Origin of the sequence: Rhodoblastus sp. 17X3, assembly GCF_030056575.1 — a bacterium.
Classification (GTDB): Bacteria; Pseudomonadota; Alphaproteobacteria; order Rhizobiales; family Beijerinckiaceae; genus Rhodoblastus.
On record NZ_JASHHX010000004.1, the window covers coordinates 113,742 to 226,923 of the forward strand.

At 63.5% G+C, this 113,182-nt stretch carries 101 protein-coding genes, 4 tRNA genes, 1 other RNA gene and 5 pseudogenes (1 of these 111 running past the window's edge); 73 read left to right on the forward strand and 38 right to left on the reverse strand.

The features are described from left to right. Window positions 1-464 (forward strand): annotated as a pseudogene (locus tag QM467_RS06170) (AAA family ATPase) (its annotated part extends 61 nt beyond the left edge of the window); the annotation flags it as partial. Between the two features lie 56 nt (window positions 465-520). Continuing rightward, a pseudogene (locus QM467_RS06175) lies at window positions 521-1,832 on the forward strand (chloride channel protein). Window positions 1,833-1,861: 29 nt separating this feature from the next. On the opposite strand, the gene QM467_RS06180 reads toward QM467_RS06175, so the two are convergent. Continuing rightward, window positions 1,862-4,177 (reverse strand): matrixin family metalloprotease, encoded by a 2,316-nt coding sequence (locus QM467_RS06180; RefSeq protein ID WP_283365432.1) that lies wholly within the window; start codon window positions 4,175-4,177, stop codon window positions 1,862-1,864. A gap of 281 nt (window positions 4,178-4,458) precedes the next feature. On the opposite strand from QM467_RS06180, the gene crcB reads away from it, so the two are divergent. The 3 genes from crcB (at window position 4,459) to QM467_RS06195 (ending at window position 6,761) form a co-directional block, all read left to right on the forward strand. After that, the gene (gene crcB / locus QM467_RS06185; RefSeq protein WP_283365433.1) at window positions 4,459-4,842 is read left to right on the forward strand and encodes a fluoride efflux transporter CrcB; all 384 of its coding nucleotides are present in this window, start codon (window positions 4,459-4,461) and stop codon (window positions 4,840-4,842) included. 338 nt (window positions 4,843-5,180) lie between these two features. Beyond that, entirely contained in the window at window positions 5,181-6,263 is a 1,083-nt protein-coding gene (locus QM467_RS06190) for an RluA family pseudouridine synthase (protein ID WP_283365534.1), read from the forward strand. Window positions 6,264-6,281: 18 nt separating this feature from the next. Further along, window positions 6,282-6,761 (forward strand): hypothetical protein, encoded by a 480-nt coding sequence (locus tag QM467_RS06195; RefSeq protein WP_283365434.1) that lies wholly within the window; start codon window positions 6,282-6,284, stop codon window positions 6,759-6,761. A gap of 6 nt (window positions 6,762-6,767) precedes the next feature. Here the strand turns inward: QM467_RS06195 and QM467_RS06200 are convergent, their stop codons facing one another. Beyond that, entirely contained in the window at window positions 6,768-7,907 is a 1,140-nt protein-coding gene (locus QM467_RS06200) for a CobW family GTP-binding protein (RefSeq protein WP_283365435.1), read from the reverse strand. Between the two features lie 11 nt (window positions 7,908-7,918). Then, the gene (locus QM467_RS06205) at window positions 7,919-8,824 is read right to left on the reverse strand and encodes a metal ABC transporter substrate-binding protein (RefSeq protein ID WP_283365436.1); all 906 of its coding nucleotides are present in this window, start codon (window positions 8,822-8,824) and stop codon (window positions 7,919-7,921) included. Window positions 8,825-8,900: 76 nt separating this feature from the next. On the opposite strand from QM467_RS06205, the gene QM467_RS06210 reads away from it, so the two are divergent. Then, window positions 8,901-9,335, forward strand: a complete 435-nt coding sequence (locus tag QM467_RS06210; protein ID WP_283365437.1) for a Fur family transcriptional regulator — start codon at window positions 8,901-8,903, stop codon at window positions 9,333-9,335. Here QM467_RS06210 and QM467_RS06215 read toward each other — a convergent pair. Then, a complete protein-coding gene (locus QM467_RS06215) occupies window positions 9,307-10,176 on the reverse strand; it encodes a metal ABC transporter permease (protein ID WP_283365438.1) in 870 nt (289 codons plus the stop codon). The genes QM467_RS06210 and QM467_RS06215 overlap by 29 nt on opposite strands. A 182-nt stretch (window positions 10,177-10,358) precedes the next feature. Here QM467_RS06215 and QM467_RS06220 point away from each other — a divergent pair, with 182 nt between their 5' ends. Continuing rightward, the gene (locus QM467_RS06220) at window positions 10,359-10,574 is read left to right on the forward strand and encodes an alkylphosphonate utilization protein (RefSeq protein ID WP_283365439.1); all 216 of its coding nucleotides are present in this window, start codon (window positions 10,359-10,361) and stop codon (window positions 10,572-10,574) included. Between the two features lie 25 nt (window positions 10,575-10,599). Here the strand turns inward: QM467_RS06220 and QM467_RS06225 are convergent, their stop codons facing one another. Beyond that, entirely contained in the window at window positions 10,600-12,036 is a 1,437-nt protein-coding gene (locus QM467_RS06225; protein ID WP_283365440.1) for a TadE/TadG family type IV pilus assembly protein, read from the reverse strand. Between the two features lie 246 nt (window positions 12,037-12,282). Here QM467_RS06225 and QM467_RS06230 point away from each other — a divergent pair, with 246 nt between their 5' ends. Further along, complete coding sequence (locus QM467_RS06230; RefSeq protein ID WP_283365441.1) at window positions 12,283-14,634, forward strand: ATP-dependent helicase; 2,352 nt, start codon at window positions 12,283-12,285, stop codon at window positions 14,632-14,634. A gap of 22 nt (window positions 14,635-14,656) precedes the next feature. Then, entirely contained in the window at window positions 14,657-17,875 is a 3,219-nt protein-coding gene (locus QM467_RS06235) for a hypothetical protein (protein WP_283365442.1), read from the forward strand. Between the two features lie 4 nt (window positions 17,876-17,879). On the opposite strand, the gene QM467_RS06240 is transcribed toward QM467_RS06235, so the two are convergent. The 4 genes from QM467_RS06240 to ssrA form a co-directional block, all read right to left on the reverse strand. Then, window positions 17,880-18,134 (reverse strand): ribbon-helix-helix domain-containing protein, encoded by a 255-nt coding sequence (locus QM467_RS06240; protein ID WP_283365443.1) that lies wholly within the window; start codon window positions 18,132-18,134, stop codon window positions 17,880-17,882. After that, window positions 18,131-18,337, reverse strand: coding sequence for a DUF4169 family protein (locus QM467_RS06245; RefSeq protein WP_283365444.1), 207 nt, complete (start codon window positions 18,335-18,337; stop codon window positions 18,131-18,133). The genes QM467_RS06240 and QM467_RS06245 overlap by 4 nt, the downstream gene beginning before the upstream one ends. A gap of 36 nt (window positions 18,338-18,373) precedes the next feature. After that, complete coding sequence (locus QM467_RS06250) at window positions 18,374-18,997, reverse strand: SspB family protein (protein ID WP_283365445.1); 624 nt, start codon at window positions 18,995-18,997, stop codon at window positions 18,374-18,376. 96 nt (window positions 18,998-19,093) lie between these two features. Beyond that, window positions 19,094-19,452: a transfer-messenger RNA gene (gene ssrA, locus QM467_RS06255) on the reverse strand. Window positions 19,453-19,606: 154 nt separating this feature from the next. Here ssrA and QM467_RS06260 point away from each other — a divergent pair. Then, complete coding sequence (locus tag QM467_RS06260) at window positions 19,607-20,410, forward strand: DUF2189 domain-containing protein (RefSeq protein ID WP_283365446.1); 804 nt, start codon at window positions 19,607-19,609, stop codon at window positions 20,408-20,410. A gap of 86 nt (window positions 20,411-20,496) precedes the next feature. Next, window positions 20,497-21,393 (forward strand): thymidylate synthase, encoded by an 897-nt coding sequence (gene thyA / locus QM467_RS06265; RefSeq protein ID WP_283365447.1) that lies wholly within the window; start codon window positions 20,497-20,499, stop codon window positions 21,391-21,393. 449 nt (window positions 21,394-21,842) lie between these two features. Here the strand turns inward: thyA and QM467_RS06270 are convergent, their stop codons facing one another. From QM467_RS06270 to QM467_RS06295, 6 genes are all read right to left on the reverse strand, one after another. Beyond that, a complete protein-coding gene (locus QM467_RS06270; protein ID WP_283365448.1) occupies window positions 21,843-24,032 on the reverse strand; it encodes an amylo-alpha-1,6-glucosidase in 2,190 nt (729 codons plus the stop codon). Next, window positions 24,029-25,132: a glycosyltransferase family 4 protein gene (locus tag QM467_RS06275; RefSeq protein ID WP_283365449.1), complete on the reverse strand. Its 1,104-nt coding sequence runs from the start codon at window positions 25,130-25,132 to the stop codon at window positions 24,029-24,031. The genes QM467_RS06270 and QM467_RS06275 overlap by 4 nt, the downstream gene beginning before the upstream one ends. Before the next feature lie 136 nt (window positions 25,133-25,268). Beyond that, complete coding sequence (locus QM467_RS06280) at window positions 25,269-26,690, reverse strand: alpha,alpha-trehalose-phosphate synthase (UDP-forming) (protein ID WP_283365450.1); 1,422 nt, start codon at window positions 26,688-26,690, stop codon at window positions 25,269-25,271. Next, window positions 26,687-28,471, reverse strand: coding sequence for a glycoside hydrolase family 15 protein (locus tag QM467_RS06285; RefSeq protein WP_283365451.1), 1,785 nt, complete (start codon window positions 28,469-28,471; stop codon window positions 26,687-26,689). The genes QM467_RS06280 and QM467_RS06285 overlap by 4 nt, the downstream gene beginning before the upstream one ends. After that, a complete protein-coding gene (gene otsB, locus QM467_RS06290; protein WP_283365452.1) occupies window positions 28,468-29,319 on the reverse strand; it encodes a trehalose-phosphatase in 852 nt (283 codons plus the stop codon). Before otsB ends, QM467_RS06285 begins: the two co-directional genes overlap by 4 nt. Before the next feature lie 260 nt (window positions 29,320-29,579). Next, window positions 29,580-29,993 carry a PRC-barrel domain-containing protein gene (locus QM467_RS06295; protein WP_283365453.1) on the reverse strand — a complete coding sequence of 138 codons (414 nt, stop codon included), beginning with the start codon at window positions 29,991-29,993 and terminating at the stop codon, window positions 29,580-29,582. 427 nt (window positions 29,994-30,420) lie between these two features. On the opposite strand from QM467_RS06295, the gene QM467_RS06300 reads away from it, so the two are divergent. From QM467_RS06300 to QM467_RS06315, 4 genes are all read left to right on the forward strand, one after another. Next, window positions 30,421-30,639: a low affinity iron permease family protein gene (locus QM467_RS06300; RefSeq protein ID WP_283365454.1), complete on the forward strand. Its 219-nt coding sequence runs from the start codon at window positions 30,421-30,423 to the stop codon at window positions 30,637-30,639. A gap of 49 nt (window positions 30,640-30,688) precedes the next feature. Then, window positions 30,689-31,951: an ergothioneine biosynthesis protein EgtB gene (gene egtB, locus QM467_RS06305; protein ID WP_283365535.1), complete on the forward strand. Its 1,263-nt coding sequence runs from the start codon at window positions 30,689-30,691 to the stop codon at window positions 31,949-31,951. Further along, the gene (gene egtD / locus QM467_RS06310; RefSeq protein ID WP_283365455.1) at window positions 31,941-32,900 is read left to right on the forward strand and encodes an L-histidine N(alpha)-methyltransferase; all 960 of its coding nucleotides are present in this window, start codon (window positions 31,941-31,943) and stop codon (window positions 32,898-32,900) included. Before egtB ends, egtD begins: the two co-directional genes overlap by 11 nt. Window positions 32,901-33,077: 177 nt before the next feature. Then, complete coding sequence (locus tag QM467_RS06315; protein ID WP_283365456.1) at window positions 33,078-33,422, forward strand: response regulator; 345 nt, start codon at window positions 33,078-33,080, stop codon at window positions 33,420-33,422. Here QM467_RS06315 and QM467_RS06320 read toward each other — a convergent pair. Next, entirely contained in the window at window positions 33,412-33,660 is a 249-nt protein-coding gene (locus tag QM467_RS06320; protein WP_342395100.1) for a DNA polymerase ligase N-terminal domain-containing protein, read from the reverse strand. The two genes, QM467_RS06315 and QM467_RS06320, sit on opposite strands and share 11 nt — an antisense overlap. A 102-nt stretch (window positions 33,661-33,762) precedes the next feature. Further along, window positions 33,763-33,876: pseudogene (locus QM467_RS06325) on the reverse strand (Ku protein); the annotation flags it as partial. Between QM467_RS06325 and QM467_RS06330 the strand changes: the two are divergent. From QM467_RS06330 to QM467_RS06355, 6 genes and pseudogenes are all read left to right on the forward strand, one after another. Beyond that, window positions 33,874-33,972: pseudogene (locus QM467_RS06330) on the forward strand (plasmid stabilization protein); the annotation flags it as partial. The pseudogenes QM467_RS06325 and QM467_RS06330 overlap by 3 nt on opposite strands. A gap of 279 nt (window positions 33,973-34,251) precedes the next feature. Beyond that, window positions 34,252-34,779 carry a dihydrofolate reductase gene (locus QM467_RS06335; protein ID WP_283365457.1) on the forward strand — a complete coding sequence of 176 codons (528 nt, stop codon included), beginning with the start codon at window positions 34,252-34,254 and terminating at the stop codon, window positions 34,777-34,779. Between the two features lie 85 nt (window positions 34,780-34,864). Beyond that, the gene (gene hflK, locus QM467_RS06340) at window positions 34,865-36,088 is read left to right on the forward strand and encodes an FtsH protease activity modulator HflK (RefSeq protein WP_283365458.1); all 1,224 of its coding nucleotides are present in this window, start codon (window positions 34,865-34,867) and stop codon (window positions 36,086-36,088) included. After that, complete coding sequence (hflC, locus tag QM467_RS06345; RefSeq protein WP_283365459.1) at window positions 36,085-36,978, forward strand: protease modulator HflC; 894 nt, start codon at window positions 36,085-36,087, stop codon at window positions 36,976-36,978. Before hflK ends, hflC begins: the two co-directional genes overlap by 4 nt. A gap of 32 nt (window positions 36,979-37,010) precedes the next feature. Then, window positions 37,011-38,483, forward strand: coding sequence for a DegQ family serine endoprotease (locus QM467_RS06350; protein WP_283365460.1), 1,473 nt, complete (start codon window positions 37,011-37,013; stop codon window positions 38,481-38,483). Between the two features lie 148 nt (window positions 38,484-38,631). After that, the gene (locus tag QM467_RS06355; RefSeq protein WP_283365461.1) at window positions 38,632-39,462 is read left to right on the forward strand and encodes a class I SAM-dependent methyltransferase; all 831 of its coding nucleotides are present in this window, start codon (window positions 38,632-38,634) and stop codon (window positions 39,460-39,462) included. A 41-nt stretch (window positions 39,463-39,503) separates the two neighbouring features. On the opposite strand, the gene QM467_RS06360 is transcribed toward QM467_RS06355, so the two are convergent. Continuing rightward, entirely contained in the window at window positions 39,504-41,279 is a 1,776-nt protein-coding gene (locus QM467_RS06360; RefSeq protein ID WP_283365462.1) for a cation:proton antiporter domain-containing protein, read from the reverse strand. 82 nt (window positions 41,280-41,361) lie between these two features. Between QM467_RS06360 and QM467_RS06365 the strand changes: the two genes are divergently transcribed. Then, complete coding sequence (locus QM467_RS06365; protein ID WP_283365463.1) at window positions 41,362-42,096, forward strand: NUDIX hydrolase; 735 nt, start codon at window positions 41,362-41,364, stop codon at window positions 42,094-42,096. Between the two features lie 133 nt (window positions 42,097-42,229). Here the strand turns inward: QM467_RS06365 and QM467_RS06370 are convergent, their stop codons facing one another. Both QM467_RS06370 and recG read right to left on the reverse strand, forming a co-directional pair. After that, on the reverse strand, window positions 42,230-42,577 hold the full coding sequence (locus tag QM467_RS06370) for a hypothetical protein (RefSeq protein WP_283365464.1): 348 nt from the start codon (window positions 42,575-42,577) through the stop codon (window positions 42,230-42,232). A 66-nt stretch (window positions 42,578-42,643) separates the two neighbouring features. After that, on the reverse strand, window positions 42,644-44,737 hold the full coding sequence (gene recG / locus QM467_RS06375; protein WP_283365465.1) for an ATP-dependent DNA helicase RecG: 2,094 nt from the start codon (window positions 44,735-44,737) through the stop codon (window positions 42,644-42,646). 133 nt (window positions 44,738-44,870) lie between these two features. Here recG and QM467_RS06380 point away from each other — a divergent pair, with 133 nt between their 5' ends. From QM467_RS06380 to mfd, 6 genes are all read left to right on the forward strand, one after another. After that, on the forward strand, window positions 44,871-45,866 hold the full coding sequence (locus QM467_RS06380) for an ABC transporter substrate-binding protein (RefSeq protein WP_283365466.1): 996 nt from the start codon (window positions 44,871-44,873) through the stop codon (window positions 45,864-45,866). Then, a complete protein-coding gene (locus tag QM467_RS06385; protein WP_283365467.1) occupies window positions 45,863-46,621 on the forward strand; it encodes an ABC transporter ATP-binding protein in 759 nt (252 codons plus the stop codon). Before QM467_RS06380 ends, QM467_RS06385 begins: the two co-directional genes overlap by 4 nt. Continuing rightward, window positions 46,618-47,388 carry an ABC transporter permease gene (locus QM467_RS06390; protein ID WP_283365468.1) on the forward strand — a complete coding sequence of 257 codons (771 nt, stop codon included), beginning with the start codon at window positions 46,618-46,620 and terminating at the stop codon, window positions 47,386-47,388. The genes QM467_RS06385 and QM467_RS06390 overlap by 4 nt, the downstream gene beginning before the upstream one ends. A gap of 556 nt (window positions 47,389-47,944) precedes the next feature. Further along, a complete protein-coding gene (locus tag QM467_RS06395) occupies window positions 47,945-49,285 on the forward strand; it encodes a DUF2778 domain-containing protein (RefSeq protein ID WP_283365469.1) in 1,341 nt (446 codons plus the stop codon). A gap of 188 nt (window positions 49,286-49,473) precedes the next feature. Beyond that, the gene (locus tag QM467_RS06400) at window positions 49,474-49,692 is read left to right on the forward strand and encodes an FAD assembly factor SdhE (RefSeq protein WP_446737742.1); all 219 of its coding nucleotides are present in this window, start codon (window positions 49,474-49,476) and stop codon (window positions 49,690-49,692) included. Window positions 49,693-49,732: 40 nt separating this feature from the next. After that, on the forward strand, window positions 49,733-53,245 hold the full coding sequence (mfd, locus tag QM467_RS06405) for a transcription-repair coupling factor (protein ID WP_283365471.1): 3,513 nt from the start codon (window positions 49,733-49,735) through the stop codon (window positions 53,243-53,245). A gap of 4 nt (window positions 53,246-53,249) precedes the next feature. Here mfd and QM467_RS06410 read toward each other — a convergent pair whose 3' ends face one another. Beyond that, the gene (locus QM467_RS06410) at window positions 53,250-54,080 is read right to left on the reverse strand and encodes a hypothetical protein (protein WP_283365472.1); all 831 of its coding nucleotides are present in this window, start codon (window positions 54,078-54,080) and stop codon (window positions 53,250-53,252) included. Between the two features lie 194 nt (window positions 54,081-54,274). On the opposite strand from QM467_RS06410, the gene QM467_RS06415 reads away from it, so the two are divergent. The 3 genes from QM467_RS06415 to QM467_RS06425 all read left to right on the forward strand — a co-directional run bounded on the left by QM467_RS06415 (window position 54,275) and on the right by QM467_RS06425 (window position 55,774). Continuing rightward, on the forward strand, window positions 54,275-55,234 hold the full coding sequence (locus QM467_RS06415; RefSeq protein WP_283365473.1) for a PDR/VanB family oxidoreductase: 960 nt from the start codon (window positions 54,275-54,277) through the stop codon (window positions 55,232-55,234). An 82-nt stretch (window positions 55,235-55,316) separates the two neighbouring features. Next, the gene (locus QM467_RS06420; RefSeq protein WP_283365474.1) at window positions 55,317-55,559 is read left to right on the forward strand and encodes a hypothetical protein; all 243 of its coding nucleotides are present in this window, start codon (window positions 55,317-55,319) and stop codon (window positions 55,557-55,559) included. Beyond that, window positions 55,556-55,774 carry a type II toxin-antitoxin system HicB family antitoxin gene (locus QM467_RS06425; RefSeq protein WP_283365475.1) on the forward strand — a complete coding sequence of 73 codons (219 nt, stop codon included), beginning with the start codon at window positions 55,556-55,558 and terminating at the stop codon, window positions 55,772-55,774. Before QM467_RS06420 ends, QM467_RS06425 begins: the two co-directional genes overlap by 4 nt. A gap of 92 nt (window positions 55,775-55,866) precedes the next feature. On the opposite strand, the gene QM467_RS06430 is transcribed toward QM467_RS06425, so the two are convergent. From QM467_RS06430 to QM467_RS06445, 4 genes are all read right to left on the reverse strand, one after another. Continuing rightward, window positions 55,867-56,424, reverse strand: coding sequence for an NADPH-dependent FMN reductase (locus QM467_RS06430; protein ID WP_283365476.1), 558 nt, complete (start codon window positions 56,422-56,424; stop codon window positions 55,867-55,869). 40 nt (window positions 56,425-56,464) lie between these two features. Next, window positions 56,465-57,457 (reverse strand): patatin-like phospholipase family protein, encoded by a 993-nt coding sequence (locus QM467_RS06435; RefSeq protein ID WP_283365477.1) that lies wholly within the window; start codon window positions 57,455-57,457, stop codon window positions 56,465-56,467. 226 nt (window positions 57,458-57,683) lie between these two features. Next, on the reverse strand, window positions 57,684-58,136 hold the full coding sequence (locus tag QM467_RS06440) for a hypothetical protein (RefSeq protein WP_283365478.1): 453 nt from the start codon (window positions 58,134-58,136) through the stop codon (window positions 57,684-57,686). A gap of 151 nt (window positions 58,137-58,287) precedes the next feature. Then, window positions 58,288-60,159 (reverse strand): extracellular solute-binding protein, encoded by a 1,872-nt coding sequence (locus QM467_RS06445; protein ID WP_283365479.1) that lies wholly within the window; start codon window positions 60,157-60,159, stop codon window positions 58,288-58,290. Between the two features lie 241 nt (window positions 60,160-60,400). Between QM467_RS06445 and QM467_RS06450 the strand changes: the two genes are divergently transcribed. Beyond that, a complete protein-coding gene (locus tag QM467_RS06450; RefSeq protein ID WP_283365480.1) occupies window positions 60,401-61,150 on the forward strand; it encodes an invasion associated locus B family protein in 750 nt (249 codons plus the stop codon). A gap of 99 nt (window positions 61,151-61,249) precedes the next feature. Here QM467_RS06450 and hspQ read toward each other — a convergent pair whose 3' ends face one another. Both hspQ and QM467_RS06460 read right to left on the reverse strand, forming a co-directional pair. After that, window positions 61,250-61,579 (reverse strand): heat shock protein HspQ, encoded by a 330-nt coding sequence (gene hspQ, locus QM467_RS06455; RefSeq protein ID WP_283365481.1) that lies wholly within the window; start codon window positions 61,577-61,579, stop codon window positions 61,250-61,252. A gap of 116 nt (window positions 61,580-61,695) precedes the next feature. Then, window positions 61,696-62,742, reverse strand: a complete 1,047-nt coding sequence (locus tag QM467_RS06460; RefSeq protein ID WP_283365482.1) for an HpcH/HpaI aldolase/citrate lyase family protein — start codon at window positions 62,740-62,742, stop codon at window positions 61,696-61,698. Between the two features lie 88 nt (window positions 62,743-62,830). Here QM467_RS06460 and QM467_RS06465 point away from each other — a divergent pair, with 88 nt between their 5' ends. Both QM467_RS06465 and QM467_RS06470 read left to right on the forward strand, forming a co-directional pair. Then, window positions 62,831-64,432, forward strand: coding sequence for an NAD(P)H-hydrate dehydratase (locus tag QM467_RS06465; RefSeq protein WP_283365483.1), 1,602 nt, complete (start codon window positions 62,831-62,833; stop codon window positions 64,430-64,432). 14 nt (window positions 64,433-64,446) lie between these two features. Further along, on the forward strand, window positions 64,447-64,686 hold the full coding sequence (locus QM467_RS06470; protein WP_283365484.1) for a CDGSH iron-sulfur domain-containing protein: 240 nt from the start codon (window positions 64,447-64,449) through the stop codon (window positions 64,684-64,686). 103 nt (window positions 64,687-64,789) lie between these two features. On the opposite strand, the gene QM467_RS06475 is transcribed toward QM467_RS06470, so the two are convergent. Further along, entirely contained in the window at window positions 64,790-65,239 is a 450-nt protein-coding gene (locus tag QM467_RS06475) for a MarR family winged helix-turn-helix transcriptional regulator (RefSeq protein ID WP_283365485.1), read from the reverse strand. Window positions 65,240-65,291: 52 nt separating this feature from the next. Here QM467_RS06475 and QM467_RS06480 point away from each other — a divergent pair, with 52 nt between their 5' ends. Beyond that, on the forward strand, window positions 65,292-65,660 hold the full coding sequence (locus tag QM467_RS06480) for a VOC family protein (protein ID WP_283365486.1): 369 nt from the start codon (window positions 65,292-65,294) through the stop codon (window positions 65,658-65,660). A gap of 227 nt (window positions 65,661-65,887) precedes the next feature. On the opposite strand, the gene QM467_RS06485 is transcribed toward QM467_RS06480, so the two are convergent. Further along, entirely contained in the window at window positions 65,888-67,282 is a 1,395-nt protein-coding gene (locus QM467_RS06485; RefSeq protein ID WP_283365487.1) for a multicopper oxidase family protein, read from the reverse strand. Window positions 67,283-67,444: 162 nt separating this feature from the next. Between QM467_RS06485 and QM467_RS06490 the strand changes: the two genes are divergently transcribed. The 29 genes from QM467_RS06490 (at window position 67,445) to QM467_RS06630 (ending at window position 95,299) form a co-directional block, all read left to right on the forward strand. Further along, window positions 67,445-67,529: transfer RNA gene (locus tag QM467_RS06490), tRNA-Leu, on the forward strand. 88 nt (window positions 67,530-67,617) lie between these two features. After that, complete coding sequence (tig, locus tag QM467_RS06495; protein WP_283365488.1) at window positions 67,618-68,976, forward strand: trigger factor; 1,359 nt, start codon at window positions 67,618-67,620, stop codon at window positions 68,974-68,976. Window positions 68,977-69,370: 394 nt separating this feature from the next. Beyond that, the gene (gene clpP, locus QM467_RS06500; protein ID WP_283365489.1) at window positions 69,371-70,000 is read left to right on the forward strand and encodes an ATP-dependent Clp endopeptidase proteolytic subunit ClpP; all 630 of its coding nucleotides are present in this window, start codon (window positions 69,371-69,373) and stop codon (window positions 69,998-70,000) included. Window positions 70,001-70,225: 225 nt separating this feature from the next. Further along, window positions 70,226-71,491 (forward strand): ATP-dependent Clp protease ATP-binding subunit ClpX, encoded by a 1,266-nt coding sequence (gene clpX / locus QM467_RS06505; protein WP_283365490.1) that lies wholly within the window; start codon window positions 70,226-70,228, stop codon window positions 71,489-71,491. Between the two features lie 363 nt (window positions 71,492-71,854). Continuing rightward, window positions 71,855-74,281 (forward strand): endopeptidase La, encoded by a 2,427-nt coding sequence (gene lon, locus QM467_RS06510; protein WP_283365491.1) that lies wholly within the window; start codon window positions 71,855-71,857, stop codon window positions 74,279-74,281. 348 nt (window positions 74,282-74,629) lie between these two features. Beyond that, a complete protein-coding gene (locus tag QM467_RS06515; protein ID WP_283365492.1) occupies window positions 74,630-74,908 on the forward strand; it encodes an HU family DNA-binding protein in 279 nt (92 codons plus the stop codon). 175 nt (window positions 74,909-75,083) lie between these two features. Beyond that, window positions 75,084-75,159, forward strand: a tRNA-Val gene (locus QM467_RS06520). Window positions 75,160-75,176: 17 nt separating this feature from the next. Beyond that, on the forward strand, window positions 75,177-75,818 hold the full coding sequence (locus tag QM467_RS06525) for a COG3904 family protein (protein WP_283365493.1): 642 nt from the start codon (window positions 75,177-75,179) through the stop codon (window positions 75,816-75,818). A gap of 129 nt (window positions 75,819-75,947) precedes the next feature. Continuing rightward, window positions 75,948-76,024: transfer RNA gene (locus QM467_RS06530), tRNA-Asp, on the forward strand. 668 nt (window positions 76,025-76,692) lie between these two features. After that, a complete protein-coding gene (locus QM467_RS06535; protein ID WP_283365494.1) occupies window positions 76,693-77,058 on the forward strand; it encodes an NADH-quinone oxidoreductase subunit A in 366 nt (121 codons plus the stop codon). Continuing rightward, window positions 77,049-77,633 (forward strand): NuoB/complex I 20 kDa subunit family protein, encoded by a 585-nt coding sequence (locus QM467_RS06540; protein ID WP_283365495.1) that lies wholly within the window; start codon window positions 77,049-77,051, stop codon window positions 77,631-77,633. The genes QM467_RS06535 and QM467_RS06540 overlap by 10 nt, the downstream gene beginning before the upstream one ends. A gap of 69 nt (window positions 77,634-77,702) precedes the next feature. Then, the gene (locus QM467_RS06545) at window positions 77,703-78,341 is read left to right on the forward strand and encodes an NADH-quinone oxidoreductase subunit C (protein WP_283365496.1); all 639 of its coding nucleotides are present in this window, start codon (window positions 77,703-77,705) and stop codon (window positions 78,339-78,341) included. A 10-nt stretch (window positions 78,342-78,351) separates the two neighbouring features. After that, a complete protein-coding gene (locus tag QM467_RS06550; protein ID WP_283365497.1) occupies window positions 78,352-78,897 on the forward strand; it encodes a DUF2059 domain-containing protein in 546 nt (181 codons plus the stop codon). Window positions 78,898-78,911: 14 nt separating this feature from the next. Then, window positions 78,912-80,102 (forward strand): NADH-quinone oxidoreductase subunit D, encoded by a 1,191-nt coding sequence (locus QM467_RS06555; protein WP_283365498.1) that lies wholly within the window; start codon window positions 78,912-78,914, stop codon window positions 80,100-80,102. Then, the gene (locus QM467_RS06560; protein ID WP_283365499.1) at window positions 80,099-80,311 is read left to right on the forward strand and encodes a hypothetical protein; all 213 of its coding nucleotides are present in this window, start codon (window positions 80,099-80,101) and stop codon (window positions 80,309-80,311) included. Before QM467_RS06555 ends, QM467_RS06560 begins: the two co-directional genes overlap by 4 nt. After that, window positions 80,308-80,976, forward strand: coding sequence for an NADH-quinone oxidoreductase subunit NuoE (gene nuoE / locus QM467_RS06565; protein WP_283365500.1), 669 nt, complete (start codon window positions 80,308-80,310; stop codon window positions 80,974-80,976). The genes QM467_RS06560 and nuoE overlap by 4 nt, the downstream gene beginning before the upstream one ends. A gap of 10 nt (window positions 80,977-80,986) precedes the next feature. Then, entirely contained in the window at window positions 80,987-82,288 is a 1,302-nt protein-coding gene (gene nuoF / locus QM467_RS06570; protein WP_283365501.1) for an NADH-quinone oxidoreductase subunit NuoF, read from the forward strand. A gap of 120 nt (window positions 82,289-82,408) precedes the next feature. Further along, complete coding sequence (gene nuoG / locus QM467_RS06575) at window positions 82,409-84,472, forward strand: NADH-quinone oxidoreductase subunit NuoG (RefSeq protein WP_283365502.1); 2,064 nt, start codon at window positions 82,409-82,411, stop codon at window positions 84,470-84,472. 13 nt (window positions 84,473-84,485) lie between these two features. Beyond that, entirely contained in the window at window positions 84,486-85,496 is a 1,011-nt protein-coding gene (nuoH, locus tag QM467_RS06580) for an NADH-quinone oxidoreductase subunit NuoH (RefSeq protein WP_283365503.1), read from the forward strand. A 10-nt stretch (window positions 85,497-85,506) separates the two neighbouring features. Further along, on the forward strand, window positions 85,507-85,995 hold the full coding sequence (gene nuoI, locus QM467_RS06585) for an NADH-quinone oxidoreductase subunit NuoI (RefSeq protein ID WP_283365504.1): 489 nt from the start codon (window positions 85,507-85,509) through the stop codon (window positions 85,993-85,995). Window positions 85,996-86,135: 140 nt separating this feature from the next. Next, window positions 86,136-86,738 (forward strand): NADH-quinone oxidoreductase subunit J, encoded by a 603-nt coding sequence (locus QM467_RS06590; protein WP_283365505.1) that lies wholly within the window; start codon window positions 86,136-86,138, stop codon window positions 86,736-86,738. A gap of 10 nt (window positions 86,739-86,748) precedes the next feature. Next, entirely contained in the window at window positions 86,749-87,057 is a 309-nt protein-coding gene (gene nuoK / locus QM467_RS06595; protein ID WP_283365506.1) for an NADH-quinone oxidoreductase subunit NuoK, read from the forward strand. A gap of 5 nt (window positions 87,058-87,062) precedes the next feature. Then, a complete protein-coding gene (gene nuoL, locus QM467_RS06600) occupies window positions 87,063-89,099 on the forward strand; it encodes an NADH-quinone oxidoreductase subunit L (protein ID WP_283365507.1) in 2,037 nt (678 codons plus the stop codon). Continuing rightward, a complete protein-coding gene (locus QM467_RS06605) occupies window positions 89,099-90,610 on the forward strand; it encodes an NADH-quinone oxidoreductase subunit M (RefSeq protein ID WP_283365508.1) in 1,512 nt (503 codons plus the stop codon). Before nuoL ends, QM467_RS06605 begins: the two co-directional genes overlap by 1 nt. Window positions 90,611-90,620: 10 nt before the next feature. After that, window positions 90,621-92,057 carry an NADH-quinone oxidoreductase subunit NuoN gene (gene nuoN, locus QM467_RS06610; RefSeq protein ID WP_283365509.1) on the forward strand — a complete coding sequence of 479 codons (1,437 nt, stop codon included), beginning with the start codon at window positions 90,621-90,623 and terminating at the stop codon, window positions 92,055-92,057. 91 nt (window positions 92,058-92,148) lie between these two features. Further along, window positions 92,149-92,931 (forward strand): biotin--[acetyl-CoA-carboxylase] ligase, encoded by a 783-nt coding sequence (locus QM467_RS06615; protein ID WP_283365510.1) that lies wholly within the window; start codon window positions 92,149-92,151, stop codon window positions 92,929-92,931. A gap of 11 nt (window positions 92,932-92,942) precedes the next feature. Beyond that, the gene (locus tag QM467_RS06620) at window positions 92,943-94,610 is read left to right on the forward strand and encodes a ribonuclease J (RefSeq protein ID WP_283365511.1); all 1,668 of its coding nucleotides are present in this window, start codon (window positions 92,943-92,945) and stop codon (window positions 94,608-94,610) included. Window positions 94,611-94,624: 14 nt separating this feature from the next. Further along, window positions 94,625-95,029 carry a methylmalonyl-CoA epimerase gene (gene mce / locus QM467_RS06625; RefSeq protein ID WP_283365512.1) on the forward strand — a complete coding sequence of 135 codons (405 nt, stop codon included), beginning with the start codon at window positions 94,625-94,627 and terminating at the stop codon, window positions 95,027-95,029. A gap of 15 nt (window positions 95,030-95,044) precedes the next feature. Further along, window positions 95,045-95,299 carry a DUF1467 family protein gene (locus QM467_RS06630; protein ID WP_283365513.1) on the forward strand — a complete coding sequence of 85 codons (255 nt, stop codon included), beginning with the start codon at window positions 95,045-95,047 and terminating at the stop codon, window positions 95,297-95,299. Here the strand turns inward: QM467_RS06630 and QM467_RS06635 are convergent. Beyond that, complete coding sequence (locus tag QM467_RS06635; protein WP_283365514.1) at window positions 95,277-96,635, reverse strand: TAXI family TRAP transporter solute-binding subunit; 1,359 nt, start codon at window positions 96,633-96,635, stop codon at window positions 95,277-95,279. The genes QM467_RS06630 and QM467_RS06635 overlap by 23 nt on opposite strands. 200 nt (window positions 96,636-96,835) lie before the next feature. Here QM467_RS06635 and QM467_RS06640 point away from each other — a divergent pair, with 200 nt between their 5' ends. After that, a complete protein-coding gene (locus QM467_RS06640; RefSeq protein ID WP_283365515.1) occupies window positions 96,836-97,282 on the forward strand; it encodes an acyl-CoA thioesterase in 447 nt (148 codons plus the stop codon). Here QM467_RS06640 and QM467_RS06645 read toward each other — a convergent pair. The 3 genes from QM467_RS06645 to QM467_RS06655 form a co-directional block, all read right to left on the reverse strand. After that, a complete protein-coding gene (locus QM467_RS06645; protein WP_283365516.1) occupies window positions 97,279-98,379 on the reverse strand; it encodes a choloylglycine hydrolase family protein in 1,101 nt (366 codons plus the stop codon). The genes QM467_RS06640 and QM467_RS06645 overlap by 4 nt on opposite strands. Window positions 98,380-98,472: 93 nt before the next feature. Beyond that, window positions 98,473-99,528, reverse strand: a complete 1,056-nt coding sequence (locus QM467_RS06650; RefSeq protein WP_283365517.1) for a COX15/CtaA family protein — start codon at window positions 99,526-99,528, stop codon at window positions 98,473-98,475. Window positions 99,529-99,633: 105 nt separating this feature from the next. After that, entirely contained in the window at window positions 99,634-100,197 is a 564-nt protein-coding gene (locus QM467_RS06655) for a Spy/CpxP family protein refolding chaperone (protein WP_283365518.1), read from the reverse strand. 146 nt (window positions 100,198-100,343) lie between these two features. Between QM467_RS06655 and QM467_RS06660 the strand changes: the two genes are divergently transcribed. Both QM467_RS06660 and QM467_RS06665 read left to right on the forward strand, forming a co-directional pair. Next, on the forward strand, window positions 100,344-100,553 hold the full coding sequence (locus QM467_RS06660; RefSeq protein ID WP_283365519.1) for a DUF2842 domain-containing protein: 210 nt from the start codon (window positions 100,344-100,346) through the stop codon (window positions 100,551-100,553). Between the two features lie 306 nt (window positions 100,554-100,859). Then, entirely contained in the window at window positions 100,860-101,417 is a 558-nt protein-coding gene (locus QM467_RS06665; protein WP_283365520.1) for a hypothetical protein, read from the forward strand. A gap of 159 nt (window positions 101,418-101,576) precedes the next feature. Here the strand turns inward: QM467_RS06665 and QM467_RS06670 are convergent, their stop codons facing one another. After that, a complete protein-coding gene (locus QM467_RS06670) occupies window positions 101,577-102,626 on the reverse strand; it encodes a polysaccharide deacetylase family protein (RefSeq protein WP_283365521.1) in 1,050 nt (349 codons plus the stop codon). 101 nt (window positions 102,627-102,727) lie between these two features. On the opposite strand from QM467_RS06670, the gene QM467_RS06675 reads away from it, so the two are divergent. Together QM467_RS06675 and QM467_RS06680 are read left to right on the forward strand one after the other, a co-directional pair. Next, entirely contained in the window at window positions 102,728-103,903 is a 1,176-nt protein-coding gene (locus QM467_RS06675) for a GNAT family N-acetyltransferase (protein ID WP_283365522.1), read from the forward strand. Between the two features lie 100 nt (window positions 103,904-104,003). Next, a tRNA-Lys gene (locus QM467_RS06680) sits at window positions 104,004-104,079 on the forward strand. Window positions 104,080-104,741: 662 nt separating this feature from the next. On the opposite strand, the pseudogene QM467_RS06685 reads toward QM467_RS06680, so the two are convergent. Then, window positions 104,742-104,852, reverse strand: a pseudogene (locus tag QM467_RS06685) (transposase); the annotation flags it as partial. 108 nt (window positions 104,853-104,960) lie between these two features. Then, window positions 104,961-105,671, reverse strand: coding sequence for a class I SAM-dependent methyltransferase (locus QM467_RS06690; RefSeq protein ID WP_283365523.1), 711 nt, complete (start codon window positions 105,669-105,671; stop codon window positions 104,961-104,963). A 130-nt stretch (window positions 105,672-105,801) separates the two neighbouring features. Here QM467_RS06690 and QM467_RS06695 point away from each other — a divergent pair, with 130 nt between their 5' ends. Continuing rightward, window positions 105,802-106,755, forward strand: a complete 954-nt coding sequence (locus QM467_RS06695) for a hypothetical protein (RefSeq protein WP_283365524.1) — start codon at window positions 105,802-105,804, stop codon at window positions 106,753-106,755. A 12-nt stretch (window positions 106,756-106,767) separates the two neighbouring features. Here QM467_RS06695 and QM467_RS06700 read toward each other — a convergent pair whose 3' ends face one another. Both QM467_RS06700 and QM467_RS06705 read right to left on the reverse strand, forming a co-directional pair. Further along, window positions 106,768-108,225, reverse strand: coding sequence for a hypothetical protein (locus QM467_RS06700; protein ID WP_283365525.1), 1,458 nt, complete (start codon window positions 108,223-108,225; stop codon window positions 106,768-106,770). Between the two features lie 106 nt (window positions 108,226-108,331). Then, the gene (locus QM467_RS06705) at window positions 108,332-110,452 is read right to left on the reverse strand and encodes a tetratricopeptide repeat-containing glycosyltransferase (RefSeq protein ID WP_283365526.1); all 2,121 of its coding nucleotides are present in this window, start codon (window positions 110,450-110,452) and stop codon (window positions 108,332-108,334) included. A 1,097-nt stretch (window positions 110,453-111,549) separates the two neighbouring features. Here QM467_RS06705 and QM467_RS06710 point away from each other — a divergent pair. From QM467_RS06710 to QM467_RS06720, 3 genes are all read left to right on the forward strand, one after another. Next, complete coding sequence (locus tag QM467_RS06710) at window positions 111,550-112,086, forward strand: hypothetical protein (protein WP_283365527.1); 537 nt, start codon at window positions 111,550-111,552, stop codon at window positions 112,084-112,086. Beyond that, a complete protein-coding gene (locus tag QM467_RS06715) occupies window positions 112,083-112,406 on the forward strand; it encodes a hypothetical protein (RefSeq protein ID WP_283365528.1) in 324 nt (107 codons plus the stop codon). The genes QM467_RS06710 and QM467_RS06715 overlap by 4 nt, the downstream gene beginning before the upstream one ends. 299 nt (window positions 112,407-112,705) lie before the next feature. Continuing rightward, a partial coding sequence (locus tag QM467_RS06720; RefSeq protein WP_283365529.1) for a hypothetical protein occupies window positions 112,706-113,182 on the forward strand: 477 nt, incomplete at its 3' end.

A 113,182-nucleotide genomic window follows, 5' to 3' on the forward strand; every position in this document is an offset into this window, starting at 1 on the left:
TCATCGCGCGCCGCGTGGTGCGAATGGCGGTCGAGGATATCGGCCTCGCTGATCCACAGGCGCTTGTGATCGCCAATGCCGCCAAGGACGCCTATGATTTTCTCGGCAGCCCCGAGGGCGAACTGGCCATCGCCCAGGCGGTCGTCTATTGCGCCACGGCGCCGAAATCCAACGCCAATTACAGCGCCTACAAGGCGGCGATGCGGCTGGCGCGCGAACGCGGTTCGCTGATGCCGCCCAAGGTCATTCTCAACGCCCCGACCAAGCTGATGAAATCGGAAGGCTATGGCTCGGGCTACGCCTATGACCATGACGAGCCCGACGCCTTTTCCGGCCAGAACTACTGGCCGGAGGAGCTGGGGCGGCAGAAGCTGTACAAGCCGGTCGAACGCGGCTTCGAGCGCGAGATCGGCAAACGGCTGGAATATTGGGCCAAGCTGCGCAAGGAGCGTGGCGAAAGCTGAGTACGCGGGTTTGGGAGAAGTGTGGCGTGGAAAAGCCGAGGAATTTTGATCGCGCCGTGTCGCATGTCGCGGTGCGCTCGCGTTTGGCTGTCAAGCGCTGGTTGCGTCGGGGCCTTTTCATCATCGGCGGCATGGCGGTCGGCGCCGTCGCCGTGGCGATGGCCTGGCTCGCGGACCATGCGCAGGAGGCTTTCCTCACTTTGCACCAGCGCATTCCCGGCGTGGTCTTCGCAGTCACGCCGCTGGGCTTCGGGGTCGCGATCTTGCTGGCCCGCCATGTTTTTCCGAATTCTCAAGGCAGCGGCATTCCGCAGGCCATCGCCGCGCTTCAGATCGAGGACCAGGCCCAACGCGCTTCGCTGGTTTCGCTGCGTGTCGCCTTCGGCAAGATCCTGGTGATGACCCTCGGCCTGTTGGCTGGCGCCTCCACGGGGCGCGAGGGCCCGACCGTTCAGGTCGGCGGCCATCATGTTCGCTATGGGGCGCATCTCTCCCTATCGGCAGGGAGGCTTTCTCCTGGCGGGGGCCGCGGCGGGCGTGGCCGCAGCCTTCAATACGCCGCTGGCGGGAATCGTATTCGGAATCGAGGAGATGAGCCGCTCTTTCGAGGCGCGCACGAGCGGCCTGATCATCGGCGCGGTGATTGCCGCGGGCCTCACCTCTTTCGCGCTGGTCGGCGATTATTCCTATTTCGGCTCGACGACGGAGCGCCTGCCGCTGAGCGCCGACTGGCTGGCGGTTCTGGCCTGCGCCGCCATCGGAGGCTTGACCGGAGGCCTGTTCATCCGCCTTGTCGTCGCCTTCGCTCATGGCCTTCCGGGCCGCGCGGGCGACGCCATCGCCAGGTGGCCGGTCCTGTTCGCCATGCTCTGTGGCTTGGGCGTGGCCCTATGCGGAATGAATGGCGACGCCTCGGTCTTCGGTACAGGCTATGCTCAAGCTCGCACGGTCGTTCACGCCAGCGGCGAAATCGATTACTGGTTCGCGCCGCTGAAATTCGTCGCCACGACGCTCTCCGCCATTAGCGGCATTCCGGGCGGCGTCTTCTCGCCCTCGTTGGCGATCGGCGCCGGTGAAGGCGCCGCGCTCAGCCTCGTTTTTCCTCATGTGGCGCTGGGCGCGCTCGCCCTGATTGGCATGGTTGCTTATCTCACAGGCGTGACCCAGGCGCCGATCACGGCTTTCGTCATCGTGTCGGAGATGACCGACGATCACGCCATGATCATCCCCTTGATGCTCGCCGCGATGATCGCCCGGGCCGCGTCGCATCTGCTGAGCCGGGAAGGACTTTACCACGCCCTCTCCCATCATTTTCTGCCCAAGCCTGCGGCAAATGATCTGACGCCCGCGGCGCCCCAAGTGGTCTGAGGCCGCGCCGCCGTTTCGGGCGTCGCCGGTTACAGGATAAACCGGGTCTGGGCTTGAACCTGGGACGCAGACACGCCGGAGACATACGCTTCCCAATACTGGCCGGGCGCCAGCGCGGTCGCTATGAAGGCGCCACCGCTGACATCGGTAAAGCTGGTGGAGGACGCCATCGCGGTCGGCAAGTCCAGATAGGTCCCGTTCACGCCGTCAAACACATGGAAATCGGAAATGCCGACAGCTTTCCCCGCAACGAGGGACGAGCTGCTCTCCTTGATGATATCGGTCCCGCTTCCGGCCATGACATAGGCGTCGCCGCCGCCGCCGATAATGGTGTTGCCGACGGCGCCGCCATAATAAATTTCGAAGGCGTTGCTGAAATTGATGGTGTCGGTTCCGCCGGAATTCTGGCCGACGAAAATCTCGGCGCCGGCGCCGGCCTGGAATTGATCGACACCGGAAAAGCCGAGCGCGACGACACCGGAGCTGCCCGCGAAATACGCATAGCCGTGGTCAAGATCGACCACGAGCGAGCCCGCGCCCGTCAAGCCGCCCAGATCAAGCAACGTATTGCCGCCCGTCACGGTCACATAATCGGCGCCCTTGGCGTTTCCCGGCTTCACATAGCCGCCGCCTGCATCGATCTGGATGTAATCCTGGCCGGCGCCAGCGCTCGCGCCATCGATATGGACGCCATTGGCCGAATAGATTTGATCTCCGACGCCCAGATCATAGACGTCTGTCGCGCGAGCGGCTGTTGTTATCGCGGCGACGCCATAAAACTGAGCCTTCAGGGTCGAGCCGTCGTAAACCTGGCCGGTGCTGAAATCGACCTTCACGGTCGCGGAGCCGCCGAGGGCGTTCAGGTTTAGCTCGTCATAGCCGCCGCCGCTGATGAAATAGCCGCCGGCGCCGAGCTTGTAATGGCTGCGAGCGCTTGCCGTGCTGTAAAACTGATCGGCGCCGGCGCCGGCGACCACCGTGCCGCCCTTCGTTCCAAGTTTGACGACATCATTGCCGTTTCCGAGCGTGAACGTGTTGAAGACGTTGTCACCATAGATCGTGTTATTGCCGTTGCCGACAATCAGATTGGTGATTTCGGATGATGTATCGCCGCCGAAATCCAGCGTGTTATACACATTGTACTGGGCGTAATCCACGCCGGGGCCTGAGTTTCCGTAATAGCCAAGATCAGCACGCTGGGCTGACGAGAACAGCAGGCCCTTGCCTGGCCTGAGATCGAGCGTGCCGTTGGTGTTGAAATTGCTGAGGTCATAAGTCGACTTGGCGCCCGCCGTCCAAACCGTGTCGAAGATATTGCCGACAGACCCGCCCGCATTCTTCTCTGGGGCGCCCTGGCCGACTCCATTGATCGACATTTCGCCCGTCGTGGCGGACCACGTGTAGGTGACGTTCTGGTTCAATTTCGAATAATTCGCGCCATAAAGATATTGCAGCGCGGCGATATCGTACATCTGGTAGGTCTGCTCGCTCGACCCGGGACCAGCCGTGCCAAAGCCTTCCGTTGAACCGACGTAGTTCGGATAGTTCATATCCGAATATTCGATGTCGAGATGCGCGGCGCTCATGACGCCGAAGGAAAAATTGTCCTGGCCATGCTTGAGGCCAAGCGCATGGCCGATCTCGTGCATGGTCGACTGGCCATTGTCGAAATTGCCGAGGGTCGGGTTCTGGCCGGTGCCGCCATACCAGACGTCGCCCCACATGCGTCCGTCGGCTGTCTCTCCGTTCGAGAGGTCGCCGATCGGATAGGCGTGCGCCGTGGGGTTCACCGTCGAGGACGAATTCGCGAAACGAAGATCGGCGTGGGTTGTCGTGGTCTCGGTGATTTCGGTGAAGGTCAGGCCGGTGAAGCTCGAAAGCATGGCCAGCGCGCGCCGGACATATGTCTTCTGGTTCGCCGTCAGGCCGGAAAAGCCCGTGAAGGGGTCGGCCGAATTATATTGTCCCGCGCCTGTCCCCTGGGAGGTTCCATAGTCGGCCGAATTGGTCGGGAAACTGTATGTCAGATTGGTCGTGTTCCACTTGTCGCCCCAAAGCAGGCTGGCGGTGTCATGGTCGGCCGGGGCCACCGTGACGGCGATCGCGCTGCCTGGGCCGGGCGCGCCTTCTACTGTCGCGCCGCTGGTCGCGGATGCGGCGCCGCCGGATGCGAAGCCGTTTGTCGTCGTTCCAATGCCGTGGCTTTGGTTTGCGACGGGCAGGAAGATCGGAGCGACGCCGGCAAAATTGGCCGGATCGAAGATCGTCTGATCCTGCCAGCCTGAAACGTCGCCAGAATCCTGACCATTTCCGAATGACCGAGCGTTGAGCCAGTTGCGCGCCATGTCTTCCCCTCAACCCGCCAGACGGAAAACGCCAAACAAGGCGTGAGCCGGCATCAAGATACAGCGAGCGGCCAAGCTGCCGCACAAAAACCTCTCTTGCACGAATATGGTTGTTTTCGCTAGATAAAATTTCATCTGTTTCGCGACGATCCGCCGCAATAAGAGCGCATCCCGGTTCGGCCATCGGCCGGGAACGCGAGCACGGAGGCAAGGCGCGGCCTAGGCGCCGCCGCCGCAAATGCCTTGATGACGCCGGCGCCCGGCTTGGCTATAGAAAGTCGATGCAAGCCTATCTTCTCGTATTCTTCGGCGCCGGGCTCGGCGGATGCCTGCGCCACACCATCAATATCCTTGCGGCGCGGCTGTGGGGGATGAATTTTCCGTGGGGCACATTCGTCATCAATATTTCCGGCTCGCTGGTCATGGGCCTGATCGCGGGTTATCTTGCCTTCCGCGCCGGAGCGGGCTGGACGCAGCATGTGCGGCTGTTCCTGCTGACCGGCGTTCTTGGCGGCTATACGACCTTTTCCGCCTTTTCGCTCGACTCGGCCCTGCTCTATGAGCGCGGCGATCTGGGCCTGATGGCGGCCTATGTCGGCGGATCCGTTCTTCTTGCCCTGGCCGGGGTCTTTGGCGGCCTTGCTTTAGTGAGGGCTTTGTCATGACGCGTGTGCGCACCGGCTCTCCCAAAGGAGCATCAGGCAAGGGAGCAGCAAGCAAGGGGGCGTCAAAAAGCGGCGGCGGCGGCAAGGGTCGCGCTCCCGTCGCGCGTGCGCGGACGCTGGGCGCCGACAAGAGCTTCGGCTCCAAAAGCGCCGGTCCCAGAAGCGCCGGCCCCAAAAGCGAAGCGCCGAAGCCCAAAAGTTTTTTCGCCGCGCGTCCGAAAAAGGCGCGGCCTGAGGACGACGCTTTCGATCCGGTGAAGGCAGCGCGCCTTGTGCGGGAATCGGCGGAGAAATTTCACGCCGCCGAAGCCGGGGAGGCGCCCGCGCCCGCGCCCGACATGGAAACCGGTTCGGTGCAGATTCTGCTCGTCACCGAGGACGAGGACGGCATGCGCATTGACCGCTGGTTCAAGCGGCGCATCCCGACGCTTTCGCTGTCGCATCTGGCGAAGATCTGCCGCAAAGGCGAGGTCCGGCTGAGCGGCAAGCGCGTGGACACCTCCACCCGTGTCGTAGCGGGGGCCAATGTGCGCGTCCCGCCGTTGAGCATTGAGGGCGTGAAAGCGCCGGCGGTCAAGCGGCCGGTCGCTTCCGAGGCCGACGCCCGCGCCATCCGCGACATGGTCCTGCTCGACGACCGCGACCTGATGGTGCTCAACAAGCCCTTCGGCCTCGCGGTGCAGGGCGGTTCGGGCACCAGGGTCCATCTCGACGGCATGTTGCAATCGCTCGCCAATGAGCGCGGCGACCGGCCGGTTCTGGTCCATCGCCTCGACCGCGACACCTCCGGCGTGCTGTTGATCGCCAAGACGCGGAAAATGGCCGCCGACCTCGGCGAGATTTTCCGCTCGCGTTCGGCAAAGAAGATTTACTGGGCCATGGTCGAGGGCGTGCCGCGCCCGGCCCAGGGCCGCATCTCGCTCTATCTCGCCAAGGGCGAGGCGATGGGCGACAACCGGCCGTCCCGTGAAAAAGGGCGTCACGGCATGGAGGCGCGGCGCGACATCGAGAAAATGCGTGTGGCCAAGCATGGCGACGACGACGCCCAGCATTCGCTGACCTATTACGCCGTGGTGGACAAGCTCAGCCCCAGGCTGTCGTGGCTGTCGATGAAGCCGCTGACCGGGCGCACCCACCAGTTGCGCGCCCATGCCGAGGCCATCGGCTGCCCCATCGTCGGCGACCCGAAATATGGCCACGGCGTCGAAGATTCCTATCGCCGCGCCGACCCCAACCGCAATCTGCCGGACGGGGTCGAGAACAAGCTGCACCTTCTCGCGCGGCGCCTGATCCTGCCGCATCCCAAGGGCGGCGTGCTGGACGTCACCGCGCCGCTGCCGCCGCACATGAAAAAAAGCTGGGACATGTTCGGCTTCGACGCCAGCCAGCACGATCCGATCATGGACGCGCCGGAAGAATAGCGGCGGGGAGAGCGGTTCATGCCCGAAGGCAAGGCCTCTTTTCCTTTCGGATTTGCGCTCGTCCTCCTCGTGGCGGCCGGACTCTATGTCGCGACGCTGCATGACGCCCTGACGATCCGGACGGGCGGCGGCGAGGCGGTGATCGCGGCGGCTTACGAGGGCATGTTCCTCGTCGCCGGCTTGTGGCTTTCCCTCACCGTGCTGCTGATCATCGCCGGGACGATGGGCGCCATGCCGCGCGCGGGCGCCTGGGCGGCTGTCTTTCTGGTCCCGGTCTCTGCCGTCGCCGCTTTGGTCGCGCTCGACGCGTGTTCGCGCGAATTGCGCGGGGCGGCGTTCTTTCCTGCGGCGCTTGCGGGACTCATCTCCTTCGATGCGATCTGGTCGCGTTTGCCCAACCTGCGCGGGCGGTTTCCAGCGAAGGAAACCACGCGCGCGGTCTGGGGCGGGGTATTCGTCCTTTCGGCGCTCGCTTTCGGGATCGCCGCCCTGTTTTAGGCGTCGTCACGCGGCGTAGGCGCAGGCCTCGAAGCCCGTGCGCAATTCATCTTCCTTCAGCTTGCGGCCGATGAAGACGATGCGGCTGGCGCGTTTTTCCTCGGGCTTCCAGTCGCGTTGCAGGTCGCCGTCGAGGATCATGTGGACGCCCTGGAAGACATAGCGCCTAGGCTCGTCGGGGAAGGCGAGAATGCCCTTGGAGCGCAGGATGTCCGGGCCGTCGCGCTGCACCACCTCATTGATCCAGGGCAGGAAGAGATCCGGATCGACCGGACCGTCGAGCTGGAACGCGACCGAACGCACCTCGTCGTCATGCAGGACTTTCGGCGCATGATGGCCGTCGTCGTGCTTGTGCTCATGCTCGTGATCGTGGCCGCAATCCGGGCCGCATTCATGATCGTGGCCGTGCTCGTGATGTTCGTGGTCATGACCATGACCGTGATGCTCGTGGCCGTGATGGCCATGGCTATGATGATCGTGATCGTGGTCGTGCTCTTCGACTGTCAGGAATTCCGGCTCCAGCTCCAGGATGCGGTCGAGGTCGAAGGCCTTGCGGTCGAGCACGGCGCCGAGCGACACATCGCAGTTCCGGGTGCGATGCAGCTTGGCGTAGGGGTTGAGGCCGCGAATGCGGGCTTCAACTTCCTCCAGTTCGTCCGGAGTCACGAGATCGGTCTTGTTGAGCAGGATGACGTCGGCGAAGACGATCTGGTTCTTGGCCTCGGGCGCGTCCTTCAGCCGGGCGGCGAGGAATTTTGCATCAGCCACGGTGACAATGGCGTCGAGCCGGGCCTCGTTCTGGACGTCGGCGTCCACGAAAAAGGTCTGCGCGACCGGGGCAGGGTCGGCGAGGCCGGTCGTCTCGACCAGGATCGCGTCGAACTTGCCCTTGCGGCGCATCAGGCCTTCGATGATGCGGATGAGATCGCCGCGCACGGTGCAGCAGATGCAGCCGTTGTTCATTTCGAACACTTCCTCGTCGGCGTCCACGACGAGGTCGTTGTCGATGCCGATTTCGCCAAACTCATTGACGATCACGGCGAATTTCTTGCCGTGATCCTCGGTGAGAATGCGATTCAGCAGCGTGGTCTTGCCCGCCCCGAGATAGCCGGTGAGGACGGTGACGGGAATCTTTTCAACGGACATGCGAACTCCGGTCAGATGTTGGGGGCCAGCGCCTTCTTCAACTCGACTATATTGTGTTCCATCATCGCAATGTAAGTGCCCGCCGGGCCGTCGGGCGTCGAAAGCGAATCGGAATAAAGGTCGCCGCCTATTTTCGCCCCGGATTCCTGCCCGATACGCTTCATGAGACGCGGATCAGAAATGTTTTCTAAGAAAACGGCAGGCGCCTTGTCATGTTTGATCTGGGTGATCAGCCGCGCGACGTCGCGTGCGGACGGCTCCGAATCGGTGGAGAGGCCCAGCGGCGCGATGAAGGTGAAGCCATAGGCCTCGCCGAAATAGCCGAAGGCGTCATGGGTGGTGATGATCTTGCGGTTTTCCGGCGGAATCGAGGCGATGGCCGCGCGCACTTTCCTGTCGGTCTCATCCAGCGCGAGTTCATATTGCTGGGCGCGGGCGCGGAAAAAGTCGGCGTCGGCGGGGTCGGCGGCGATCAGGCCGGCGAGGATGTTGCCGACATAGATTTTCGCATTGGCGATGCTCTGCCAGGCATGGGGATCGACGCCTTTCTTGCCCTCCTCTTCTCCTTCGCGCGGCTTGACGCCCCTGGACGCGACAACGACGGGGGCCTTGGCCCCGGAGGCGGCGATGAGGCGCGACATCCAGCCTTCGAGCGCGAGGCCGTTGACGACGATCAGCCTGGCGCCTGCGAGGCTCTGCGCGTCGGTCGGGCTCGGCTGGAAGACATGGGCGTCGCCATTCGGCCCGACCAGCGATTTCACCGCGACCTTGTCGCCGCCGATCTGGCGGACGAAATCGGCCAGAATGGAGAAACTTGCGACCACCGGGAGCCTTTCCGGGCCTTCAGCGCGTGCCGACAAGGGTGAAAATGCGAGCAGCAGCGTCAGGGCGCGGATCAGGACTCTTTGCAGGCGCATGGTTGCATCCTATCCTTGGAACATTATCTTCGCGCAGAGGGTTGCGTATATTATAACATCCGTCAAGAGGGTCAGAATGGCGCCGGCGCCTTTGAATGAAACGCAGAGCCGCATCCGCGACCTGCTCGCGCAGGCCGAAAAGCCGCTTTCGGCTTATGACGTCATCGACGCCTTGCGCGGGGAGCATGGCCGCGTCGCGCCGCCGACCGTTTATCGCGCTTTGCAAAAACTGATCGACGAGGGGCTGGCCCACCGGCTGGAGACGCGCAACGCCTATGTCGCCTGCCGGGATTCCGGGCATGGCTCGGGCCATTCCTGCGGCCATCGCCACCGCGCGGGCTTCATGATCTGCCGGTCCTGCGGCAAGACGCTGGAATTCGGCGATGAGGAGATCGAGACGCTGCTGTCGCGCGCGGCGGCGCGCGGGGGCTTCACGGCCGAGCGGGTGGCGATTGAGATTCAGGGCCTGTGCGGGGCTTGTTCTACCCTTCCAGATGCGAGCGAGGCGTGAGGCGGCGCAACAGCCCGCCCGCCGGCCCGGCGATCAGCGATCCCACATAGAAAACGCCGCAGGCGAGGATGATCATCGGCCCCGAGGGCAGGCCCCAGTAGAAGGAGGCCAGCAGGCCCCCATAGGCGCCGATGAGGCCGAAGGCGGCGGCGATCAGGATCATCCCGGTAATGTCCTGCGTCCACAGGCGCGCGCTGACGGCAGGCAGCATCATCGCGCCCACCGCCAGCAAGGTGCCGAGCGCGTGGAAGCCGGCGACGAGATTCAGCGCGACAAACGCGAGGAAGACCGCGTGGGTCCAGGCGCCCGCGCCGCTGACGGTGGCGAGAAAGCCGGGGTCGAGCGTGTCCATCACCAGCGGGCGATAGATCACCGCGAGGCCGATCAGCGTCAGGCTGGCGATGCTGGCGAGCAGCAGCATGGTGGCGTCATCGAGCGCGAGCACGCTGCCAAACAGAACATGCAGCAGATCGACATTGGAGCCGCGCACCGAGACGATGGCGACGCCCAGCGCCAGAGACAGCAGGTAGAAGGCGGCCAGCGAGGCGTCCTCGCGCAAGGCGGTGGCGCGGGCGATGGCGCCGGAGCCGATCGCGACCGCGAAACCGGCGACGACCCCGCCGATGGTCATGGCGGGCAGCGAAAGCCCCGCGACAAGATAGCCGATCGCCGCGCCGGGCAGGATGGCGTGGGCCATGGCGTCGCCGGAAAGCGACATGCGCCGCAAAATGAGAAAGACGCCGAGCGGCGCCCCCGCCAGCGCCAGCGCCATCGCGCCGACGAGGGCGCGGCGCATGAATTCGAAATCGAGGAAGGGGGCGATCAGCAGCGTGTAGAGCATGGGCCTCTTTAGCTTGCCCGCGCCGATCTGTCATGTCGGCCCGAAAGCCAAGCGCAAGGACCCCGAAAAAGCGGCCATGGCTGCGTCGCTGAAGGGCGTTTTCGCCGCGCCCGCGCGATTCGCGCTGGACATTCGCCCGCTAGGCGGCTTTACCCGCCCAGGAGCAAGAAGGGGAAAAATCCATGTCCGAGACGCGTGATTCCAACGGCGCCATTTTGAACGAGGGCGACAATGTCACCCTCATCAAGGATCTCAAGGTCAAGGGCTCCTCGACCGTGCTCAAGCGCGGCACGATGGTGCGGGGCATTCACCTGACCGACGACCCCGAGGAGATCGAGGGCCGCACCGACAAGGTCAAGGGACTGGTGCTCAAGACCTGCTTCCTGAAAAAGGCCTGAGCGACCCGCGCGCCCCGCCGATTCGTCACTGCGTCAGATGCGCCGTGGCGACCGCCATGTTGAACATGGCCTGCATGGCGTTGGCGATATCCTGCGGCGTCGAGGCCTTGAAATAGAAGTTCGGCGAGGCGCAGGACTTGAGAGACGGCTCGATGAACGGGATATTGTTGTTGGCCGCGTGGTCCTCGTCATTCCAGATCGTGGTCGGATTGGGGATCGGGACATAGGGGACATAGAGCACGGCCAAAGTGATGCCGCGGTTCTTGATCGTCGTGCAATTGGTCGTGTTCAGGGTCGTGGCGTTGTTGCTGCCGCTCCAGGAGCCGTTGTTCTGCTGGATCTGGTTGTTCTGGGCGCCGTCGGTCACCATGAAGACGAAGGGGCGCGGCGAGGTCGCGCTGCTGCCGTCGCCGATCTTCGTGATGGTCGTGTTCATGGAGGTCAGGGCGTTCTCGAAATGTGTGCCCCCGGAGCCGAGCCCGCTCGTGGGCAGGTTGACTGTGCTGGAGCCGTTGCCATTATCGATCAGGGCGGTGAGGCCGGCGGCGGCGGTCTTGACCGTGGTCAGATTGGTCGACAGCGCCTGATAGCTCTGCATCCAGCGCACGAAGGGGTAGAGCCCGATCCCGAACTGGTTGGGAATATGGTCGGACGCCGCGGTGTCGATCGCCGTCTGGATCAATTGCTGCGTGGCGTAGGCGACGGCGTCGAGCCGAAGCTGGATGCAGGCGCTGGTGCCCGGCTGCGGGCAATAGGTCACAGGCGTATTCTTGGCGTTGCCGCCATTGCGCGTGAGATTGTAGCCTTGGCACATCACCGTCGCGCCCTTGGCGTTCTGGCAAGCCGAATAGGCGGTGAAATGGCAGGCGATGGTGCAGCCGCCCGGATAGAGATTAAGATAATCCGGATTGATCTTGGCCAGACGGTCGATCTCCGTATTGGTCGAGGGAATGCCCATCGAGCCGGAGACGTCGAGCAGAAGGTAGAAATTGAGATAACTCGGGAGGGTCAGCGCGGAAGCGGCCGAGTGCGACAGGTTCATGTTGGCGACATGGGCCAGCGAGCCGAACAGGTTCGGCGACTGGGCCTGATAGCTGATATTGGCGGTGATGACCTGCCCGTTGCGCTGAACGTTGATCGTCGGCGCGCTGCTGAGAATATTATAGGTCTGGCCCGCATTGGCGACGAAGGCGCGTTGCGCCGCGGCCTGGGCGTCGATCATCATCTGGCTCGCGCCGGCGTTGTTGATATAGCCGGATTGGGCGGCGCTGAGCGCGGCGAGCGCCGCCGCGTCGGTCGCCGTGTTGAGCACGGCCTTGGCGGACAGCGCCCGCCCATAGTCAAGCACCAGGCCCACAACGATGAAAATCGCCATGAGGGCCAGCCCGAAGAACATCAGGACCGACCCCGAGCTGTCGCGCGAGAAGGCGCTCAATTTCCGTCGAAGGCTGCTGCGTTGCACGGGCGCTTCTCCCTGTCGTGCCTGCTTTCGGGGCGTCCGCCGGACGGGCCCCTGGTCTCTAATCCGCAGAATAAAAGGGGAGTCCTTCAATTAGCCCAATACATTGATTCAATTTTTAGCGGATCGCGCCTTGTCCCAAACTGACATGACGCTCGCTGTCAAATTTCGCCCCCGGATTCGACAAGACCGCCATCCGGTCCCACATTGCGGTTAACGATTCGCCCTTCGTTCGCTCAAGGCCAAGCTTTGTCCGATCCGTTCTCGACAGATGACGACGATGTCTTCCGCCCGCGCCCCGGCGGGATTTCCGCGCGGGCTCTCGCCGGGCGTGGAGCGCCCGAGTGGCTCACCGCGCTCAATCCCGAGCAGCGCGAGGCGGTGGAGGCGCTGGACGGGCCGGTTCTGGTCCTGGCCGGGGCTGGCACCGGCAAGACGCGGGTCCTGACCTCGCGCATCGCCCATATTCTGGCGCTGGGCCGCGCCCGGCCGCATGAGATTCTGGCGGTCACCTTCACCAACAAGGCGGCGCGCGAGATGAAGGAGCGCGTCGCGGCGCTGATCGGCCCGGGCGCCGAGGGGATGGGCTGGCTCGGCACGTTCCACGCCATTTCCGCGAAAATCCTGCGCCGTCACGCCGAACTGGTCGACCTGAAATCCAATTTCACCATCCTCGACACAGACGACCAGATGCGCCTGCTCAAGCAGGTGCTGAAGGCGGAAAACATCGACGACAAGCGCTGGACCGCCCGCGCGCTGTCCTATCTGATTGACAACTGGAAGAACCGCGGCCTCGACGCCCGGCACGTCCCGGCGGGCGAGGCCCAGTCCTTCGCCAATGGCAAGGGCGCGGCGCTCTACACGCTTTACCAGGAGCGGCTGAAGATCCTCAACGCCGTCGATTTCGGCGATCTCCTGCTCGAATCCCTGCGCCTGTTGCGCGAAAATCCGGACGTGCTGCGCGAGTATCAGCAGCGATTCAAATATATTCTGGTGGACGAATATCAGGACACCAACGCCGCGCAATATCTCTGGCTGCGGCTGCTGGCCCAGCGGAGCGATCCGTCCCAGCCGCAGAACCTGTGCTGCGTCGGCGACGACGACCAGTCGATCTACGGCTGGCGCGGCGCCGAGGTGGACAACATCCTGCGCTTTGAAAAGGATTTTCCCGGCGCCAAGGTCATCCGGCTGGAGCGCAACTACCGCTCCACCGGCCATATCCTCGCCGCCGCCTCCCATCTCATCGCGCGCAACCGCGACCGGCTCGGCAAGACCCTGTTCACCGATGGCGAATGGGGCGAGAAGCCGAGCGTCGCGGGCGTCTGGGATTCCGAGGAGGAGGCCCGCGTCGTCGGCGAGGACATCGAGCAATTGCAGCGTCAAGGCGCTTCGCTGGACGACATGGCCATTCTCGTGCGCGCCTCTTTCCAGATGCGCGAATTCGAGGAGCGTTTCATCAATCTGGGTCTGCCTTACAAGGTGATCGGCGGCCCGCGATTCTATGAACGGCTCGAAATCCGCGACGCGCTGGCCTATCTGCGCTGCGTCGCCCAGCCGTCCGACGGCCTCGCCTTCGAGCGCATCGTCAACACGCCAAAAAGGGGCCTCGGCGAAAGCACGCTGCAGACGGTGCATGAATTCGCCCGGCTGCGGCAGATTCCGCTGATGCAGGCGGCCCGCGCCCTGGTCGAGACGGAAGAGCTGAGACCCAAGCCGCGCGGAACCCTGCGCGCGCTGCTGGCGGATTTTTCGCGCTGGTCGGCCCAGATCGAGCACAAGCCGCATTACGAACTGGCCGAGCAGATCCTGGAAGAATCCGGCTATACCGATTTCTGGAAGCAGGAGCGCACGGCGGAGGCCGAGGGACGGCTGGAAAACCTCAAGGAGTTGATCCGCTCCATGGAGGAATTTCCCGATCTCGGCGCCTTTCTTGAACATGTCTCGCTGGTCATGGACGTTGACAACAAGGACGCCGGCCCGCGCGTCTCGATCATGACCCTGCATGGCGCCAAGGGGCTGGAGTTCGACACGGTCTTCCTGCCTGGCTGGGAGGAGGGGCTGTTTCCGCACCAGCGTTCGCTCGACGAAAGCGGCCGCGCCGGGCTGGAGGAGGAGCGCCGCCTCGCCTATGTCGGGGTGACGCGGGCGCGCCGCCGCGCGAAAATCATCTTCGCCAGCAATCGCCGCATCCATGGGTTGTGGCAGAGCACGGTCCCGTCGCGCTTCATCGACGACCTGCCCGCCGATCATGTCCAGGTGGTCGACGAGGCGCGCAGCGGCGGCTCTTATGGCGCCTATGCGCAATCGCGCTTCGCCAATATCGACGCCTATGGCTCGCATGTCGAAACGCCGGGCTGGAAGCGCGCGCAAAGCCGGGCTGCCGCTGCTCCGGCTCAGGCGTCCCGCGCGCCCAAGACCATCGAGGGCGAGGTTCTGTCCCGGTCGAATTCGGCGGGCAAATTCGCGCCCGGCGCGCGGATTTTCCATGTGAAATTCGGGCCGGGTTCGGTCGCGGCGGTCGATGGCGCCAAGCTCACCATTGACTTCGACAAGGCGGGCCGCAAACTCGTGCTCGATTCCTTCGTGGAGCTGCGCGGCTGACGCGGCGGGGTTTGGGCGAGCCATGCGCGATCTCTTGACCTATATCGGGATCGCGCTGATCGTCGTGCTGAGCGCCGCCTTCGCCGCGCCTTTCGTGGTCGATTTCGATGCGATGCGTCCGCGCCTCGCCGAGGAACTGTCGCAGGCGTCCGGCGCGCGGGTCCGATTCGACGGCCCGATCGCGCTGCGCTTCCTGCCGACGCCGCGCTTCAGCTCCGAAAGTCTGGATGTCTCAGGCGAATTCGGCAGTCTCCGGGCCAAAAAGGCGGTGTTCGCCCTGTCTTTGCCCGCCCTGTTGCAGGGGAAGCTGCAATTTACGCGCGCCTTGTTCGACGGCGCGGAGATCGCGCTCGACTCCGACAAGGCGCGGCGCCCCAAGACGGCGGCGCTGCAATTCGACACACTGATCCTGCGTCGCTCCCATGTGACGGTTGCGCGCGCCGGGACGACGGCGATCGAACTGGCCGCGCTGGATGTCACGGCGCAAATCCCGTCGCTGCAAGGCCCGTTCAGCGGACGCGGCGCCTTCGACCGGGGCGGCCAGCGGCTCGCCTTTTCCCTCGCTTCGGATGTCGTCGCGAAAAACCTTCTGCCGCTGAAGGCCAGCCTGACCTGGCCCGAGGACGCCGCGAAACTGGACCTCGACGGCCGCGTCGATCTTTCCGGGACGCCGGCTTTCGAAGGCGAGGCCAAGGCGGCGGGAAAGGCCGCCCCCGGCCCATGGACGGCGCAGGGCTCTGTCCTGCTCTGGCTCGATGGCGCGCTGGCGAAAGAGTTCACGGCCCGTCTCGGCGACGGCGCGCTGGCGGAGAAGGTCTCGGGAAGCGCCCGGTACGAGACGCGAAGCGGCATGCTCGCCCTCAATGTCGATTCGCCGAGCCTGTCGAGCCCCTGGGCGGAGTTTCTCGCCGCGCCCGTGCTGGCCGCGAAGGATGGCGGCGCGCCGCTCGACCTGCGCGCCAGCGTCGAGGCGTTGGACTGGCGCGGAATGGACTGGTCGCAGGCGCAGATTTTTTGGCGCGCGGGCGGCCCGGCCCAGGTCCGGGCCTTGGGTCCCGGCGGCGCCAGGGTCGAAATTTCCGCTAGCTCCGACAAGAGCGGCTGGCGGGGCAGGGCGCAGCTGAAGACCTCTGATTTCACCGCCTTCGCCGCCGCCCTGCGCGAGGCCGCGCCCGTAGCCAGCCGCGCCTTTGCCGGAGTGAACCTGCATGGTGCGGACATCGCCGGCGATTTCGCAGCGACGCCCGGCGAGTGGGCGCTGACCAACGCCAGCTTCGCGCTGGACCGCGCGCGGCTTTCCGGCGAAATCCGCCTCCGTCCGGAACAGGCCGAGGCGCGCCCGCTGCTGTCGGCGCGGCTTTCCGCCCCGGCGCTCGACCTCGACCTTGGCCCCGATTTCGCGGGGACGAGTTTAGACGGGCTCGATCTCGACCTGTCGCTGGAGGCGCAGACGGTCAAATCCGCGCGGGCGGGCGTGCTGTCGGGCGAGGGCGGGCGCATCAGGGCGCATCTGATGCGCACGGGCGAGGCGACGAGGCTCGAGCGGCTGGAGATGCGCAATATCGGCGGCGCCGATCTCACCGCTTCCGCCGCCTGGCGCAAGGACTTTTCCAGCCTGCAAGGCGAGGCGCGACTGAAAGCGGGCGAACTTGGGCCACTGGCGCAGGCTCTGGCGCGGCTCTGGCCCGGCGCCGCCGGCAAGGCGTTGGCGGCGCGGGCGAAAAGCCTGTCGCCCGCCGATCTCGCGGGCAAGGCTGGCGAGGGCGGCTTCACGCTCAACGGAACGCTTGGCGCGACCAAGCTGGCGGCTTCTTTCGTTCCCGCCGCGGGCGGAAAACGCGATGTCGCGTTCGAACTCACGGCGCCCGAGGCGAGCGCGCTGCTCAACCAGTTTGGCGCGCAGACGGTCTGGACGCAGCGGCTCGGCCCGGCGCGGGTTTCGGCGCGGACGCAGGCCGATCCGTCGCGCGACGGCGGGCAGAACGTCACGGCCTCCGCCGATCTCGCGGGGCTGCGCGCGGAATTTCGTGGCGCGCTCGCGGACCCGGCCGGCGATGTCTCCGTCGCGGGCGACGCCACGCTTTACGGCGACGCCGGCAAGATATTGAGCGGTTTTTCCGCCGCGCCGACGGCGTCCGCGCCATTGCGCCTCGCGGCGCGCGCCGCCTGGCGCGACGGCGCCTTGACGCTGCAAAACCTCAATGGCGAATGGGCCGGCGCCAAGCTGTCCGGCGATCTCAATGCGGAAGGAGACGGGCTAAAGGGCGCATTGCGGCTGGACCGCCTTTCGGCGCCGGCGCTCGCGGCCCTCGTGCTTGGCCCGCCCGCGCCGGTCAAGGCCGGGGCCTTGTGGCCGAGCCTGTCCTTCGCCCCGGTGATTTTCGATCCGCCGAGGGCAAGGCTGGCGATCGAGACCGCCGACCTGCAGCCTTTCGGCGCCCGCGCGCGCTTCGACCTCACGCTCGGGCCGGGCGAGCTTTCCATCGCGCAGGCCGTCGTCGAGGGCTTCGGCGGCGTCATTGGCGGCGGTCTGGACCTGCGGCGCGAGGGCGCGCAGGTCACGTTGAGCGGCGAGGCGAAGGGCGAGAACCTCAATTTGAAAAATCCGGCGCTGTCGGCGCGGCTTGGCTTCAAACTCAACTTCGCGGGCAATGGCGCCAATGCCGCGGCTTTGGTCGGATCGCTCTCCGGGGATGGCGTCGTCCGGCTGCTCGACCTCGCGGTCGAGGGCGCCGCGCCGCGCGCGCCGGATCAAGTTTTGGCCGCGAGCGAGGCGAACGAAGAGCCGTTCGACGCCAGGCTGGTCGCAAAGAGCCTCGATGCGGCTTTCGCGCGCGAGGCCCAGCGACGGGGTGAGGCGAATTTCAAATTCCGGCTCGCGGGCGGGCAGGCGGTTTTCGCGCCGGCGGACGCGGGCGCGCAGGGCCTCGAAGCCGGCTTCGATCTGCGCGACTCCAGCTTTTCACTCGCTCTTTCCGCCGCCGCGCAAAATCTCCCGGCCGGGTGGGATGGCCCCGCGCCGATCGGCGCGGTGGTCTGGAGCGGGCCATGGCGCACGCCGTCCCGCCGCACCGATGCGACCGCTTTCGTCAATTCAGTCGCCATGCGCGCGCTGGAGCGCGAATATGCCCGGATCGAATTGCAGAAACGGCAGGATCAGGAAAGAGCCCGCGCGCTGTCGGCGCAGCCGGCCGTTCCAGACGGTCCGGCGCAGTCCCAGCCAGCCCCGACGGAGCCTTGAAGCTTCAACCGCGCGCCGCTCTGTCGCGAAAAAACTGTAGCAGATGCACCCGCAAGGCGGAGGAGAGATTGGCTTCGCCGCGCGTCGCGTCGATTTCGGCGACCAGAGCCGCGACGGACAGGCCGCGCTCGCGGGCCAGTTCGCGCAAGGCGTCCCAGAAGGCGAATTCGAGCGTTATGCTGGTGCTGTGGCCGGCGATGACCAAGGAATGCTTGCGCATGAGGCCCGGAGCCTCGCGCGGCGCCGGCGCTGCGGTCATTTGGATTCGCCGGACTCGGGTTTGATCTCGCCGTTGAGGCGATGGCCTTCGAGCCGGCGTTCGGCGAGGGTCCTGGCCGTTTCAGCGAATTGGCGCTCAGCCTTGCTCAAGCCGAACAGGACGCGGTTTTCCTGGGCCTGCTCTTCGTCCTTGCGGCGCACCTGCGCCTTGCGGGCGCGGCGGAGATTGACGATCTCTCCCATGGTCACGCTTTCCGGGTTTGGGCGAATTCGCCGGGCTCAGGTCTTCTTGCGGAACGAATCGATCGAGACGACTTTGGATTCCTCGCCGGAAGCGTCCGAGGCGACGGGTTTCGCGGCCTTGCCCTCGTCCTTTGCGGCGTGGGCCGACTCGGCGGCGGGAGCGCCGGCGGGAATCACGTCCGGCTCGGAGGCCGCGCCGCGCAGCTTCGCCCTTGCGGCCTCGGGCGCGGGAACCGGACGCGGCCTGTTGGCGGCCGGGCCGACAATGGTTTCCTCTTCGTCTTCCAGATCGTCGTCATCATCCGCCTGGGGTTCGAATTTCAGGCCGAATTGCACGGACGGATCATAGAAGCCGGAGATGGCGTCGTAAGGGATGTGCAGCTTCTCGGGAATGTTCTTGAAATGAAGCCCGACTTCGAAGGATTCATCATCCACCCGCAAATCCCAGAACTGGTATTGCAGGATGATGGTCATTTCGTCTGGATATTGCTCGCGCAACCGCGACGACAGGCTGACGCCCGGCGCATTGGTGCGGAAGGTGATGTAGAAATGATGCTCGCCGGGCAAGCCGTCGCGCGCAGCGTCCGCCAGAACCTTGCGGACCACGCCGCGCAGCGCGTCCTGAACCTGAAGATCGTATCGAATCAAATCGGTCGACATTGACGGCGTCGCATCTTTCGCTCGCCGGGCCGCAGTGTCAGAGGGCGACGTCCAGATGACATCCGGCCTCGCCGCCGCGCGCTCCGGCATGAAGGAAGTGGAGGCTTCTGTTGCCAGGCGCCTCCGGGCCCCGCCTGAAACGGCTAAGCCTCAGGACTTTAATTTCGGTACTATCACCGCATTACGCAGCGACGGCCACCGGAGCATAGTTGTCATTGGCAACTATAGGTTTGACCCGATAACGGCGGTATCATGCCGGGCAAAAGAAGACCCTTTACACCCTCGTCGATCCTATTTCGCCCCCGCCGCGGCCCGCCTGATTACAGACGGGCCGGGGTGGAGGCGCCGGGTACCGCCCCCGGGTCCGAAAGGCTTATTCCGATCCCAATTTATCGCCATAGCCGCCCGAGGGCGGCATGGAGAATATAGAGAAGCCGCCCCTCCGGCGAAAGGGGAGAATTGGAAATTCTCCCCTTTCATCCCTTTTGATTGCTTCCGAACGCCGGACAAGGCCTCGCGGGCCCTTGCCGCCTTGGCGCGGGCGCCGCAATCTGTCGAGAGCCAGACCCGCGAAAAGCAGGCGGAAATGACGGAACTCAGGGGGAAGGCATGGAGGAGAACGCCCAGGCGGCGGCGGCCGGAGAGGCCGGGACTCGCGTCCGGCGCGAAGTGGTCGTCCGCAAGCTGCAGAAAGACGACATTTTCAATTCGCTGGTCGCCGGTTGGGACGACTTGAAGGCCGCGCCGAAATACGGCCTCACCGTCGGCTTGCTGCACACGCTTTGCGGCTGGATCGCGATCTTTTTCGCCAAGCTTTCCGGCCTGAATTATTTCACCTATCCCTTTCTCACCGGCATCGCGCTGGTGGTGCCCTTCTCGGCGGCGGTGCTCTATGAAGTCAGCCGCAGGCTGGAGGTTGGCGAGCCGCTCTCCTGGGGCGCGGTGCTGCGCTCCGTCAAGACCAGCGGCGGCCGCGATCTCGGCTGGATGTGCCTGATTTCGTTGTTTTCCTTCATCCTCTGGATCGATTATTCCTTCTTCCTCTACTTGATGTTCTATGGCGCCCACATGCCGGACCCCGCCCAGTTCGTGCAGGAGGCCTTGTCCACGCCCAAGGGCCTCGTCTTCATCCTGGTCGGCAATGTGATCGGCGGCGGCATCGCCTTCGTCGTCTTTTCGATCTCGGTGGTGTCCTGCCCGCTGCTGCTCGACCGCGATGTGGATTTCGTGACGGCGATGATCGCCTCGGTGAAGTCCGTGCTGTTGAACCCGTGGCCGCTGCTGGCCTGGGCCCTGCTCATCGCCCTGTTCCTGGCCTTCGGCCTGCTGTCCGGCCTGCTGGGCCTGACTCTGGTGCTGCCCTTGCTCGGCCACGCGTCCTGGCATGTGTACAGGAAGCTCATAGAGCCCTGAGCGGGTTTCCTCTGCGCGCCGAATCGCTAAACTGCCGGCCCGAAACGGCGGAGCCTCGGCGTCGCGCCGATGGAAGTGAGTGACGCATGTTGAACCGCCACCCCGAATATCAATATCTCGATCTGCTCCAGCAGGTGCTGGAGCATGGCGATCGCCGCATTGATCGGACGGGCGTCGGCACGCTCTCGGTTTTTGGCGCGATGGCGCGCTTCGATGTCGGCGCCTATGCGCCAATCCTAACCACGAAGCGGGTTTACTGGAAAACCGCGATCAAGGAGATGCTGTGGTTTCTGACGGGCAAGACCAATATTCAGGCGCTGCTCAAGGAAAATGTTCGGATCTGGACAGATTGGCCGCTCGCCCGCTATCGCAAGGAAACCGGCGAGAACGTCAGCCAGGAGGCTTTCGAGAAGCGCATCGTCGAGGACGACGCCTTCGCCGCGCGCTGGGGCGATCTGGGGCCGGTCTATGGCAAGCAATGGCGCCGCTGGCAGGGGCCGGACGGTCGCGCATTCGATCAGATCGCCGGCGTGATCGACGCCTTGAAAAACAACCCGACGAGCCGGCGCATCCTGTTTCACGGCTGGAACGTCGCGGAAATCGATCAGATGGCCTTGCCGCCCTGCCACATGGTTTATCAGTTTCACGTCGCCAAGGATAAGCTGTCCTGCCTCTTGTTCCAGCGCAGCGTGGACGTTCTGCTGGGCAATCCATTCAACTGGGCCGCTGGCGTCGCGCTACAGGCCATGATCGCGCAGCAATGCGATCTGGAGCTCGGCGAATTTGTCTGGGTTGGCGGCGACGTTCACCTATATCTGAACCATCTTGAGCAGGCCCGGCTGCAGTTGACGCGCGAGCCGAGACCATTTCCGCGCCTTGTGCTCAAGAGGCGCGCGGCGAGCATCGACGACTATCGAATCGAAGATTTCGATGTTCAAGGCTATGATCCGCACCCCCATATCGCGGCGGAGGTCGCTGTATAAACTCCGCAAGGGCGAAGCGTCGAAACGCTGCCGTGGCAAGTACGGGGTCGCGGTCAAGTCGAAGTCATGAAAGCTCACGGACCTCTTATATTTTTCTGAATTCTTTAGTTGGATAAATATTTTTGCTTGGCTATTGGAGCGGTGGCGGGATTCAAGCTCTTCATACGTAAATCATTATTCAATGAGGAGCGAATCGTGACCAGAAATTTGATCGCGATAGGGGTCTTGGGCGCATTTACTCTCATGGTGGCGGCGGCTTTTGCTCAGCCCTCCATCGCGACGACCCGAACGGAGCCGGCATGCAGAGGCAGGGCGACCAATCGCCGGGGGCGAAAAGGCACAAAAGTAAAATCCAGAAGCAAACCAACGCCAGGAAGAACGGCACGAATCAGAGCGAAGACGTGAGCGGCGCCAAAAAGAACGGCCAGCCGCAATAGGCGGGGCGTGATTCAGGTGTGAATTGCGGTCACGCGAAGCTGCCCTTCACGTCGTAGCACGCGCAGGGACACCTCTTCGCCGTGACGGCCGATTGCGAGATCCAGATTGGAGTTGCCGAGACGCAGTTGGCGCAGGATGACTTCGTCGACGAATGACGGCAGCCGCGGATTAAGCAGCCGGATTTCATTCAAATCGGGGTTGAAGCTGAGGCCAAGCGACGCCTGCAGCAGCGCGAAGGGCGCCGCCGCGGCCCAGGCCTGCGGCGCGCATGCGACGGGATAGAGCGTCGGACCGCGCCCGCGCCGGCGCTGGAAGCCACAAAACAGCTCGGGCAAGCGGTTGGCGTCCATATAGGTCGCTGCGTCGAACAGGCCCGTGAACACGCGCTCGATCGGACGCGACAATCCGTTGCGGGCGAAGCCGAGCGCGATCAGGGCGTTGTCGTGCGGCCACACCGATCCATTGTGATAGGACATGGGATTATAGCGCTGTTCCGACTGGCACAGCGTGCGAATTCCCCAACCGGAAAAAAAGCCCGGGCGCATCAGGCCTTCCGTCACTTCCGCCGCGCGGGCGCGCGAGACGACGCCCGTGAAAAGAAGCTGCCCGGCGTTCGAGGTGCGTACTTTGCATTGCCGCTTCGCGCCATCGAGCGCGAGCGCATAGCTTCCAATTTCCGGGCACCAGAAGCTTTCCTCGAAACGGATCGCAAGCTCGCCCGCCTGCCTGTTGAGCGCATCCGCAAGAGGCTGGTTTCCCAGGCGCCGCGCGAGCCGCGCCGCGAGCTGCTTGGCCATGAAGACATAGCCCTGCACTTCCGCGAGCGCGATCGGCCCCTTCGCCAGCTGTCCGTCGGCATGAAAGACGGCGTCGTGGGAATCCTTCCAGCCCTGATTGGCGAGGCCCTGATCGGTTTGACGATGATATTCGACGAAGCCGTCGCGGTCGGGGTCGCCCGGCCCATCGATCCACGCCAAAGCCGCGGTAATATGCGGCCATAATTCCAGAATGGTCTGGCTGTCGCCCGTGCGCTCGAAATAGAGCCCCGCGAGCATGACGAAAAGCGGCGTCGAATCCACGCTGCCATAATAGAGCGCGAACGGAACCTCATGCAGGATCGCCATTTCGCCCGCACGCATTTCGTGCAGGATTTTTCCGGGCTCCGCGTCGTTGATCGGGTCGAAGCTCTTCGCCTGAAAGGCCGCAAGCCGCCTGAGAACGCCGCGCGCGATTCTGGGATCGCACCACAGCAGCTCGATCGCGGTGATGATGCCGTCGCGGCCAAAGGTGGTCGAATACCAAGGGATGCCCGCATAGGGAAACGGCCCCTGAGCGGTTTCCGTCGTCAGCATTTTGATATCGGCCGTGGAGCGGCAGAGGATCTGATTGAACAGGTCGTTGGACGTTTCGACGCTGGCCGTATTGGCGCTCATGGCTTTCGCTTCGCGCGCCGCCGAAACCAGCCCGCGAAGGAACGGCGCAGGCGGCGTCTGGCATGTGTCGTCGCAGCAGACCGTGGCGAATATTGAAAGCCGTTCGCCGGGCGCCAGGAGGATCGAATAGGACGCGACGCTGGTGGTCAGCTGCGTGGGCGGAGGGTCGAACAGAAGCGTGGTGGAGCGCGTGAGGCCATCGAGACCCTCGTAGCGCAGCAGGACGCTATTCTCGTCGACCACGCTGGCGGAGGCGACGCCGCGACTCTCGCGCCTTATGCCGCGCACCTCGAAGATATCGGCGAAATCGCTGCCGAAAGCGAAGGCCAGCCGCAGCGGCGCCGTTTCGTCGCCATGATTCTGCGCGCCGAACCGCTGGTAGGCGGCGCCGCGCCACAAGTACAAGGTCCGGGCGATATGGACGATATCCTTGTGCAGAACGAGCTTGTTGTCGAGATAGATGTCGGGATTGGTCAGATCGACCGACAGGATCGAGTTGTCGTCGCGCACATTTGAGCTCAGCAGCAGAAGCTGCATGCCATTGAGCAGGAACTCGAAATAGGAGAGATATCGCGTGTCGGAGCGGAAGATTCCATCGACGCCGCCGGCGCTGGCGCCGATGTCGCCATGGCTGTCGATGACGGTGAAAGTGTCGTCATGCTTGAGATTGCGCCGATGTCGCGTGGGGCCGGTCGCCGGAATGTAGAAATCGGCTTCCGGCGCCGGATCGAGCGACTCGACAATTGATGGCGTCGGGACTTCCTTCAAAGCGCTGCCCCCGGCGAACTGACGCGTCGCGGCGCGGCGGCCTCCCGTTTGATGTCGAGTTCCAGTTCCGGCGGGGGCGCCAGCAGCGAGCGATAGAGGTTCACATAGTTCTCCGCCATCGCGCGCGCCGAAAAGCGCACCTCGAAACGCCGGTGGACGGCTCGCCGGTCAAGCCCCAGCACACGGGGCAGGGCGGCGGCGGCCTGCTCCATGCCGTCGACAATCACGCCGGTTACGCCCTCATCGATGATCTCGGGAACGGAGCCCCTTCGGAACGCCAGCACCGGAGTCCCGCAGGCCATCGCTTCGATCATGGTCAGGCCGAAAGGCTCGGGCCAGTCGATCGGGAAGAGAAGCGCCAGCGCCTCGCCGAGAAACCTGGTCTTCTGCCGCTCGTTGATCTCTCCGATGAATTCGACGCCCGGGCTCTTGAGCAAAGGCGCGACGCGTTCACGAAAATAGGCCTCGTCCGCCCTGTCGACCTTCGCCGCGATCTTGAGGGGAATCCCCATGATCCGAGCGATCTGAATGGCCTGTTCCGGCCCCTTTTCGGGGGAGATGCGGCCGAGGAACGCGACATAACCCCCGCGCGGATCGAAGGTCGGGCGGTGAAACTGCAATGGCAGGCCATGATGAATGGTCTCGGCGAAACTGACCTTCGGCAGGGGCGCTCGCTGCGCGTCGGAAATCGACACCAAAGGCATGCCGTCAAAGGCGTTATAGAATGCTGGCAAACCGGGAATATCCAGCCGTCCGTGCAAAGTGGTCACCGTGCGCCGCGCGATCGAGCGAAACAGCGGGAAGTGAAAATAGTCGATGTGAAAATGCAGGATGTCGAAGTTATGGGCCTGCTGCCGCACGCGCTCGAGCATCAGCATGTAATAGGGGATCGTGTCTCTCACCTGGTCATCGAGGCGCAGGGCCGTCGGCGCGCAAGGAACGAGAGTGGCCGCCGTCAGGGAATCGCCGCTCGCGAAAAGCGTGACGTCATGGCCCATATTGACGAGTTCTTCCGTGAGATAGGAAACAACGCGCTCCGTCCCACCGTAGAGTCTCGGAGGCACACTTTCCATTGGTGGGGCGATTTGAGCGATTTTCATGTTGAATGCCTCCCTGGCGGCTAGAACAACGCTCAAGCCCGCAAGTGGTTTCAAGCCTTCTGTTCGGCTCATCAAAAATTGAGACAGACTTGGCAGTTTCGAGAATCAAGGTTCTGGCGCGCTCTACAGCTACGCTTCAAATCTCTCGGAGCTGCTTTTCTTGGTCAGGGCGATCCTCCATTCCGCGGCAGGAGCGCAAGGCGCGCAAAAAGCTCACCATCCAGTTGCAGGCGTCGTGCTGGCGAATGCGTTTCATGAGCATGCGATGGCGCTCGATGCGCTCTTCCTTTCGCATTTCAATCGCTCGGCGCATCGCATGCGCGACCTCGTCGATGTCATAGGGATTGACGATCAGGGCTTCCTGCAGATCCTCGGCGGCCCCGGCGAAGCGCGACAGGATCAGAACGCCGGGATCCGCCTCGTCTTGCGCGGCGACATATTCCTTCGCCACGAGATTCATGCCGTCGCGCAAAGGCGTGACGAGCCCGATGCGGCTGGCGCGGTAATGAACGGCGATGGTTTCGCGCGGCACGGAGCGATGGATGTAGCGCAGCGGCGTCCAGTCGAAATCGCCGAACTTGCCATTGACCTTGCCGGACAGGGCCTCGAGTTCGTGACGGATGTCGACATAGGCTTGCAGATCGTCGCGGGTGGGCGAGGCGACCTGGATCAGGGTCATCGGCTTGTCGTTCTCGGGATAGGAATCGAGCAGACGCCGGAAGGCGAGGAATTTCTCCGGCAGGCCCTTGCTATAGTCCAGCCGGTCGACGCCGATGGCGTAAAGGCGCGTCGCGCCATGACGCTCATATTGCCGGATCTTGTTCGCGCCCTCGGGGTCCTCCGCCATGGCGACGAAGGAATCGACATCGATGCCGGCCGGAAAAACGCCGGTTTTCAGAAACTTGCCTTCAAGCCGCACGCTATCCGGCGCGACAATCTCCCCACCCAGGACTTCGCTGACGAAACGGGAGAAATTCGCCTGATCGGAGGCGGTCTGGAAGCCGACGAGATCGTAATCGAGCAGGGTCAGCGCCAGCCGCTCATATTCGGGCGCCGCCGTCAGAATATCTGGCGGGGGGAAGGGAATATGCAGGAAAAACCCGATCTGGTTGCCGACGCCGCGCGCCCGCAAATCGGCGCCGAGCGGGATCAGGTGATAGTCGTGGACCCAAATAAGGTCGCTGCGGCGCAGATGCGGCGTCAGCAGGTCGGCGAAGCGGGCGTTGACCCGTCGATAGCCTTCGCCGGCCTCGAGCGTGAAACGGGCGAGATCGAGCCGGTAATGATGGATCGGCCACAGGACCTCGTTGGAAAAGCCGAGATAGAACTCGCGATAATCGCGCTCGGTGAGCGGGGCGGTCATCAGCGTGCAGCGGCCGTGCTTGGTGCAGGAGATGGCGATCTCGCTCTCTTCCGCGACGAGATCCCCGTTCCAGCCAAACCACAGACCGCCGCGATCGCGCATGGCGTCGAGCAGGCAGACCGCCAGACCGCCGGCGGCCGAGCCCTTGGGGCCTGGATCGGAAACGCGGTTCGAGACGACGACCAGCCTCGTCATATGACGGCCTCCCAGGGACGGGAGAGGCGCACGGCGCAATTGACGATGCCGACAAGCGAATAGGTCTGCGGATAATTGCCCCACATTTCGCCGGTCTTGGTGTCGACGTCCTCGGACATCAGGCCGAGGCGATTGCGCAGTTTCAGCAGATCGTCGAAATATTCGCGCGCCTCCTCGATGCGGCCCATGCGCGCCAAGGCGTCTATGCGCCAGAAGGAGCAGGTGTTGAAGGCCGTGCCGGGCGCGCCGAAATCATCGGCCGCTTCATAGCGCATCATGTGCGGACCGCGCCCCAGCACCGCCTCCAATTGCTTGACCGTCGAGACCATGCGGGGGTCGCGGGGGTCGATGAAGTCCACTTCCGTCATCAGCAGCACGCCGGCGTCCAGATATTCGCCCTCGAAGGAATCGACGAAGGCTTGCCGCTTCTTCGACCAGGAGCGCTCCAGAATCACTTCCCTGATTCGATTGGCGCTTGCGCGCCATTCGCTTGCGCGCTGCGTCTCGCCGATATGGTGGGCGATGCGCGCGAGGCGGTCGGCGGCGGCCCAGCACATCAGGCTGGACGTGGTGTGGACATTGGCGCGGGTGCGATATTCCCACATGCCCGCGTCCGGCTGGTCATAGAACTTGAGCGCCCGGCGGCCGAGGGCTTCGAGATGCTGAAAATCCGCCCGGTTCGGCGGCGAAAGCAGGCGCCGGTCGAGAAACATCTGCGCGACGCCCAGAATGACGTTGCCGTAATTGTCATATTGGAGGTGCTCATAGGCCTGGTTGCCGACGCGCACCGGCCCCATGCCGCGATAGCCGGGCAGGTCGGGAATCTCCCGCTCGGTCAGCCTGTTTTCCAGCCCGATGCCATAGACCGGCTGGATATCGTTCTCGTGCAAGGACGCGACGATATTCATCAGCCAGCGAAAGTAATTCTCCATTTTCCGCACGGCGGCGAGGCGGTTGAGCGCGCGCACGACGAAATAGGCGTCGCGCAGCCAGCAGAAGCGATAGTCCCAGTTGCGCTGCGTGCCCGGGCTTTCGGGAATGCTGGTGGTGAGCGCCGCGACAATCGCGCCGGTCGGCTCATAGGTGCAGAGCTTGAGCGTTATGGCGGCGCGAATGACCGCGTCCTGCCACTCAAACGGCGTGGCGAGACGATGGGTCCAGGTGCGCCAATAGACGAGCGTGCGCTCCTCCAGCCGATCGGCGGTCTCCTTGACGCCCAGCTGCAAGGTTTCGTCCGGCCCAAGGAAGAGATCGAGCGGCGTGCTCAGATTGAAAAAGGTTTCGTCGCGAATGAAATCGATCGTCGCGTCGGTGGTCAGACGCATGGTCGTCTGAGGACCTACATATCGAATATGATGCGATCCATAGGTGCGGGTCGGCGCGACCGAGCCATAATCGAAACGCGGCCGCAGGCGGATCCTGATGCGCGGACTGCCGGATACCGGCGTGAGCCTGCGCACAAGGGCCTGGGGATAGAACAGGCGATCCCGCCAGACGAAGCGCGGCGCGAAATCGGTGATGCGGAGCGATCCCTGCCTGCCGTGCAATTCCGTCACGAGCACCGCGGTGTTTTCGATATAATGCTGTTCGCTGTGAACATGGTCTTCGAGCTCGATAGCGAAAACGCCATCGTCCGGCGCCTCCGACGGCGCGCCGAGCAAGGAATGGAAGACCGGGTCGCCATCGAAGCGCGGCAGGCAATACCAGACCACCCGGGCGTCCCGATCGATCAGCGCCGCGACCGCGCAGTTTCCAATGACGCCGAGGTCGAGGTCGCTCATTTGGCGCCGGCCGTCCTGGGCGGCGAGAGATCGCCTGGCGCGGCGATCAGCGCGTCGAACCAGTTGCGCAGTTCCAGCACGTTTGCGGCCCGGTAGCGGGCGGCGGTGAGCTCTTCCCCGATCTTGATCGAAACGCCGCCGCAGGCGTTGACCGTGAGGAAGCCCGATTCGTCGGTCACGTCGTCGCCCGCGAAAATGGGCCGCCTGCCCTTGAACGGGCGTTCTTCGAGGAAGCTGCCGATCACGCCGCCCTTGTTGTTTCCATGCAGCCGGATCTCGCAGACCATCTTGCCAGTGATCAGATTGAGGTCCGCCCGGTCGCGCACGATCTTCTGGGCGACGGCCTGGCATTTCCTCTCGAAATCAGGGCGCAGCCGGTAGTGGATGGCCACGGCGCCGGCTTTCCGTTCAATGACGACGCCTGGCTCCGCGAGGAAGGCGGCTTCGACGCGGGTCGCTATGGCTTCGACAGCGCTCTGGTCGATGGTTGGCGAGTGCAGTCGGCCGGCCGCGTCGCGGCGTTGCAGGCCATGGACCCCGGCCACAGGCAGGACGAGGGGATGGAGAAGGCGGTCGATGGCGTGGATATCCCGCCCGGACACGACGGCCAGCGCCCGGCCGACCTTCTCGCGCAATTGCTCGATGAATTCCAGAGTCGCAGGGTCGACACGGACGTCGTCCGGGCGGTCCTCGATCTCGACCAGCGTGCCGTCCAGATCGAGAAAGATGCAATATTGCGCCAGATCGTCGATGGCCGGCAGCATATGGCGCGCTCCAATGGACGCCAGAGTTTGGCAGGTTGTCCCAGTCGTGGCGCCGCGGCTGCTGCTTGCGGATTTCAGATTCATGGACATTCTCCAGGGTTCTAAATCTTGGGTTCAAGATCTTGGGCGCCACTCGACAGCCGCGCTTGAGCGGCGGACGACGAAATGCGGCGCCCTTGCCGGGCGCGGGCTTTCCGTCTCAAGGACATTTGTCGCGCGGGCCGACGCGAACGGCGTCAGGCACCGTCGACGATCTTCTTGATCGTGGGCGAAGCCGCGAATTCTATCGGCGGCGCCAGACATGATTTCCTCCTGCGTGGATCTCATCGGCGTTGCGAATGTCCTCATGATTTCTTGAGGTCGTAATAGGCGGGAGCGGACTTCATGCCCTCCCTGGTCACATTCGCGGCGATCTTCTTGACCGAATTGTCGACATCATAGGTGACGTTCAGCGAGCTGAAGGTCAGGGCGACGTCCTTCTTGTCGATGCCCAGGAAGCCTCCCACGCCAACGACGACCGCATCGACCTGGCCCGACGTGTTCAGCACGAGATATTCGATATTGCCGACCTTTTCGTCGCTCGGCGCATAAATGGTCGCGCCCACCATCTTGCTGGCGAGAACCTGATCCGGCCTCTGCTCACTGACGGGCATGGCGTTCGTGGTCGCCGGCTTCATCGCGGGCGCATTCGTCTGGGCGATGGTGGGGCTGGTGAGTGACAGAAGCGTAACCGTTCCAAAAATCGCAATATGTTTCATGCTTTAAGTCCTTTCGTCAGAGTGTTGAAATATTTGGTGTCTATTTTTCTGCGCCAGCATATCTTCACAATTTGAAATATAACGTTTGATATACTGAAATGTTCCCATAAAAGTGATTTTTGTTTGTCACAAAGGTGGCCGTGGTCGTTGCTGGGCGCCGCGCGCCTTACCGGCCATTTTCCCGGGCGAACACCGCCGCGGATGATGTTCGGCACGAATTTCGGTCGACAAGGCGGCGTTTTGCGCCTGCGACGCGGGCGACGAATGCGCCCTCGTGAAGCAAACGGCGCCGTCGGCCGGCTGTTCCGTAGTCACGCCGCGCCGGCCGTCGGCGCGCGCGCGGAACATTTCCGGGGCGCCGCCGTTGGCGTTTTCAGGGTTTCAGGCTCTTCAGGGTTTCAGGCTCTTCGGCATGTGGAGACAAATCATGCGCAAGCCGCTTCCTTCGCCTTTCATCGAGGGGACTGAGCGATCGCCGATCGGCGACGGCTTTCGCGCCTTTTCGGTCAAGCCGGCTCAGCTGATGGGGCGGCCGGCGACCTTCGGCCTGGCGCTGGGCGTAGTGCGCGTGTGGGCGCTCGCCGGTCCCATCTTCCAGTACAGCGACACGTGGCGACGGGTGATCAACAGCGGAAACATTTCTTGACCACGGCGTTGGAAAGGTGAGCATCGCTTACGACGGGAATAATTTCCGGGTGTCGACTGAACCATCAGCAATTTGCGCGTCGTTTCGCGCCGTCCGAGCGGCCAGCCGCGAGCGTGCCGCACCGCTTTCGGACGCCGACGCGACGGTCCAGTCAATGCCCGACGCAAGCCCGGCAAAATGGCATCTGGCGCATACCAGCTGGTTTTTCGAGAAGATGGTCCTCGAGCCTTATCTGCCCGGCTATCGCGTCTTCGATCCGAGCTTCAATTATCTTTTCAACTCCTATTATGAAACGCTCGGAGTGCGACAGCCGCGGCCCAGGCGAGGCATGATCACGCGGCCAACGCTTGAGGCGGTCCATGCCTACCGAGCCCATGTTGACGCCGCCATCGACCTCCTGTGCGCTCGCGCGCCGCCTGAGCGCGCGAGCGCGATGATCGCGCTTGGATGCCATCATGAACAGCAGCACCAGGAATTGCTGCTGACCGATATCCTGAATCTGTTCGCCCAAAATCCATTGCGCCCGGCCTATGATGTCCACATTTCCGAGGACAGCGAGGCCGCGGCGTTGGCGCCCGTGACTTACCGGAAGTTCTCGGGCGGAATCGTCGAAATCGGCGCACGCGACGAGGGCTTCGCCTTTGATTGCGAGCGTCCCCGCCATCGCGTCGTCCTTGAGCCCTACCGGCTTGCCGACCGTTTGACGACCAATGCGGAATGGATGGATTTCATCGCTGACGGCGGCTACCGCCAACCCTTACTCTGGATGTCGGAGGGCTGGGCGAAATGCTGCGACGGCGGCTGGTCCGCACCGCTTTACTGGGAAGATCGCGACGATGAATTCTGGTCCATGACGCTTGCAGGACCGCGGCGCGTCGTCCCGGCGGCGCCGGTCGTCCATGTCAGCTTTTTCGAGGCCGACGCCTTCGCGCGCTGGTCGGGGCGGCGCCTGCCGACCGAAGCCGAATGGGAGCACGCCGCGGAATCTGACGCATCAGGCGGAAATTTCGTCGAATCCGGACTGCTGCGTCCTGCGCCCACGCGGCCGGGCGAAAGCGGGCTGCGCCAGATGTTCGGAGACGTCTGGGAATGGACCAGCAGCGCTTTCTCGCCTTATCCGCGCTTTCGGCCGGCCGAGGGAGCGGCGGCCGAATATAACGGGAAATTCATGTGCGGGCAGTTCGTCCTGCGCGGCGGATCCTGCGCGACGCCGGCCCGTCATATTCGCGCCAGCTATCGCAATTTCTTTCCACCCGACGCCCGCTGGCAATTTTCCGGTTTGCGTCTCGCCGGAGACGACGATGATGTTTGACGGCTTCGAGGTGCAATCAAGGTGGGATGAGGCCTTTCGCGCGGCGGTGGTTGGCGGCCTTTCGCGCGCGCAAAAATCCATCCCTTGCTGCTGGCTCTATGATGAGCGCGGCTCCGAACTCTTCAATGAAATCACGCGCCTTGAAGAATATTATCCGACCCGCGCGGAGACGGAAATTCTGTTGCGCTGGGCCGATGAAATGGCCGGCTTCTGCGGCGAGGACATTCTGTTGGTCGAATATGGCGCGGGGGCGGGGATCAAGACCGAAATCCTGATCGAGGCGTTGGACAAGCCGCGTCTTTATGTCCCGATCGATATCGCCGGGGACGTGCTGGCGCAAACGGCAAGCCGTATGAGGGATCGCTTTCCGGATTTGGAGACGCTTCCGATCGTCGCCGATTTCAATCGCGATTTCGATCTTCCCGCCGGTCTGCCGCCGGGATGGAGGACGGCTTTCTTTCCCGGCTCGACGATCGGCAACCTGAACCGGAGCGAAACTGTCGCCTTTTTGTCGCGGCTTCATCGGCATGTCGAGGGTCGCGGGATGGCGATCATAGGCGTCGATCTGAAGAAGGATCTCGGAACCTTGCTGAGCGCCTATGACGATGGCGCGGGCGTGACGGCGGCGTTCAATCTCAATCTGCTGGCGCGGATCAATCGCGAGCTTGACGGAGACTTTCCGCTGGACCGGTTCGTCCATCAGGCGCGTTGGAATGAGTCCGAGTCTGCCGTTGAAATGCATCTGGTCAGCCTCGATACGCGCGTGGTCTCGGCTTGCGGGCGACAGTTCGCCTTTCACGAAGGCGAGACGATCCACACCGAGAGTTCGCGCAAATATGCGCTCGACTCATTTCGTTCGCTGGCGGAAAAGAGCGCATGGCGGCTTTCAAGGGCCTGGCTGGATGATGAGGACCGCTTCGCCGTTCTCGGTCTCGAAGCGTCGCCGTGAGCGCATGGCCCTGTGAGCGCATGGCCTTTGGGCAAGATCAATGATCGTCAAGAACGACATCCGCGATGGAACGATGAGCCGAGCTGCTCGTTCTTCCCAAGGATTAAGCCGCCCGTCACGAGTAATCCGGCCAAGCCTGAACGGCTTCACCAACAATGGTTCGATGGAGCCAATAGTATGTCCCGTTTACTGGTGATCGAGGACGAGTTTTTTGTCGCGGCCCATATCGAAAACGTATTGAGCGACGACGGTCATGAAGTGATCGGACCGGTCGGAACGCTCGATGAAGCCAGGGCCTTGGCGCGCTCGGAAGAGCTTGATGGGGCATTGCTCGACGTCAATCTCGATGACGGCCGCATCGACGAAGTCGCGGATATTCTGACGGGTCGCCATATCCCGTTCATGTTCGTGACCGCTTGCGCCCGCGACAATCTGCCGGCGGCCTACCGACAGTCGGTGGTCGTGCCCAAGCCCTTCACGGACATGGATCTCATCCGCGAAGTGCGGCGCCTCACGCAGTAAGGCGAGCGCCAGTCACGGCAATCATTGCGTCAAGCGATGCGCCAGGCGCGAGGCTCGGCCCCTTGGTGACGGCCCAGCTTTTCAGCACGCCGTCCAGTTCAAGGCGGAGGTCGTAATGCAGCCGCCGCGCTTCATGTTTCTGCACGACGAACAGGTTTTTTCCCGAGGCTCCGGCACTCCCGCGGGGCTCCTGCGAGGCGTCGAAGTTTCGCTCCTTGCGATAGGTCGCCAGCCCCATGGCTCAACTCGCTTTTCGGCGAGCGGCGCGGGATTTCGAGTGCTTTTCCTGCATTACGGGGGAAGTATTGGATGCTTCCGCCCGTCTCTGGCTCCAGGGCGCCGCCGAGCGAATTTCGTAGTCGAAATGGAGGGTCGTCGCGAGCAGGCCGGCTCCGTGGGGACGGATCAGCAAAGTGCGGAGCCGCCGGAACAGCACGGCATGGGCGACAGCGGCGGCGCGCTGGGGGGCAAGGCCCCTACGGCCAGGCCGGCGTCAGAGCGTTCCGCTTCGGCGAAAAAAGCCGCTGCGACGAGGAAACGGAACGGCTGAAGCGGCAGGAGAAGCCGCAGGGCCTTGAGCGCGACATTTTCCGAAGCCTGACACATGAACGACTTCTCCACAGGCCAAAACCTTGCCTGACGCCACTATAGGTTTTGGCGCCAAAAGACCGTAGTTTGCCTCAGGAAAAGGCGCGCGATTCCGGAAGCGCGCGCCTTTTCGGATCCAGGCATCTGAGGCAGGCGGTATGGCGCGGGCGGACTCAAAAATAGCGAATTCCGCATTTTCAACTTTTGGCCTTGGCATTCATACGCTGGCGAAGGTCACGGCATGACCGGAGCGGTTCCTCTCACTATCGTCGCCGCCGTCGCGCGCAATGGCGCCCTGGGCAAGGACAACGCCATTCCCTGGCGCGCGCCAAGCGATCTCAAGCGTTTCCGCGAGATTACCTGGGGCCGGCCGCTGATTATGGGGCGCAAGACCTATCAGTCGATCGGCAAGCCGCTGCCGGGGCGCGAGACATTGGTGGTCACGCGCGATCCGGATTTTCTGGCCGGCGAAAGGCCGGACCATCTCCACGTCGCGAGTGACTTCGACTCGGCCATGGCTCAGGCCTCGCTCCTCGCCAGGTCCATGCACGCGGCCGAGGTCATCCTTGCCGGCGGCGCCGCGCTTTACCGCCTCGGCCTGCCGCGCGCGTCCTATCTGCGCCTCACCCTGGTCGATTGCGCGCCCGAGGCCGACGCCTTTTTTCCTGAGGTCGATTGGGGGCAATGGCGCGAGACATGGCGCGAACGCCCCCTTTGCGGCGCCAAGGACGAGGTCGCGCTCGAATATGTCGATTACCAACGTCTTTGATCGCCGATTGTGCGCAATCCGGCCGCATCCTATATAGGAGCGGTCGCAGCGCCGATTGCGCGGCGGCGAGGAAATTGAGGACTATATGCCGTGGAGCAATCAGGGCGGCGACCAGCCGCCAAAGCCGGAAGGTACGGATCCTTCGTCCGACGGCAAGCGCAATCCCTGGGGCGCCGGCACGAAAGGCGGGCCGCGCAACGGCAATAACGGCCCGAATAATCCTTGGGGCGCGCCCGGGGGCGGCGGTCCATTTGGCGGCGGCCCATTCGGCGGCGGTCCCGGCGGTCCTGGCCCGGATTTCGAAGCGTGGGTGCGCCAGGCGCAGGACAAGGTGCAGAACCTGACGTCCGGGGATTTCTCGCCGCGCGGCGTCCTCCTGCTCGTTGTCGCTGTCGCCCTGCTTTGGCTTGCCAGCGGCTTCTACACGGTGGCGCCCAACCAGGTCGGCCTCAATCTCGTCTTCGGCCGCTATGTCGGCAAAACGGGGCCGGGCCTGAATTACAACTGGCCCGAGCCGGTCGGCTCGATCCTCAGGCTCAATGTCACCGACCGCAATTCGATCGACGTCGGCACCGTTGGCCGCGCCGATACAGCCGGCGCCCTGGAGGTGCCGGAAGAAAGCCTGATGCTGACCGGCGACGAGAATATCGCCGACGTCAAGTTCCGCGTGATCTGGCAGATCGACCCAGCGCATCCGGAATATTACGCCTTCAACATCAAGAACCAGGTCGAGACCATCAAGGCGGTGGCGGAAAGCGCCATGCGCGAGATTGTCGGCCGCACCCAGATCCAGCGGCTGCTGACCGCCGAACGCAAGGTGATCGAGCCCGCCGTTCAGACCGCGATGCAACAGGTGCTGGATTCCTATCACGCCGGCGTCGAGGTCTTGCAGGTGCAACTGCTCTCGGTCGATCCGCCGCCAACCGTCATCGCGGCTTTCCGTGACGTGACGGCGGCGCAGCAGGACCGCAGCCGCTTCGTCAACGAGGCGCAGGCGGTCGCCAACTCCATCGTGCCGCAGGCGCGCGGCGAATCCGCCCGCATCCTGCGCGACGCCGAGGCCTTCCGCGAGCAGACAGTAGCCGAGGCGCGCGGCCAGGCGGCGCGCTATCTCAAGGTTTTCGAGGAATACAGAAAGGCGCCTGACGTGACGCGCGAGCGGCTCTATCTCGAAACCATGGAGCGCGTGCTCGGAGCGGGCGAAAAGGTCATTCTCGACCGCTCGACCGGGGCGACGCCCTTGCTGCCGCTGGCGCCTTTCGCGCCGCTTGACAGCTCGGCCAAGCCCGCCGCGGGAGGCCAGCAATGATCTCGTCGAAAACGATCGCGCTGCTCGCCGGCGCAGCCTTCCTTGTCATCCTTACGCTCGCCTCGACCTTCGAGGTCGGCCAGACCCAGCAGGCTCTGCTGCTGCGTTTCGGCGAACCAGTGCCGGAGCGCGGCCTTGTCACCGAGCCGGGCCTGCATTTCAAGCTGCCCTTCATCGAATCCGTCGTCTATATCGACCGGCGCATTCTTGATCTGGAATCGCCGAAGCAGGAAATTCTGGCCTCGGACAACCAGCGGCTGGAAGTGGACGCCTTTGTGCGCTACCGGATCGTTGATCCGCTGAAATTCTACCAGACCGTCGGCAGCGTCGCCCGCGCCGACAACCAGCTCGCCTCGGTGCTGAATTCGGCGGTCCGCCGCGTGCTCGGCGAGGCCAACCAGATGCAGATCGTGCGCGACGAGCGCGTCCCGCTGACGACGCGAATCCGCGATCAGGTCAATGCCGAGGCCGAGCGTTTCGGCGTCGCCATTGTTGACGCGCGCATGCGCCGGGTCGACCTGCCACGCCAGATTTCCGAAAAGGTGTTCGACCGCATGCGCACCGAGCGGGCGCGCGAGGCGGCGGAATTCCGGGCCCTGGGCCAGCAGGAGGCGCAGCAAATCCGCTCCAGCGCCCAGCGCGACGCCACCGTGATCGTGGCCGAGGCGCAGCAGCAGGCGGACACCATGCGCGGCGAGGGCGAGGCGGAGCGCAGCCGCGTTTTCGCGGAGGCCTTCAACAAGGATCCGGATTTCTTCTCCTTCTATCGTTCGATGCAGGCCTATGACTCGGCGTTGAAGACCAAGGGCTCGCGGTTCGTCATATCGCCCAGCTCGGATTTCTTCCGTTTCTTCGACCATGCGTCCGGCAAGGCGGCGGCGCAGCCATAAAGCGATGAGGTATTGCTGACATGAATTCGAGCATGACCAACAAGCTTCCCGCGCGTCGCCTGCTGGCGGGGCTGGCTCTCGCCGGCGCCCTGGCCGTGCTGCCGCCGGCGCCCGTTTTCGCCGCGCCGGCGCCGGATTCCTTCGCCGATCTCGCCGAGACCGTGACGCCGGCCGTGGTCAATATTTCTGCGACGCAGGTCGTGGAGGACAAGACGGTCGACCTGCCTAAACTGCCGCCGGGCTCGCCGCTCGACGACATGTTCGAGGAATATCTCAAGCGCCGCCGCCAGCAGAACGGCGAGGGCCGCAGCCATCGCTCCAACTCGCTCGGCTCGGGCTTCGTGATCGATCCTTCGGGCATCGTGGTGACGAATAATCACGTCATCGACGGCGCCAATGAGGTCGAGGTCATCTTCACCGACGGCTCCAAGCTCAAGGCCGAGGTCATTGGCAAGGACGCCAAGGTCGATCTCGCGGTGTTGCGGGTCAAGCCGACCAAACCTTTGGCGTCGGTGAAATTCGGCGACAGCGACAAATCCCGCGTCGGCGACTGGGTCATCGCGGTCGGCAACCCGTTCGCGCTCGGCGGCACGGTGACGGCGGGCATCATTTCCGCAAAGGGCCGCAATATCGACAGCGGGCCCTATGACAATTATCTCCAGACCGACGCCGCCATCAACAAGGGCAATTCCGGCGGCCCGCTGTTCAACATGGCGGGCGAGGTGATCGGCGTGAACACCGCGATCCTGTCGCCCTCGGGCGGCTCGATCGGCATCGGTTTCGCCACCCCGGCCAATAACGCCCAGCCGGTGATCGAGCAATTGCTCAAATTCGGCGAGACGCGGCGCGGCTGGCTCGGCGTCCGCATCCAGAACGTGGACGAGGGTATCGCCGAAAGCCTCGGCATCGGCAAGGCGCGCGGCGCCTTGATCTCCGGCATCGACGAAAAGGGCCCCTCGGCCAGCGCCGGCTTCAAACCCGGCGACGTCATCGTGACCTTCGACGGCAAGCCGGTCGCCGATGCGCGCGCCTTGCCCAAGATCGTCGCCGCGACCCCGGTCGGCAAGGAAGTCGAGGTCATCGTGATCCGCGACGGCAAGGAACAGACCCGGAAGGTGACGCTCGGCCGGCTTGAGGAGAACGAGGCCAAGGCCAAGAAGGACAAGCCGGAACTGGCTGAAAAGGCGCCGCCGCGCGAGGAGAAGACTCATGTCCTCGGCATGGACGTCGCTGTTTTGAACGACGCCCTGCGTGAAAAATTCAAGATCAAGGACAGCGTCAGGACCGGCGTCGCCATCATCAAGGTGGACGGCGACACCCCTGCGGCCGAACAGCGCCTGTCGCCCGGCGACGTGATTTTGGAAATCAACCGCCAGCCCGTCAACGCCCCGGACGAGATTGTCGCCCAGACCAAGGCCCTGAAGGCCGATGGCCGCAAGACGGCGCTGCTGCTGGTGGCGACCGCGCAAGGCCAGTCGCGCTTCGTGGCGTTGGCGCTGGACTGATCCCGGTTCGGGGCCGGACAAAATCGGGCGTTCCTGTCGAGATGGCTGGAACGCCTGTGGCCCGCGGGCGTAGAGAATTATTCGCTTGGCCGTTGGAACAAACCTCCCTCGCGCGAGATCAGTTTGCGTGAGAGGGGAGGATTGCGCCATGAATCTGAACTCAGCGAATCCGAACAAGGCGCTTTGGGAAAAAGGCGACTTCACCCGCATCGCGGAGAGCATGCGTGCGAGCGGGGAGGCGCTGGCCGCCGGGTTGGGAGTCACGAAAGGGCTCAAGGTTCTGGATCTCGCCTGCGGCGACGGCACTACGGCCTTGCCGGAGGCGAGGCTTGGGGCGGACGTGTTGGGCGTCGATATTTCCAGCTATCTGGTCGAGGCCGGAAACACGCGCGCCAAAGCGGAAGGCTTGGCGAACTGCCGGTTTCAGGAGGGCGACGCCTCCGATTTGCGCGATCTGAAGGACCGCTCCTTCGATCTTGTCGTGAGCATTTTCGGAGCCATGTTCGCGCCGAAGCCCTTCGATGTGGCGAAGGAAATGGCGCGCGTGACCCGGCCCGGAGGGCGGATCGTGATGGGCAACTGGATCCCGAACGATCCGACCATGGTCGCGCAGCTCCTGAAGATCAGTTCCGCTTATAGCCCGCCGCCCCCTGAAGGCTTCATCAGCCCGATGACATGGGGCGTCGAAGGCAATGTGATCGAGCGATTTGCAAGTGCGGGCGTTCCGAAGGAGAAAATCGCCTTCGCCCGGGAGATCTGGAAGTTCGACTTTCCAGGCGCGCCATCCGCCTTCGTCGACGCGTTCCGGAAATACTACCCGCCGACGATGAACGCCTTCGACGCGGCGGAAAAGAATGGCCGCGCTCAAGACCTGCAAAAGGAGCTTGAGCAGATGTTCAGCAGCCATAACAAGAGCGCGAACAAGGGCGCCACCTCCATTGACGCGACCTTTCTGAAGGTGACCGCAGCGGTCGATTGAAAAAGCGAGCGTTGGGCCGCGATGCTCGCCTCGTCTGAATTCTACTTGCCCGGCCTTTTCTGCCGCCGCGCCTTGAAGGGGCGCGGCGGGCTGGCCTGGCTTTCGTCCGCGATCAGCGCCTTGCGATAGATGTCGCGCTGTTCATGGATGGAGGCGATGACCAGCCCCATTGGCACGCCGATATCGACCAGCGCGGCTTCGGATAATTGCAGGCTGGCCTCCATGGTTTCCGGCACGGCGTCGGTCGCGCCGAGCTTGTAAAGCGCGCGGGCGTGGGCGGCGTCGCGGGCGCGCGCGACGATGGTGAGATCGCCCCGCGCCTCGCGCGCTTGCCGCACCACGGCGTCCACCGCGCTCGGCGCATGCATGGTTGCGACCAATGCGCGGGCGTTGGCGAGGCCGCAAAGGTTGAGAAAATCCTTGTTGGTGCCGTCGCCCCAATAGACCGGCTCGCCGCGCGAACGCGCCTGCGCGGCTATGGCCGGGTCGCCGTCCACGCAGAGATAGTCCACCTTGTGGACGCGCATCAGCTCGCCGACGATTTCTCCGACCCGGCCATAGCCGACGATGATGACGCGGGAGACGGGTGCCAGTTCGCTGGGCTGCGGACCGGGCAGGAAGGCTTCCTTTTTGGGGACGGAGCGGGCCGCCAAGGTGGCGAAAAGCGGAATCAGCGTCATGGACAAGGTGACGCCGATGAGGATTTCGCTGGTGAGATCCGCGGGAAGTATATGGGCCGCGACCGCCGTCGAGAGGATGACGAAGGCGAATTCGCCGCCCGGCCCGAGCAGCAGGCCGACTTCGCGCGCCTTGCGCCAGGGCAGGCTGAACAGGCGCGCGAGGCCGATCAGCAGAGGCGTCTTCACCAGGGTCAGAACGACGGCGACGCCGATGGTCGCGCCGGGATGCCGGACCACTTCCATCGGGTCGAGGCTGGCGCCGACCGAGACGAAAAACAGACCGAGCAGCAGGCCCTTGAACGGATCGATCGCCAGTTCGATGGCGCGGCGGAACTCGGTTTCGGCCAGCAGCAGGCCCGCGATGAAGGCGCCGAGCGCCATGGACAGCCCGGCATAGGCCGCCGCGACAGCCGTCGCAATCACCACCAGCAGGCAGGCGGCCATGAAGAGTTCGGTCGAATCGGCGGCGGCGACCAGCTGGAACATCGGCCGCAGTACGAGCCGCCCGACGCCCACGATGGCCGCCACGCCAATCAGCGCGGGGGCGAAGGCGAGGAATGGATGGGCCTGTTCCGCCGTATCCGAAAACATCGAGACCATGAACAGCAGCGGCGCCACGAGCAGGTCCTGAAAGAGCAGCACCGAGAAGATCGCGCGGCCCGACAGGGTGTTGAGGCGGCGCGATTCGGCCAGCACCGGCACGACGATGGCGGTGGAGGATAGCGCCAGCGCCGCGCCCAGCACGATCGCGGCGGACTGGGGCAGGCCGAAGGCGCGCGCGACCAGATAGAGCGCGCCGCCGCAAAGGGCGACCTGCAGGGCGCCGAGGCCGAAGACGAAGCGCCGCAACAGCACGAGGCGCTCCAGCGACAATTCGAGTCCGATGTTGAACATCAGGAAGACGACGCCAAAGGACGCGACAGCCGCGACGCCCTCGCTATTGGCGAGGAAGGGCAGGTTGAACGGGAGTTGCGCGTCGAGCCGGCCCATCACATGCGGGCCGATCACCATGCCCGCGATGAGGAAGCCCAGCACCGGACTGACGCGCAAACGCCGGAACAACGGCACGGCGACGCCCGCCACGCCCAGAAAGAGCAGCGGCGCCTTGTACGGCTCGATGTCGAATTGCGCGATCAATTGCATTCTCCAGACAAAACAGGATAACGGATTCGCGCATCGCGCCAAGCGCGCTCCGTCTCACGCAAGCTCCGGGCCAGACATGTCTCGCATTCCAAACGGCCTTTATCGCGTCGTCCGGCTCGAAACGGCCTATCGCGCCGCGCGCTGGGATTTCGCCGAACGCGAGGCGGCGCGGATCGACGCGCATTGGGCCCGGGCGCTCGCCGAAAAGCCGAGATTGTTCGACGGCAAGGTGCTGATGCTGCGCGACGCCGAAATCGTCGCGACGCCGGAAGGCGACGTTTTTCGTGGCAGTTTTTTCGACACCTCGTTCCGGAATTTCCACGCCTGGTTCGGTTTCGGCTTTCCGGACCGCGACGTCCATAATTGCTTCGCGATGGCGGCGCTGCGTGCGCGCGACGGCGCTTTCCTGCTTGGCGAAATGGGCGACCATACGATGAATGGCGGCCAGATCTATTTCGCCGCCGGCACGCCTGACCGGAACGACATTTTCGGCGACAACGTCGATCTAGCCGCCAGCGTGGCGCGCGAGCTGGAGGAGGAGACAGGCTTCGCCCCAGAACAGGCCCCGGCCGCGCCAGGGTGGATCGTTCTCGTCTCGGACACGAAAATCGCCTGCATTCAGGAGAGGCGTCTGCCGTTTTCCGCCGTGGAGGCCGAGGCGCGCATGAGCGCCTTTATCGCGCGCGACCCGGAGCCGGAATTCGCGCGCTTCCATATCGTCGCCGGACCGCAGGACATCGATCCGGGGCGGATGCCCGATTTCATCCAGGCCTATCTGCGCGACGCTCTGGCTCATACCATTTCTCCTTAACCGCGATGAATCGCGGTTAAGGAATCCCTCGCATGAGCCGGAAGGGCGTCGCAAGACGCCCGTCTTGTGACGGGCTATTGGGCGCAGTCGCGCCTAGCCAAGGTTCACAGGTTTTCACCTGCGAGCCTTGGTATCAGCCAGCCGGATAGCCGTGACGTTCCTTGCTCGCGCGCAGAAGATATTGCGCGCGCAGCGCGTCGCCGGCGGAACAGGCGCGTTCGGCTTCGGCCATTTCGGTCTGGATCTGGGCGTGGACGCCCTTCTCGACATGACCCATGGCGAGGTCATTGTCCTGGATCGCGCGGTAGCGGGCGATTTCCGCCGCGCAGCCGCCGTCTGGCAGCGCGCGTGGCGTGACGCGGACGGCTTCCTGCGACGGCAGCGGCTGAACCGCCTCGATCGGGGCCTGCTGCCGGTTGGCGTTGCAGCCCGCGAGCGCCAGGCTCAGGCCCAGAAGGGGCGCAAGGGAGATGAGACGCATGATCGGACTCGCAATCTCGACGCTACGCCTCTCATCCTTCGCCAAACAGGCGCGGCGGTCAAGATTTCAGCCCGCGCGCAGCAGCCGCAGCGCGGTGTCGCGCTCGAATAGATAGAGCAGCAGCCGCAATTTCCGGCCGCGCTCGCCGGTCAGGTCAGGATCGGCGGCGAGGAGTTTTTCGGCGTCGTCGCGCGCGGCGCGCAACAGGTCCGGGTGGAGGTCGAGCCGCGCGATCTTGAATCCTGGCGCGCCGGATTGGCGCGCGCCCAGCACTTCGCCTTCGCCGCGCAGCCGCAAATCTTCTTCCGCGATGCGAAACCCATCCTCGGTCTCGCGCAAGATTTCCAGCCGCGCGCGGGCCGTCTCGCCGAGCGGGCCGGCATAGAGCAGGACGCAGGACGATTTCTCCGAGCCGCGCCCCACGCGCCCGCGCAGCTGGTGCAATTGCGCGAGGCCGAACCGCTCGGCGTGTTCGATCACGATGATCGTCGCCTCGGGCACGTTGACGCCGACTTCGATCACTGTCGTCGCCACCAGCACTTTGGTGACGCCGCGAGAAAAATCCTCCATGGCCGCATCCTTGTCGCGGCCCTTCATCTGGCCGTGGACGAGGCCGACCTGCGCGCCGAAGAACTTGCGCAGGTCTTCCGCGCGGTCCTGCGCGGCGGCGAGATCACTGTCCTCGCTGCCTTCGACCAGCGGGCAGACCCAATAGACCCGTGCGCCGGTCTTGATCGCCCGCGCCAGTCCGGCGACGACTTCGTCGATGCGCTCGACGCTGATCGCCCGCGTGTCGATCGGCTGCCGGCCCGGCGGCTTCTCCCGCAGCGACGACAGCTCCATATCGCCGAAATAGGCCAGCGCCAGCGTGCGCGGAATCGGCGTCGCGGTCATCGCCAGCACGTCCACGGCCTCGCCCTTTTCGCCCAGCGCCAGACGCTGATGCACGCCGAAGCGGTGCTGCTCGTCGATCGCCGCGAGGCCGAGCCGCGCGAAGGCGACGTCCTCCTGAACAAGGGCGTGTGTGCCGACCACGATGTCGAGCGCGCCGTTCGCCAGCCCTTCGAGCGTCGCGCGACGCTCGGCCGCCTTGTCGCGTCCGGTCATCAGCGCGATGGTCAGGCCCGCCGCCTCGGCCAGCGGCTTGAGCGTGGCGAAATGCTGGCGCGCCAGAATCTCTGTCGGCGCCATCAGCGCGGCCTGCCGCCCGGCCTCGATCACATGGGCCATGGCCAGCAATGCCACCACCGTCTTGCCGGAGCCGACATCGCCTTGCAGCAGCCGCAGCATCCTCTTGTCGCTGGCGAGGTCGGCGGAAATTTCGGCCACGGCTTTGGCCTGGTCGTCCGTGAGGGCGAAGGGCAGGGCGGCGAGAATCCTTTTCGCAAGGGCGCCATCGGAGATCTGGGGACGCCCGCGCAAGACCTGCGCCTTGGCGCGCACCAGCCGCAGGCTGAGCTGATGAGACAGCAATTCATCATAGGCGAGCCGGGCGAAGAATTTGCCTTCCGGCGCGAGGTCTTGCGGCGTTTGCGGATGATGCAGCCGGGCCAGGCTTTCGCCGAAGGAAAGCCAGCCCGTTGCGCGGAAAAATTTCTCGTCCTGCCATTCCGGCAATTGCGGCAAGCGGGCCAGCGCGCCCGCCGCCGCCTTGGCCAGCACGCGCGGAAACAGCCCTTCCGTGAGGCCGTAGATCGGCTCGACCGGCGGCAGGGCGGCAAGGCCCGCCTCGTCGAGAATGCGATCCGGATGGACCATCTGGCGGTAGGCGTCGAACAGTTCGACGAGGCCGGACACCCAGCGCGTCTCGCCGAGCGGCAGCAATTTCTCGATCCAGTTCGCATTGGCGCGGAAGAAGATCAGCGTCAGGTCGCCGGTCTCGTCCTCGGTCAGGACGCGATAAGGCCCCTTGCCGCGCGGGGGGCGATGCTCCGTGACGCGGACTTTTATGGTCGAGACGGCGCCGATCGGCGCTTCCGCGACCTTGGGTCGCGCGCGGCGGTCGATCCCCGACAGGGGCAGGTGCAGCAGCAGGTCAAGTGTGCGCGCCGGACGGTCCGGCTCGCCCAGCAGCCGGTCGAGCAATTTGCCCGTCTTGGGGCCGACGCCGGGCAGGGCGCTCGCGCTGGCGAATAGGGGATCGAGAAGCGAGGGCCGCATGTCTCGTGTTTAGCCGCGCCGGCTGATGTCGGCAAGGCCGCGCCCATTCGTGAAAAGCCCTTCCGCGAAAAGCCTTGCGCTGGCGCTGCGGCGCGGCAAAAATCGAGGCTGCTAGGAGAATCCTTTGGCCCGCATGTCCCCGCTGTTTCGCGCCGCCTTCGCCTTTCTCGTCCTCTGCCTGCCGGCGCGGGCGGGCGACAAGGTCGTTTTCGCGGCGAACTGGCTGGCCGAGGCCGAGCATGGCGGCTTCTACCAGGCGCTCGCCGACGGAACCTACGCCCGCTATGGCCTCGATGTAACGATTCTCCCGGGTGGGCCGCAGAAGAACAACCGCCTGCTGCTCGCCGCCGGCAAGGCGGATTTCTATATGGGCGACAATCTGATCGGCCAGTTTTCGGCGCTCGCCGAGAATGTCCCGATCGTCACGGTCGCCGCGATCTTCCAGAAGGACCCTCTGGTTTTCATGTCGCATCCCGGCGCGGGCCTCGACCGTTTCGAGGACCTGCCGAACGCCAAGGCTTTTGTCGGCCTGGCGACGCTCACCACGGTCTGGCCCTGGATGGAGCGCAAATGGGGTTTCAAGCGCGCCAATGTCGCGAGCTATAACTATAATTCCGCGCCCTTTATCGCCGACAGGAACGCGATCCAGCAGGGCTACGCGACATCCGAGCCCTTCGTCATCGCGCGCGAGGGCGGCTTCAAGCCCAATGTCTTTTTGCTGGCCGATTACGGATATGAAACCTATTCCACCACCATCGAGACCGGCCGCGACCTGCTGGAGAAAAACCCCGATCGCGTGCGGCGGTTCGTCGAGGCGTCGATTCTCGGCTGGGTTCATTATCTCCATGGCGACAATCGTGAGGCCAATGAGTTGATCAAGCGCGAAAATCCCGATCTCAACGACGCCCAGATCGCCTTTTCCATCGCCCAGATGAAAGGTTTCGGCATTGTCGAATCCGGCGACGCCCTCACGCTCGGCATAGGCGCGATGGACAAGCAGCGCATCGAGCGCCACTACCGCGACATGGCGGCGGCGGGCGCCGCGCCCGCCGGGCTCGACGTCGGGCGCGGCTTCGATTTCCGCTTCGTGAACAAGAGGCTGGGTCTGGAAGGGCAGAGCCGGAATTGACCGCGCCTCTCGCCAGCCTGCGCGACCTTCGGCTGTCCTTTCCGGGGCAGGGCGCCATGGCGCTCGACGGCGTTGGGCTGGAGCTGCTTCCCGGCGAAACCCTCTGTCTGCTCGGCCCGTCAGGCTGCGGCAAATCCACTCTGCTGCGGCTGATCTCGGGGCTGGAGCGGCCCGATGCCGGCGAAGTGATCTGGCAAGGCGGGTCGGCGCCGAAGATCGGCTTCGTCTTCCAGGAGCCGAACCTGATGCCCTGGGCCGACCTCTTCGCCAATGTCTATCTCCCGCTTCGTCTCGCCGGCATGTCGCGGAGCCGGGCGACGCCACTGGTGGAGGCGGCGCTGGCGCGCGTTGGCCTTGGCGACCGCCAGCGCGCGCTGCCGCGCGAATTGTCTGGCGGCATGAAGATGCGGGCCTCGATCGCCCGGGCGCTGGTGGACCGGCCCAGCCTGCTGCTGCTCGACGAGCCCTTCGCGGCGCTCGACGAGATCACCCGCTGGCAGCTGAACGACGCCTTGCTGGATCTGCGCCGCGAGAGCGGGGCGACCATCGTCTTCGTCACCCATTCCGTCTATGAAAGCGCCTATCTCGCCGATCGCGTGGCGATCATGCGAGCGCGGCCGGGGCGGATCGATTCCATCCTGACCCTCGAACGCGGCGCGGCGCGAGGGCTGGAGCTGCGCCGCAGCCCCGGCTTCGTGGAAGATTGCGCGCGCATCGCGGAGGGCCTGCAAGGCGCGATGGGGAGGGCGGCGTGAACGGACTTCCCGGCCGCCTCGCACCTTTTCTGGCCCTCCTGGCCCTGCTCGGACTTTGGCAGGCGGCGGTCGCATTTTTCGATATTCCTCCGACGCAATTGCCGGCGCCAAGCCTGATCGCCAGAACTCTGGTCGACAATGCGCCGCAATTGCTCGCGGCGACGCTGACGACCTTGCGCGAGGCGCTGGAGGCGCTGGCGCTGGCGGCTTTCGGAGGCGTGGCCCTCGCCCTGCTGTTCGCCTGGTCGCCCTGGCTGGAAAAGACCTTCCTGCCTTTGGCCATCGCGCTTCAGGTGACGCCGCTGATCGCTGTCGCGCCGCTGCTGCTGGTCTATCTTGAAGCCCCGGCGGCGGTGCTCGCCTGCGCCTTTCTCGTCGCCTTTTTTCCGATTCTCTCCAACGCGTCGGCGGGGCTCAAGGCGACGGACCGGGGCCTGATCGAGCTTTTTCGGCTCAAGGGGGCGTCGCGCGGAAAAATATTGGCGCTGCTGCGGCTGCCTTCAGCTTTGCCGCAGATCTTTACTGGCCTGCGCATCGGCGGCGGCCTGGCGCTGATCGGCGCGGTGGCGGCGGAACTGGCGGCGGGGGCCGCGGGAAGCGGCGAGGGACTCGCCTTTCGTATCGTCGAGGCGGGTTATCGACTCAAGATTCCGATGATGTACGCCGCCGTCGCGCTGCTGTGCCTGTGCGGATTGGCGCTTTATGCAGCTTTAGCTGGACTGGGCCATATTTTGCTGCGGCGTTGGCGCGACGAGCCGAAATTCTGAGGCTTTTCCAAGAGATGCAGCCAGGGGGCGCGGCAAATCGCCTCGGCGCCTTTTCGCGTGCTTTTTTTATCACTGTCAAATAAATTTCTCGTGATCCGTAATTTCGCCTTTTTTTGCGCCTTTTTTGGTCGTGCTCAAAGGGCGGCGCATTGGCCGAGTCGATTTTCAACGGCGGGCGTCCGGGCGGATTTGCGGAACGGGAGTGACGCAAGGACGCTAATTCTTTGTTTCGAAACATGTTCGCCCGGAAGACGTCAGCGTCTTCGGGGAATGTGGACGGCTGCGCGACGTCGTACCCCCGGGGGCGTCGCAATGAGCACAGCGCCAGCAACGGGTGGGACTAGGCAGGAATTATGCAGCTTCCGCCGGAAGTCATTAACGCGAAATTAGGGATAATTTGTTTCGATTCAAGGACGTTCGGCGTTCTCGCCCATTCAGCGGACGGCCTAGTCACAACCGATTCGTCGGTTCGTCAGCCAGCGCCTTTCGGCGTCGCTCAGCTTGAACCCGAACAGCGCCCCGGCGCGACCCGCGTAGTGTATGCAGGATTCAGCGTATGACCGATTGGAGCTACGAGACCTGCGATCCGGTCTATCAGGATCGTTCGAGCCGCACCCGGAAAGTGTTCGTCCGGACGATTCCAGCCTTGGCCGCCTTCTCGTTCAGCGCCGCGGTCGCCCTGCGCCTGGCTGGCGGCCTTGCCGGCGATGCGGGCGTTCCCGCCGATGTCGGCCTGCACGCAGCCGCTCAAGCGGCCGCCGGGCCTCAGTCCCAGACGCCAGAGTCTGGCGCTCTCGCCAAATCAGCCGCCGTCGCGGTCGCGCATGTGGCGCTCGAATCCGGCCCGACCAAGCCGTCCATGGACAAGCCGCGCAATCCTTTCGGCGGGCTGTTCGATCCGGACCTCGCCGCAACCGGCATGACGGGGATGGCCGCCCAGAACGATCCGGTTGGCCCTTCCTTCTCGCCCTTGCAGTCCGAGCCGCTTTTCGTGCTCGTCGAGACGCCGGACAGCGCGTCCCAGATTGCCGAGGCGGATGCGAACCAGCAGGTCGCGGAAGCGGAACCCGCCCAAGCCGACCCGGCGCAAGCCAATGCGGGCCAGGCCATCGCTCAAGCCCTGTCCAATGTTCCGCTGCCGCCGCTTCGGACCGCTCAGGTCGAAGAAGCCGAGCCGGCCGCGGCTGTCGCCGACAGCCATCCGCTGCCGCCGACGCGTCCGTCCGAACTCTCCAGCGTCGCTCGTGTCGTGGCCGACGCCGCGCCGCGCCGCGAAATCGCCGCGCCGGCTCCGGCTACGCCTCTGCCCGCGCCGCCGACCCGCGCCGCCGCTTCCGTGCGTGAGCGGGCCCAGGCGACGACCTTCGCGCGCAACGATCCGCGCTCCCTGTTCGACAAATTGTTTGCCGGCAATTCCGAACAGAAGGGCCCGCAGCTCGCCTATGCCTCGCAGGAAGGCGGGGGCGGAGGCCTGTTCAACCTGTCGCGCGGCGCGTCAGCTTCGCCCTCGCCGGTCGCGGCGACGGGCGGCACGGCGGTCTATGACATCTCCGCCCACACCGTCTATCTGCCGAACGGGCAGGCGCTCGAAGCCCATTCCGGCCTCGGCCCCTATTTCGACCATCCGGGCTATGTCCACGTGCGCATGCGCGGCTCGACCCCGCCCGCGACCTATCAGCTCAGCTTGCGCGAAAGCCTGTTCCACGGCGTCCAGGCGCTGCGCCTGACGCCCATCGACAGCAATGTCCATGGCCGCAATGGCCTGCTGGCGCATACCTTCATGCTGGGGCAGCGCGGCGATTCCAACGGCTGCGTCTCGTTCCGCAACTACCGCGCCTTCCTCGAGGCTTATATGCGCGGCGAAATCCGCCAGTTGAAGGTGGTCGCGAGCCGCTGAGCCTCGCGACCTGAAAAGAGGCGCTGACAGCCGCCTCGTACCGCCCTATAAGAGCCTTCCGCCTGCGCCGAAATACGGCGCAGGCCTTTTCGCGTTTGCTGGAGAGCCGCATGTCGGGCACGCAGAGATCGAGCGAGGGGCTGGACCCACGTCGGCGTAGAATTCTGTTCCGGTGCTGGCACCGGGGCATGAGAGAGGTCGATCTTCTGCTCGGCCAGTTCGCCGACGCCCGCATCGACCAGCTGAGCGAGGACGAACTCGACCAGCTCGAACATTTCATGGAAGCCCAGGACGCCGACATTTTCTCCTGGTTTGCGGGCTCCAAGCCGGTCGATCCGGCCTATGACCGTCCGATCTTCCTGACGATCAAGACCTTCCACACCCATAACGGCCCGATCCATATTTGAGGCCGCCGTGGCGCCCGGCCGCTAATCAGAAATTTCCCCAATGCATGATCTTCACCGCGCCTGCGCCGAACTGGAAAAAGGCCGCTCGCTGATCCTTTCGCGCGCGCCGGAGGGTTTCGACGCCTTCGTCGCCGCCGATCTCGCCCGCGGCATGGCCAAGGCTGGCGAAGGGCGCTCCTGCGCGCTGGTCCATGTCGCCCGCGACAGCCAGCGCCTGCGCGCCTTCCGCGACGCGCTTGTCTTCGCGGCGCCGGATGCGGAAATTCTGGAATTCCCCGCCTGGGACTGCCAGCCCTATGACCGCGTCTCGCCCAACGCCGCTGTCGCCGCCGAACGCATGACCGCTCTGGCGCGGCTCGCCCGCACGCGCTCCTCCTTCGAAAAGCCGCGCCTGCTGCTCACCACGGTCGCCGCGCTCGCCCAACGCGTGCCTCCACGCAAGGATATGGCGGCGAAAAGCTTTTCCGCGACGCCGGGCGCGGCGGTCGATCTGCACGAACTCGCCGCCTGGCTCGAAGCCAATGGCTTTTTACGCGCTTCGACTGTCCGTGAGAGCGGTGAATATGCCTTGCGGGGCGGCATTGTCGATCTCTATCCGCCAAGCCTGCCCGCGCCGGTGCGGCTCGACTTCTTCGGCGACGTGCTGGAGACGATCCGCGCCTTCGACCCGGAAAGCCAGCGCACCACCGCGCAATTGCGCGCGCTTGATCTGGTGCCGGTCAACGAGGCGCCGATCCTCACCGAGACGATCAAGCGCTTCCGTCAGAGCTATATCGCGCATTTCGGCGCGCAGACTCGCGGCGACGCCCTCTATGAAGCCGTGAGCGAAGGCCGCCGCCCGGCGGGCCTCGAGCATTGGCTGCCGCTGCTCTACGACAAGCTCGACAGCCTGTTCGACTATATCGACGACGCGCCCCTGCTGCTTGACGCCCAGGCGGAAGCCGCCGCTCACGAACGCTTCGACCAGATCAAGGACTATTACGAGTCCCGCCGCGGCGTTTATTCGAGCGATCCCGCGCATTGCAACTACAAGCCGCTGCCGCCTGACGAACTTTATCTCTCCGCCGATGAGTTCAAAGGGGCTCTGGCCAAGGCGGCTACGGCGCGCTTCACGCCCTTCGCCGCGCCGGAGGGGGCGGCGACGCTGATCGATTGCGGCGGCGTCGCGGGGCGCAATTTCGCGCCGGAGCGAAATGACGAAAACGCCAATGTGTTCCAGGCGGCGGTCGATCATATCCGCGCGCTGCAAGGCGAGGGCAAGAGGGTCATCGTCGCCGGCTGGACCGACGGCTCGCGCGAGCGCCTCGGCTCGGTGCTGGCCGAACATGGCTTGAAGAAACAGGAGATCGTCTCCTCGCTGGCCCAGGCGCTGAGTCTGCGCGACGCCCGGGCCGCCCTGGCGGTGATCGGGCTCGAAGCCGGCTTCGTCGCCGGCGATCTCGCCGTGATCGGCGAGCAGGATATTCTCGGCGACCGTCTCGCGCCGCAGCGCAAGCGTCGCAAGCGGGCGGAAAACTTTCTGGCCGAGGTCTCGGCGCTGTCGGCGGGCGATCTGGTCGTCCATGTCGATCATGGCATCGGGCGTTTCATCGGCCTGAAGCAGATCGAGGCGGCGGGCGCGCCGCATGATTGCCTTGAGCTGCATTATCACAGCGGCGACAAGCTGTTCGTGCCGGTGGAAAATATCGAGCTGCTGTCGCGCTACGGCTCAGAGGACAATGAGGTCGCGCTTGACCGGCTCGGCCACAGCGCCTGGCGCGAGCGCAAGGCCCGCCTGAAGCTCCGCATCCGCAATATGGCGCAGGGGCTCATCAAGATCGCCGCCGCCCGCGCCCTGCACGAGGCGCCGCGACTGACGCCGCCCGAAGGCCTCTACGAGGAATTCTGCGCCCGCTTCCCCTATGACGAGACGGAGGACCAGCTCGGCGCCATCGAGGCGACGCTGATGGACATGGCCTCGGGCAAGCCGATGGACCGCCTGATCTGCGGCGACGTCGGCTTCGGCAAGACCGAAGTGGCGCTGCGCGCCGCCTTCACGGCGGCCATCAACGGCGTTCAGGTCGCTGTGGTCGTGCCGACCACCCTGCTGGCGCGCCAGCATTTCAAGAATTTCTCCGCGCGTTTCGCCGGCCTGCCGATCCGGCTGGCGCAAATGTCGCGCATGGCGAGCACAGCGGACATGCGCGCGGCGCGCGCGGGCGCGGCTGACGGCACGATCGATATTGTCATCGGCACCCATGCGGTGCTGGGCAAGACGGTCGGCTTCAAGAACCTCGGCCTCGTCATCATCGACGAGGAGCAGCATTTCGGCGTCGGCCACAAGGAGCGGCTCAAGGAGATGCGCGCGGCGGTCCATGTGCTGACCCTGTCCGCGACCCCGATCCCGCGCACGTTGCAACTGGCTCTGACGGGCGTGCGCGAACTCTCCATCATCGCCACGCCGCCGGTCGATCGCCTCGCCGTGCGCACCTTTGTGACGCCCTTCGACGACCTCATCCTGCGCGAGGCCCTGTTGCGCGAGCGTTTTCGCGGCGGCCAGAGCTTCTTCGTCTGCCCGCGCCTCGAAGACCTCGACGACGTCGCGGCCTGGCTGCGCCAGAACACGCCCGAGGCGAGATTCACCATCGCCCATGGCCAGATGGCGGCGACCGAGCTGGAGGAGCGCATCGGCGCCTTTTATGACGGCAAATATGACGTGCTGGTTTCGACGAATATTGTGGAATCCGGCCTCGATATTCCGACCGCCAACACCTTGATCGTCTATCGCTCCGACATGTTCGGCCTCGCGCAGCTTTACCAATTGCGCGGCCGCGTCGGGCGCTCCAAGACGCGCGCCTATGCCTTCTTCACCACGCCGCTGAACCGCACGGTCACGCCGCAGGCGCAGAAGCGTCTGGAGGTGCTGCAATCGCTCGACACGCTCGGCGCCGGCTTCCAGCTCGCCAGCCATGATCTAGACCTGCGCGGCGCCGGCAACCTGCTCGGCGACGAGCAATCCGGCCATATCCGCGAGGTCGGCTACGAGCTGTACCAGCAGATGCTGAACGAGACGATCGCGGCGCTGAAGGCGGGCGGCGGCGAGGCGGTCGAGGAGGCCTGGTCGCCGCTGATTACGCTCGGAACGCCTGTGACGATCCCCGAACATTATGTCGAGGATCTCGACCTGCGCCTGCAGCTCTACCGCCGCCTGGCGACGCTGGACGACGAGGCCGAAATCGAAAGCTTCGCCGCCGAAATGATCGACCGTTTCGGGCCGATGCCGGACGAGGTCAAGCAGCTGATGGTGCTCGTCGGCGTCAAGGCCCTGTGCCGCCGCGCCCATGTCGAGAAGCTCGAGGCCGGGCCGAAGGGCATCATCATCGGCTTCCGCGCCAACAGCTTCGCCAATCCGGCGGGGCTGGTGCGGTTTATCGCGCGGCAGGGTTCTGAGGCCAAGGTGCGCCCGGACATGAAGATTGTCTTCATCGGCGAATTCGAGCGGGCGGCGGACCGTCTGAGCGGCGCCCGCGCCATTTTGCGCGAATTGGTGGCGATTGCGGAAAAGAAGGGGTGAAACGTCAATCCGCCGACCTGGCGGGCGCGACGACCAGCGCCTCGAAGGCCTGCAAAATATCCGGCAGCGCCCTGCCGGTGTCGTCGCTCCATTCGGGATCGACCGTGAATTGCAGGCGTAGATGCAGATCGTCGATCGAACGGATCGGCAGTTCATGCTCGTAAAGCGCCTGAACGCGCTGGGCCCGATAAAAGGCCGGAAGGTCGAGCTGGCTGTCGCCTGGACGGCCCATGAGCATTTCGAGTTCATGTGATCGCGCTTTCCATTTGTCGAATTCGTCCTTCGCCTCGCGCAAACTGGTCGGGAGGGCGAAAGCCTGTTCGATCCGGGTCGCGACTCTGTCAGAGGGTGGGCCAAAGCTGCCGCGATCCCAGCCGTCGAGGCTGGCGTGCCAGCGTCCGGGCGGGTCGAGGTCCGGCGTCAGCGGCGTCAAAAGATCGGCGACGGCGTCATGCAGCAGTTGTTCGCGCGGATTGCGCGCAAGGCCCGCTTCGCGCGAGCCATGGCGCGCGATGATTTCCTCGCGCTCGCCTTCGGTCTGGCGCCATTCCGTCTCGCGGCGCGCGGCGACCGCCGCTTGATGCTTGTCGTAAGATTCGCGGCTCGGCCATTTGACGCCGGCTTCGTCGGTGAAAATCGGGGCGTCGGGTTCCGCTGAGCGAGGGCTTTGGGCGCGCGGCGCCTGGCCGATCAGCCTTTGGCCGAGATCCGTAAAGGTCAGGCCCACTGAGTCGAGATGCTCGCGCAGCTTGCGCAGAGCGACCATCGCCTCGCTTTCGTTCTGGCTGCCGGCGAGCGAAAGCAATTTGCCGAGCCGGACGACGTCGAGACCCATGGCGCACCTGGCTTTCTGAATGATGATCGCGCTGCGCCGCCCCGCTTTCCGGGAGAAAGCGAGCATAGCGTGAACCGAAACACAGCAATATTCGCGCCATGGACTGCGCGCTCAGCCCTGCGTCGCGACGGCATCGGAATTGGTCTCTCCCTTGCATGTGAACGCGACAGGATCAGATGTTGCGAGAGGACGAAATGTCAGACGATGCCTTGCACTCGGTCGTTGTGGCCAAGAAAACTGTTGAAGCCAACAATATGTTGTCCTTCGAGCTGGTCGACCCCGACGGAACGGAGCTTCCGGCCTTTTCCGCCGGCTCCCATATCGATGTGACGATCCCGGGGGGATTGGTCCGCCAATATTCCCTGTGCAACAGCGAGGCCGATCGTCATCGCTATATTATCGGCGTGTGGAATGATCCGAACAGCCGCGGCGGATCGAAGGCCATGCATAACGCCGTGAAGGAAGGGGATTTGCTGCAAGTCGGCCTGCCGCGCAACCGTTTCCGCGTGCCGCGCCAGACCAAGCGCGCCTTGCTGATCGCGCGCGGCATCGGCGTGACGCCGATCCTGAGCATTGCGGATCATCTGAAGGCGCATGATATCCCCTTCGCTTTCCATTATCTCAACGCCCTTGGATCGCCGGGGGCGTTCAACGCCATGATCACAGGCTCCGACTTCGCGGAAAATACGACGTCCTATCTGGAATCGAAGGGCGAGGCGCTGGACCCGAAAACGGTTCTTCTGGACCAGCCGGAGGATACGCATCTCTTCATCTGCGGCGTCGACTGGTGGCTCGATCCCCTCATTATCTTCGCCAGGCAAAATGGCTGGACCGAGGAACGCATCCATATCGAGCGCTTCACGGCCAAGGCCTCGGCGCCCTTGCTCGACAAAGTGTTCGAGGTGAAGATCGCGAGCACAGGCGCCGTCTTCAAGATCCCCGGCGACAAGAGCGTCACGGAGTTTCTGGAAGAAAAGGGCGTCAAGATTCCCACCTCCTGCGAGCAGGGCATGTGCGGGACCTGCAAGATCAAGATCCTCGAAGGCGAGGCCGACCACCGTGACAAGCGCCTCTCGGGCGAGCAGCGCGCCCAGGGCTTTTTCCTCGCCTGCGTGTCTCGGGCGAAGGGTCCTCTTCTTGTGTTGGATTTGTGACAATGCCTAAGGAGCAGACCGCCGCGCGCCGCCTGCTGTGAGGATTGCGCCTCGTCGCTTGTCGAACAAAGGACATAAGACCATGCACAACAAGCGCCTTGAGGCCCTGCGCAGCAATCCCGGCGGGGACTGGATCCCCGCCGACATCGAGATCACGGCGTCTCAATATGCCGTGAAGTTCAGGAAGATCACGGGAACCCACGAGGTGTTTCTCCATCCCTCCGTGCCGGATTGCGTGACTGTCCCATTGAAACAGAAGATCAGGGCCGTTCACGTCCGCGCCTTTGTCGCCCTGATCGACAAAATGGACGCACTCGACCAATGACCGAACCAAGCGTCTATCGCTACGAGACGGCGCCTCTCCCTGAACAGGAGGGCGGCGGCTATGTGGTCAGCTTCCCCGACATTCCAGGCTGTCTTGGCGTCGCCGACACCGAAGAAGAGGCCATCGCCGACGCACAAAAGGCGCTCTTCGCCTGTCTTGACGCGCTCAAGGCCGTCGGGCGGGCGGCGCCTGCGCCCTCCACGGCGCCAGGCTGACATAGGCTCGGCGTGATGGGGGCGCGTTGCGTCACATGGCGGCGTCCCGCCGCGTCGACGGCGGAACGATTGGCAAATTTCGCCAAAGACAATTATCCCCGCACGAAATCCGCGAAGGCGGCCAATTGCTTCCCCAAAAATTCCTTCGTGGCGGCATCGGTCAGGTCGCCGGTCGCGGTGTCGCTCTTGCCATAGGCGCCGCCGACCATCGCTTCTGGCGCGTTCATGACGCGGCCATCAAGGAAGACGAAGGTCTGGCGCAGGTGATATTGCATGCGGGCGCCGCCGAGCGCGCCGGGCGAGGCGCTCTGGATCAGCACGGGCTTGGCCTTGAACGGCGCGGAGGGCAGGCGCGACAGCCAGTCGATAGCGTTCTTCAGCGCGCCGGGCACGGAATAATTATATTCCGGCGAGACGATGATCACGCCGTCGGCGGCCTTGATCGCTGCGCCCATCGCCTCGACGGCGGCGGGGAAGCCCTCGGCCTGCACATCGGCGTTGTAGAGTGGAAAATCGCCCACCGAGCCCAGCGCGGAAATGGCGACGCCCTCAGGCGCCAGCGCGGGCAGGGCGCGTGCGACGCCGCCATTGACGGAGGCCTTGCGCAGGCTGCCGAGCAAAGTCACGAAATGCAGGTTCTTGCCGCTCATGTCGTCTCCTATGGGTCGCTTGGAATAAGGCCGGCCTGGGTCAGCCGGTCAGGAAATGGGGCGCGAAATCGCCGGTCTGGGCCAGCCAGTCATTGGCGGCGGCGCGGCCGGCCTCGCGCAACTGGGAGATGAAGGACCACTCCAGATTGCCCGGGCTGTGCTCGGCGAGAGACTGCACAGTGTCTTCCGCCGAAAGCCGGTCGATCCGCAGCTTCGCCCATTTTCCCGAAGCGTCGCCGGCCGCGCAGAGAGGCGCCAGCAGCCGGATCGCCTCGATCTCGCGGTCGAGGGTCGAGGCGAAATTGATCTGCTCGATGCGGCGTTGGATGTCGCTCCGCGCGCGCGGCGAGGCTTCCGAGCGGCTTGGCGTGATCTGGATGATCAGGACGTCCGACGCGTCGCTCTCCACCACCAGCGGCGTCAGCGGCGGATTGGCGATATAGCCGCCGTCCCAATACAGATCGCCATCGATTTCGATGGATTGATGCAGCAAGGGCAGGCAGGCCGAGGCCAGCACGGACTCGACGGTCAGTTCGTCATTACGGAAGATGCGCAGGCTGGCCGTGCTGACGCGCGTCGCGGCGATCAGCAGGCGCGGGCTGGCGAGATGGCGCAGCCGTTCGAAATCGACATGGGCCTCAAGGGCGACGCGGAGCGGATTGAGGTCGAAGGGATTGAATTGATAGGGCGACATCGCCCGGGCCAGAAAGCCGAGCGGCAGGGTCACCGCCTTGGGCAGGAAGGCCGCGCTCTGGCTAGCGTGAGTCCAGAATTTTTCGAGGTTTTTCCGCGCGCCTTCGCGTCCGCCTTCGGCAAGGCCGCTCGCCAGCAGGACGGCGTTGACCGCGCCGGCGCTGGCGCCGGAAAAGGCGTCGAGGACGAGATTTTCCTCTTCGAGCAGGCGCTCGAGCGCGCCCCAGGTAAAGGCGCCGAAGGATCCGCCGCCCTGGAGCGCGAGCGCGAGACGGGCGGGGGGCCAGGGGCGGTTTCCGTTTTGCCGGCGGAAATCGAGGGCGGCCTTGACGATATCCAAGTTGATCCTCCGGCGCAGGCGGCGCCTGCTGGAAGTTAAGCGCCGCCGCGCAAAGCGCAAGAGCGGGCTCAGCCGATTGAATGCGCCCGCGACAGATTAAGCACGGGGTCGGCGGCTTAAGGCCTGATGCTGCGGAGCAAACGCCGAGGCGGTGGATAAGCTCGCCCATCCTGCAATTCGTTTTGCCGGGCGCGCGTGGCGAGCGTAACCTTAATTTAACGAATCGTTAGTGCTTTTCCTTCAATTGTATCGAGTCGCCGTCCTCTTCTGCGGGGGTACCGCCATGGCGCTCAATTTGCTTGCCGCCGTCCTGTTCGGCGCTTTGGTCGGCCTCGATCGCCGGCTTTCCGGACACCAGCGCGCTTTGACCTTCGCAATCGCGGCGGCGCTCGCCGGGCTGGCCTTCGGGCGCCTTTGGGCGGCTTTCGCGCCGGCTGACTGGTATGTCGATTCGATCTGGGTCGAGATTTCCGCCGCCTGCTGCGTCTTCGCGCTGGGCTTTGGCGTCGACGACCGCGTTCCCTGGGAAGATCTGGAATCCGCGGGCGCCCTGGATGAGGACGATTCGCGCGACCTCTACCGGCTTCGGCTGTTCCAGGCCGCCGCCTTCGGCTTCGCCAATTCCGTCAACGCCTGGGCCTATGCGTTGGCTTTCCTGATGTTCATGGCCGCCGGGCATCTGCTGGAATGGGCTCTGACGCGCGCCCTCAAGCTTGGCGGCGACGAAAAGGCGCCGGCCTCACGGCGGGTCCAGCCGGAAATGGCGAGGGCGAACGCGGCTGCGACGCTGGAATGGCTCGATGACGCGCCGGGCTCCTTCATCGCGGCGCTCAATGCGGCTTATCGGGACGAACTGGCTCCGCAGACAGGCTCCAGCTCTCCAGCGCCTCGCCAAATAAGGGTTGTGCATAATTCGGCAAAGCCTTTGGATGCGCGATCCGCCGCCAATACGCGATCCATTGCGCCCGCGAATGGTAAAGCGGCACGACATAAAAGCCCGACAGAAGCACGCGATCCAGCGCGCGGGCGGCGGTGACGAAATCCTCCCGTGTTTCCGCCGCCTGCAGCGCCGCGATCATGGCGTCTATGGCCGGGCTTTTCGCCCCGGCGAGATTGTAGGACGCCTCCTGCGCCGCGCTGTCGCCGCCCCACCTCATGCGCTGCTCATTGCCCGGCGAGGCCGAGGCCTGCCAAAGCCCGATCATCATGTCGAATTCGAAACGCTGGCGGCGGCGCTGGAACTGCACTTCGTCAACCAGCCGCACCCGCGCGTCCACGCCGATCCGGCGCAACTGGCCGGAATAATGGAGCGCGAGGCGCTCCTGCTCGCGGTCGATGACGAGGATTTCGAAGGTCAGCGGCTTGCCGTCGCGCGTCAGCACGCCGTCTTGCAGCTTCCAGCCGGCTTTTTCCGCCAGCGCCAGCGCCTTTTTCGCAAGGGCGCGGTCGCGGCCGGAGCCGTCCGAGCGCGGCGGCGTCCAGCGGCCATCGAGAATGTCCTCGCGCACCGCGCCGGGGAATGGCGCGAGCAGCGCGCGCTCCGCCGCGCTCGCCGGGTGGCCCGAGGCTGAGAGTTCGGATTCGTCGAAGAAACTCCGGGTCCGCGTGTAGAGATTTGAATAGAGATTGGCGTTGAGCCATTCGAAATCGAACATCGCCGCCAGAGCCTCGCGCAGGCGCGGATCGGCGAAAAGAGCGCGGCGGGTGTTGAAGGCGAAGCCGCGCAGCCCCTTCGGCCCGCCGAGCGGCAGGGTCTCCAGCGCGACGCGGCCGTCGCGGCGGGCGGCGAAATCATAGCCGCCGACCCAACGATGCGGTTCCGTCTCCTCGCGATAATCGACCAACCCCGCCTTGAAGGCCTCGAACAGGCTGTTGTCGTCGCGGCCGTAATCGAACACAACCTCGTCGAAATTATAGAGCCCGCAGGCCATCGGCAGGTCCTTGCCCCAATAGTTCGGGTCGCGGCGCAGGACCAGCTTTTCGCCTGGTTTGACCTCCGCGACCTTGTAGGGGCCGGAACCGAGCGGAACGGCGAGGCCCTCCTCGGCGAAGCGCTTCTCGGTCATGGCGTGGGCCGGCAGGACCGGCATCAGGGCGAGGATCAGCGGCAATTCGCGGTCATTGGCGCCGGCGAGGTCATAGCGGATCGTGCGCTCGTCCAGCGCCTCGATCGAGCGCACCAGCCCATAGGCGCCGCGCTGCTGCGGGCGGCCCTTGTTCTTCAGCAGGTTGAAGGAAAAAACCACATCGCGCGCCGTGATCGGCGCGCCATCGGAAAAATGCGCGGCCGGATTGAGCCGGAACACGACATGATCGCGGGCCTCATTGGTCTCGATCGTCTCCGCGATCAGGCCGTAAAGCGTGAAGGGCTCGTCATAGGAGCGGGCCATCAGGCTCTCATAGACCGGCCCGGCGATGCCCGCCGCGGTTGTCCCGGCGTTGACGCCATAGGGATTGAGATTGTCGAAGGCGCCATATTCGCCGAGATGCAGGGTCCCGCCCTTGCGGGCGGCGGGATCGGCATAGGGCAGGCATTTGAAGCCCGGCGGAAGCGCCGGCTGGCCCTGCATGGCGATGGCGTGGCTGATTCGGCCCTGCGACGCATCTTCCGCCCCGCGCGCGCCGGCGGGCCCCAGCCACGACAGGGCGGCGGCGAGGCAGGCGGCGAAAACCTGACGCGATGGCGAACGGAAGCGGCGCATGGCGGAATGCTAAAGCAAATTTATGGGTTTGACGCAGGTTTTTACCCGCAGGGCCAAGAAAAGAAGGGCCGCGGAGTTTTCCCTGCTGGAAAAGCGCAGGCGAAGACGATATGAAAGCGCCGTCAATCTGTCGCCTTATTTTGAGGCGATGAGCGCTTCGCTTTGCTCCCAAGGGGCGATCAGGGGTTCTCTCGCAATATCGCGGGCCGGGCGTTCCGCCGCCCCGCTGAAAGGATTTCGAATGTCGATGTCTTCGTCCCGCTTTGGCGCCGCTCTGGTCGCAGGCGCGCTTCTCCTCGGCTCCGCGCCGGCCTTCGCGCAGCAGCCTGCCGCTCCCGCTCCCGCCCCCGGCCAGACGCCCGCTGGCCAGCCCGGCGGCGCCCCGCAGGGCCCGCTGAAGGTCGATCTCATTCCCACGCAGGCGGACTGGACAAAGGTTTGCGGCCACGACAACGCCGCCAACAAGGACATTTGCTACACCACGCGCGATTTCGGCGCCCAGAAGGACCAGGCCCCGGTCCTCGCCCTCGCCGTCTATGACGTCAAGGGCGAAGACGTCAGGATCATCCGCTTCCTGATGCCTGTCGGCCTGATGCTGCGTCCGGGTTTCCGCTTCTCGATCGACAAGGGCCCGGTCACCGAAGGCGCCTTCGAGATCTGCTTCCCGAACGGCTGCTTCGCCGAGGCCAAGGTCAAGAAGGACGTCATCGACGCCGCCCGCAAGGGCACGGCCATGACCGTCGTTGTCAAGAACCAGGCCAATGCCGAAGTCGTTTTCAACTTGCCGCTGGCGGGCTTCGGCAAGGCCTTCGACGGCCCGGCGGTCGACCCCAAGGTTCTGGAAGAGCAGCAGAAGAAGCTGGCCACGGAACTGCAGAAGCGCGCCGAGGAAGAGCGCAAGAAGCTCGAGCAGCAGCAGGGCGGCGCCGCCGCTCCGGCCGCGCCCGCGGCTCCGGCTGCTCCCGCCGCGCCTGCCGCGCCGGCGAAGTAAGCTTTTCGCGCAAAGGCGGTCGCCCCGGCGGCCGCCGCCGCAGAACAAAAAACGCGCGGAGCGATCCGCGCGTTTTTTGCGTTCAGTTAAGTCGGAAATTCAATTCAGGACGCGCGAACGGACGACGTAGCGGCCCGTGTCCGAGCGCGCGAAGGCCTCGTCGATCTGCGGATTGCGCAAGGGCGCGCCGCTGTCGTCGCGTTCGAGATTCTGCTCGGACACATAGGCCATATATTCGGTGTCCGAATTTTCGGCATAGAGGTGATAGAAGGGCTGGTCCTTGGCCGGACGCACTTCCTCGGGAATGGAGAGCCACCATTCCTCGGTGTTCGCAAAGACCGGATCGATGTCGTAGATCACGCCGCGGAATGGATATTTGCGGTGTTTGACAACTTCGCCAATGCCGTATTTCGCCGCGCGCGGTTTCATATCGATGGCCCCGTCAGGCTAAGCAGGGCAAAGAAAATTTCACAGCTACGCATTTAAGTCAATCAGGCCCGCCTTTCGGCGCATAGGTCGAGAGGCGGGCCGTAATCCCGACGGCGTCAGAAGCCGTAAAGCGCGGCGTAATCCGGGTCCTTGACGGCGACCTGCCGGGCGCAATCCACCATCACCTTGGCCTGTTTCCAGGTTGCGTCGTCCTGCATCTTGCCGTCGATCATGGCCACGCCGGAGCCGTCGGGCATGGCTTCCAGAATCTTTCTGGCGAAAGCCACTTCCTTGGGATCGGGCGAGAAGACCTTCTTGGCGATGGCGATCTGATTGGGGTGCAGCGACCAGGCGCCCGCGCAGCCCAGCAGGAAGGCGTTGCGGAACTGCACTTCGCAGGCGGCGAGGTCGCCAATGTCGCCGAAGGGGCCGTAAAAGCTCTTGATGCCGGCCGAGGCGCAGGCGTCCACCATCTTTGCGACGGTGTAATGCCAGAGGTCCTGCTGATAGACCGGGCGTTCGGAAACGCCGGCGACCGGATCGGCCAGCACCTTGTATTCGGGATGGCCGCCGCCGACGCGGGTAGTCTTCATGGCGCGCGAGGCGGCGAGGTCCGCCGGGCCGAGGCTCATGCCATGCATGCGCGGCGAAGCAAGGGCGATGTCCTCGACATTCTTGACGCCTTCGGCGGTTTCGAGAATGGCGTGGATCAGGATCGGCTTGGTGACGCCGTGTCGGGCTTCGAGCTGCGCGAGCAGCTGGTCGAGATAATGAATGTCCCAGGGGCCTTCGACCTTGGGCAGCATGATGACGTCGAGCTTGTTGCCAATTGCCGCGACGATTTCCGTGACGTCATCGAGCAGCCAGGGCGAGTTGAGGCAGTTCACGCGGGTCCACAGGCCCGTCGTGCCGAAATCATTGGCCAGGCCCATCTCAATAAATCCCTTGCGCGCCGCCTCCTTGGCGTCGGCGGGAATGGCGTCTTCGAGATTGCCGAGGATGACGTCGGCGGTCGGGATCGTCTCGCGCATCTTGGCCCGCACCTTTTCGAGATGCGGCGGCACGAAATGGATCATGCGTTCGACGCGCACCGGCAATTCGCGATAAGGCGCAGGGGCGCCGATCGCCAGAGGTTCAAAGAATTTGCGAGGGCTCTTGCTCATGAACAGGCTCCATTGGCTGCCTTGCCTCTAGGATAAATCGACCTTGGCCGCAATTGCACTCTTTCCCGTTCCAGCCCAAAATCCAGGCATGAACGAAAACGACCTCGATCCGATCGAACTCCTGACGCCCGAAGAAATGGGGCGGGCGGATTCGCTCACGATTGCGGGCGGAGTCCCCGGCTATGCGCTCATGCTGCGCGCGGGCAAAAATGTCGCCGCCGCCGCAGCCGACATGCTGCGCGCGGGCGAGGGGCGGCGCGTCGCGGTGTTTTGCGGTCCCGGCAATAATGGCGGCGACGGCTATGTCGCGGCGCGGCTGCTGCGCGAGCAGGGGTTTGAGGTCGCCGTCGGCGCGCTCGGCGATCCGGCCCGGCTGAACGGCGATGCAGCGCAAGCCTTTGCGGATTGGGCCGGAACCGTGGCGCCGGCGGACTCGCTCGATCCGCGCGCCTGCGATCTTGTTATCGACGCCTTGTTCGGCGCTGGCCTGTCGCGCCCTCTCGACGGCGCCGCCTTGCAGATCGTCGAGCGGATCAACGGCTCGGGGACGCCGGTGTTGGCGGTGGATGTGCCTTCGGGTCTCGACGGCTCTAACGGCGCCATCGGCTCGAAGGCGGTGCAGGCGCGCGAAACCGTAAGTTTTTTCCGGCTCAAGCCCGGCCATGTGCTGCTGCCGGGCCGAGGCGCCTGCGGCAAGCTGCGCCTGACCCAAATCGGGATCGAGGACGCCGTTCTGCATCAGATCGGGCCGCAAACCTTTCTCAATGCGCCCGCGCTCTGGCGCGGCCACATGCCATGGCCCGAGACGGCCGGCCATAAATATGTGCGCGGCCATCTGGTGGTCGCCACCGGGCCGGCGATCCGAACCGGGGCGGGGCGCCTCGCCGCGCGGGCGGGGCTGAGGATCGGGGCGGGCCTCGTCACCCTCGCCAGCCCCGAGGACGCGCTGGCGGTCAACGCCGCCCATCTCACCGCCATCATGCTGCGCGGCGTGGACGGCCCGGCGCAATGGCGGGACCTGCTCGCCGACAGGCGCTTTTCGGCCGTGGTGCTTGGGCCTGCCTTCGGCATGGGCGAGACGACGCAAGCGGTCGTGGAGGCCATTCTCGGCGGCGTGGCCAAGGACTCCGGACGGCGCTTCGGGCTCGTGCTGGACGCCGACGCCTTAACCTCATTTTCATCGCAGTCTGATAGGCTGTCTCACATGATCCGGGCGAGTGGCGCTGAGGTTGTCATCACGCCACATGAAGGTGAGTTTTCTCGTATTTTCAATGAAAAAGACGAGAAAGCTCCGGTAAAGCCAGAAGATGAGGCGCACGCTTCCGGCGTTGCATCCGATATGGCAGTCCATCCGACTGATTTACCTTATAAATTAGATCGCGCTCGCGCCGCCGCCCACGCCCTGGGCGCCTGTGTCGTTTTGAAGGGCCCGGACACGATTGTCACCGGCCCGGACGGCCGCGCCGCCATCGCCCGCAACGCGCCGCCGACGTTGGCGACCGCCGGTTCGGGCGATGTCCTCGCCGGATTGATCGGCGGCCTGCTGGCGCAGGGCATGGCGACGTTCGAGGCGGCAGCCTGCGCGGTCTGGCTGCATGGCGAAGCGGCGAATCTATTCGGGCCAGGCCTGATCGCCGAGGATCTGCCGGAAATTTTGCCGCGCGCTTTGGCCGATCTGGCTCCGACGTAAAAAGGGAGAGAAGCATGTCTGAACCTGTCATCGCACAAAAGGGGCCTTTTCCGGTCGAGGTCGAAGCGGGCAAAACCTATTTCTGGTGCGCCTGCGGCAAATCCGCGAAACAGCCTTTTTGCGACGGTTCGCACAAGGGAACGGACTTCAGGCCCATCGTTCACAAAGCGGAAACGTCGGGCGAAGTCTGGTTCTGCGGATGCAAACATTCCGCCGACAAACCGTTTTGCGACGGCACGCATGAGACATTGTGAAGGTTTATTGGGGAATAAGTATCATTTCACTGTAATTCGCTGCGCTGTCATTCGTAATTGACCGTCATTGCAGCTTGGATAGCTGGATATTCGAGCTCCAGTTTCACTGGCGCGAGGTGAGATTATCGGCGCATCGCGACAAAAGCTCCGCAAGGCGTTCCGCTTCGGCTTCGCCGACGACCTCAATCATAATCTCTTCCAGATCACCAATGACCCGATGCGCTTGAGCCAGGAGTTTCTGCCCGGCCTGTGTAAGCTCGCTTCTTAGAATACGTCCGTGGGATGGATCGGCCTCTCGCGAGAGGAGCCCATCCCGGTGCAGGTTCGCAAGAATGCCCTGCATCGTCTGCGGCGTAACAAAAGCCGCTCGCGCCAAGCGTGCGTTCGAGATGCCGGCTTCCGCCTCAATCGCACACAGAACGGCATACTGGGCTACCGTTAGACCCAAGGGGCGCAGGACCTCATCCATGCGCGTGCGAAGCGCCTGCTGTGCGCGCTTCAGCGCGTAGCCCAGCCGCTTTGCGACCGGTTCTGGCATATTTTCGCTCGACATATCAGGCTCCTTATATTATATCAGGCTCCTGATAATAACGATGGAGATCACGATGGCCAAGCTGATTGGACCCGATTTCATAGCGCTCCAGGTGCGCGACCTCGAAGCTTCCAAACGCTTCTACATTGAGCGCCTCGGTCTTTCGCTTGCCGATCGAAGCCCGCCGGGCGCGGTTGTGTTCGACACAACGCCGATCCCCTTTGCGATTCGGGCTCCGCTGGTCGACTTGTCGGCTTCCGAGCGACTTGGTTGGGGCGTGTCGCTTTGGCTCGCCTGCGACGATGCAGATGCTTTCCACGAGCAGCTCACAGCCGCAGGCGTAACCGTTCTTTCGCCTCCCCAAGACGGGCCGTTCGGGCGTTTTTTCAGCTTCCAGGACCCGGACGGGTATGTAGTCACTCTTCATACGAAAAAGGGATAGACGTTATAGACGTCACCCACGCTCAACATGCATGTAATTACGGAATTACCATGACATGATACTATTTATCAGGGACTTGTTAGAAAATATGTATCATGTCAATGTAATTTCATATCAAATAAAACCTTATGGATTACGGTGGCATGATCCGGATCGCCGAATTCGTCGAATAAAGCTGTTGCGAACGCTTGCTTTGTTGCTGCAGTATATCGGCGCCAATCGTTTTGTCACGTCACCTCGAACCACGCCGCCAGACCATTGGCGAAATGGTCCATGATGGCCGAGGCGAGCAGCCATTTGCCGGGATTGTCGGCGACGAAGGCGACATGTTTGGTCCGCAGCGGCGGGACGATCACGCTGTCGCGCCAATAGGGCTCCCAGCCGTCGTCGAGATCGTGCAGCAGGCGCACGACATGGCCCTGGATATGGATGACCTGTGGAAACAGGGACTTGTTCACAAGCCCGAGGCTCACCGGCGTCCCTTTTTTCACCGAGAACAGCGGTGGGCCATCAAAGCCCGTCCCGGATTTGCCATTGATCGACCAGACGCTGCGCAGGGCCTCGCCCACTGGCTTGAAATTCGAGGGCGTCGTCCGCGTCGCGCCGCCTTCGATGACCAGATCGAGCTTTTTCGCCTTTTCCAGCCGGATTTGGACGGGCAGCAGCGGATTGGGCGGCGGCGGAAGGATCGGCGGCGCGGGAGGCTTGGGCGCGCCTGCGGTCCTGAATTCCAGCAAGGTTACGTCCGGCAGTTCCGTCTCGCCGCGCAAGATGAGCTTGCAACTCTGCGCCTCGACCGGCGGCAGATCGAGCAGCAAATCGCAGCGGGCGCCGGGTCCGAGCGGCAGGGCGCGCCGCGCCGGCTCGAACGGGTCGCAGAACTGGCCGTCGAGGGCGATGATCTTGAGGTCGCCGCCCTGAAAGGCGAGATCCATGATCCGCGCCGTCGCGGCGTTGACGAGCCGCAGCCGCAGCCGCGCGCCGGGCGCGAAGGTCAGCGGCGGGGTTTTTGCCCGCGAATTGACGCTGCTGACCGCGCCGAGGCGGCCCTGCCGGATGACGTCGGCGGGATTGTCGAAATCGGGGATGATCTGGCCAGTAGCGTCGAGCCGCCAGTCGTCCAGCACCAGAATGAGGTCGGAATCGGAGAAGATCGGCTGCGGCTCATCGACGATGACGGCGCCATAAAGCCCGCGCCCGAGCTGCTCGCCGGAAAATGGCTGGACGAGCGGCTGGTATAAATAAGTTCCGGCGTCGGGCGGCGTGAAGCGGAAGTCGTGGGTCTCGCCGGGCGCCACATATTTTGGCGCCTGACCGGCCGGGCCGGCTATTTCATTGGCGACGCGCATGCCGCGCCAGAGCAGGGCGGTGGGCTGCTCCAGCTTGTTCACCAGCCGCGCCTTGATTTCCTGCCCCAGCGCCGTGCGCAAGAGCGGACCGGGAGTCTCGCCGCCGAATCCCCAGATCCTTGTCTGCGCCGCAGGCGCAGGGTTCAAGGGAACTGCGCCGGGCTGGGCCACAAGCTGCGTAAAACCGTCGGAGTCCTCGGCGCGGCCGGCTTCGGGCAGGGCGAAAACGCTCGCCGCGACGGTGCCGAACAGGGTGCGGCGGGTGAGGATCATCGGGCCTCTCGGGGACGGAAAGCGCGCGAGCTTAACAGATTCTGATTACAAGTCGGCGCATGGGGCGCGCCGGACTCCATTTTTTTGCTGCTTTCCTTTTCTTCCATTGCTATAGAGCGCAACCTACGTGGGCGGCCGCTACTTTCGCGGGCGCGCAGGCGCGCGGGCGTGGCGGAACTGGTAGACGCGCCGGATTTAGGTTCCGGTGGTGAAAATCGTGGGGGTTCGAGTCCCTCCGCCCGCACCAGCGCCACGCAAAACGCCCGATTCGGCTGGTTTCATCCCGCAAAGGCCCTCCGGCCAAGCGGCGCAGAGGTTTTGAGAAGGTTTTGACGATGCAGACGACTGAAACGCTTTCGCAAGGGCTGAAGCGCGAATATCAGGTGATCCTCGCGGCCTCCGAGCTGGCCTCCAAGCTTGAGGCCCAGTTGTCCGAGCTCAAGGACAAGGTGCGCATCAACGGGTTCCGCCCGGGCAAGGTGCCGGCCGGTCATCTGAAGCGCCTCTATGGCAAGTCCATCATGGGCGACGTCGTCCAGCAGGCCGTCAACGACGCCCAGACCAAGATTCTCGCCGACAATAATCTCCGCCTCGCCGGCCAGCCGAAGCTCGACTTCCCGGAAGACCGCGCCGAGATGGACAAGGTGCTGGAAGCGACCGGCGACCTGAAATTCAGCATCGCGTTCGAGGTTCTGCCGACCTTCGACGTCGGATCCTTCGAGGACGTCGAGCTGGAGCGCGTCGTCGCTGAGATTCCGGCCGAGGACATCGACCAGCAGCTCAAGGATCTGGCCGACCGCAACAAGAACTACACGGCGCGCGAAGAGGGCGCGGAAGCGCAGAGCGGCGACAAGCTGACGATCGATTTTGTCGGCCGCCTCGGCGAGGAAGCTTTCGAAGGCGGAACGGCGGAAAACGTCGATCTCGTGCTCGGCTCCGGCTCGTTCATTCCCGGCTTTGAAGCTCAGCTCGAAGGCGCCAAGGCCGGCGACGAGCGCAAGGTCGTCGTGACCTTCCCCGCCGATTACCAGGCCGCCCATCTCGCCGGTCAAGAAGCCGTCTTCGACGTCACCGTCAAGGCGGTCGCCGCCCCGGGCGACGTCGCCGTTGACGACGAGCTCGCCAAGAAATTCGGCTTCGAGGATCTCGGCAAGCTGCGCGAAGCCGTGACCGCCCGCGTCAAGGCCGATTACGACCGCGCCTCGCGCGACAAGCTGAAGCGCGCCCTGCTCGACGCCCTCGACAAGAAGTTCGACTTCGAACTGCCGCAGGACATGGTCGAGCAGGAGTTCAACGGCATCTGGGGTCAGATCCAGGCCGAGCAGAACGCCGCCGGCAAGACCTTCGCCGATGAGGGCACGACCGAGGAAGAGCAGCGCGCCGAATATCGCCGCATCGCCGAGCGCCGCGTGCGCCTTGGCCTGGTTGTCGCGGAAGTCGGCGAAAAGGCCGGGGTCAAGGTCGGCGACGACGAGGTGAGCCGCGCCATCGTCGAGCGCGCCCGCCAGTTCCCCGGCCAGGAAAAGCTGTTCTGGGATTATTACCAGAAGAACCCGCAGGCCCTCGCCGAGATTCGCGCCCCGATCTATGAGGAAAAGGTGGTCGACCACATCATCGCGGCCGCCAAGGTGTCCGACAAGACCATCTCCAAGGACGAGCTGTTCAAGGTCGAGGACGACGCGGCCGACGCCTGAGTTTTTTGAAGAGAAACGTGTGAAGCGCCCGCGGTTTCGCGGGCGCTTTTCATTTGAAGCGCGAAAAGCGCGGGGCCGGTTTCAGACTTTTTTCATGCGCGCGCCCTTATGCGAGAAGGCTTGTCGCGTTTCAGACGGGCTGATTCGCGGAAAAAGGGGCGACCGAAAGCGCTTTCGCAGCGTCATAGGCGCGCAGGGAGCGCGCAAAAGGCAAAAGCGTTGCAGGCGAGGCCGCGGTCCGGGCCCTGATATTCCGGGGCGCGCGCCGGCGCCTCCATTCGGCCTCGTTCTTGCATTTCTTTTGGACGCTTGGCGGCCATTGCCTCGGACCGCAAGCGCATTATGTTGGGATGAGGCCACAAGAACGGCTTTGGCCGTCGAAGGAAAAAGATCCATGCGCGATCCGGTTGACGTCTATAACCAATATCTCATCCCGCAGGTCATCGAGAACACGCCGCGCGGCGAACGCGGATTCGACATTTATTCGCGACTTCTGCGCGAGCGAATCGTCTTCCTGACCGGCCCGGTCGAGGACGGCATGGCCTCGGTCATCATCGCGCAGCTGCTGTTCCTCGAGGCGGAGAATCCGAAGAAGGAAATCTCCATGTACATCAACTCGCCGGGCGGCGTGGTGACGGCGGGCATGGCGATCTACGACACGATGCAGTTCATCAAGCCCAAGGTCTCGACGCTGTGCGTGGGTCAGGCGGCCTCGATGGGCTCGCTCCTGCTGTGCGGCGGCGAAAAGGGCATGCGCTTCGCCCTGCCCAACGCCCGCATCATGGTTCACCAGCCTTCGGGCGGCTTCCAGGGCCAGGCGTCGGACATCCTCCGCCACGCGGAAGACATCATGAAGGTCAAGAAGCGTCTCAATGATGTTTATGTGACTCACACGGGCCAAGACTATGACACGATCGAGCGCACGCTCGACCGCGATCACTTCATGTCGTCGGATGAGGCCAAGGCTTTCGGCCTGATCGACGACGTGCTCAGCAAGCGTCCCGAGGAAGCGGAAGCCAAATGAGCTGGGGACGGCGCCCGTCTTGCATGGGCGTAAAAATATTGTGACGCTTGCCATTGACGCCGACGGGCATAAAATCAGGCCGCTGACGTCGATGGATGAACCGGGGCGCGAAAGCGCGATTTCGCCGAACCGGCGGCGAGAATCCCAGCGGCCTTTGGCGGTTCAACCGCCGGGGGCGGCGCAAGGGCGGTCGAACGAGGCCCGGTCGGCCGCAAGGAGATGCTGATGAGCAAGGTTGGCAATAGCGACTCGAAAAACACGCTCTATTGCTCGTTCTGCGGCAAGAGCCAACACGAGGTGCGGAAGCTGATCGCCGGGCCGACGGTGTTCATTTGCGATGAGTGCGTCGAGCTCTGCATGGACATCATCCGCGAGGAGAACAAATCCGCGCTGGTCAAGACGCGCGACGGCATTCCGACGCCGAAGGAAATCTGCAAGGTCCTCGACGATTACGTGATCGGCCAGTTCCAGGCCAAGCGCGTGCTGTCGGTGGCGGTGCATAATCACTACAAGCGCCTCAACCACGCAACCAAGCATTCCGACGTCGAACTGGCGAAGTCGAACATCCTGCTGGTCGGTCCGACCGGTTCGGGCAAGACCCTGCTGGCGCAGACGCTGGCGCGCATTCTCGACGTGCCCTTCACCATGGCTGACGCCACCACGCTGACGGAAGCGGGCTATGTCGGCGAGGACGTCGAGAACATCATCCTCAAGCTGCTGCAGGCCTCCGACTATAATGTCGAGCGCGCGCAGCGCGGCATCGTCTATATCGACGAGATCGATAAGATTTCCCGCAAGTCGGACAATCCGTCGATCACGCGCGACGTGTCGGGCGAGGGCGTGCAGCAGGCCCTGCTGAAGATCATGGAAGGCACGGTCGCCTCCGTGCCGCCGCAGGGCGGCCGGAAACACCCGCAGCAGGAGTTCCTGCAGGTGGATACGACCAATATCCTGTTCATCTGCGGCGGCGCCTTCGCGGGCCTGGACAAGATCATCTCCAATCGCGGCAAGACCACCTCGATCGGCTTCCAGGCCCGGGTCACCGGCCCTGACGAACGCCGCTCGGGCGAAATCTTCCGCAATGTCGAGCCCGAGGATCTGCTGAAATTCGGCCTGATCCCGGAATTCGTCGGCCGTCTGCCGGTGATCGCGACGCTGGAGGATCTCGACGAGGAGGCTCTGAAGAAAATCCTCGTCGATCCGAAGAATGCGCTGGTGAAGCAATATCAGCGCCTGTTCGAGATGGAGAATGTCGAGCTGACCTTCCAGGACGAGGCGCTCAACGTCATCGCCCGCCGCGCGATCGAACGAAAGACCGGCGCGCGCGGCCTGCGCTCCATCATGGAGGGCATCCTGCTCGACACCATGTACGACCTCCCCGGGCTGGAAGGCGTGGAACAGGTGGTGATCGGCCCCGAAGTGGTCGAGGGCAAGGCGAAGCCGCTCTATATTTACGCCGAAAGGGCGGAAAAGAGCGGCGTCAGCGCCTGATCTCAAAGAGAGGCGGGGGCTCAGGCCGCCGCCTTCCTTCGTTAGAGGGTCCGGCGTTTGGGAAAGGCCGCGCTTTCGTTCCGGAAGGCTTGAAAGCGGCGCACGGCGCCCCATTTGCCACTTATGTTAACCCAATCGCCGCCGATGCTTGAAAAGGTCGGCGGCGCATGGGGCGGAGGCCTCCGGCGCCGCAAGCTGTCCCGGAATGCTGATCGAGCCGGGATCGCGCAGACAGACGTTTGCAGCCCCTGCTGCTCCACAAGGAGCTGTCGAGGCTCCAAGGGCCGGAACGCCGAAGCCGCATGGGCGGGTCAAATCGCCTTCACTGACGGTTTCGCCTGCCATGACAGATAGGATCAAGCGATGACCAGCCCCAAGCGTGAGCTCCCCCCGGCCGGCGTGACCGACAAATATCCGGTCCTGCCCCTCCGCGACATTGTCGTTTTCCCCCACATGATCGTGCCGCTCTTCGTCGGCCGCGAAAAAAGCATTCGCGCGCTTGAAGAAGTGATGAAGGCCGACAAGTTCATCCTGCTTGCCACGCAGATGAATGCGGCCGAGGACGACCCCAAGCCGGAATCCGTGTTCTCGGCCGGCGTGCTGGCGAGCGTGTTGCAACTTCTGAAACTGCCCGATGGCACCGTCAAGGTGCTGGTCGAGGGCGTCGCGCGCGCCAAGGTGTCGGGCTATGTCCGCACCGATGAATATTACGAGGCCGAGGCGTCGGTGACGCCCGAGGAAATGCCCGATCCGGTCGAAGCGGAAGCGCTCGCCCGTTCGGTCGCCTCGGAATTCGAAGGCTATGTGAAGCTCAACAAGAAGGTGTCGCCCGAAGTCGTCTCGGCGGTCGCGCAGATCGACGATCCCGGCAAGCTGGCCGACACCGTGGCCTCGCATCTTTCGGTCAAGATCGCCGACCGTCAGGCCGTGCTGGAAATGACGTCTGTCGCCAAGAGGCTCGAAAAGTGCCTGGCGCTGATGGAAAGCGAAATCTCGGTCCTTCAGGTCGAGAAGCGCATCCGCACGCGTGTGAAGCGCCAGATGGAGAAGACCCAGCGCGAATATTATCTGAATGAGCAAATGAAGGCCATTCAGAAGGAGCTGGGCGACGAGGACGGCAAGGATGATCTCTCCGAGCTCGAAGAAAAGATCCGCAAGACCAAGCTGTCGAAGGAAGCGCATGACAAGGCGCTGGCCGAGTTGAAGAAGCTGCGCCAGATGTCGCCCATGTCGGCGGAAGCCACCGTCGTGCGCAACTATCTCGACTGGCTGGTGTCCATCCCGTGGAACAAGCGCTCCAAGATCAAGAAGGACCTCAATTCGGCGCAGGAGCTGCTCGACGCCGAGCATTACGGTCTGGACAAGGTCAAGGACCGCATCGTCGAATATCTGGCCGTGCAGAGCCGCGCCAACAAGTTGACCGGCCCGATCCTGTGCCTCGTCGGCCCTCCCGGCGTCGGCAAGACCTCGCTCGGCAAGTCGATCGCCAAGGCCACTGGCCGCGAATTCGTCCGCATGTCGCTTGGCGGCGTGCGCGACGAGGCGGAGATCCGCGGCCATCGGCGGACCTATATCGGCTCCATGCCCGGCAAGCTGATCCAGTCGATGCGCAAGGCGAAGACGTCCAATCCGCTCTTCCTGCTCGACGAGATCGACAAGATGGGCCAGGACTTCCGCGGCGATCCGTCCTCGGCGCTGCTGGAGGTGCTCGATCCGGAACAGAACGCCACCTTCAACGACCATTATCTCGAGGTGGACTACGATCTGTCGAACGTGATGTTCGTGACGACCGCCAACACGCTGAACATTCCGGCGCCGTTGATGGACCGCATGGAGATCATCCGCATCGCCGGCTATACCGAAGACGAGAAGGCGGTGATCGCGCGCAAGCACCTGATCCCCGCCGCGACCAAGAAGCATGGCCTCAGCCCGACCGAATGGATGATCGAGGATGCGGCCCTGACCAAGATCATCCGGCGCTACACCCGCGAGGCGGGCGTGCGCAACCTGGAGCGCGAAATCTCCAACCTCGCCCGCAAGGCGGTGAAGGAGATCCTGCTTTCCAAGTCGAAGATCGACAAGGTCGTCGTCACCGAGGAGAACGTCGAAACCTATCTCGGCGTGCCGCGCTATCGCTATGGCGAGGCGGAGCTGGAGGATCAGGTCGGCGTCGTCACAGGCCTGGCGTGGACCGAGGTCGGCGGCGAGTTGCTGACGATCGAAGGCGTCATGATGCCCGGCAAGGGCCGCATGACGGTCACCGGCAATCTGCGCGAGGTGATGAAGGAATCGATCTCGGCGGCGGCGTCCTACGTCCGCTCGCGCGCTGTTGATTTCGGCATCGAGCCGCCGCTGTTCGATCGCCGCGACATCCACGTCCACGTGCCGGAAGGCGCGACGCCGAAGGACGGCCCTTCCGCGGGCGTGGCGATGGCCACCGCCATCGTCTCGATCATGACCGGCATTCCGGTGCGCCGGGATATCGCCATGACCGGCGAAATCACCCTGCGCGGCCGCGTGCTGCCGATCGGCGGACTCAAGGAAAAGCTGCTCGCTGCGCTGCGTGGCGGGCTCAAGAAGGTCATGATCCCGGAGGACAACGCCAAGGATCTGGTGGATATCCCGGAATCGGTGAAGAACAACCTCGAAATCGTGCCCGTTTCGCGCATGGAAGAGGTTCTGCGGCACGCGCTGCTGCGCATGCCCGAGCCGATCTCCTGGGAAGAAGGCGCGGTCAAGCCGGCGAAGCCCGAGATCGAGGACGAGACGGTCGGGGTCGTGGCGCACTAAGGCGCCACTCGCTGCGAGCGTCATGATCAAAGCGCGATGAGCGCGGTTGAAAGAGCCGGGGCGCGCAAACGCCCCGGCTTTTTTGCGCCGCAAACTTCCTTTTTGTGAGCGGAACCCCCGCTATTTTTGCGAATTTCGGGCGCTCTCGCGCGGAATCCCTTGATTTGCAGGGCATTCAATCAGAAAGTGACGGCGTCGGGATGGGCTCGATTCGAGTTGCAGCCGCCTAAGCGGCGCCTTATTCGTGCGCGCCTCGATGGAAATCGAATTACCGGGGCGTTGGGCGCTCCGCGGTGAGTCATCTGGCGCCGTCGGAGGAGACGCGCCCTAAAAACGGGAAAAATGCAAATGACCAACAAAGCCGAATTGATCGACGCGGTCGCGGAAGCGACGGAAACGTCCAAGGCCGCCGCTGGCGCCGCGCTGGACGCCGTCATCGCCGCCATCACCAACGCGCTGCAGCAGGGCGAAGAAGTCCGCCTCGTCGGCTTCGGCACGTTTTCGGTGAAGACCCGCGCCGCCGGCAAGGGCCGCAATCCGGCGACGGGCACGGAAATCACCATCCCGGAGTCCAAGAGCGTCCGCTTCAAGCCCGGCGCTCAGCTGAAGACCACCGTCAACAAGTAAGCCGCGTTCGCATTCCGGCGCGGGCCTCCCGCGCCGGTTTTCGCGCGAGGGCTCGGATCGGCGTCCGGCGGGCCTGTCTCCGCCGGCGTTTTTGCGCCTGCGTTTTCGTTCTTGCCAGCGCGCGCGCGCCGTTTTAAGAGCCGGAGAAGACCGGCGGAATTCCGCCGCGCCATTGGGGCGGTTAGCTCAGTTGGTAGAGCATCTCGTTTACACCGAGAGAGTCGGCGGTTCGAGTCCGTCACCGCCCACCAAACTCCGGGGAAAGTCGATGTCGGCTGGGAAGCTTCGGGATCTTTCGCGCGCCTTCGCCGCGCCGCTGGCCGCTTTCGCTCTCCTCGCCCTGGTTTCCGGCGGCGCGCGGGCGATGGAATTCCGACTGCAGAGCGTGGCTGACGGGACCGGTTGCCGGGCTCATTGCCCGAGGGTGATCGTCGCGGAAGGCCAGATCACCAATTCGACGCCCAACGAATTCGTGGAGTTTCTGCGTGAAAACGTCGGCGACCGTGATTTGCGGACGGTGGTGCTGCTCAATTCGCAGGGCGGCTATGTCGTCGCCTCGATGGAGCTGGGCCAGATGTTCCGGCGAATCGGCGCCGCGACCATCGTGTCGCATCAATGCCTTTCGGCTTGCGTCTATTCCTTCATGGGCGGCGTGAAGCGGGTCGCGCCGCGCGGCACCTCGCTCGGCATTCACCGCATGTTCGCCAACGCGTCCGACGGCGCGTTCGATTCGCGAGGGCGTCGGGTCTATGACGACGGTTCTCTGGCCGGGGCGCTGATGCGCTACAGCGCGCGCATGGGGGTCTCCGGCGATCTGATTCGATTCGCCGAGCGCATTTCATCCAATTCGATCCATGTCGTCACGTCGAATGAAATGGCGCGCTGGCGGCTGGCGAGCCGCGCTTTCTGAAGGGTTCCGCCGGGGCGTCCTGGCGCGGCGGCGAGGCTTTCAAGAAATCGCCACATCAACGCTTGACTTGCCGGCGTGGCTGTCTTAATTCGCAGGCCTCCGATCGACGCAGCAGCGTCGCGGTCGAGCGGGGGAGTAGCTCAGTTGGTTAGAGCGCCGGCCTGTCACGCCGGAGGTCGCGGGTTCAAGTCCCGTCTCTCTCGCCATTCAAACCAGTCTATGCGACCGTTTGAATGCCCGCGTCCCCCAAAAGCAAACTCCCGTTCCCCAGTTCCGTTCGCCATCGTCGCGCCACACGTTTCGACCATGTTCTCGTGGCGGCGAAGGGGTTCGATCGTTCACGAAACGTGACTGAGCGAATCGGACGGGGCGCTTTCGGGCTCCCGCCGCCTTGCCGCGACAAGAAGCGATTCCAGAGGCATCCTTTTCTCGCGATCGCGCGCAATCGCCTTCAGGCTTCGGGGCGCTGCGCGCACGCGGGCGCCAAAGGCAAAAATAGACGATTGTCAAACATCCTGTTGCTGCGGCGCGATGTCGGCCAAGCTGACGGCGCGCTCCAACTTTCGCATGATTGTTTGCGGCCCCTCTTTCCGGCGCAAAGGAAGGAAAACGCGGCTTTTCGCGGGACTCGCGGCGCGGCGGCCCTGGCGGGCGGCGGACAGGCCGGGCGCGTCAGGAAGCAGGGGCGCGCTTAGCCCTTGCGCGCGGCGACGCCCTGCGATACGGAACCAAGACGATCCCGTGGAGAGATGCGGCTTTTTCAAGGCCGCTTCACAACCGCGCGGCGGCGGCGAGTCAGGCCGGGGCCTTGCCCCGGGCGGGCGGCGAGCCGGAAACCAGAGCCGGGACAAGTGAGAGCAAGGACATCAATCCCATGCCGGTCCTCCTGAACGATTATCTGCCGCTGGTGATTTTCATCGCGCTTTCGGCGATCATTTCGGGGGCGCTGCTCGTTGCGCCCTTCCTGCTCGCGTTCAAGGCGCCCGACGCTGAAAAGCTCTCGGCCTATGAATGCGGCTTCAATGCCTTTGACGACGCGCGCATGAAATTCGATGTGCGGTTCTACCTGGTCTCGCTGCTGTTCATCATCTTCGATCTGGAAGTCGCCTTCCTGTTCCCCTGGGCGGTGGCGTTCCGCAAGATCGGCGTGTTCGGCTTCTGGTCGATGATGGTCTTCCTCGGCGTGCTGACCGTCGGCTTCATCTATGAGTGGAAGAAGGGAGCCCTGGAATGGGATTGATCTCTGAAAAGAGCCAGACCCTCATCGCCCCTTCGCCTCGCGGCATTCTTGACCCGCGCACCGGCAAGCCGATCGGTTCGGACGACCCCACCTTCCTGTCGATCAATGACGAGCTGGCCGACAAAGGCTTTCTCGTCACCGCGACCGACGACCTCATCAACTGGGCCCGCACCGGCTCGCTGATGTGGATGACCTTCGGTCTGGCCTGCTGCGCCGTGGAAATGATGCAGGTCGCGATGCCGCGCTACGACGTCGAGCGTTTCGGCTTCGCGCCGCGCGCCTCGCCGCGCCAATCGGACGTGATGATCGTCGCCGGCACGCTGACCAACAAGATGGCTCCCGCGCTTCGCAAGGTCTATGACCAGATGCCCGAGCCGCGCTACGTCATCTCGATGGGCTCCTGCGCCAATGGCGGCGGCTATTATCATTATTCCTATTCGGTGGTGCGCGGCTGCGACCGCGTCGTCCCGGTCGACATCTATGTGCCGGGCTGCCCGCCTTCCGCCGAGGCGCTGCTTTACGGCATCATGCTGCTGCAGCGGAAAATCCGCCGCACCGGCACGATCGAGCGCTGAATTTCCGGCGCGCCGCCTCCGGCGCGTCTTGTCGTCATTTCCGGCGCGAGCCGGTTCTGGGGTTCGAACATGGCCAATGAGCAGAACGCCGCCGCGGTGGATCACGCCGCCGTCCTGCGGGACCAATTGCAGGCCCTGTCCGCCAGGATTTCGGCGGGGCTGGGCGCCGCCGTGCTGTCGGCGGACATCGCCTATGACGAGTTGACCGTCGTCGTCGACGCGGCGCAGTGGATTCCCGCGCTGACCTTTTTGCGCGACAGCGGCTTCATCTGCTTCATTGACCTGACCGCAGTCGATTGGCCCGCGCGCGCGAAGCGCTTCGACGTGGTCGTGCATCTGCTCGACCCCAAGGCCAATCTCCGCATCCGCGTCAAATGCCATGCCGACGAAACGCAGCCGGTTGAGAGCAGCGTCAACGTCTGGCCCGCCGCCGACTGGTTCGAGCGTGAGGCCTATGACATGTATGGCGTGCTGTTCGCGGGGCATCCGGATCTGCGCCGCATGCTGACGGATTATGGTTTCGACGGCCATCCGCTGCGCAAGGATTTTCCGATGTCTGGTTATGTCGAGGTCCGCTACGACGATGCGCAGAAGCGCGTCGTTTATGAGCCGACCAAGCTCAGCCAGGAATATCGCAGCTTCGATTTTCTCTCGCCTTGGGAAACGGCTCAATACGAGCTTCCGGGCGACGAGAAGGCCACCAAATAGGGCTGGACCGATGCGCGCCTTCGCTCGAACCCTTGCGGCCGTCGCGGCCCTCGCCCTTCTGGGCGCGGCGTCGGCGCGCGCGCAGGATTCGGCGCCGGGCCAGATCGAGGAAAAGCTCAAGGGCTACGAGCCCGCGACGGTCGCCGCCGCGGAAAGCTTCGCCAGGAGCTTCAATCTGGGTGGCATGGTCCAGAAGAGCGCGCCCTTCCTGGTCCAGAGCGTGAATAACCTGTTGCGGACGAAAAACCCGGAACTGACCGATGAGCAGGCTCAGGACTTCGTCTCGGCCTTTCTCCAGAACCTGTTCGGGGACAATGGGAAAATTCTGGAGCGCGCGATGGTCCTGGACATGGTCGAAATCATGAGCCGGGACGAGTTGGAGGCGCTCATCCGCTTCCAGTCCACCCCGGTCGGCGCCAGCGCGCTGAAGAAAATGCCGACGCTGTCGGCGCGAATGGCGCAGATCATGCCATTGATGCAGACCTATGTCGTTCCGCGGGCGATGGAATCGGCGCAGGCGCAGATGCGCAAGAACGGCGTCGAAGTGAAAATCTGATGGGCGAGCAGCACATGTCCGAACCGAAGCCGCGCACTTTCTCGATCAATTTCGGCCCGCAGCATCCGGCGGCCCACGGCGTTCTGCGCCTTGTGCTGGAGCTGGACGGCGAGGTCGTCGAGCGCGTCGATCCGCATATCGGACTGCTCCATCGCGGCACCGAAAAGCTGATGGAAGCCCGCACCTATATGCAGAACACGCCCTATTTCGATCGGCTCGACTATTGCGCGCCGATGAATCAGGAGCATGCCTTCTGCCTGGCGATCGAGAAGATGCTCGGCGTCGAGGTTCCGCGCCGCGCCCAGCTCATTCGCGTGCTTTATTGCGAAATCGGGCGCCTGCTCTCGCATATCCTCAACGTCACGACGCAGGCGATGGACGTCGGCGCGCTCACCCCGCCGGTCTGGGGCTTCGAAGAGCGCGAAAAGCTGATGGTGTTCTACGAGCGCGCCTCGGGCGCCCGCATGCACGCCAATTATTTCCGTCCGGGCGGCGTCGCCAAGGACCTGCCGGTCAAGCTGATCGAGGACATCGGCGCCTGGCTCGATCCTTTCCTGAAGCTGTGCGACGATCTCGAAGACCTGTTCGTCGAGAACCGCATCTTCAAGCAGCGCAATGTCGACATCGCCGTCGTGACGCTGGAAGATTGCTGGAAATGGGGCTTTTCCGGCCCGGTGCTGCGCGGTTCCGGCGCGGCCTGGGACCTGCGCCGTGCGCAGCCCTATGAATGCTACGAGGAAATGGAATTCGACATTCCGGTCGGCAAGCACGGCGATTGCTACGACCGCCAGGTCGTGCGCCTCGAAGAGATGCGCCAGTCGGTCCGCATCATGCGGCAATGTGTGAACAAGCTGCTGGACCGCGCCAATGAAGGGCCGGTGCTGGCGCCGAATCACAAGATCACGCCGCCCCGCCGCGGCGCGATGAAGCAGTCGATGGAATCGCTGATCCATCACTTCAAGCTGTTCACCGAAGGCTTCCGCGTGCCGGCGGGCGAGGTCTATGCGGCGGTCGAGGCGCCCAAGGGCGAGTTCGGCGTCTATCTCGTCTCCGACGGCACAGACAAGCCTTACAAGTGCAAGATCCGCGCGCCCGGCTTCGCCCATCTCCAGGCCATGGACTTCCTGAGCCGCGGCCACATGCTCGCCGACGTCTCCGCCATTCTCGGCGCTCTCGACATCGTGTTCGGGGAGGTCGATCGGTGACGGTGATGGAATCCCTGCGCAAGAACTGGCATTTCCTGCTGTCTGGTTTCGTCTCGGCGATCGCCGTGCTCGTCCTCATGCGCTGGTCGAGCGGCGCGCCTTTGTTCCAGCCGCAATCCGATTTCGGCATTCTCATCGGCGCTGTTCTGGTCGCCGCTTATGTCGTCTTTCAGGATTTGCGCGGCTCCAACGGGAAGCAGTCATCATGAGCGTCCGCCGTCTCGCCGAAAAACAGCCCGAGAGCTTCGAGTTCACGCCGGAAAACCGCGCCTGGCTCGACGCCCAGATCGCCAAATATCCGCCCGGCCGCCAGGCCTCGGCCGTGATCCCGGCCTTGTGGCAGGCGCAGAAACAGCATGATTATTGGCTGCCGCAGAAGGCGATCGAGAAGGTCGCCGACCTGCTCGGCATGCCCTATATCCGCGTGCTGGAAATCGCGACCTTCTACACGATGTTCAATCTGGAGCCGGTCGGGAAATATTTCATCCAGCTCTGCGGCACTACGCCCTGCATGCTGCGCGGTTCGGACGATCTCATCCGCATCTGCGAGGAGCGCATCGGCGAGCAGCGCCACGTGACCGCCGACGGCCTGTTCTCCTGGCTCGAAGTCGAATGTCTCGGCGCCTGTTGCAACGCGCCGATGGTCCAGATCAACGACGATTATTTCGAGGATCTCGACGCCGCGAATTTCACCAGGCTGCTCGATGATCTGGCCGCGGGCCGGCCCGTCCATATTGGACCCCAGAACGGCCGGCTGCGCTCGGAGCCGCTCGGCGGCCTGACGGCGCTGACGGATTTCTACGGCGCCGACGGCAAGAGCGGCCCGCTCAGCGACATGCAGGCGGCCCTCCAGCCCGCCAATCCGGCCAAGTAAGGAGAAGACGATGCTTCAGGACAAGGATCGCATCTTCCAGAACCTTTACGGCTATGGCGACTGGGGCCTCGAAGGCGCGCGCAAGCGCGGCGCCTGGGACAACACCAAGGATCTGCTGGAAAAGGGCAAGGACTGGATCATTTCCGAAATGAAGGCGTCGGGCCTGCGCGGGCGCGGCGGCGCCGGCTTCCCGACCGGCCTGAAATGGTCCTTCATGCCCAAGCCCGACCCGGCGCGCCCGTCCTATCTGGTGGTCAATGCCGACGAATCCGAGCCCGGCACCTGCAAGGATCGCGAGATCATGCGCAACGACCCGCATCTGCTGGTCGAAGGCTGCGTCGTCGCCGGTTTCGCCATGGGCGCCTCTGCGGCCTATATCTATCTGCGCGGCGAATTCATCTTCGAGCGCGAGCGCCTGCAGGCGGCGGTGGACCAGGCCTATGCGGCCAATCTGGTCGGCCCGAACAACATCCACGGCTATCCGTTCGAGGTCTATGTCCATCACGGCGCCGGCGCCTATATCTGCGGCGAAGAGACGGCGCTGCTGGAATCGCTTGAAGGCAAGAAGGGAATGCCACGCCTGAAGCCGCCGTTCCCGGCCAATATGGGCCTCTATGGCTGCCCGACGACGGTCAATAATGTGGAATCCATCGCGGTGGCGCCGACCATCCTGCGTCGTGGCGGCGCATGGTTCGCGGGCTTCGGCGCCAAGAACAACGCTGGCACCAAGCTGTTCAGCATTTCCGGCCATGTGAACAAGCCGTGCAATGTCGAAGAGGCGATGTCGATCCCGTTCCGCGAACTGATCGAAAAGCATTGCGGCGGCATTCGCGGCGGCTGGGACAATCTGCTGGCGGTCATTCCGGGCGGCTCGTCGGTGCGCTGCGTGCCGGCGCAGGAGATCATCGACTGCCCGATGGATTTCGACAGCCTGTCCAAGCTGAAGTCGGGCCTCGGCACGGCGGCGGTGATTGTCATGGACAAGTCTACCGACATCATCCGCGCCATCGCCCGCCTGTCGCATTTCTACAAGCACGAGAGCTGCGGTCAGTGCACGCCCTGCCGCGAGGGCACCGGCTGGATGTATCGCGTGATGCAGCGCATGGTCGAAGGCCGCGCGCAGAAGAAGGAAATCGACATGTTGTTCGACGTGTCGAAACAGATCGAGGGGCACACGATCTGCGCGCTCGGCGATGCGGCGGCTTGGCCGGTGCAGGGCCTGATCACGCATTTCCGTCCGGTGATCGAAGCGCGCATCGACAGCTATACGGCGCGGGCCGACAAGGACGCGGTGAAAGTAGCGGCGCAGTAAGCGCCACGAAAGATGGGATTTTGCATCGGCGAAGCCGATGCTAGGAGCGAATGCGACGCCGAGCCGTTGCGAGGGGCGCCTTGATCGCCCTGGGGCGGGCGAGGCAAAAGGAAAGACCAGATGGCCAGGATCATCGTCGACGGCATCGAAGTGGACGTCCCGCCGGAGTACACGCTGCTCCAGGCGTGCGAAGAGGCGGGCAAGGAAATTCCCCGCTTCTGCTATCATGAACGCCTTTCGGTGGCGGGCAATTGCCGCATGTGCCTTGTCGAGGTGAAGGGCGGCCCGCCCAAGCCGACGGCCTCCTGCGCCATGTCGGTGCGCGACCTGCGCCCCGGTCCGAACGGCGAGCCGCCGGTCGTCCTGACCAATTCGCCCATGGTCAAGAAAGCGCGCGAAGGGGTGATGGAGTTCCTGCTCATCAACCATCCGCTCGACTGCCCGATCTGCGACCAGGGCGGCGAATGCGACCTCCAGGATCAGGCGATGGCCTTTGGCCTCGACCGCTCGCGCTATCACGAGAGCAAGCGCGCGGTTGAGAACAAATATATCGGCGCGCTGGTCAAGACCGAGATGACCCGCTGCATCCATTGCACGCGTTGCGTCCGCTTCACCGCCGAAGTCTGCGGCACGTCCGACATGGGCGCCATTGGCCGCGGCGAGGACATGGAGATCACGACCTATCTCGAAAAGGCGATGACCTCCGAGCTTCAGGGCAATGTCACCGACCTCTGCCCGGTCGGCGCGCTGCTGCCCAAGCCGCAGAATTTCCGCGCCCGCCCGTGGGAATATAACAAGACCCCCGGCGTGGACGTGATGGACGCGCTGGGTTCGGCGATCCGCATCGACACGCGCGGCCGCGAGGTCATGCGCATCCTGCCCCGACTCAACGAGGCGGTGAACGAGGAATGGATCTCCGACAAGAGCCGCCAGATTGTGGACGGCCTGAAGACCCAGCGTCTCGACCGGCCCTATGTCCGCGAAAACGGCAAGCTCCGCCCGGCCAGCTGGACGCAGGCCTTCACAGCCATCGCCGCCAAGGTCAAGGCCGCCGCACCCGAGAAGATCGGCTTCATCGGCGGCGATCTCTCTTCGGTCGAGGATCTGTTCGCGGCCAAGGCGCTCGCGGAATCGCTCGGCGTCAAGAATATCGACGGCCGCCAGGACGGCGTGAAGCTCGATCCGGCCCGGGGCCGCGCCTCCTATCTGTTCAACGCCACCATTGAAGGCGTGGATCGCGCCGACGCCCTGCTGATCGTGGGCTCGAACCCGCGCTGGGAAGCCCCGGTGCTCAACGCCCGCATCCGCCGCCGCTGGCGCCATGGCGATTTCCCGATCGGCGTGATCGGCGAAAATCTCGATCTGACCTATTCCTACACGCATCTCGGCTCCGGGCCGGACGCGCTCGCAAAGGTGGCGCAGGGCGAAGGCTTCGGCGAAATTCTCGCCAAGGCCGAGCGTCCGCTGATCCTCGTCGGGCAAGGGGCTCTGGCCCGCGAGGATGGCGCCGCCATTCTGGCGCTGGCCGCAAAGCTCGGCGGCCCAAAGGGCGACTGGACTGGTCTTTCCATTCTCCACACGGCGGCCGCCCGCGTCGGCGCGCTCGATATCGGCTTCGTGCCGGGCGAGGGCGGCCTCGACGCGGCGGCCATGGCCAAGGCCGGCGCGCTGGACGTGGCGTTCCTCGTCGGCGCGGATGAGATCAATGTCGAGCTAGGCGCCTTTGTCGTCTATGTTGGCTCTCATGGCGACCGCGGCGCCCATCGCGCCGACGTCATCCTGCCGGGCGCGGCCTATACCGAGAAAACCGGCACTTACGTCAATACCGAGGGCCGCGTGCAGATTTCCGACCGCGCGGCCTTCCCGCCCGGCGACGCCCGCGAGGACTGGGCGATTTTCCGCGCCCTCTCCGCGACGCTCGGCAAGGCTCTGCCGTTCGATTCGCTGACACAGCTGCGCGCGAAGATCTATGAAGCCTATCCCTGGCTCGCGCGGGTCGACGCCATTGCGACCTCGGACCCCATCTCTCTGGCGTCGCTGCCGAGCGGAACCTTGGGGCATGGCGCGCTCGTCTCGCCGATCTCGGATTTCTTCCTGACCAACCCGATCGCCCGCGCCTCGCGCGTCATGGGCGAATGCTCGGCCCTCGCCCATGGCCGCGTCACCGCCCAAGCGGCGGAATGAGGAGAAGAAGCACATGGACCTCCTGCTCTCCCTTCTCATCATCCTGGCGAAAAGCTTAGGCATTCTCGTCGTCCTGCTGGTGCTGGTCGCCTATTACATCCTCGCCGACCGCAAGATCTGGGCGGCGGTGCAGCTGCGGCGCGGCCCGAATGTCGTCGGCCCCTGGGGCGTCTGGCAGTCCTTCGCCGACATGATCAAGTTCCTCGTCAAGGAACCGATCATCCCCGACGGCGCCAACAAGGGCGTGTTCCTGATCGCGCCGCTGGTCACCGCGACGCTGGCGCTGGCGGCCTGGGCGGTGATTCCGGTCAACGAGGGCTGGGCGGTCGCCAATCTCAATGTCGGCGTGCTTTACATCTTCGCCATTTCCTCGCTCGGCGTTTACGGCATCATCATGGGCGGCTGGGCGTCCAACTCGAAATATCCCTTCCTCGCGGCGCTGCGCTCCGCGGCGCAGATGGTGTCCTATGAAGTCTCGATCGGCTTTGTGATCATCACCGTCCTGCTCTGCGCCGGCTCGCTCAACCTTACCGACATCGTCCTCGCGCAGGACACCAAATGGGGCTTCCTCGGCTGGTACTGGTTGCCGCTGTTCCCGATGTTCGTGATCTTCTTCGTGTCGGCGCTGGCCGAGACGAACCGCCCGCCCTTCGATCTGGTCGAGGCCGAATCGGAGCTGGTCGCGGGCTTCATGGTCGAATATTCCGCGAGCCAGTATTTGCTGTTCATGCTCGGCGAATATGTCGCCATCGTCACCATGTGCGCGCTGCTCACGATCCTGTTCTTCGGCGGCTGGCTGCCCCCGGTCAACATCGCGCCCTTCACCTGGGTGCCGGGCGTGGTGTGGTTCGTGCTCAAGGTGAGCTGGTTCTTCTTCCTGTTCGCCATGGTCAAGGCCTTCGTGCCGCGCTATCGCTACGATCAACTGATGCGGCTGGGCTGGAAAGTGTTCCTGCCGATTTCGCTGGTCGCCGTGATCGTTGTCGCCGCGGTGCTCGAATTCGTCGTCAAAGTCGGCCAGTGAGGGGATCGCCATGCCAATCGTGACCGCCGCCAAGGCCCTGCTGCTCAAGGAATTCGTCGGAGCCTTCTTGCTCTCCTTCCGCTATCTGCTGAAGCCGAAGGCGACGCTGAACTATCCGCATGAGAAGAACCCGCAATCGCCGCGCTATCGCGGGGAGCACGCCCTGCGCCGCTATCCCAACGGCGAGGAACGCTGCATCGCCTGCAAGCTGTGCGAGGCGATCTGCCCGGCTCAGGCCATCACCATCGAGGCGGCCCCGCGCGGAAATGACGGCACCCGCCGCACCACGCGCTACGACATCGACATGACGAAATGCATCTATTGCGGCTTCTGCCAGGAAGCCTGCCCGGTGGACGCGATCGTCGAGGGGCCGAACGCCGAATTCGCCACGGAGACGCGCGAGGAGCTGTTCTTCGACAAGCAGCGCCTGCTCGACAATGGCGCGATCTGGGAGCGCGAAATCGCACGCAACCTCGCCGCGGACGCCCCTTACCGCTGATTTTTCTCCCGCGCCTTTCGGGCGCGGGCCTTGCCTAAAGCAGACTTTACCCCACGCCGACTCTTGATTAAGGCAAGTTCGTCTAATTCAAGTCGGCAGATGAGCGATCAAGGCCCGAACATCGGGCGCACAGGTGGACCATGACGTTAGCCGCGGCCTTTTTCTATCTGTTTTCGATCGTCACGATCGCATCCGCCGTCATGGTCATTTCGGCGCGCAACCCGGTTCATTCGGTGTTGTTCCTGATCCTGGCTTTCGTGAACGCGGCGGGCCTGTTCCTGCTCACCGGCGCCGAATTCCTGGCGATGATCCTGGTGGTTGTCTATGTCGGCGCGGTGGCGGTGCTCTTCCTCTTCGTCGTGATGATGCTCGATGTCGATTTCGCCGAACTGAAACAGGGCTTCCTGCAATATCTGCCGGTCGGCATGCTGGTCGGCCTTGTCGTTCTCGTCGAACTGATTACGGTCATCGGCGTCTGGAGCGTGGCGCCGCAGGCGGCGCTCAATACGCCGACGCCGGCCAACCTGTCCAACACCGAGGCGATCGGCCGGGTGCTTTATACGCAATATGTCTATCTGTTCCAGGCTGCGGGCTTCGTCCTTCTGACGGCCATGATCGGCGCGATCGTCCTGACGCTGCAGCATCGCAAGAACGTCCGCCGCCAGAACATCGCCGAGCAGAACGCGCGCACCCGCGCCTCGGCCATCGAAGTCAAGAAAGTCCCGTCTCGGGCGGGCGTGTGAGGAGCGGCCAATGGTCATCGGTCTTGAACATTATCTGATCGTCGCCGCCGTCCTGTTCACTCTGGGCGTCGCCGGCATCATTCTCAATCGCAAGAACGTCATCGTGATCCTGATGTCGATCGAGTTGATCCTGCTTTCGGTCAATCTCAATCTGGTGGCCTTTTCCGCGCAATTGCACGACCTGACGGGACAGATCTTCGCCTTGTTCATCCTGACCGTCGCGGCGGCCGAGGCGGCGATCGGTCTCGCGATCCTGGTCACCTATTTCCGTAACCGCGGCACGATCGCGGTCGAAGACATCAATATGATGAAGGGCTGAACGACATGTATTCCGCTATCGTCTTTCTCCCCCTTCTCGGCTTTCTGATCGCCGGCCTGTTCGGCGGCAGGATCGGCGCGCGTCCCAGCGAGATCGTCACCACCTCGTTTCTGTTCGTCTCCTGCCTGCTGTCCTGGATCGTCTTCGCGCGCGTCGGCCTCGGCGGCGCGCCTTTTTCCGCGCCGGTTCTCGCCAACTGGATGACGTCCGGCGTCCTGAAAGTGGATTGGGCCCTGCGCGTCGACACGCTGACAGCGGTCATGCTGGTGGTGGTGACGACGGTGTCGTCGCTCGTCCATCTCTATTCGATCGGCTATATGCACGAGGACCCGTCGCGTCCGCGCTTCTTCGCCTATCTCTCGCTGTTCACCTTCGCCATGCTGATGCTGGTGACCGCCGACAATCTGGCGCAGATGTTCTTCGGCTGGGAAGGCGTGGGTCTTGCGTCCTATCTGCTGATCGGCTTCTGGTATGAAAAACCCTCGGCGAACGCCGCCGCGATCAAGGCTTTCGTCGTCAACCGTGTCGGCGATTTCGGCTTCGCGCTGGGCATTTTCCTGGTCTTCATGCTGACCCAGTCGATCTCCCTCGACGCGGTTTTCGCCGCGGCGCCGGGCCTCGCCAACAAGACGATCCATGTCTTCGGCTCCGACTGGGACGCGATGACGATCACCTGCCTGCTGCTCTTCATGGGCGCCTGCGGCAAGTCGGCGCAGTTCCTGCTCCACACCTGGCTGCCAGACGCAATGGAAGGTCCGACCCCGGTCTCCGCGCTCATTCACGCCGCGACCATGGTGACCGCCGGCGTGTTCATGGTGGCGCGCCTTTCCCCGCTGTTCGAGCAAGCGCCGGCCGCCCTGACCGTCGTGACCATCATCGGCGCAACAACCGCCTTCTTTGCGGCCACCGTCGGCCTGGTGCAGAACGACATCAAGCGGGTTATCGCCTATTCGACCTGCTCGCAGCTCGGCTACATGTTCGTCGCGCTCGGCGTCGGCGGCTATTCGCTCGGCATCTTCCACCTCTTCACGCACGCCTTCTTCAAGGCCCTGCTGTTCCTCGGCGCCGGCTCGGTGATCCACGCCATGCACCACGAGCAGGACATGCGGAACATGGGCGGGCTCGCCAAGAAAATCCCGATCACCTTCTGGTGCATGACCTTCGGCACGCTGGCCCTGACCGGCTTTCCGCTCACAGCCGGCTATTTCTCCAAGGACGCCATCATCGAAGCCTCCTATGCCGCCGGCATGCATGGCCAGGCTGCGACCTATGCCTTCGTGATGACGGTGGTTGCGGCGGGTCTCACCTCTTTCTACAGCTGGCGCCTGGTGTTCATGACGTTCTTCGGCAAGCCCCGCTGGGCCGAGGCCGGCCATGGCGATTCGCACGCCGCCGCGCACGGCCACGACGATCACGCTCACGACGATCATGCGCATGATGACCACGCACATGACGATCACGGTCATCACGCGCTCGACCCGCATGAATCGCCCAACACCATGCTGATCCCGCTCTATGTTCTGTCGATCGGCGCGATCTTCGCGGGCCTCGCCTTCAAGAACTTCTTCATCGGTCATGACGCCGGCGAGTTCTGGCGCAATTCGCTGTTCTTCGGCCCGAACAACCATATCCTGCATGAAATGCACGAGATTCCGGAATGGGTCGGAATCGCTCCCTTCCTGATGATGCTCGGCGGCTTCGCGGTCGCGGCCTATATGTATGTGTTCTCGCCGGAAACGCCGGCCCGTCTCGCCGTGCGGTTTAATCCGCTCTACAAGTTCCTGCTCAACAAATGGTACTTTGACGAGCTGTACGACTTCCTGTTCGTGCGCCCGGCCTTCTGGCTCGGCCGCCTGTTCTGGAAGGGCGGCGACGGCGCGATCATCGATCGCCTCGGCCCGGACGGCGTTGCGGCGCGCGTGCTCGACGGCACCAGCTGGATCGTCAAGCTGCAGACCGGCTACATCTATAACTACGCCTTTGCGATGCTGATCGGCCTTGCGGCGATCATCACCTTCTATCTGGTCGGCGGGGTGCGCTGATGTTCGGTTTTGGCATTCTCTCCGGGCTGACCTTCCTTCCCCTGGTCGGCGCCGCGCTCATCCTGCTGGTTCCGGGCGAAACGGAATCCGGCAAGAACAACATCCGCTGGATCGCCCTGTGGACGACGATCGTCATCTTCGCTCTGTCGCTCTATGCTTGGGGCAAGTTCGTTCCCGGCGTCGCCGACTTCCAGTTCCTTGAGGAGCGGAGCTGGTTCGGCTCGGGACTCAGCTACAAGCTGGGCGTCGACGGCATCGCCTTTCCCTTCGTCGTGCTGACCGCCTTCCTGATGCCGTTCTGCATCGCGGCGTCGTGGAACTCGATCGATAACCGCGTCAAGGAATATATGATCGCCTTCCTGGTGCTGGAGACGATGATGATCGGCGTGTTCTGCGCGCTGGATATCGTGCTGTTCTACCTGTTCTTCGAGGGCGGCCTCATCCCGATGTTCATCATCATCGGCGTCTGGGGCGGCAAGCGCCGCATCTATGCGAGCTTCAAATTCTTCCTCTATACGCTGGCCGGATCGCTGCTGATGCTCATCGCCATCCTGGCCATGTATGCTCAGACCCACACGACCGACATCACCACGCTGCTGCACACGAAGTTCGACCCGGGCCTGCAGAAATATCTCTGGCTGGCCTTCTTCGCGTCCTTCGCGGTGAAGATGCCGATGTGGCCGGTGCATACCTGGCTGCCTGACGCCCACGTCGAGGCGCCGACGGCGGGCTCGGTGATCCTGGCGGGCATCTTGTTGAAGATGGGCGGCTACGGTTTCATCCGCTTCTCGCTGCCGATGTTCCCGGACGCGTCGCATTATTTCGCGCCGCTCGTCTTCGCCATGTCGATCATCGCCATCATCTACACCTCGCTGGTGGCGCTGGTTCAGGAAGACATCAAGAAGCTGATCGCCTATTCCTCGGTGGCGCATATGGGCTTCGTCACAATGGGCCTGTTCGCGATGAACCAGCAGGCGGTTCAGGGCGCCGTGTTCCAGATGGTCTCGCACGGCCTTGTCTCCGGCGCGCTCTTCCTTTGCGTCGGCGTCATTTATGACCGGATGCACACCCGCGAAATCGCCGCCTATGGCGGCATCGTCGAGCGGATGCCGATCTATGCGGTCGCCTTCATGATCTTCACCATGGCCAATGTCGGCCTTCCGGGAACGTCGGGCTTCGTCGGCGAATTCCTGTCGCTGCTCGGCGTGTTCCAGGCCAATAGCTGGGTCGCGTTCTTCGCCACCACCGGCGTCATTCTCTCCGCCGCCTATGCTTTGTTCCTCTATAGGCGCGTGGTGTTCGGCAAGCTCGAGAAGCCGAACCTGAAGAGCCTGACGGACCTCAGTCCGCGCGAGATCGCGATACTGGCGCCGCTGGTCGTGCTGACGATTTATTACGGCGTCAATCCCGGTCCGATCCTCGACGCCTGCTCGGTTTCGGTCGCCGAGCTGATCAAGGGTTATGATTCCGCCTTGGCGCTGACCAAGACTGCCGCCCTCACGCTGCATTGAGAGACGTTCCATGAATTCGCTTAGTCTCGAAATCGCCCATGCGCTGCCGGAAACCATCCTGGCGGTCGGCGCGATCCTCCTTGTCCTGATCGGCGCTTTTCGCGGCAAGGAGAGCGACGGGCCGATGACCGAACTGGCCGTCGCCCTTCTCGGGGCGGCGCTGGTCGCCGTGATCCTTGGCAGCGCCAGGGAGGCTGGCGCGGTCTTCAACGACTCCTTCATCGACGATAGCTTCGGCGATTTCATGAAGGGCCTGGCGCTGATCGGCTCGATCGTCACCTTGCTGATGTCCGGCGATTTCCTTCGCCGCAGCGGCGTCGACAAGTTCGAATTTCCGATCCTGGTCGTGCTGGCCACGCTGGGCATGCTGGTGCTGATTTCGGCCAACGGACTGATCGCGCTCTATCTCGGGTTGGAGCTGATGTCGCTCGCGCTCTATGTCGTCGCCGCGCTGAGCCGCGACGACGCGCGCGCATCGGAGGCCGGCCTGAAATATTTCGTCCTCGGCGCCTTGTCCTCGGGCATGCTGCTTTACGGCGCATCCCTGCTGTATGGATTCGCCGGCACGGTGTCCTTCGGCGGCATTGCGGCGGCCATCGGCGGCCATCCGAGCACGGGCGTGATCTTTGGGCTGGTGTTTCTCTTTGCCGGACTCGCCTTCAAGATGTCGGTCGTGCCGTTCCACATGTGGACGCCGGATGTTTATGAAGGCGCGCCGACGCCGGTCACCGCCTTTTTCGCCTCGGCGCCGAAAATGGCCGCTGTCGCGATCTCGACCCGCGTCATCATGACCGCCTTCCCGGGCGCGGTCAGCCAATGGCAGCAGATCATCGTCTTCATGGCGCTGGCCTCCATGGCGCTCGGCTCTTTCGCCGCGATCGGCCAGACGAATATCAAGCGCCTGATGGCCTATTCCTCCATCGGCCACATGGGCTTCGCCCTGGTCGGCCTCGCGGCCGGCACGGAGGCAGGCGTCAAGGGCGTCGCGCTTTATATGGCGATCTATCTGGTCATGACGCTCGGGACCTTCGCCGCGATTCTGTCGATGCGGGTCAATGGCAAAGCGGTCGAGCAGATTTCGGATCTCGCCGGCCTGTCGCGGACCAACGCCCCGATGGCGTTCTTCCTGTCGATGCTGATGTTCTCGCTGGCCGGCGTCCCGCCGCTCGCGGGCTTCTTCGCCAAGTTCTATGTCTTCATGGCGGCGGTGGACGCGCAGCTCTACTGGCTGGCGGTGATCGGCATTCTCACCAGCGCCGTGGCGGCCTTCTATTATCTCCGCGTCGTCAAGATCATCTATTTCGACGAGCCGGCCCCGGCGCTCGACCGTCCGAGCGGCACGCAGCGCGCCGTCCTGACGCTCGCCTCGCTCGCCATGCTGCTGTTCTGGGTCTATCCGGCGCCGCTGGTCGAGGCGGCCACCGCGGCGGCCCATTCGCTGTTCTGATCGAAATCGGCATGACCTGCCAGCGCCTCCGGCGCGCGTCCATCCCTGTCGATGGCCGCCGCGCAGGCGGCTCTTTCGTGGCCGGCCCCTGATGGATTTCTATTGCGCCCTCGGTCCGGCGGCGTCGCGCGCCGGCTATCGCCTCGAAGTCTTCACCGCGCTCGGCTCGACCAATGACGAGGCGATGAGCAGGATCGCGGCGGGCGATCCGGGCCGGCTGTGGATTGTGGCCGCTGCCCAGTCCCGGGGCAGGGGACGCATGGGCCGGGTCTGGACGTCGCCGCCCGGCAATCTCTACGCCAGCCTGCTGCTGATCGATCCGGCGTCGCCGTCCCGCGTCGCGCAACTCGGCTTCGTCGCCGGAATCGCCCTGATTGACGCGCTACGGGCGATGAGCGGCGACGATCCCCGAATCCGTCTGAAATGGCCGAATGACGCCCTGTGCGACGGCGCCAAGATGTCGGGCCTGCTGCTGGAGGGCGCGAGCCTGCGCAATGGCCAGTTCGCCTGCGTCGTCGGCATTGGCGTCAATTGCCTGAATTCGCCGGGCGACGCCCCTTATCCCACCGCCAGCCTGCGCAGCATCGGCGCCGCTTCAGCGGATCGCGGGGCGCTGTTCGCGGCTCTGTCCGATCGTTTCGCGCATTGGCTGGACTTATGGGCGCGCGGCGACAATTTCTCGGCCATTCGCGCCGCGTGGCTGGAGCGCGCGGGCGGGATCGGTGAGACCGCGCGGGTGACGCGCAATGGCCAGACGCTCGAAGGGCTTTTCCGGGGCATTGACGCGCAGGGGCGCATGCTATTGGAAAGGACGTGCGGGACGATCGAGACCATAGAGGCGGGCGACGTGGCGTTCGGCGCGCAGAACCCGTGAAGGCATCAGGAATGGCGACAGATCAGGAAGAAATCGTTTTCGCACCGCTCGGCGGACTCGGCGAAATCGGGATGAACGCCGCGCTTTATGGCTTTGGTCCATCGAAAAAACGCAAATGGATTCTGGTCGATTGCGGCGTTGCTTTCGCCGGGGCGGACATGCCGGGCGTCGATCTCATCCTGCCCGACCTAAGCTTTATTGAGAAACACCGCGCCGATCTGCTCGGATTGATCGTCACCCATGCGCATGAGGATCACGTCGGCGCCATCGCCGCGCTGTGGCCACGGCTGGGCTGCCCGGTCTATGCGACGGCTTTCGCCGCCGGCCTGCTCGCGACGCGGCGGCTGGCCGAGCCCGGCGCGCCGCAGGTGCCGATCAAGATCGTCGCGCAGGGGGCGCGGCTGACCCTCGGCCCGTTCGAGATCGAATTCGTGCCGATGTCGCATTCGATCCCTGAGTCGAACTTGCTCGCCATCCGCACCCAGGCGGGCGTCGTCGTCCATACCGGCGACTGGAAGCTCGATCCGACGCCGGGCCTCGGCCGGCCGACCGACATCGAGCGGCTGAAGCAGATCGGCGACGAAGGCGTGCGAGCGCTCATCTGCGACTCGACCAACATTCTGCGTGAGGGCGAAAGCCCGTCGGAGGCTCAGGTCGCCGCGGTATTGCGCGAAAAGATCCTCGCGGCGACGGGCCGCGTCATGGTCACGACCTTCGCCTCCAATGTCACGCGGTTGCGCTCGGTCTGCCTGGCGGCCGAGGCCGCTGGGCGGCGCATCGTCCTCGCGGGCCGCGCCATGGAACGGGCGCTCGAAGTGGCGCGCGAATGCGGCTATCTCGATGGCGTCCCGGAATTGCTGTCGCTCGACAGCTTCGCGCGCCTTCCGGCGAACAAGGTCGTGGTGCTGGCGACCGGCAGCCAGGGCGAGGCGCGCGCGGCCATGTCGCGCATCGTGCGTGGCGAGCATGCGGTGAAGCTCGCGCCCAATGATCTCGTCATTTTCTCGTCGCGCACCATTCCCGGCAATGAGCGCGAGGTGAACGCCATCGTCAACGGCCTGATCCTGCAGGGGGTCGACGTGCTGACCGATCGCGACGCGCTGGTTCATTGCTCCGGCCATCCGCGCCGGGGCGAGGTCGCCAAGCTCTATGACTGGCTGCGTCCGCAGGTCGCGGTTCCGGCCCATGGCGAGCCGCTTCATCTTCAGGTCCACGCCGATTTCGCCCGCAGCCGGGGCGTCGAGCATGTCCTGATCGCGCATAATGGCGACATGATCGCGCTCGGTCCCGACAGCCCCACCCATCTGGCGCAAATTCCGTCCGGCAAGCTCTATCAGGATGGCGAATTGATCCTCAGCGCGTCGGAAGAATGTTTCCGCCAGCGCCACCGTCTTGCGGCGGCGGGCATCATTTCCATCGCCTTCGCGCTCACCGCCAAGGGCGATCTCGCGGGCGTGCCCGACGTCACCATGTTTGGCCTGCCGCAAAAGACGCGGGATAATCGCCCGATGGGCGAAATCGTGGACCGCGCTCTGTTCGAGACGCTTGACACCCTGCCGCGCGCAAGGAAGAGAGACCCGGACGCCGCTTGCACGGCGGTGGAGCGCGCCGTCCGCTCGGCGGTCGCCGCCGTCTGGGGCAAGAAGCCGCATGTCCATGTGCTGGCGATAGAAGTTTGACACAGGAGCAGAGCATGATCGGTCGTTTGAACCATGTCGCCATCGCGGTGAAGGACATTGCCGCCGCTTCCGAAACCTATCGCAACGTGCTGGGCGCCGAGGTCTCCGACCCCATCGCGCAGCCCGACCATGGCGTGACGGTGGTTTTCATCCAGTTGCCGAACACCAAGATCGAATTGCTGGAGCCGCTCGGCGCGGGCTCGCCCATCGCCAAGTTCCTGGAGAAAAACCCCGACGGCGGCATGCATCATGTCTGCTACGAGGTCGACGACATCATCGCCGCCCGCGACCGCCTGAAGGCGACGGGCGCCCGCGTGATCGGCGACGGCAATCCTAAGACCGGCGCGCACGGCAAGCCGGTGCTGTTCCTGCATCCCAAGGATTTCAACGGCACGCTCGTCGAAATCGAACAGGTCTGACCAAAGGGGCGCGAAATGTCGGACTTCAATTTCGCGCCTTTCACCTTGCCGATGGCGCTGGCTGTCTATTTCACCGCGTGGTGGGTTTGCCTGTTCGCGGTGCTGCCCTTCGGCGTGCGTAATCATCAGGAGGCGCGGGAGGATCTCCCCGAGGGGGCGGATCCCGGCGCTCCCGTCGCGCCGCTGCTAATGAAAAAGGCGCTGGCGACCACGCTGCTCGCCTTCGCCGTTTACGCCGTCGTCGTGGTCATGGCGAATCTGGCGGGCTGACGTCCGGAGTCTGCGGCGTCTGGCTCGGAGCGGCTCCGGCCTTCAGCATGGCGTCGCGCCGCTCGAACCGCCTCATGGCGTGCTGCATGACAATCTGCGTTTTCCACTGGTCGCCTGTTGCGGCGTCGCCGGTCTTGGCGACGCAGTCGGAGACGGCCTCGTGCAGTTCTTTCTCCAGAGTTTCGAGCCTTTCCCGATCGGCTGTGCTGGCTTCATGGGCGATCGAAAGCAGGCGCTCGACGGCGTCACGATCCTTTTTCGAGCCACGCGCATTGAACATGCTGACCAGCAGGGTGATCAGCGAGGCGCCAATGCTCAGCGGAATGCCGAAAATATATAGATAGCGCTGCGCCTGATCGAAAAAGCTCTGGTCGCCATTGGAGAGATAGGCGGCGAAGCCCGGGTGAATCGGCAGCAGGGGATTCTGGTCGGAAACGTCGGGCGCCTCGATCTGCCCCGCCATCGGGGCGACATTCATCAATTGCGCCTTGGCCGTCAGGATCGAGCGCCCGATGGCGTCGGCGACGATGTCCAGCATGGTGATCGGCACGGCGAAGCGGTAATTGACCGCCAGCATGGTGACGGTGTCGTCGGGAACCGCGGGTTTTCCCTTGAAGCCGCCTTCTGGAACATCATAGGATTCGAACATCGGGAAGCGCTTGACGATGGCGTCGGCGTCGTCGAAGCCGAGGACTTTCGGCGTTCCCTTGGTGGCGGCTGCGATCGAGGCGACCGTATCGACAGCCGGGCCCGGGCCGACGGGACCGACCGCGATCGCGGCGACGACCCGCTTGTGCTGGATCGCGGGACCGATGTCTTCGATCGCGAGGAACTCGCGTTTCACCTTGTCCGGCGTGATATTGTAAAAGCTCAGCAACAGGTCGAGCGCGTGGGAATCGTCGTCCTGCGCGGGTCCGCTGGGAATGGCCACGCTCTTGCCGGTTAGATCGGGAAGGCTGCTGATCGAGGAGTGGTGCGGCACGATCACGGCAACCGCGTCATGACGCAGGATGACCAGCGTCTCGCCATTGACCGGCAGCGTTGCGTCGCTGCGGATGATCGCTATGTCCGCCTTGCCCTGTTCCAGGGCTTTGGCGCTCTCGGTCAGGCTTGCGACGGGCACGGTCTGGAACTTGATGCGGGGATGCTGCGCCTCGGCGACCTTGATGAAGGCCGAGATGAAACGCTGTGCTTTCGAGCCCTCCACGCCGGAGGTGATGCGCAGCGTGGCGTGTGGCGACCAGAGATAGAGGATACCCAACGCCGCCGCCGCGATCAGGAAGGCGACCGCGAAAACGATCCCCATGACGCGCTGTTTCGCGAAAAGTCCGAACATGTTGCGGGCTCCTGCGCTGCCGCGCTTGTCAGGCTGATTCTTTAGCCCGGCCGATGGCGGGAAACTTTACGGCGGCGGAACGCGAAGGGGAACCGGAAATCTCTTGCGCCAAAGCCGCCGCCGCCGCGAAAAATGCAATTTCCGTCCACGCCGGGAAGGCTTTAGCATCGCCTTCAACGCTTCGAACCGAGCGAGGTCCCATGTCGCAAAACGCTTCTTCGTTGGCCCCCGGCCCCGCGCCCGTCCTGTCTGATTTTCCCTTCCAGGCCCGCGAAAAGCTGCGCTATGGCGACACGGATCGGCAGGGCCACGTGAACAACGCCGTTTTCGCGACATTTCTCGAAACCGGCCGGGTCGAAATGCTCATCACGGGCGGCGTGGACCTGATGGGGCCAAATGGCGCCTTCGTGCTGGCGCGGCTGCTGCTGGATTACCGCCGCGAGGTGAACTGGCCGGGCGAGGTCGAGATCGGCACGCGCGTCGCCTCCATCGGGCGCAGCTCTCTGCGGCTGGAACAGGGGGTGTTCCAGCACGGCGAATGCGTGGCCACGGGCGAGTCGACCGTCGTGCTGACCGATGTGACGACGCGGCGCTCCAAGCCCTTTTCCGACGAAGCCCGGGCTTTTCTGGAGCGGAAGACGGGTTAGGGCGCGAGCACGTTCACGCCGCTCTCGGCCTTCGGATAGGGCAGGTCGCTGACCAGCCGCGAGGCAGGCTTCGTTTGCGCGAAGATCGGGTCGAGGTCGATGGCGAGATAGTCAAGGCGGTGGTTGTAGTCGGCGATCAGCAGGCGGTTGTGGGTCAGATCCTTGATCGCGACCCATTGCGTGTAATCGGAGACGAGCGAACCGTCTTCGAGCTTGGACTGAGCCACGCCGATCGGAATATCCACCGTGTTCAGGATATGCGCGACAGCCTGGCTGGCCTCGGCGCCGGTCTTCGAGGCCTGGATTCCATGTTGCAGGAAGGCCGCGCGCAGGAAACGGGACGGCGGCGTGTAATCGCCGGGAAGGCCGACAAGGCCGCCGCCCTGGCCGATCGCCGTGACATTTACCGCGCCGATCTGCCGGTTCGGCACGCCGATCGTGGAAAGGCTCAGGTAATTGCGGAGGTTGTCGAGGTGCCAGGGATAGGTCGGCGCATTCGTCAGCACATGGGCGACATTGTCATGGATGCGCGCCTCGCCGTCGACATATTCCACCACGATGCTGGCTCCGCTGCGATCGGTGAAGACGAAATGGAGCAGGGGCGGGGTGGGGCCGGTCGCGAGTGAGGAATCCGACCAGACTTTCGTTGCCTGAAGCGCCGCGCGCAAGTCCTTGACATTGCCGAAGCGGCCGAGCGCCCAGGCGCCGAAGGACAGGATTTCGACGGCGGATTTATCCTGCGGCGTCACGCTTTGATAGGTCGTGAAGCCCGGCAGGAAATTGGCGCTCATGCCGAGGCCCTCGGAATTCTGCCCTTCCAGCAGCGGGTTGCCTGGCATGATTCCAGCGCCAATTCCGACGAGCGGATAGATGATTTCGACCTCTTTGGTCGGCAGTCCGGAGTCTTTCGGCGCCGTGAGCGTCAGCTTCGCGCCCTTGGGCAGGCTGACGAGCTTCCATTGCATGTCGAAGGCCCATTCCATCGTCCGTCCGGCGATGACTGAATTGTCGGCGGCCGTAACGTCGACGGCGGTGCAGGAAACGGCTGGCAGCCCGGCGGCCATCAGGGCGACGGAGGCGGCGATCGCACGCAACATGATTTGGTTTCCCACGATTTGGACGATGGAGCGTCGTTACAATCGTGGATATGTATAAAGGAAATTATAATCGCATAAGGCGAGTTCGATGCTTCAGCCCAGCTTTCGGCGATGGATCGTCGCAAGGCCCAGAACGGCCATAGCGAAGGCCTGATGCGCCAGCGCCGCATGCAGCGGAACGGCGAGGACCAGCGTCGTAATTCCCAGTCCCGCCTGGACCAGAACCAGCGCGGCGAGCATTCTGGCGCGGCGCACCGCCCGCTTCGCGAGCGTCTCGCGGCTGATATGCAGCGCATGGAACAGGGCCAGCGCCGCCAGCAGATAGGCGGCCATGCGATGCTGGAACTGCACCATCGTGACATTGTCGAGGAAATTGGCGGCCCAGGGCGTCAGGTTGAACAGATTTTCGCGTGGAGGGATGAAGCGCCCATCCATCAGCGGCCAGGTGTTGTAGACGAGACCAGCGCGCAAACCGGCGACCAGCCCGCCAAGGCCGATCTGCGCCAGCGCAAGCGCCACGATCGCCGCGCCCTCTCGCCGGAAGCCGGCGCCATCGGCCCCGAGGGGATCGCGGTAATTGGGCTTGAGGCCCGCCGCCGTCCACAGCACGGCGGCGAAGGTCGCCGAGGCGAGCAGCAGATGGATCGCAAGCCGCTCCTGCGCGACCTCGACGCGATGGACGAGGCCTGACGACACCATCCACCAGCCGACGAAACCTTGCAGGCCGCCCAGCGCGAAAATGCCGGCGAGCCGCCAGCGCAGCGCGCCGGTGATTTTTCCGCGCCCGAGAAACCACAGGAATGGGAGCGCGAACACCAGGCCGAGCAGGCGCCCGAGCAGGCGATGGCTCCATTCCCAGCCATAGATGGTCTTGAACCGGGCGAGGTCCATGTCCGGGAACAATTCGCGATATTGCGGAATCTGCTTGTATCTGTCGAAGGCCGCCGCCCAATCGGCCTCGTTCAGGGGCGGCAGGACGCCGGTCACCGGCTTCCATTCCGTAATGGACAGGCCGGATTCGGTCAGCCGCGTCGCGCCGCCGACGACCACCATGGCGAAAATTCCCGCCGCGACCAGCCAAAGCCAGATGCGGACAGCGCGCTGGGGGTCAGGCGTCGATGCGGCGGGCGAAGGATTGCGATTCGGCATGTCGTTTCCGGTGGCGTTGGGGGTTTTTAGCCCGGCGCGGCCAAGCGGCAAAGAAAAACCGCAGCGGGGGGCCGCTGCGGTGAAAATTCGGAGCCTTGACTGGCGTCATTCGTCGTCGGCGGCGCCGCCGCCAGGCCCGCCCATCATGCCGCCTTGGCCCGGACCCATGCCATGGCGCCCGCCCGGACCGCGTCCCATCATTGGGCCGTGGCCGCCCATCATAGCGCCGCGCATTTCCTCGAAGGCCGCTTTCTGCTTGTCGTCGAGGCTGTTGTAAAAGGCGATCAGCTTGGGCGTTTCCGCCTTCAGCGCGTCAAGCCGATGCTGCATCATCTGCTCGCGGAAGGCCAGGCGGTTGGGGAAGGTCGAGAGATCGGGCTTCTTGGCGCAGAGGGAGGCCTTGAAATCGGCCCGCTGTTTGGCGCGCGCGTCGTCAAGGTCTTTCAGCGTCGCTTTCTGCGCGTCATTCAATTGCAGGATCGTCGCCATGCGGGCGGCGCGCTTTTCCATATGCGCGGCGAGCTTATCGCCCATGGCGTCGGCGGAGCACATGCGTTCGATCCAGGCCTGGGGACCCTTCGGCATGTCGGGCGCAGCGTTCGCCTGCGAAAAGGCCAGTCCGCCGGCGGCGCAGGCCAGGGCCAAAGCGGAAATTTTGAGGATACGCATTCTAATCTCCCAGAATGTTCTTTTCGGCGCCGGCCGTAATACAGCGGCGTCATCCTTTATTTGCACCCCGCGGCATGAACTTGGTATGAACGCGCGAAGCCGTGCGGCCCGACGCGCGAGCGGGGTTTCCCCAGGGAGAGTTTTCAATGCGCAGCCGCCAGCGGAAATTGATCGGCGCGATCTTCATGGTCGTTTTCGTCGTCGTCTATGCGCTGGCGGCGATGATGCTGGCGCAGGTCACGGCCCTCAAGTTGGAATCCAGCGTGTTGCGCCTGCTGATCTTCGCAGCGCTCGGACTCGGCTGGGCGGTTCCGATGGTCCCGCTGATCGCCTGGATGGAGCGCCGGGACGACTAATTTCGCGTGCAATTACAAATTGATTCTCTATGCACCAAACAGCTAGTGCTAAGCGATAAGTATAAAACAAGAAAATTCAAGCAATTGTAAAGCTTGTTGCGGTCGTTGTGTAGTGTTATATTTACATAAATATAAAGAAATGCCGCGGCCGGATAGCTAAAGCGTTGTCGTTTTGCTGAGAGTTAGCGATGCCGGCTGCAAGGCGTTCAACTACAAATGAAAAACTGAAGCGGCCGCGGACGCGCGCGATCTTCAGTGCGTATTCGCGATTCTCCTAGCTGCCGTTATCAGCCCAGGGAGGTTGCAATGAAAAAAATGTTAGCGGCGCCCGCTGCAAATTTTGCGGTTGTGAAGCCCGTATTTCTCTTCATGGCGCTTGCGGCCTTAACTCCAGGGATCGCCCTTGCCGAAACGATGGAGAAGAAGGGGACCACACCCTACGTGACACACTTCATTTTCCGGCCTGTGCAGAGTCTTGCGGCTCCCGGTTTCTCCGCCACCCTGCTGGAGGCGGTTGGAACCACCCAGAACATGAAGGGGGAAAAAATGCTGGATAAAATGTCGGCGCGTTGCACCGCGTTGAGCGTCGACTCCGGTCCCAAGAAATATATTGATGGCGCATGCGTTTTGGCGGACGCCGACGGCGACAAGATTTTCTCGACGTTCGATACCCGCGACGTTGACAAGTCACAACCGGCGATGAGTTGCGGCACCCACATCATCACGGGCGGCACTGGGAAATACACAGGAATCACAGGCAGTGAGCCGTTTGCATGCAATGCGATGCCGGCATTGGCCGGCATGGGCGATTATACTGCTATGGACATCCCGCACAATACAAGTTGGGAGATCAAGGGGAAGTAAGTCTTACTTCCTTGGCGGTTTCTGAATCTTTGTCGGGTTGTCGAGAAATCGCTATCGCAGGGGGAACGGCATGGGTGTTCCGGGCAGTACGGCGGGGCGCCGATCCATCCGTTTCCCACCTGTTCATAACTTACCTTGACAGGCGAGCGGCCTGCGCCATCAGCCCACATTGACCTTGCGACCGCCGTTCCACAGGAAAAAGGGCGCGCCGGACAGCAGGACGTCGAACGAGGCGAGATCCTGCCAGAGCCCATTGGCCGACACGCGGGGCAGGGCGAGCAGATGGTTCGCATGCTGACGGAAGATCATGCCCGGGCGTGTCGTGACTGCGGTGGCGAAGCCAGCCTCGGCGGCGAGCGCGAATTCCCGCGGACCGGCCGAGGCGGGATCGCCATAGGGAAAAGCGAAATGACGGCAGGGCAGGTCGAGTTCGCGATGAAGGCGGTTGCGGCTTTCGATGATTTCCGCGCGCGCCTCCCCGACCTCCAGGTCCGCGAGCCGCGCGTGGGTCATCGAATGGGCGCCGATGGCGACCAGGTCATGAGCCGCGATCTCCCGCAACTCCTCCCAGTCCATGCACTCGGCTTCAACCAGCGCGCGCGGGTCTATCCCGGCCTGCGCGCTCAGTTCCGCTACCGCCGCCAGTAGCCGCTTCTCGCCGCCGCCGCGCAGGTTCCGGATGAGGCGTTCGAACGCCTCGTTCTTCTCGGAATCGTCGGTCGTCAGCAGGCCAAGCTCTTCGCCGTCGAGCGTGAGCTCGACAACGTCGAGACGGCGGATCGCTTCTTCAAGCTCGATCCACCACAGACGCGCAGTGCGGTCGGCGAGGCCGGGGGCGATATAGAAGGTCGCCGGCGCGTCGTGCCGCTCGAGCGCCGGGAGCACATGCTCCATCATGTCGCGATAGCCGTCGTCGAAGGTCAGCGCCGCGAAGGGGCCGCCCTCGCCACTGACGAGACGCGACGCGGCCTCATCGAGCGAAACGATGGCGTAGCCGGTTTCGCGCATGCGGGTCAGGATGGCGTCGAAGAAATCCGGCGTGATTTCGAGCAGGGCGTTGGGCGCGAAGCCGCCGCCCCGCGGCGGACGGACGCGATGAAAGGTGAGGATGACGCCGCGGCCGCGAAAGAAGTCTCCCGCGAGCCGATGCAGCTGCGTGGTGCGAAACAGGCCGAATCCTGCGGCAATCGCGTTTTTCTTCCAGTCCATCCGGGCCAAAGCGCTCCAGCTTGCGGCGAAACAACAAACTAGCAATCATGCATTGACCATTTGTTGATAGGACGAAAAGTCTTCGCGCCGGGGGAAGGCGAATGTCCGTGGCTGCGCCGCAAATGCTTTGTCCTTCGACAGCCCCGGATGCTCAGCCGGTCGGGGCGGCATTCGCGCGCGTCGAAGTTTTCGACGACCCGGCGCTGGTTCTGGACGCATGGCGTGACCTGTCGCCGGAGATTTGCGGCTCGTTCTACCAGAGCGAAAGTTTCCTGCTGGCCTGGCTGGAAAGCTTCGCCGCGCGGGAAAAGGCGAGGCCGTTCTTCATTCTGGCGCGCGACGAAGGGGGCGCAGCGGTGGCGCTGCTGCCGCTGGGGCTGTTTCGCTTCGGCCCCCTGCGCTTCGCGCAATTCCTCGGAGGCAAACATTCCAATTACAATCTCGGCCTGTTTCGCACCGGTCGCGCCTTCGCCGCGCGCGATCTGGAGGCGTTGCTGCGCACGGCGGCGCGCTCCGTTTCCGAGGGCCCGCACCTCTACCGCCTCGTGAACATGCCCTTGTCCTGGCGCGGCGCGGCCAATCTGCTGACGCTGCTGCGGCATCGCCCTGCCGCGAGCAACGCCTATGCGACGCGATTGGCCGGGAACGGCGAGGCTTTTCTGGCGGCGCGCCTTTCCGCCGACGCGCGCAAGAAATTGCGCAAGAAGGAGAAGCGCCTCGCGACGATCGGCGCGCTGCGCTATTTCCACGCCGAAAGCGCGCAGGAGGCGGAGCAAATAATCGACGCCTATTTCGCCCACAAGAGCCGCCAGGGCGCCGGGCATGTCGCACGGGAGCAGATCGACGCGACACGGCGCTTCTATCGCGCGCTGGCCCGCCGCGACCTGAAAACGATGGAGCTTCATGCGCTGGCGCTGGACGGGCGGATCGTCGCGGCTCTGGGCGCCGGGCGCAATGGCGGACGGCTGCAGGGCATGTTCATTTCCTATGAGTCCGATCCCGAATTCGCCCGATCCAGCCCGGGCGAATTACTGCTGAGCCATGTCCTGCGCGGCGCCTGCGCGCGGGGTCTCTCATCCTTCGATCTCGGAATCGGAGAAGCCCGCTACAAGGATGTCTTTTGCGACGAGACCGAACGGCTTGCCGACGTCCTGTTCGCGCCGACCGCGCTCGGCGGCCTGGCCGCGCCCTTGTTCGCCTTCGCCGCAGCGACGAAAGCCGCGATCAAGCGCGACCCCCGCCTGTTCGCGCTGGCGAAGAAATGGCGCGCGCGCTGACGCCTTTCTCGCGATTCATGCGGGGTTTTGGCCGGGGAAAGAGCGGAATGAGTATTGACCGAAGGGGAGAAGCCCTGTACTTCCCCACTCGCCCGTAAGGGAGCGCGTAGCTCAGCCGGTAGAGCATCTGACTTTTAATCAGAGGGTCCTGGGTTCGAGTCCCAGCGCGCTCACCAATATAAATCAATAGGTTGCGACGAAAAAAGCCGGAGCTCATCGCCTCCGGCTTTTCAGTTGGGGTGACTCTGCGGGCAACGATTGGAGTGTCCTCCCACCAATACTGCTCTGGCTTTTTTCAATCATTGGGCCAAGCCCGATTCGGCCGAATGATCCGATCAATGACAAGAGGCACGGCCCTCTCACGGCGAAAACAGGGGTTCGATTTCCCTTGGGTACGCCAATAAAATCAAGTAGTTAATGTCATAATTTCAGTTGTTAGGCAATAATTGTGCAATATCGCTTGGCGTTTACTGGCTACATCACTGGTAATTTCTTGACGACAGCCAGATAGGAATTCTGATCGGGTTGTCCCTAAGAGCACCTGAGCCGGTCCGAGCGCTGTCCTCCGAAGGCAGAGGCCAAGTGTTCCAATGCGCAAATCAAATCAACATTTTCAATGGGCAGTCGCTTATTTGAGGACGCTTGCAAGAACGCACGGGGAAACAATCTCGATTTTCGAGATTTTCGCCGCTTGCTGCACCGCCAAGGCGTCAACGCGACCCGCGCCCGGCGATGACGAGCGATGCCGATAACGGAAAAATGCCATTCGGGACTCGGGGATAATTTAATTCATCATGCCAAGCTTAAGTTTCGCGGGAGCGGACCATCCCGATGGCTTGCTGGCCTCGCTGACGCCGTGTTTGCGGCACAATTCGGCCACGGCGATTCCGGCCTCATGTTCCTTCAAGATCGCGATGATCTGCTCTTCACTGAAACGGGTGCGCTTCAGTCTCTGGTCCTCGATTTGGGCCAGAGCTAACTTCAAAACGGATAAGCCTCAGGGGGCAAGGTCAGCCGGGACTAACCATCGAACTCCGATAACACGAGAGCGTTCCGGCTATTTCCGATTTCCTAAAATCAAGCAAGTCGCTTTTCTCGTCGGCTTCCAGCCGCCCCATTCGATGACCCATGAAAGGATCACGGGCGCGACTTCGTAAAACGGGGAAAGGTCGAGACGGATTGGTCGCCAGCCGCCGTCCTGGATATCGAAATTGGTCTGGTTCTCGGCAGGCCATTCGTCATTGGTTATGAGCAAAAACTTCGCCCGCGCCTTGAACAGGTCGAGATATTGCCGGATCAAAGAGTTCGAGAGATGTTGGAAAACGTCCTTGCAGAGGATTAGGTCAGCTTCTGGAAGATCGTCGCCCGGTTTGAATATTCGAAACGCAACATCTTCGCTGCTAAAGGTGGCCTGGTTCCGTTCGATAAGCTTTGCGACGGTATCAAATCCTGTGTATTTGGCGCCCTCCCAATCGATGAATCGGGAGAACTGCCAGTCGCCACAGCCAAAATCGATAACCGACCCGATTTTGTTCCGGTTCAGGAAAACCTTGAGAAACCTGAGGTATTCAACATTATTGAGCGGTAACGAGCCAACGCCGGAACCATATCCCCATTCGTTCTTTTCGTAGATTTCAGAAAATCTCTCATTCATCGGGGTGATGCTCCAGTGAATGTGGAGGAGCTGATGAGAAATCGAGACGCGTGATCTGTCAATAGCGCCAAAACTTTGACGTGATATCTTTTGGCTTATCAGCGGGTTCGCCACTTGCGGATCCTCATCGCCGCCCCTAACTGAATCGGAGCCCTGCAGGCTGGAAAGCAGTTTATGACATGGCGTACGCGGGAATTCGTTCGGAGACGGCGGCCCAGCCAGCCTGTGCGCCAGGACGCGTCCTATGGCTGACTCGCTGTGCTTCCTCTCCGAGTTAGGACGCGGCGGGAATTCTCGCTCCCAGCCGTCCGTCGACGGCTTTTGCTCGCGCCGCGCATTCATTCAGACCAGTTGCGCAGGTTTCGGCTTGGCGCTTCTCCCCTGCCGCCCCCGGGCTAACACGCGGATCGATAAGGTGACGCTTCTCACTGCGCCAATCGAACTGACCGGAGATTGGGGCCAGATGATCCACGCTTCGGCGACGAAGGTCGCCCAACGGATGAGGCATGCCTGCCTTGATGGCGTGCGGCTCGTTTCGGATCGCCAGCCGGCGGCGTTGCGCGTCGACGAGCATACGTCCGGCCTTCCCGCAATATGGCTGCACTCCGGCGGCGCCGACAACACGGCATGGATCGTCGTCGACATTGGCGAGCGCGACTGGTCGAAGCTGGCCTACCAGTTCGGCCACGAATTCGGCCACGTCTTCGCCAATAGCTGGCGGGCAGACGCGAAGCCTGCCCCTCCTTGCCAGTGGCTCGAGGAAGCGATGGTGGAGGCGTTCTCAATCCGCGGTCTTGCCCGGCTGGCCGAAAGCTGGGCGCATGACCCGCCGTTTCCCAATGATGGCGGTTTTGGCTCCGCCATTGCCGGCTACCGCAAGAACATTATCGAACGATATTCCGCGCTGGCCCAGGAGCAAGAAACAGCAACGGATTTTGCGGCGTGGTTCAGGAAATACCGCACGGAAATCGAAGCCGCCCCAATGAGCCCCTTCGCCGAGGCGGCGTGTCTGACCATCCTGGCTGAATACGAGCGCGCGCCAGACTGTGTGGAAGCGCTCGGCGCCCTCAATCGCTGGCCCGGTCGCAGCGGCGTGCCGATCGAGGATTATCTTCGCCTGTGGGAGGCGAGTTGCCTCGAGCTTTCCGCCTCCGCTTCCCTGCCGTCCAGGTTGCGGCAATTGTTGCTCGTGGGCTGAAGAGCGTCGTCCCTATCCGTTCGGTCCCGCCAATCGCTCCGAGCGGTCCTCGCCGCGCATCTCCCGGCCCAGGGCGAGCTCCTGCTCCGTCAAGGCGCGCTTGCGCAGGACAGCTCGCATCTCGTCCACAGCCCGGGGCGTTCGCAGGATTTCGTCCGCCGGCATGCCTTTTGCGGCAAGGGCGTCGCCGATCGGGCTGTTTTGAAAGGACAGATCGATCAAATCGAACCGTGCTTCCGTCCAGCCCAGATACCAATACCAGTCGCAATAATAGAGCCAGCTGCGCTCGTTGAATGCGTGGACGTGAGTAGGATCCTGCCATGCGCCATAAGAGAGATCGTAGGGCACAGCGATGTCGAAAACTCCGCCCTCGCCCAGCAGGTCGAGGCAATTGGTCATGGCCGTCACCAGATCCGGCACGTGTTCCAGCACATGAGATGCGCCAATTCTGTCGAAGCACCCTTTTTGCAGCCGCACCAATCCGAACCGGCGAGACTTGAATTCGCGCGTGAACAGTTCGGCGTCGGCGATGTCCGCAACGATGTCGGGGTTCCATCGTTCATGAATGTCTATATTGAGCTTGTCCGGATCAAACGCCTTGCCGCTACCAATAATTGCAGCGGAGGGAAGCCTTGGCATGTCGGCCCAGGCCAGCGCCTCGCGCAGGATTGTTCCCGCGCGGCGCCCACGGAAAGCGCGGAGTCCGTCCATCGCCCTCTCGCACCGCCTTTCCTTGTCCACGACCAGACTTTCCACTGCGTCAGCGAGACTTTCATAAGGCGCAGTAACTAACCCGTCCGCCAGGTCGGCGTCGATCAGTTCGCCAGGATTCAGCTCGGTGACGACCGCACGTCCATTGGCGAGCAAATCGAACAGCCGGATCATCTCCAGCCGCCCATTGTCGTAATAATGGACGTTCAGCACGACTTTCGACCGCGCAATCAGTTGATCAAGCGGTTGGCCGAACACGCCGAAAACCGCCTCCACCCGAAAGCCGCGTTCGCGCAATGCATCGATAATTTTCTGCCGCCGATCGTTGAACGAACCGAAGAATAGGACATCTATGTCGATTTCGGCGTCGTCGGCGATGCGCGACAGTCCCTCGACATAAAACGTCTTCAGATAAAATACGGGCCGCCCCAGCAGGCGGGCGAGATCGTCGGCGTTGCTCTTGCTGTAGTCCCAGACTGTGAATTTTCTCAGGTTATTGCGATAAACATCGGTGAGAAAAATCGAATTCGAATTCTCAAGGTTGAAGATGATCGTGCTGGGAGGGAGCTGATCCAGATCCGCATTCCCATAAAAATTGGCGCCCAGAACGATGATCCTGCCCAAAAAATCGCTGGGCAATGCGTGCGTCACAACGGGCGCGAATCCGATTTCCCGCAAGCCGCCGACGAGCATTTCAACGAGGCTGCTCAGCAACTCGGTCATTTTTGGATGAACGGCGAGCGCGAAAGGTTCCGCCATCTGCGGTTCGCTCTGTTGAGCGCGCCACGCAGAAGTCGCCTCGGACTCCGGGATGGCTGGCGGGTCGGACTGTCCGTCAATGGCGAGAACTGCGCACATCAGTCCCTCAAACGGCCACCGACGCGGTTCGCCGCATCGCTTGCCTGGCCGGCGGCTGACTTTCCTTGCTTGCATCTGCGCCGCCGCAATCCGGCGCTTCGGAGACTTGCTGCGCGCCGCAGGGCGGCGGAGTCGCCGGGACGCTTTCGGCGCCGGCGCGCAGGTCTTCCTGGAGCAACGCGCGCGCCGATTCAATTCCATCGGCCGTATACTGACTGGAGTCCTCAGCGAACGTGATGTAACCGTAAACTTGGCGGTTATCGAGATATTGCGGAATTCCCGCTTTCCGGGCGCTATCCGAAAACACCACATATTCGTAGCGCTGGGTTGCGTCCTCATAGGTGAGGTCGTTCAACAGGTCAGAGCGAACGAGGTAGGTGCAGTGAACCACCGGGACCTCGAGAAGGCCGCGCGCCCAGCGATTGAGCATCCAGTGATACTGGTCACAATGCCGATAGTAGCCATCGGCGTCGATTTCGGCATGGAAGTTCGAATAGAATTTTCCCGCCTCGATCGAGCGAAGAAAGGGCGCTACGATGGGCAGGTTGAGAGCCACCAATTCGCGCAGGGTGTTGCGCCGGATGAAATTGTCAACATCGGCGACGAAGTAGAAGTCGCATTGGCGCTCCAGGGCGCGCCGCATGCTGATGTTGCGAATGCGCCCGAGGACGTGGAAGCGCGCCGGATTCCATTCGTGCACGGCGAATTGCTCGACAGGGGTGTCGACATTCTCGGCGTCGAACTCGACATCGGCATAAAGATGCCCGACGCGGCTCACCCATTCTCGAAGGACGCGCTCTGTTCCGTCGGTGTTGTTGTTGGTGCGAATGTAAAGGCAGATCGAGGATTTCGGAAAATCGAGCGCTTCGATACATTCGAGATAGAGTGGGAGAAACTTCTCCTTCTGCTTGGCCAGGATAGCCACGAGCACCTTGGGTGAATCTTTCAGCCGGCTATGGAGCGGCCGGGGCGGCGCCAGGGCGTGCTGCTCGATCAACCCCTCGGCGCCGAACGACCCGAGTTCTGGATCGCCTGGTAATTTCTCGCTCGCGAAGCGCGCGTTGGCGACGACGCGCTGAGCGTCCGGGCCAGACAGTTTTCCGGTCGCGAGTATCCTCAGGCAGGCGTCGAGGCTCTCTCGATTATGTCCAGACCAATAGGCGTTGATGGCGAATTCATCGAGCAGCCCGGTTTCATAGATCCACGGCTCCAAGAACAGGGCGTCGGCCGGAACCGGCAGGTCCAGACCGCGCTTCGCGATCCGATAGCCTTCGTCGTTGCGCCCCTTGAGACGGCAATACCGGCTCGCCCCATGCAGCGCCTCAGCCCGCGTTGGCCTGGCGTCGCTGGCCCTGAGATAGGCGTCAATGACTTCCTGTTCCGGATGGTCGAGAAATTCCTTCATCCGAGCAGCCTGGTAGAGGCTGAAGAAGACCTCTTCCTGCCAAAATCCTAGCTCCGCACGCTTGAGATAGCGCTCCAGAGCTTTTTCCCGGTTTCCGCAGTCTCTATAGCTTTGGGCGAGATAGAAAGTGTAGCGCGACACCAGGAATGGGTCGGTTTCCGTCTGGAGGGCGTTTTCCAGGACGGCGGCGTCCTTTTGATATGTTTCGGCGCTGCATCGGCGCGCGCCGTCATTGTTGACCACCATCTTGATTGGCAAGTGTCCGTGGGCCCCGGCTCCCTCGCACGACAAAAATTCATGCAGAACGCCTCGATAGATCCAGGGCAGGGCGTTCCGAACAAGTTGTTGGCGCTGGTAACGAAGGGAGCCGAATTCGATGTCCACCATATAGGAGTCGGCGGTGAGTTTCGGGACCTGGAAACCTTCCTGGAGCGCCAGCATGTCGTCAGCATCGATAATGAATGAGTAATCGCCATGTGGCCGCGCCAGCGCCAGCGCTTCGGAGCGATTATGCGCGAAATCGCGCCACGGCCGCTCGTAGACTTCGCCCGGCAGATCCTTCAGGCAATCGCGGATCACATCCTGCGTTCCATCTGTCGATCCAGTATCGACGATCACCCAATGGTCAATGATCGGGCGGACCGATTGCAGGCAGCGTCGGATCACCGGCGCTTCATTTTTGACGATCATGCAAAGGCAGATGGTTTGGCCGCTTGCGTTCATTGGTTGACCTCGCTGAATTCGGATCGGTGCGGCTTAATGAGCCGAGATGAATTCAGGAATTCAGAGGCCTTGCCGCACGGATATGCGACGAAGCCGAGCGATCTTCTGCCCAAATTCGACTTAAAACAAGCCGGGGCGCAGCAACGGGCTTTTCGTTGAGGCGACAATTCGCCTTGCGGGATTTCATATCCGCAGACCTGACGACCCACAAAGCCAAATTTGCCGGCGAGCAAATGTCGGTGTCGACGCCAGCCAACGTATTTCCTATTCCGGCCACTCGGAATAAGGTCATTAAAAATCAAAGTCTTAGGTGTATACATACCTAAAAAGACGTATCCGCGACTACCAATTAATTATTACATGAAAAATAGCGTTATTTGTAAGTGCGCCTTTTGTTTAGCGCCGACATTGTTTTTCCTGAAGATATTCCTGAAAACACTTAATTGATAATGCTGCTTCCGCATTGTCGATGATTGCCGTACAAAATTTTGTGTGTTGCCTACCGTGATTTTATGAGCCTTCCTTGTCGGCGTGCACTTACTGGCTTAAGCGTATCAATTAACCAACCTATAAATGCGCCAGTAAGGTTCATACTGTAACGGGCCAAATATTTCGTAGAAAAATCAGCTGCGTAACGAGGGCGGCGCGATGTCGGTAGTGAATGCGAAGTTGTGGACTACTCGCCGAGGTTTGTCGGCTGTTACCAGCGCATTCGCTTTCCACCTGGGGTTAAATTTAGCGTCTCAGGCACGTGAATTCGGACGATTCCGACATAACGCATCCAACGAATTCGTCCTTGTCCCAGCAAATATGCTCCGCTTTTCTCTCGCCAGGTTTTTCTCCCTATTCGCCCCAGGCGCGCGGCCATGGGCCAAAGCGGTCGAGACGCGGCGCGCGTCGGCTCCGGTCCTTCACCGCACAACGATCGCGATACGCGTCAGATCGATTGAACCAGGATTCACAAAAGGCGATCTGGTTCCAGGTTTTCTTGGCTGCCACCGGGTGATCTCCCTGGCGCCGGTTCGCACCAGCAACCACGTTCCCGCCCACCCGGCCATTTCCCAGCCAGTGACGCCGCCTTAACGAGGACAGCGGATATGAGCGCGATGTTTTTGAATCGGACAAGCGCTGCTCCAGGCTTTTGGGCGCTGAGGAACAGGATCGGCGCCGACTTGTTTGCCGGTGTCACATTTCTTTCAGGCGGCGCACCCGCGGAAACTCTTTTCATCGATCGTTCCGTTTCTGACTGCGACACGCTGCTTCGGGGCCTGCGGCCTGAAATCGAAGCGAATTTCCTGGACGGACCGGCGCATTGCGCCGACGCGCGACAGCCGCTGGCGGCGACGGGCGTAGCGGAATATGCGGAACTGCGTCTCAGTCCGGATCCGGTAACAGCGTCTTCCTCACCTTTCCAAAGTTATGGCGCGTATAGCGCTCTGACTGCTGGAACGGCGCACTATATTTCTCTCAATTTCGGTGAAGAAACGGATTTTACCGAAAACTGTTTTGCGGCAGCAGGCGGCGGTGCAATGCAGATTGCTATAAATATAAAGTATAAAGATAGAGATGCGAGTTCTGTTGTCGAGCCTGTCCTAGGCCGTGTGTGCAAAATATTAGAAGGAAGCGTCCAATGAGTGGTTCTCTGTACGCTGTAAAAGGTGTCGACTTACGTGAAGGCGCCAAAACAGTCTTTGTGTGGCGCCGACTCGACGCCGAACCAAAGTTCTCACTCCTCGGATCGGGAGCAATTTCACGGCCGCAAGCGGCAGCGAACCAGTCCGCTGCTGGCGCATTCAGCGTCACTATCATGCTTCCGGACGGTTGCTCGCACAACGACGTCGTCGTCACCGACGATGTCGCAACCGATGAGTTTTTGCCGAACGTGTCCCTGGTTCCAGCAGTCAAAGTTCCCACTGAGGTTCGTGTGACACGAACTTCATTGGGCGCAGTCTGAACGAAAGCCCGATCCTGCAATTCCAGTAACCGCGCCTCGAAGAGCGCTGCATTATATGGGGCCTCGCCATGACCGACTATCTCTATGATATTTCCGGCACTGCGCCTAGCGGCTCATCGCAGGTTTTCGTCTGGTATTTTAATGGGACTACTTACACGCTGCTTGGCAGCGCGGACGTTGCAAGTAAGCTTCCAGGCTCGAACACGGCCCCATCCCCAAATTTTAATTTGGTTGTTGATAGTCCAGTACAGCTGAATGCGACAAATACATTCTTCACGAATAATTCAAACAACACGATTTTGGCAATTGAATCGCTGAGTATTGTCTCAGTTGTCGGAACACCAGGGGCGACTGGCGCCACCGGAGCCACCGGAGCCACCGGGTCGACGGGCGCCACAGGAACGACCGGAGCCACCGGCGCGACGGGATCGACCGGTGCAACGGGCGCGACGGGCGCGACGGGCGCCACGGCAGCAACTGGAGCCACGGGCGCGACCGGCTCGACGGGCGAAACAGGTTCGACTGGGGCCACAGGCGCGACGGGATCGACCGGAACGACTGGAGCCACGGGCGCGACCGGAACGACGGGCGTAACTGGAGCGACTGGCTCAACGGGCGTTACTGGAACGACCGGCGCCACGGGCGACCCCGGTTCGACTGGGGCGACAGGCAGCACAGGCGCAACCGGACTTACTGGAGCCACGGGAGCGACCGGATCGACCGGAGCCACCGGCTCGACCGGAACGACGGGCGTAACTGGAGCGACTGGCTCAACA

Bases quoted from the DNA above. Each gene is read 5' to 3' on its own strand.
- nuoF (WP_283365501.1), top strand. From the start codon at position 80,987: ATGCTTCAGGACAAGGATCGCATCTTCCAGAACCTTTACGGCTATGGC.
- QM467_RS06260 (WP_283365446.1), top strand. From the start codon at position 19,607: ATGGAGGAGAACGCCCAGGCGGCGGCGGCCGGAGAGGCCGGGACTCGC.
- mce (WP_283365512.1), top strand. From the start codon at position 94,625: ATGATCGGTCGTTTGAACCATGTCGCCATCGCGGTGAAGGACATTGCC.
- nuoE (WP_283365500.1), top strand. From the start codon at position 80,308: ATGAGCGTCCGCCGTCTCGCCGAAAAACAGCCCGAGAGCTTCGAGTTC.
- QM467_RS06365 (WP_283365463.1), top strand. From the start codon at position 41,362: ATGTCTCGCATTCCAAACGGCCTTTATCGCGTCGTCCGGCTCGAAACG.
- QM467_RS06470 (WP_283365484.1), top strand. From the start codon at position 64,447: ATGTCTGAACCTGTCATCGCACAAAAGGGGCCTTTTCCGGTCGAGGTC.
- nuoH (WP_283365503.1), top strand. From the start codon at position 84,486: ATGGACCTCCTGCTCTCCCTTCTCATCATCCTGGCGAAAAGCTTAGGC.
- QM467_RS06430 (WP_283365476.1), bottom strand. From the start codon at position 56,424: ATGAGCGGCAAGAACCTGCATTTCGTGACTTTGCTCGGCAGCCTGCGC.
- nuoI (WP_283365504.1), top strand. From the start codon at position 85,507: ATGCCAATCGTGACCGCCGCCAAGGCCCTGCTGCTCAAGGAATTCGTC.
- clpX (WP_283365490.1), top strand. From the start codon at position 70,226: ATGAGCAAGGTTGGCAATAGCGACTCGAAAAACACGCTCTATTGCTCG.
- QM467_RS06695 (WP_283365524.1), top strand. From the start codon at position 105,802: ATGGCTGACTCGCTGTGCTTCCTCTCCGAGTTAGGACGCGGCGGGAAT.
- QM467_RS06190 (WP_283365534.1), top strand. From the start codon at position 5,181: ATGGAAACCGGTTCGGTGCAGATTCTGCTCGTCACCGAGGACGAGGAC.
- QM467_RS06590 (WP_283365505.1), top strand. From the start codon at position 86,136: ATGACGTTAGCCGCGGCCTTTTTCTATCTGTTTTCGATCGTCACGATC.
- QM467_RS06550 (WP_283365497.1), top strand. From the start codon at position 78,352: ATGCGCGCCTTCGCTCGAACCCTTGCGGCCGTCGCGGCCCTCGCCCTT.
- QM467_RS06410 (WP_283365472.1), bottom strand. From the start codon at position 54,080: ATGGGTCTCGACGTCGTCCGGCTCGGCAAATTGCTTTCGCTCGCCGGC.
- QM467_RS06210 (WP_283365437.1), top strand. From the start codon at position 8,901: ATGGCGCCGGCGCCTTTGAATGAAACGCAGAGCCGCATCCGCGACCTG.
- QM467_RS06535 (WP_283365494.1), top strand. From the start codon at position 76,693: ATGCCGGTCCTCCTGAACGATTATCTGCCGCTGGTGATTTTCATCGCG.
- QM467_RS06335 (WP_283365457.1), top strand. From the start codon at position 34,252: ATGACCGGAGCGGTTCCTCTCACTATCGTCGCCGCCGTCGCGCGCAAT.
- crcB (WP_283365433.1), top strand. From the start codon at position 4,459: ATGCAAGCCTATCTTCTCGTATTCTTCGGCGCCGGGCTCGGCGGATGC.
- QM467_RS06675 (WP_283365522.1), top strand. From the start codon at position 102,728: ATGTCCGTGGCTGCGCCGCAAATGCTTTGTCCTTCGACAGCCCCGGAT.
- QM467_RS06645 (WP_283365516.1), bottom strand. From the start codon at position 98,379: ATGTTGCGTGCGATCGCCGCCTCCGTCGCCCTGATGGCCGCCGGGCTG.
- QM467_RS06285 (WP_283365451.1), bottom strand. From the start codon at position 28,471: ATGAGCGACCTCGACCTCGGCGTCATTGGAAACTGCGCGGTCGCGGCG.
- QM467_RS06640 (WP_283365515.1), top strand. From the start codon at position 96,836: ATGTCGCAAAACGCTTCTTCGTTGGCCCCCGGCCCCGCGCCCGTCCTG.
- QM467_RS06655 (WP_283365518.1), bottom strand. From the start codon at position 100,197: ATGCGTATCCTCAAAATTTCCGCTTTGGCCCTGGCCTGCGCCGCCGGC.
- QM467_RS06205 (WP_283365436.1), bottom strand. From the start codon at position 8,824: ATGCGCCTGCAAAGAGTCCTGATCCGCGCCCTGACGCTGCTGCTCGCA.
- thyA (WP_283365447.1), top strand. From the start codon at position 20,497: ATGTTGAACCGCCACCCCGAATATCAATATCTCGATCTGCTCCAGCAG.
- lon (WP_283365491.1), top strand. From the start codon at position 71,855: ATGACCAGCCCCAAGCGTGAGCTCCCCCCGGCCGGCGTGACCGACAAA.
- recG (WP_283365465.1), bottom strand. From the start codon at position 44,737: ATGCGGCCCTCGCTTCTCGATCCCCTATTCGCCAGCGCGAGCGCCCTG.
- QM467_RS06635 (WP_283365514.1), bottom strand. From the start codon at position 96,635: ATGTTCGGACTTTTCGCGAAACAGCGCGTCATGGGGATCGTTTTCGCG.
- QM467_RS06380 (WP_283365466.1), top strand. From the start codon at position 44,871: ATGTCCCCGCTGTTTCGCGCCGCCTTCGCCTTTCTCGTCCTCTGCCTG.
- QM467_RS06320 (WP_342395100.1), bottom strand. From the start codon at position 33,660: ATGGGGCTGGCGACCTATCGCAAGGAGCGAAACTTCGACGCCTCGCAG.
- QM467_RS06485 (WP_283365487.1), bottom strand. From the start codon at position 67,282: ATGATCCTCACCCGCCGCACCCTGTTCGGCACCGTCGCGGCGAGCGTT.
- nuoL (WP_283365507.1), top strand. From the start codon at position 87,063: ATGTATTCCGCTATCGTCTTTCTCCCCCTTCTCGGCTTTCTGATCGCC.
- QM467_RS06650 (WP_283365517.1), bottom strand. From the start codon at position 99,528: ATGCCGAATCGCAATCCTTCGCCCGCCGCATCGACGCCTGACCCCCAG.
- QM467_RS06480 (WP_283365486.1), top strand. From the start codon at position 65,292: ATGGCCAAGCTGATTGGACCCGATTTCATAGCGCTCCAGGTGCGCGAC.
- QM467_RS06400 (WP_446737742.1), top strand. From the start codon at position 49,474: ATGAGAGAGGTCGATCTTCTGCTCGGCCAGTTCGCCGACGCCCGCATC.
- QM467_RS06710 (WP_283365527.1), top strand. From the start codon at position 111,550: ATGAGCGCGATGTTTTTGAATCGGACAAGCGCTGCTCCAGGCTTTTGG.
- QM467_RS06300 (WP_283365454.1), top strand. From the start codon at position 30,421: ATGCGCAAGCCGCTTCCTTCGCCTTTCATCGAGGGGACTGAGCGATCG.
- QM467_RS06540 (WP_283365495.1), top strand. From the start codon at position 77,049: ATGGGATTGATCTCTGAAAAGAGCCAGACCCTCATCGCCCCTTCGCCT.
- QM467_RS06315 (WP_283365456.1), top strand. From the start codon at position 33,078: ATGTCCCGTTTACTGGTGATCGAGGACGAGTTTTTTGTCGCGGCCCAT.
- QM467_RS06295 (WP_283365453.1), bottom strand. From the start codon at position 29,993: ATGAAACATATTGCGATTTTTGGAACGGTTACGCTTCTGTCACTCACC.
- otsB (WP_283365452.1), bottom strand. From the start codon at position 29,319: ATGAATCTGAAATCCGCAAGCAGCAGCCGCGGCGCCACGACTGGGACA.
- QM467_RS06370 (WP_283365464.1), bottom strand. From the start codon at position 42,577: ATGCGTCTCATCTCCCTTGCGCCCCTTCTGGGCCTGAGCCTGGCGCTC.
- QM467_RS06415 (WP_283365473.1), top strand. From the start codon at position 54,275: ATGTCAGACGATGCCTTGCACTCGGTCGTTGTGGCCAAGAAAACTGTT.
- QM467_RS06445 (WP_283365479.1), bottom strand. From the start codon at position 60,159: ATGCGCCGCTTCCGTTCGCCATCGCGTCAGGTTTTCGCCGCCTGCCTC.
- QM467_RS06715 (WP_283365528.1), top strand. From the start codon at position 112,083: ATGAGTGGTTCTCTGTACGCTGTAAAAGGTGTCGACTTACGTGAAGGC.
- hspQ (WP_283365481.1), bottom strand. From the start codon at position 61,579: ATGAAACCGCGCGCGGCGAAATACGGCATTGGCGAAGTTGTCAAACAC.
- QM467_RS06240 (WP_283365443.1), bottom strand. From the start codon at position 18,134: ATGACCGCAGCGCCGGCGCCGCGCGAGGCTCCGGGCCTCATGCGCAAG.
- QM467_RS06660 (WP_283365519.1), top strand. From the start codon at position 100,344: ATGCGCAGCCGCCAGCGGAAATTGATCGGCGCGATCTTCATGGTCGTT.
- nuoN (WP_283365509.1), top strand. From the start codon at position 90,621: ATGAATTCGCTTAGTCTCGAAATCGCCCATGCGCTGCCGGAAACCATC.
- QM467_RS06545 (WP_283365496.1), top strand. From the start codon at position 77,703: ATGGCCAATGAGCAGAACGCCGCCGCGGTGGATCACGCCGCCGTCCTG.
- hflC (WP_283365459.1), top strand. From the start codon at position 36,085: ATGATCTCGTCGAAAACGATCGCGCTGCTCGCCGGCGCAGCCTTCCTT.
- QM467_RS06450 (WP_283365480.1), top strand. From the start codon at position 60,401: ATGTCGATGTCTTCGTCCCGCTTTGGCGCCGCTCTGGTCGCAGGCGCG.
- QM467_RS06460 (WP_283365482.1), bottom strand. From the start codon at position 62,742: ATGAGCAAGAGCCCTCGCAAATTCTTTGAACCTCTGGCGATCGGCGCC.
- QM467_RS06425 (WP_283365475.1), top strand. From the start codon at position 55,556: ATGACCGAACCAAGCGTCTATCGCTACGAGACGGCGCCTCTCCCTGAA.
- QM467_RS06615 (WP_283365510.1), top strand. From the start codon at position 92,149: ATGGATTTCTATTGCGCCCTCGGTCCGGCGGCGTCGCGCGCCGGCTAT.
- QM467_RS06195 (WP_283365434.1), top strand. From the start codon at position 6,282: ATGCCCGAAGGCAAGGCCTCTTTTCCTTTCGGATTTGCGCTCGTCCTC.
- QM467_RS06700 (WP_283365525.1), bottom strand. From the start codon at position 108,225: ATGGCGGAACCTTTCGCGCTCGCCGTTCATCCAAAAATGACCGAGTTG.
- QM467_RS06395 (WP_283365469.1), top strand. From the start codon at position 47,945: ATGACCGATTGGAGCTACGAGACCTGCGATCCGGTCTATCAGGATCGT.
- nuoG (WP_283365502.1), top strand. From the start codon at position 82,409: ATGGCCAGGATCATCGTCGACGGCATCGAAGTGGACGTCCCGCCGGAG.
- QM467_RS06235 (WP_283365442.1), top strand. From the start codon at position 14,657: ATGCGCGATCTCTTGACCTATATCGGGATCGCGCTGATCGTCGTGCTG.
- clpP (WP_283365489.1), top strand. From the start codon at position 69,371: ATGCGCGATCCGGTTGACGTCTATAACCAATATCTCATCCCGCAGGTC.
- QM467_RS06275 (WP_283365449.1), bottom strand. From the start codon at position 25,132: ATGAAAATCGCTCAAATCGCCCCACCAATGGAAAGTGTGCCTCCGAGA.
- QM467_RS06280 (WP_283365450.1), bottom strand. From the start codon at position 26,690: ATGACGAGGCTGGTCGTCGTCTCGAACCGCGTTTCCGATCCAGGCCCC.
- mfd (WP_283365471.1), top strand. From the start codon at position 49,733: ATGCATGATCTTCACCGCGCCTGCGCCGAACTGGAAAAAGGCCGCTCG.
- nuoK (WP_283365506.1), top strand. From the start codon at position 86,749: ATGGTCATCGGTCTTGAACATTATCTGATCGTCGCCGCCGTCCTGTTC.
- QM467_RS06220 (WP_283365439.1), top strand. From the start codon at position 10,359: ATGTCCGAGACGCGTGATTCCAACGGCGCCATTTTGAACGAGGGCGAC.
- QM467_RS06620 (WP_283365511.1), top strand. From the start codon at position 92,943: ATGGCGACAGATCAGGAAGAAATCGTTTTCGCACCGCTCGGCGGACTC.
- QM467_RS06475 (WP_283365485.1), bottom strand. From the start codon at position 65,239: ATGTCGAGCGAAAATATGCCAGAACCGGTCGCAAAGCGGCTGGGCTAC.
- QM467_RS06465 (WP_283365483.1), top strand. From the start codon at position 62,831: ATGAACGAAAACGACCTCGATCCGATCGAACTCCTGACGCCCGAAGAA.
- QM467_RS06670 (WP_283365521.1), bottom strand. From the start codon at position 102,626: ATGGACTGGAAGAAAAACGCGATTGCCGCAGGATTCGGCCTGTTTCGC.
- QM467_RS06200 (WP_283365435.1), bottom strand. From the start codon at position 7,907: ATGTCCGTTGAAAAGATTCCCGTCACCGTCCTCACCGGCTATCTCGGG.
- QM467_RS06420 (WP_283365474.1), top strand. From the start codon at position 55,317: ATGCACAACAAGCGCCTTGAGGCCCTGCGCAGCAATCCCGGCGGGGAC.
- QM467_RS06525 (WP_283365493.1), top strand. From the start codon at position 75,177: ATGTCGGCTGGGAAGCTTCGGGATCTTTCGCGCGCCTTCGCCGCGCCG.
- tig (WP_283365488.1), top strand. From the start codon at position 67,618: ATGCAGACGACTGAAACGCTTTCGCAAGGGCTGAAGCGCGAATATCAG.
- hflK (WP_283365458.1), top strand. From the start codon at position 34,865: ATGCCGTGGAGCAATCAGGGCGGCGACCAGCCGCCAAAGCCGGAAGGT.
- QM467_RS06355 (WP_283365461.1), top strand. From the start codon at position 38,632: ATGAATCTGAACTCAGCGAATCCGAACAAGGCGCTTTGGGAAAAAGGC.
- QM467_RS06630 (WP_283365513.1), top strand. From the start codon at position 95,045: ATGTCGGACTTCAATTTCGCGCCTTTCACCTTGCCGATGGCGCTGGCT.
- QM467_RS06350 (WP_283365460.1), top strand. From the start codon at position 37,011: ATGACCAACAAGCTTCCCGCGCGTCGCCTGCTGGCGGGGCTGGCTCTC.
- QM467_RS06250 (WP_283365445.1), bottom strand. From the start codon at position 18,997: ATGTCGACCGATTTGATTCGATACGATCTTCAGGTTCAGGACGCGCTG.
- QM467_RS06515 (WP_283365492.1), top strand. From the start codon at position 74,630: ATGACCAACAAAGCCGAATTGATCGACGCGGTCGCGGAAGCGACGGAA.
- QM467_RS06180 (WP_283365432.1), bottom strand. From the start codon at position 4,177: ATGGCGCGCAACTGGCTCAACGCTCGGTCATTCGGAAATGGTCAGGAT.
- QM467_RS06705 (WP_283365526.1), bottom strand. From the start codon at position 110,452: ATGAACGCAAGCGGCCAAACCATCTGCCTTTGCATGATCGTCAAAAAT.
- QM467_RS06440 (WP_283365478.1), bottom strand. From the start codon at position 58,136: ATGCCCGGCGGCCATGAACATCAGGAAAGCCAACGCATAGGCCCAGGC.
- egtD (WP_283365455.1), top strand. From the start codon at position 31,941: ATGATGTTTGACGGCTTCGAGGTGCAATCAAGGTGGGATGAGGCCTTT.
- QM467_RS06665 (WP_283365520.1), top strand. From the start codon at position 100,860: ATGAAAAAAATGTTAGCGGCGCCCGCTGCAAATTTTGCGGTTGTGAAG.
- QM467_RS06215 (WP_283365438.1), bottom strand. From the start codon at position 10,176: ATGCTCTACACGCTGCTGATCGCCCCCTTCCTCGATTTCGAATTCATG.
- QM467_RS06555 (WP_283365498.1), top strand. From the start codon at position 78,912: ATGTCCGAACCGAAGCCGCGCACTTTCTCGATCAATTTCGGCCCGCAG.
- QM467_RS06605 (WP_283365508.1), top strand. From the start codon at position 89,099: ATGTTCGGTTTTGGCATTCTCTCCGGGCTGACCTTCCTTCCCCTGGTC.
- QM467_RS06245 (WP_283365444.1), bottom strand. From the start codon at position 18,337: ATGGGAGAGATCGTCAATCTCCGCCGCGCCCGCAAGGCGCAGGTGCGC.